The following is a 113,448-nucleotide window of genomic DNA, read 5'->3' as shown; positions in this document are numbered from 1 at the left end:
TGGAGGAGCTGGAGCACGCCCGGGCCCGAGGGGCGCGGATCTACTGCGAGTTCCGGGGCTTCGCCACCTACGGCAACGCGTACCACATGACCGGGCTGACGCGGGAAGGGCTGGAGATGTCCGAGGCGATCGACCACGCGCTCGGCCATGCCCGCGTCAACAGCGACGAGATCGACTACGTCAACGCGCACGGCTCGGGCACCAAGCAGAACGACCGGCATGAGACGGCGGCCGTGAAGCGGTCCCTGGGCGAGCACGCGTACAAGACCCCCATGAGCTCGATCAAGTCCATGGTGGGCCATTCCCTGGGGGCGATCGGCGCCATCGAGGTGGTCGCCTGCGCCCTGGCACTCGCCCATGGCGTGGTGCCGCCGACGGCCAACTACGAGACCCCCGACCCCGAATGCGACCTCGACTATGTCCCGCGCACCGCCCGCGCCCTCCCGCTGCGCAATGTGCTGTCGGTCGGCAGTGGGTTCGGCGGCTTCCAGTCGGCGGTGGTGCTGGGCCGGACGGACGGGAGGGCGGCATGAACGCTGCGATGAACACCCGGAACCGGGGTGCGGCCATCACGGGCCTCGGTGTGATCGCCCCGAACGGGGTGGGCACCGACGCCTTCTGGAAGGCGACCCGGGAGGGGATTCCCTGCCTCGACCGGATCACCCGCGAGGGCAGCGAGCACTTCCCGGTCCGGATCGGCGGCCAGGTCCGCGGCTTCGATCCGGGCTCGATGATCGAGGAGCGTTTCCTCGTCCAGACCGACCGCTTCACCCACTTCGCGATGGCCTCGGCCGATCTCGCGCTGGACGACGCCAAGCTGCCGGTGGACGACATGTCGCCGTTCGCGGTGGGCGTGGTGACCGCCTCCGGTTCCGGGGGCGGCGGGTTCGGCCAGAGCGAGCTCCAGCAGCTCTACAGCAAGGGGCCGCGCTATGTGGGCCCGTACCAGTCCATCGCGTGGTTCTACGCCGCCAGCACCGGCCAGGTCTCCATCCGCAACGGGTTCAAGGGCCCCTGCGGGGTGGTGACGAACGACGAGGCCGGCGGTCTGGACGCGCTCGCGCACGCCCGCCGGTCCATCCGGCGGGGGGCGGACGCGATGGTGGCCGGCGCCTCCGAGGCATCGCTGGCCCCGTACTCCATCGTCTGCATGCTCGGCTGGGACGAGCTCAGCCGGGCCCGCGACGCGGGCCGGGCCTATCTGCCGTTCACCGAGGACGCCTGCGGATTCGCGCCCGGGGAGGGCGGGGCGATGCTGGTCGTGGAGGAGGAGGGGGCCGCCCGGCGCCGCGGGGTGCGGATCCGGGGCTTTATCGCGGGGTACGGCTCGACCTTCACCGGGCCCTCCCGCTGGGAGCGGTCCCGGGAGGGGCTGGCCCAGGCCATCCGCGTCGCCCTGGAGGACGCCCAGTGCGCGCCGGAGGAGATCGACATGGTCTTCGCCGACGCCCTCGGCGTGCCCGAGGCCGACCGCGCCGAGGCGCTGGCCATCGCCGACGCCCTCGGGCCGCACGGCACCCGGGTCCCGGTGACCGCGCCGAAGACCGGCTTCGGCCGGGTGCACTGCGCGGCCCCCACGCTCGACGTGGTGGCCGCCGTGCTCGCCATGGAGCACCGCGTCGTGCCCCCGACCCCGTACGTCACCGACGTCTGCCATGAGCTCGACCTGGTCACCCGCAGCTCCCGCCCCGCCGAGCCGCGGACGGCGCTGGTGCTCAGCCGAGGGCTCATGGGTTGCAACGCGGCGCTCGTGCTCCGCGGACCGGAAGGAGATTACTGATGTCCAGTCAACTGTCCTATGGGGAACTGGCCACGCTGATGAAGCGGTGCGCCGGGCTCACCGTCGATCCGGACACGATGCAGACCCGGCCGGACTCCACCTTCGAGGAGTACGGCCTGGACTCGCTTGGTCTGCTCGCCATCGTCGGCGAGCTGGAGAACCGGTACGGCACCCCGATCGAGCCGGGTGCCGAAAGCTGCAAGACCCCCGGGGACTTCCTCGACGTCATCAACACCTCACTTACCTCAGGAGCATGAAGATGGCAGGCCACACCGACAACGAGGTCATGATCAAGGCGCCGTTCGACCTCGTCTGGAACATGACCAACGACCTGGAGAACTGGCCGCAACTCTTCAGCGAGTACGCCTCGGTCGAGGTGCTCCAGCGGACCGGGGACACCACCACCTTCCGCCTCACCATGCACCCCGACGAGGACGGCAAGGTCTGGAGCTGGGTCTCGGAGCGGGAGACGGCCCGCGATGTGCGCACGGTATGGGCCCGCCGCGTCGAGCCCGGCCCCTTCGCGTACATGAACATCCGCTGGGAGTACGAGGAGGAGTCCGAGGGCACCCGCATGCGCTGGACCCAGGACTTCGAGATGCGGCCCGACGCGCCGGTCGACGACCCGACGATGACCGACCACATCAACCGCAACTCCCGTATCCAGATGGATCTCATCCGGGACAAGATCGAGCAGCGGGCCCGGGAGACGGTGAGGGCATGAGTGTGTACCGCACCATGATCGTCGCCAAGATGCAGCGGGACGCGGCCCCCCAGGTGGCCAAGATCTTCGCGGAGTCCGACCGCGGCGAACTGCCGGGGCTGATCGGCGTCACCGGCCGCAGCCTCTTCCAGTTCGGCGATGTGTATCTGCATCTGATCGAGGCCGACCGGCCGCCGGCCACCGAGGTCACCAAGTACGCCAAGCACCCGGAGTTCCGCGACGTCAGCGCCCGTCTCCAGCCGTATATGCAGGCGTACGACCCGGCGACCTGGCGCGAGCCCAAGGACGCCATGGCGCATGAGTTCTACCGCTGGGAGCGCGACGGGAACTAGGGGACGCGTCCCGCCGCACGGGGCCGCCGACGGAGTTCACACTCCCGGCGGCCCTTTCCTTATGCCCCGTCAGCGAAAATCTCACACTACTGGGCTCATCGGAATGATGTCTGCCGAAAAGGTGAAAGGGCGTCAGTCCATTCGCGCGGCAAATGAGTGATCATTGCGCTTATCTACACCCAGAGGGCTTACAACAGAGCAGATCGCAAGTCGCGTCGAGTGGCAGGGGGAGCCCTCTTCGCTGACGGTGGACAAGACGCCGATGCGATCCCTTTATCTGGCAAATAGTCAGTATCGTGACGGCGCCGGAAGGAATGACTCATGCGATCTACTCGCGCACTCTTCACCGGGGCGGCGATTGCCGCCACCCTGACCCTGGGCGCCCCCGCCGCCGCGTTCGCCGCCGACGTCTCGGACCCGGGCGGTCACGGTGGGTACTCGAGCAGCCAGGAGTCCTCCGAGGACGGCTACGGCCAGGGCGGCAGCTCCTGGCAGGACAAGGACGACCACGGCCGCGAGGACGGCCGGGAAGACCACGGCCGCGAGGAAGGCCGGGAAGACCACGGCAAGGAAGAGATGAAGGGCAAGGACGAGGGCCGCGACTTCGACCACGGCAAGGACGAGGGCCGGGACTTCGACCACGGCAAGGACGAGGGCCGCGACTTCGACCACGGCAAGGACGAGGGCCGCGACTTCGACCACGGCAAGGACGAGGGCCGGGAGCGCGACCACGAGTGGGACGGCAAGAAGGGCGACCACGACTGGTCCGGCGGCTCCTGGAAGGACCACGAGAAGGGCGAGAAGCCGCGCGGTGGCGTCCACACCGGTGGTGGCGGCCTGGCCACCACGGGCAGCGGCATGGCCGCCGGCTCCGTCCTGCTCCTCGGTGGTCTCGGCGCCGGCGCCTACGCCCTGCGTCGTCGCAAGCCGACCGGCACCGCGATCTGAGCCTGACGCTTTCGTAATTCCGTGCTGCCGTGGCACCTCCGCCGAACGGTGGTGTCACGGCAGCGCCACGAACGCTGTGAAAAGCGGCTGTGAGAAAAGCAAGTAAGAAAGGCGCTGTGAGAAAGGCGAACACCCCCATGGGAAAGCCGGCCAAACAGGGCGCTGCCGACAGCAACACCCGCATCCTCCGCTGGGCCGCCGCGTCGGCCATCATCGGCGTATTCCTCATCTACAACTCCGTCGACGCCGCCTCCCAGAACACCCCGGCGTCGGCCCGGCCCACGGCCAGCGCCCCGGCGTCCATCTCCGAACCGGAGAGCGACACTTCGGTCGAGGACGACTACGCGGACTCCCCGGAGTCGACGGCCGCCCCCGAGTCCCGCCCCGGACCCGCGCTGCCCCGCTCCCCCGCGTCCCATCTGGACATCCCCTCGATCGGCGTGAGCGCGCCCTTCACCCCCCTCTCGCTGGACGCGTCGGGGGTGCTGGTCCCGCCTCCGGACACCGAGCAGAACCTGGTGGGCTGGTACGAGGGCGGCCCCTCCCCCGGTGAACGCGGCAACGCGATCGTGGCCGGGCATGTGGACACCAAGGTCGGCCCGGCGGTGTTCGCCACCCTCAGCCAGCTCAAGCCGCAGGGCAAGGTGGCCATCACCCGCGAGGACGGGATCGTCGCGACCTTCGTCGTCGACAAGATCAAGACGTTCAAGAAGAACGACTTCCCGGACCGGAAGGTGTACGGGGACACCCCCAACGCCCAGTTGCGGCTGATCACCTGCGGCGGGGCCTATGACCACACGGCCAAGGACTACACGGCCAATGTGGTGGTGTTCGCGCACCTCAGCTCGTACCGCTACAGCTAACGGACCAACAGACCGACAGGAAACAAGCCGAGCACACGCCACGGTGCCCGCGTCGTCGAGGACGGACGACGCGGGCACCGTGGTGTGCTTTCCCCTCCCCGCCCCTTCCCGTTACCAGGGGCTCCGCCCCTGGACCCCGGGGTCCAGGGGCGGAGGGAGCCCCACCACGCGGCGGAGCCGCATATCGATTTCGGGAAAGGGCGGGGAGGGGAAACAGCCCGCCGCAGGCGTCAAGATCCGTCGGAAACCCCTAGCGGCGGCCCGTGGCGGGCACCGTGGAGTCGAAGGCGTGCAGCGCGCCGTTGACCGGCCGGATGTCGGTCACCTTCAGCCCGGCCTCGGTCATCCGCGTCACCATGCTGTCCTCGGTGTGCTTCCGGCCGCCCACATTGAGCAGCAGGAACAGGTCCATCGCCGTGGTGAAGGAGGAGGGGCTGTTGTCGACGAGGTTCTCGATGACGACCACCCTGGCCCCGGGCCGCGCCGCCGCGACCACATTGGCGAGCGTCCGGCGGGTGCTCTCGTCGTTCCATTCGAGGATGTTCTTGATGATGTAGAGATCGGCCTCGACGGGGACCTCACGCCGGCAGTCGCCGGGCACCAGCGTCGCCCGCGAGGCCAGTGGCCCGCCGTCCCGCAGCCGCGGATCGGCGTTCGCCACCACCTGCGGCAGGTCCAGCAGCGCGCCCTGAAGCGCCGGATGGCGCTCCAGCAGACTCGCCAGCACATGGCCCTGGCCGCCGCCGATGTCCACCACGTCCTTGACCCCGTCGAGGTCGAGGAAGGCGGCGACATCGGCGGCCGACTGCCGGCTGGAGGTGGTCATCGCGGCGTCGAACACCCGGGCCGACTCGGGCGCGTCCTCATGGAGATAGGCGAAGAAGTCCTTGCCGTAGATCTCGTTGACGACACAGCCGCCACCGCGCACCGCCCGGTCCAGCAGCGGCCACGCCTCCCAGGTCCACGGCTCGGTGCACCACAGGGCGATGTTGCGCAGGCTGCCCGGGGTGTCCTCGCGCAGCAGCCGGGACATCTCGGTGTGCCGGAAGCGGCCGTCCGCGGTCTCGGCGAAGATCTGACAGCAGGCCAGGGAGCGCAGCAGCCGGCGCAGCGGATCGGGCTCGACGTCCACGGCCGAGGCCAGTTCGCCGATGGAGGCGGGCTGCTCCCCCAGCGCGTCGGCGATCCGCAGCCGGACCGCGGCGCGCACGGAGGCCGCCCGTGCGGCGCCGAAGACGATCTCCCGCAGTTGCATGGGCGGCGGCGGCGCGGCCGGTGCCGCGGCCGCGGGGGTGGTGGCGTCCACAGTGGTCATGACGTCGCCTCTGAGCACCGGCCCGTGGGCTCGGACAGCTCGCACACGTTGTCGGTGAAGGTGTTGTCGGGGCCCTTGTCCCGGTCGGCCAGGTCGGCGGGCTTGTTGCCGCTCAGCACATTGCGGCTGACGGCGTTCTTGGCGTTGGGGGCGCCCACGGCGCTCGTGAACAGCACGATCCCGCCGGACATGGGCGAGGTGCCCACGTTGCCGGTCACCTGGTTGTCCGTCACCCGGGTGCCCTCGGTGCCGGTGAGCACGATGCCCGCGCCCTGGATGAAGGGGAGCCGGTCGGTGGCCTCGCAGTAGGCGTTGTTCTCGTACACGGAGTTGTGGCGGACGCTCAGGTCCCCGGCGCGCGGGGTCGATTCGTCGCCGACGACGAACACCCCGGCGCAGTTGCCGGTGATGGTGTTCCCCTCGACCGTGAGGTCGCGCAGCCGGCGGACCACGACACCGGTCCGGTTGCCGCTGAGCTGGTTGCCCGCCACCAGGGTGCCCAGGGCGTCGGTGGCGCCGCCCTCGGCGTCCATGGTGTTGGCCAGGAAGATGCCGGACTGCTTGTTGCTCCGCGAGACGTTGTCGGCGAAGGTGCCGCGGGTGGACATCTCCTGGCCCATGCCCTGCTGGCCGTTGCCCTCGGCGACGGTGTCCCGCACGGTCATCCGGTCGGTGCCCGAGCCCCAGATGCCGTTCTTGGCGAAGCCGGTGACCTTCAGTGAGCCGATCCGTACATCCGAGACGGGGTCTTCGGCCGTCCCGGTGACGCAGATGCCGTGACCGGCCGCGCCGCAGGCGTTGTCCGACGGCTTCGCGGCCGGGGAGAGCACGGTGCTCTCGCCCGCGCCGAGCAGGGTCAGCCGGTCGGTGCTGATCTGGATGTTCTCCCGGTAGGTGCCGGGCCGGAGCTCGATGGTGTCGCCGGGCTTGGCGGCGTCCACGGCGGCCTGGACCGACTGGCCCGGCTGCACCACATGACGGGTCGCCGCCTGGTCGGCGGGGTCGACGGGGGCGGCGTGGGCTCCGGGAAGCTGGGCGAGTTCGATGACGAGGACGGCCGTGAGGCCGGCGAGGTGACGAAGTTTCGGAGTGCGCATGAACAGGAAGCTAGGTGGGCTGCGCACCACTCGCCACTTATGATCCTTCTATCACCTATGCTCTGGATTCCTCCACTTGGCCCCCTATTCGAGCACGCGCGAGGCCCCGACCGGCAGATCCCACAGCTCCTCGCGCGGGCGCCCGGTGGCCTCCCAGGCCGCGCGGATCCGGTGCAGCGGCTCCACCGGCGGCTCGGCCGCGAGCAGGAACGTCGACCAGTGCATGGGCGCCAGCACCCGCGCCCCCAGGTCCTGATGCGCCCGTACGGCGTCCTCCGGATCGGTGTGCACCCCCTTCAGCATCCAGCGCGGCTCATAGGCACCGATGGGCAGCAGCGCCACATCGATGCCCGGGTAGCGGCGGCCGATCTGCCGGAACCAGTGGCCGTAGCCGGTGTCCCCGGCGAAGTACACCCGCCGGCCGCCGGGCGCGGTGATGACCCATCCGCCCCACAGCGAGCGGCAGGTGTCGGTGAGGGTGCGCTTGCTCCAGTGGTGGGCCGGGACGAAGTCGAAGCGGACCGGGCCGTCCGCACCGGGCAGTTCGGCCGCCTCCCACCAGTCGAGCTCGGTCACCCGGGTGAATCCGCGGGTCCGGAACCAGCCCGCGAGCCCGGCCGGGACGAAGACCGGCGTCGCCCTCGGCAGCCGTTTGACCGTGGGCGCGTCCAGATGGTCGTAGTGGTTGTGGCTGATGACGACCGCGTCGACGGGCGGCAGATCCTCCCAGCGGACCCCCACCGGGGTGACCCTGGCCGGGGTGCCGAGGATCCTGCGCGACCAGACCGGGTCGGTGAGCACGGTGAGCCCGCCGATCCGCAGCACCCAACTGGCGTGCCCCGCCCAGGTGACCGCGGTCCGGCCGGGGGCGGGGAGCGGCAGCGGCCCCGGTTCGAAGGGCAGCTCGGGGATCTGCCGGAGCGACGCCACGGACGGTCTGAGCCGCCCTTCCCGGGCGAGCCGGGCCACGGCCCGCACCCCCGGCAGCGGCGAGGTGAGCCGATCCGCGAACGACCGCGGCCAGCGGCGGATCTCGCCCAGGGGGCGGGGGGAGGCGGGCGCGGGGGCGGCCGGATCGAGGGTGGGCGGCTCGGAGGTGGCCGCCTCGGGCGCCACCGGATCGAGGGCCGCCGGACCGGAGGGGGCCGGACCGGAGGTGGCCGGCTCGGTGCCGGCCGGATCGGGGGCGGCCGGACCGAAGCTGGCCGACTCGGGGGCCAGCGAATCGGGGGCGGCCCGATCCGAGACGGCCGGATCGGAGGCCACCGGATCGGAGGCGGCCGACTCTCGGGTGGCGGACTCGGGCGTGGTCGGGAGCGGGCGGCGGCGTTCGGCCGGGTCGGCCTGCTCGGCGTGGTCGGTCATGGCCTGGCTCCCTTCCCTCCTGGCAGCGGTCCCCTGGCGGCTCAGGCCGCCATTCCGTCCTCGATCAGGTCGCGGAACGCCGCCTCGAAGGCGGCCAACGCCGCCGCCACATGCGGCAGTTCCAGCGGATCGGGCGCCTGGAGCGCCCGTAGCCGCGACTCCTCCGCCGCTCCCAGCAGCGGCAGGGTCGCCAGCCGCAGGCGCAGCGTGTGCGGGGGGTCGCCGAAGCGATGGCCCCCGGCCACGCTCCGGCCGATCCGCCGCACCAGCTCGCGCTCCAGCTCCACCGAGTCGGTGATGCCACGGGCGGCGAGCACCCCGCGCAGTTCGTCGAGGTCGGCGTAGAGATGGCGGCCGGCCTGCGGGGGGCGGGCCAGCGCCCCGACGGCGGTCAGCGCGCGGTAGGCGGCCGCGGCCACGGCCCCGTGTGCCCGGGCCGCGGCGGCCATCCGGCCGCGGACCGGCTCGGGCTCGCCGAGGGCGTACCCGGCGGCCGCGGCGACGGGCGCGGGCAGCCCGGAGCGTACGGCGGTGAGCAGGGACAGCACCCGGCCGCGCAGCTCCACCCCGCGCTCGGTGGCCGGGAACCGGGCCATCGCGGCGGGCCAGCCCGCCGGGGTGAAGGCGCCCACCAGATCGGAGAGCACGATCACGTTCTCCGGGCTCATCTCGGCGGGGCTGAGCAGCACCGTGCCATGCGGATGGTGGACGGTGTCCCGCCAGGTCTCATCGCTGACGATCAGCAGCCCCTCGGCCACGGCCGCCTCGCACACCTCGTGCAGCAGCTCGGGCGGGGCCACGGTGCCGGTGGGGTCGTCGGCCACCGACAGCAGCAGGACCCGGGGCACCCCGCCCTCGGCGCGGATCCTGCGGACGATCTCCAGCAGCGCGAACGGATCGGGCAGCCCACCGCATTCGGCCGGGACGGGCGCGTGGTGGGCCCGCCGGTTCACCAGCCGCGCCAGCGGTGAGTACCAGGCGGCGCAGGGGCGGGGCAGCAGCACATCGCCGCCGGGGGCCGAGGCGAGCAACGCCAGCAGCAGCGGCTCGGCGCCGGGGGCGACCACGACATGCTCCGGGTCGGTCCACAGCCCGCGCCGCGACCAGTAGCCACAGGCCGCCGAGCGCAGCCCGGCCGAGCCGCCGACCGGCTCCGGTGCGGTGTGGCCGGCCGCCGTGACGAAGCTGTCGAGCAGCTCCGGGAGGACCGGCAGCCCGCCGTCGTCCCGGTCCGCCGGAGCCGGGGCGGTCCACTGCCGCTGCATTCGCCACACCTCCGCCCGTGCCGGACGCGTCACCGCCTGCGGATGTCCGCCTTCTGTCCACCTTCGCAGATCTCCGGCGCCGTTTCGCGGAAGGCGGCCGGGGGACCCGGGCGCCATGACAGCGACGCCGGAACAGCACGATGTGGTGGACGTCCTCACCGCGGACCACCACGCGGTGCGCGATCTCTTCGAGGGGTACCGCGCCACCACCGACCCCGACCAGCGGCGGCAGCTCGTCGACCGGATGACGGTGGAGGTGGTGCGGCACTCCGTGGCCGAGGAGAGCCATCTGTACCCCACGGTCCGCAAGGCGCTGCCGAACGGCGACCGGATCGCCGACGAGGAGATCGAGGAGCTGGCCGAGGCCGAGCGGATCCTGTCCGACCTGGACGCCGTGGACCCCCGGGACCGGCGGTTCGACCCGCTGGTACGGGATCTGATGGACGTGGTGTCCATGCATATCCGCGGCGAGGAGGATCTCGTCTTCCCCGAGCTGCGGGAGCGGCTCACCCCGGAGGAGCGGATGATGCTGGGCCTGCGCGTCGGCGAGGCGACGGCCGCGGCGCGGGGCGTGCCCCCGGTCAGCCCGGAAGGTCCCGGTCCGGGCCGGACGCTGGCCGACCGGGTCCGGGAGCGGCTGACCGGCCGAACGCGATGAGCTCCTTCTCCAGGCCGCGGCCGCGGGTGCGCACCACGGTCTCGGCGAGCTCGGCCAGCTTGTTGTTGGTCCGCTGGGAGAGCCGGCGCAGCAGGTCGAACGCCTGGTCCGGGTCGCAGCCCAGGACGTACATGACGATGCCGCACGCCTGGTCGACCACGGGCCGGGTGCGCAGCGCGGTGTCCAGTTGGTCGACCTGGACGAGGGCGGCGCGGTAGAGCCGGTCCCGGGCCATGCTCTCGGTGGCCAGGTCGCCGAGCAGCTCGGTGGTGCCCTGGGCGGCCTCCTTCAGGGGGCCGGGGCGCAGCCCGTAGACCGAGACGGTCACGGTGAGCCCGTCGCAGACGAAGGGCAGGGTGGCGGTGGACCGGACGCCCGCGTCCAGCGCCCGGGCCCGGTAGCGCGGCCAGCGGTCGTCGTGGAGCAGATCGTCGGCGCCCGCCGGGCGGCCGGTGTCGAGCGCCGCGAGGATCGGGCCCTCCCCGGCGCGCATCTGGACAGACACCAGCGCGGACAGATCGGGGTGGGTGGCCGCCGTGGTCCGGTCCGCGGCCGCGGCGCCGGAGGACTCCTCGGCGAGCACGGCGGTGGCGGTGGCCCCGCAACTGTCGGGCGTGCCCGCGGCGGCCTGCTCGGCCAGTTCGGCCAGGCCGCGGCCGAGGGAGGGCGCGTCGGTCTGGCAGGCCGTGCGGATGTGCGTACGGTCGGGCATCGCCGGGTCCGCTCCTTCCGCTCGGTTTCGCTCCGGTGCGATGTGCGTTTACGGCCCCGTCCGCGTCCGGGGCCCCGATTTCTTCGCCTTCCCACGGCATTGAGCGGAAAACGGCACCCGGGCCGTCCACCGCGTCCGGGCAGGCTACGGTGTGCCCATGCCAGGCGCTCAGGAGTTTGGTGCGGAGCTGACAGACTTCCGCAGACGGGTGGACGAATTGCGGACCGCGCGGGCCTCGCTGCCCCCGCAGGAGCGGCTGTCCTTGCTGGACGCCGCTCTTTTCGAGCTCCAGCATGTGGTCGACGTGCTGTGGCCGCGCCATGAGGAGCTGACGGCGGCCTCCCGGAGCCCCGGCGGGGGCCGGGCCGACCCGCAGGAGCAGCAACTGCTGCGGGCGCTGTTCCAGCGGCTGCCGGTCCCCGCGGTCCTGCTGGACCGCGACACCGTGGTGCGGCGCATGAACTTCGCCGCCACCCAGCTCTTCCACACCCGCGCCGGATACGCCACCGGGCGCCCGCTCGCCGCCTCGCTGCGGCGCGACGGGCAGGCGGCGCTGCGCTCGCAGGTCGCCGCGGTGGCGCGCGGCGAGGGCGACCGCAGCCTGACGGTGCGGCTGTCGCAGCCGTCGGCCGACGGTGAGGTGCGGGTGACCCTGGCCGCGCTGCGACCGCCGGGCGAGCCCCATCCGGCGGTGCTGGCGGCGTTCCAGCCCGGGATGTGCGGCGCCCCGGCGGGCGAGGGGACGGCCGGGGCACGGCGCCCGGAGTCCCGGCCGGACCTGGCGGAGGTGACCCGCCATGCCGAGCTGCTGGACCTGGCCGACGACATGGCGGCGGCGCTGCTGAGGGTGGCGCTGGCCGGGGGCGGTCCGGAGGCCGTGCTGGCCAGGGCCGCGGAGGTGCTGCACGGCCGGTTCGCGGACTGGGTGATCGCCGACCTGGCCCCGGAGAGCGGCCCCGGCGCCCCGCGCCGGGTGGTGGCGCTCGGCCCGCGGGACGCGGTGGGCGACCGTACGGCCTCCCTGGCCGAGCAGGACCCGGCCGACTGCCCCCTGGTGGTGGACGCGCTGTCCGACGGGGTCTCCGCGCTGCGGGTGAGCCCGGCCGACGCCGACGCCTTCGGCCGGGACGCGTCGGGTGCGCCCGTGCTGGTGCGCGAGGAGGTCACCTCGCTGCTGTGCATACCCCTGCGCGCCTCCGCCACGGATCCGGTCCGCGGGGCGCTCACGCTCTTCCGTACGGGCGGGCGCGGTGCCTTCGAGATGGCGGAGGCGGGCGTGGCGGACCGGATCTCCCGCCATGTCGCCCTGGCCATGCCGCGTACGGCTCCGCGGGCGCCTGCGCCGGGGGCGTGACCCGGCGGGGCGGCTAACCGTTAGGACGCGGGCTAACCGTAAGGACATCGGACGCGGGCGAGTCGTAAGGACACCGGGCGTGGGCGCGGGCTCGTCGGCACACCGAGGGCGTGCCCTCGCCCCAGCGCCCCGGCGCGTTCCCATCCCCACGCCCGGCTCGAGTCCTCGGCGCACCCCCACGTGCCCGTCCCGCGCCGTACCAAACGAGGTTTCCTTCTCCGGGCGCCGGTTACCCGTCGCATCTGCCGACATTCGCCGGCTCCGCGCTCGAGGAGGGCCCATGACCGAGTACGGCTATTTCCTGGCCGCCGAAGAACACGGGCCCGCGGACCTCGTCGAGCAGGCCCGGATGGCGGAGCAGGCCGGTTTCAACGCGTTGTGGATCTCCGACCACTACCACCCCTGGAACGAGGCCCAGGGCCAGAGCCCCTTCGTCTGGTCGGTGATCGGCGCACTCGCGCAGGCCACCAGCCTGCCCGTGCAGACCGCGGTGACCTGCCCCATCATCCGTATCCACCCGGCCGTCGTGGCCCAGGCCGCCGCGACCAGCTCGGTGCTGCTGGAAGGCCGCTTCCGGCTGGGCGTGGGCAGCGGCGCGGCGCTGAACGAGCATGTGCTGGGCGACCGCTGGCCGCCCGCGCCGATCCGGCTGGAGATGCTGGAGGAGGCCGTGATGGTGATGCGCCAGCTCTTCGAGGGGCACCGCGTCACCCATCACGGCAAGCACTACACGGTGGAGAACGCCCGGCTGTACACGGTGCCCGAGGAGCCGGTGCCCATCGACATCGCCGCGTTCGGATCGGCCGCCGCCGCACTGGCCGGGCGGGTCGGCGACGGCTTCATCACCACCGTCCCGGACGCCGAGCTGGTGGCCCGGTTCCGGCGCGGCAGCGGCGCCGGGGGCAACAGCAAACCGGCCCGCGGCGGGCTGAAGGTCTGCTACGGCCCGGACCCCGACGAGGCGCTGCGCACCGCCCACCGGCTGTGGCCGACCGAGGCGCTGCCCGGCGAGGTGCTGTCGACGCTGACCACCCCGGGCCAGTTCGAGCAGGCCGCCCGGCTCGTCGCCCCCGAGCGGCTGGCCGAAAAGGTGGTCTGCGGGGATGACGTTGAGGCGCATATCGGCGCGCTGAACGCGTATGCCGACGCCGGATTCGACACCGTCTACGTCCATCAGATCGGCCCCGACCAGCGGGGCTTCTTCGACTTCTACCGCACCAAGGTGCTGCCGCAGGTGGCCCGCTGAGCACCGCCGCAGGGGGCCAGGGCCGACCACCGTCACGCGTGGCCGACTGAGCTCGCCACGGCCGCCCGGCGAGCAATGGCCGCCCCGAAGCGTGAGCACGGCTGAACCGCCGAAAGGAGCGATGACCCACCATGACCATGAAAGTGGCCGACTACATCCTCGCCCGACTGTCCGAGTGGGGTGTCGAGCATGTCTTCGGCTACCCGGGGGACGGCATCAACGGCCTGCTCGCCGCATGGGGGCGGGCCGCGAACGAGCCCCGGTTCATCCAGGCCCGGCATGAGGAGATGGCGGCCTTCGAGGCCGTCGGCTACGCCAAGTTCAGCGGCCGTCTCGGGGTGTGTGCGGCCACCTCGGGCCCCGGCGCGATCCATCTGCTGAACGGGCTGTACGACGCCAAGCTGGACCATGTGCCGGTGGTGGCCCTGGTCGGCCAGACCCACCGCAGCGCGATGGGCGGCTCGTACCAGCAGGAGGTGGATCTGCACAGCCTCTTCAAGGACGTGGCCTCGGACTTCCTGGAGACGGTCACCGTCCCCGAGCAGTTGCCCAATGTCCTGGACCGGGCGATCCGCACCGCCTACGCCCGCCGCGCCCCCACCGCCGTGATCATCCCGGCGGATGTGCAGGAGCTGGACTACTCCCCGCCCACCCATGAGTTCAAGATGGTGCCCTCCAGCCTGGACCGCAGCGGCTGGTCCGCGGTGCCGTCCAGCACCGCGGTGGAGCGGGCCGCGGAGGTGCTGAACGCGGGCGAGCGGGTGGCGATCATGGTCGGCCAGGGCGCCGCCGGGGCGCGCGAGGAGGTCCGGCGGATCGCCGAGACCCTGGGCGCCGGTGTCGCCAAGGCGCTGCTCGGCCTGGATGTGCTCAGCGATGAACTGCCGTATGTCACCGGCTCCATCGGGCTGCTGGGCACCCGGCCCTCGTACGAGATGATGCGGGACTGCGACACGCTGCTGACGATCGGCTCCAGCTTTCCGTACGCCCAGTTCCTGCCGGAGTTCGGCAAGGCGCGCGGCGTTCAGATCGATCTCGATCCGCACATGATCGGGATGCGCTATCCGTACGAGGTCAATCTGGTCGGCGATGCGCGCGAGACCCTGCTGCGGCTGCTGCCACAACTGGAGCGGAAGAAGGAGCGCGGCTGGCAGGAGGGGATCATCTCGGGCGTACGGCGCTGGCGCGAGGTGACGGCCCAGCGCGCGGAGGTGTCCGCCGACCCGGTCAACCCCGAGTATGTGGCCCACTGCCTGGATCCGCTGCTGCCCTCCGACGCCATCATCACCTGCGACTCCGGCTCCGTCGCCAACTGGTACGCCCGCCATCTGCGGATGCGCGGCGAGATGCGCGCCTCGCTTTCGGGCACGCTGGCCACGATGGGCTGTGGGGTGCCGTATGCGATCGGCGCCAAGTTCGCCCATCCGGACCGGCCGGCGGTGGCGCTGGTCGGGGACGGCGCGATGCAGATGAACGGCATGGCGGAGCTGATCACGGTGGCCAAGTACCGCCAGTCGTGGGAGGACCCCCGACTGGTGATCGGCGTCTGGAACAACCAGGACCTCAACCAGGTCACCTGGGAGATGCGGGCGATGGGCGGGGCCCCGCAGTTCCTGCCCTCGCAGGAACTTCCCGATGTCTCCTACGCGCGGTTCGCCGAATCGCTCGGCATCACCGGCATCCGGGTGGAGAAGCCCGAGCAGGTGGAGCAGGCGTGGCGGGAGGCGCTGGCCGCGGACGGCCCGGCGGTCGTGGAGTTCCTCACCGATCCGGCCGTACCGCCGATCCCGCCGCATGCCACCTGGGAGCAGATGGAGGCCACGGTCGAGTCGATCATCAAGGGCGACTCGGACCGGGCGGGCATGGTCCGCCAGGGCCTGAAGGCGAAGGTGCAGGAGTACCTGCCGCACCGGAAGAAGGCCGTGGAGGACAAGGCCACGCGGGACAAGGCCACGGACGACGCCTGATGCACCCGTAGCCCCTGATGCACCCGTAGCCCCTGAGGTACCCGTTTCGACCCCGTCCGCGCTGGCTACCCGCCGCACCGGACGGATGCGATACCCGGACCGGAAGGACGTGAGCAGCAATGAAGGTCGCCTTTCTCGTCGCCCCGCAAGGCGTGGAACAGGTCGAGCTGACCGACCCCTGGCAGGCGGTCCGGGACGCCGGGGGCACCCCTCGTCTGGTGTCCACCAAGCCCGGCCGCATTCAGGCGTTCGACCACCTCGACAAGGCGGACACCTTCGAGGTCGACCAGGTGGTGAAGGACGCCACGGTCGGGGAGTACGACGCCCTCGTGCTGCCCGGCGGGGTCGCCAACCCCGACTTCCTGCGCCTGAACGAGGCGGCCGTCGCCTTCGCCAAGGGCTTCTTCGACGCGGGGAAGCCGGTGGCCGCGATCTGTCACGCCCCCTGGACGCTGGTGGAGGCCGATGTGCTGCGCGGCCGCACCCTGACCTCCTGGCCGAGTCTGCGCACCGACATCACCAACGCCGGCGGGACCTGGGTGGACGAGCAGGTCAAGGTCTGCACCAGCGGCCCCAATGCCCTGATCACCAGCCGTAGGCCCGATGATCTCAAGGCGTTCTGTGCGGCGTTCCTGGAGGAGTTCTCGAAGACGACGAAGGGATCGGCATCATGACGGAGGACCGCAAGGAGCGGCAGCGCGACCAATACCGCGCCCCCGACCCGGCCGAAGGACCGCTGACCACCGACCAGGGCGTGGCGGTCGACCACACCGATGACTCCCTCACCGTGGGCGAACGCGGCCCGACGCTGATGGAGGACTTCCACTTCCGCGAGAAGCTGACCCATTTCGACCATGAGCGGATCCCGGAGCGGGTGGTGCACGCGCGAGGCGCGGGCGCGTACGGCTACTTCGAGCCGTACGAGTCCTGCGCGGAGTTCACCCGCGCCGCCTTCCTCCAGGATCCGTCCGTGCGCACCCCGGTCTTCGTACGGTTCTCCACCGTGCAGGGGCCCCGGGGCTCGGCGGACACGGTGCGGGACGTGCGGGGCTTCGCGACGAAGTTCTACACCTCGGAGGGCAACTACGACCTGGTCGGCAACAACATGCCGGTGTTCTTCATCCAGGACGGGATCAAGTTCCCCGACTTCGTGCACGCGCTCAAGCCGGAGCCGCAGAACGAGATCCCGACCGGCGCCTCCGCCCATGACACCCTCTGGGACTTCGTCTCCCTTCAGCCCGAGACCATGCACATGATGATGTGGCTGATGTCGGACCGGGCGATTCCGCGCAGCTTCCGGATGATGCAGGGCTTCGGGGTGCACACCTTCCGCTTCGTGGACGCACAGGGGCGCGGCACCTTCGTCAAGTTCCACTGGAAGCCGAAGCTGGGCGTCCACTCGCTGGTGTGGGACGAGGCACAGGAAGCCGCGGGCCGCGACCCGGACTTCAACCGGCGCGATCTGTGGGAGGCGATCGAGGCGGGGCAGTACCCCGAGTACGAGCTGGGAGTGCAGCTCATCCCGGAGGAGGACGAGTTCAACTTCGACTTCGATCTGCTCGACGCCACGAAGCTCATTCCGGAGGAACAGGTGCCGGTGCGGCCGATCGGCCATATGGTCCTGAACCGCAACCCGGACAACTTCTTCGCGGAGACCGAGCAGGTGGCCTTCCACACCGGGAACGTCGTCCCCGGGATCGACTTCACCAACGACCCGCTGCTCCAGGCCCGGAACTTCTCGTATCTGGACACCCAGCTCATCCGGCTGGGCGGCCCCAACTTCTCGCAGCTTCCGGTCAACCAGCCGGTCACCCCGGCCCGGACCAACCACCGGGACGGCTACCACCAGACCATGCTCCACAAGGGCACCAGCTACTCCCCCAACTCACTCGGCGGCGGCTGCCCGGCTCTCGCGGGCGCGGACGGCTATGCCTTCTCCCACTACGCGGAGCGGGTCGAGGGCCACAAGATCCGCGAGCGGAGCGAGTCCTTCAAGGACTTCTACAGCCAGGCCGCGCTGTTCTGGAACAGCATGAGCGACTGGGAGAGGCGCCATATCGTGGACGCCTTCCGCTTCGAGCTGGGCAAGGTCAACGCGGTGCAGGTGCGCGAGCGCACGGTCGAGCAGTTGGCCCGGATCGACTACGACCTGGCCTCGCAGGTGGCCCAGGGCATCGGCGTGGCGATGCCGGAACCGGGCGCCAACAACCACAAACCGCAAGCCTCGCCCGCGCTGAGCCTGGAGAACCTCCAGGGCGACGGCTCGATCCGCACCCGCCAGATCGCGGTCCTGGTCACGGACGGCGTGGACACCGCCCAGCTCGCCCAGGCCCAGGAGGCACTCACCGCCCAGGGCGCCATCGTCGAGGCCCTCGCCCCGCACGACGGCACGGTGGCCGGCGCCGACGGCAACGGCTACCCGGTCGACCGCGCCCTCCCCACGGTCGCCTCCGTCCTCTACGACGCCGTCCTCCTCCCCGGCGGCCCCACCGGCACCCCCGACCTGGCCTCCGACAGCGCGGCCATGCGCTTCGTCCGCGACGCCTACCGCCACGGCAAACCCATCGGCGCCCTCGGCTCGGGCGTGGGCATCCTCTCCTCCCTCGACCCACAGGGCCTCCACATCGCCTCCGGCCACGGCCACGTCTGCGCCGACCGCGGCGTGGTCACGGACACGACGACGGGCGCGGCGAGCGAAGAGTTCACCAGGGCCTTCACGGAAGCGATATCGGCCCACCGACACTGGGACCGCCCGCAGGTCCGCTGCTGAATTCCGCGGGGCGCGGTGGGCCGCCGGTCGGTCATCGGGTGGGGTGTGAGCGGAGCTTCCTCCGCTCACACCCCACCCGGGCATGCCATGGGTATTCCAGCCTCTCCGGCGATTGAGGAGCGGGGTCCGGGGCGGAGCCCCGGGCGGGGGTCGAGGGGCGGAGCCCCTCGTTTCGGGAAGGGGCGGGGTGGGGGAAACCTGCCTGCCTACGGCTCGCGGCCGAGCAACGCCAGCAACCGGGTCTGCGCATCCGCCCCCGCCGGCGGCTCCACCGGCGCCGCAAACAACCCGCTCTCCTCCAAATCCGCCGCATACGGCGCGACCTCCCGCACCGAAAAGTCCACCAACGGCTTCGGGATGCGCTCCTCCGCCCCAATGGCCCGCGACAGATCCCACGCGTGCACGGCCGCGTCAGCCGTCATCTGGGCGCAGTAATGCGTGGCGGGGCTCTCCCCGTACGAGAGCTCGACCATCCGGTCCAGGGCCCCCGGCTCGCGGAAGGCGTCCCGCGCCGCGGCGACCACCACGTCCCACGTGGCGACCGGGTCGTCACCGAGCAGATCGCCCTCCAGCGCATTGCCCTGGTCGGCGACGCTCGCCCCCTCCCGGACCAGCGGCGGCACCCACATCTGCTCGACCGCGAGATGGTTCACCAGATCGCGTACGGTCCACTCGGCGCAGGGCGTCGGGTCGTCCCACTGATTGGGCCGGATCGCGTGCACCCGTTCGGTGAAGAGGTCCAGCGCCTCACCGTGCCTGGCCAGCAGCGGATTCTCCGCCATGGTCGATCACCCCGTCCGAGGAGGCTGAGGGGGCTGAGGAGGCGTCCCGGACCCCGGCGCCGGAGGTGTCGGGGGCGTGTGAGGCGCGGAGGGCCCGGAAGGACCAGCGGATCCTGAAGGAGCGGCGGGCCCGGAAGAGCCAGCGGGGCCCGAAGGGCCCGTAGGCGGGGCAGGCCCCGAAGGCGCAGTCGGACCAGAAGCCACTCCCGGCCCCGAAGCCTGCGCCGCAGAGTTCTTCAGCCACCCCGCCGCCACCAGCAACAGCGCGAAAACGATCAGCGCCGCCACCCACGCCGGAAGCGCGAGGGCCAAGAGCAGCACCAGGCACGCCGTCAGCGCACCCCCCGCGTAGAGCGCGGCCGCCGCCGCGCCGCCGTAGAGGCGGACCGCACGCCGCCCGGACTGCTCCCGCAGCTCCCTGCGGACTTCGTCGCGGACGGCCCGTGCGACCGGCTCCGCCAGGTCCCCGGCCGAGGGTATGCCCGCCTTCGGGTAGCCCGATTTATCAGTCATGTGCGGCCGGGTACCCGTGCCCCATCCTCGTTAACAGTCCCGGCCGACACGGGCGGGGCACCGGACGGAACACGGATACGCGGGCACATCCGCAGGGCAGGACGGGGCACGGCGTCGAACGCGGCCCCTGATGTCCCGCGTCCGACGCCGCTCCTCACTCCCTACGGGCCGCTCGGCCGCACGACGGGTCCCCGGCCCCCGGGGTCCTCAAACGCGCCCGACAACCTCGTGTCGAAGCCATCGGGACGGGTACGCGTGGGGGACGCGAAATCTGGAGGGAGTACATGCGACTCGGATATCCGGATCCGGTGGGGGCGGCCGAAGCAGTTCCGGCACTGGTCGACGCGGCGCGCGGACACCGCATAGGCTCGTTGCCGACACGCCCCAACGGCCCCGATCTCTACCGCGAGGCAGGGGTCGGCACCGAACTGACGGTGTCGTCCGCCGACGGGAAGACTTACGGCGACGACGCGATCCCGGTGGGCGGCCTCGGCACACTGCCGCACGGGCCGTACGGGCCGTACGAGAGCGGCGCGGACTGACCATCCCGGAAGACGACCATCCCGGGAAACGACCGACCCGGAAGACGACCATCCCGGGAAGCGACCCGCCCGGGAGACACATACGGACCCGCTGAGGAAGGGGACCGACATGCAGCGAGGCAGCGACCGGCTGAGCGTCCACAAGGACGACGAGATGAAGCACGAGCTCCAGGGGCTGATCCGCTCCGGGCACCCGACCCGCGCCGAGGAGTGGCACGACCCGGAGCCGGCCGCCGACGACGACCCGGACGTGACCCTGGGGCCGATCCCGGCCCGCGGGACGACCGGTGAGGCCGAGGCGGTGCGGTTCGAGTTCGCGCGCCGGCTGGGACGTACGTCGTTCCCCGCCGATCGTGAGGAGCTGCTGGACGTCCTGGAGGAACGGCACACACCGGACGGTCTGATCGCTCTGGCCGAGGAACTGCCCGCGGACCGGACGTTCCACACGGTGCAGGAGGTGGTCTCGGCGCTGGGGCTGCGCCCGGCCTCGTAAGCCATGGCCGGTAGGACACGGCCTGTGAGACACGGCCCGTAGGACATGGCCCCGGCATGGAGCGACGGCGAGGCATCGAGGGGACGGCGCACACCGGCACGCATAGCCCCCGCCCCGCGCGGGTACTGCGGGCAGCACATCCCCCACGAAGGGCAGGTGGACAGATGTCCCAGGACCCGCCTCGCTATGTGCGGGAGGTCATGACGCGGCCCGTGGTCTGGGTGCACCCCGATGCCTCGCTGGTGGAAGCGGCACAGATCATGCGCGCACAGGGCATCGGCGATGTGCTGGTCGCCGGCGACGGGGAGCTGCTCGGTGTGCTCACCGACCGCGACATCACCCTCCGCGCCGTCGCCGAGGGCATCGACCCCCTCGCCGTCACCTGCCATGCCGTATGCACTCCGGACCCGGTGACCATCGGGCCGGACGAGGAGGTGGCCGAGGCGGCCGCGCTGATGCGGAGACATGCGGTGGGGCGGCTTCCGGTCGTCGAGGCGGGGCGTCCGCTGGGCGTGATCAGCCTGGGCGATGTGACGGAGCCGCCCTGAATTCCCGCAGCACGTTCCGCCGAAGGGGCGGCGGGGGCCCTCCCCCGCCACCCCTTCGGCATGAGGCCGCCGCCGCTTCGCATGGCGCCCATGACGCCCATGGCGCCCGCATAGCGAGACGGTTCTTCTCGTGATGCGAGATGCCTTCTACCGTGGAGCCACCCGCTCACCGGTCCCGAAGGGGGAGTTCCGCCATGCCGAAGGACACCGCCGTCTACACCCACGGCCACCATGAGTCGGTGCTGCGCTCGCACACCTGGCGCACCGCGGCCAACTCCGCCGCGTATCTCACCGGCCATCTGCGGCCCCATATGCGGATCCTGGACATCGGCTGCGGCCCCGGCACCATCACCGCCGACCTGGCAGAACTGGTCCCCCAGGGGCAGGTCACGGGCGTCGACGCCGCGGACTCCGTCCTGGAGCGGGCCCGTTCGGTGGCCGAGGAGCGCGGGCTGACGAATGTGTCCTTCGTGGTCGGCGACGTCCACGCGCTGGACTACCCCGACGACTCCTTCTGCGTGGTCCACGCCCATCAGGTGCTGCAACACGTCGGCGATCCGGTGAGGGCGCTGCGCGAGATGCGGCGGGTGTGCGCGCCGGGCGGCATCGTGGCGGTGCGTGACTCCGACTACGCCGCCATGACCTGGTATCCGTCCGTCCCCGGCCTGGACGGCTGGCTGGATCTCTACCGCCGGGTCGCGCGGGCCAACGGCGGTGAGCCGGACGCCGGTCGAAGGCTGCGCTCCTGGGCCCTGGAGGCGGGGTTCACCGACCTCGACATCACCTCGACCGCCTCGGCGTGGTGCTACGCCACCGAGGAGGAGCGGGCGTGGTGGAGCGGGCTGTGGGCGGACCGCACGGTCGCCTCCGCCTACGCCCGGCGCGCGGTGGACGGCGGCCATGCCACCGAGGAGGAGCTGCGGTCGATCGCGGAGGCGTGGCGGGCGTGGGGCGAGGCCCCGGACGGTTGGTTCGCCGTCCTGCACGGTGAGATCCTCTGCCGCGTCTGAGCAGTTCAACTAGGCTCGCCCGCATGGATATTCTGGGGACTTCACTCCGCGTGTGCGTCGACGATCTGGATTCGGCGATCGCCGTCTACGAACGGCTGACGGGAGCCGAGGCGGTGCGCTTCCAGCGCGGGCCCGTCTCGGTCGCGGCGGTCGGCTGCTTCTTTCTGATGAGCGGTCCGGAGTCGGAGCTGTCGATTCTTCGCAAGATCACGGCGACGATCGCGGTGAAGGACGTGGACGAGGCGATCGCGGACCTCACGGCGGTCGGCGGGCAGATCGTGGCCGGTCCGCTGCCCGCCCCCGTGGGCCGGACCCTGGTGGCGCGCCACCCCGACGGCTCGATCTTCGAGTACGTCGACCGGAATCCGATGGCGTGACCCGCCCGTGAACTCACCGTCCGGCAGACCCGTCGGGAGGGCGGTCCCGGATCCTCGGTGAACTCCGCGTCGTCGAACTCCTCGTAGAGATCGTCCACATCACGGAACTCATCACGCCTGATCCGGACCGCCTCCTCCGCGCCCCGGCCAGGCCCGCTCTCGGGCGAGGCCGCCTGCGGGCGCAGCCCGGGCCGTCCCGATGCGGGCCGCGGGCCGCCTATGCGGGGCGCAGACCGCCTATGCGGGGCGCATACGGAACTCGTAGCGGCCCGGCAGCGGATGCTCGGTCCTGGCCTGTGCCCGCGCCTCCTCGGTCAGGGGTTCCTCGGTCCCCGACACCAGCCGTTCCACGATGGCGTACCAGGTGTCGCTCAACGCCTCGTCGCCCTCGCGCAGATCGCAGACCTCGAAGCCCTCGTCGAAGACGGCGCGGGCGGCCAAGGCGTCGCCCTGGGCCAGCAGCACCTGCGCGCGCAGCAGCCGGAAGCGGCCTCGGGCCCGGATGGCGGGGCGCAGGGCGTCGAGGACCGCCCGTGCGTCATCGGCGCGGTCGGCCGCCAACAGCGCGACGATCGCCTCCCGGCCGAGCGCGGCCTCGGCCGCCTCCAGGGCGACCGGGTCGGCGGCGGCAGCGACGGGCGGCGCGGCCAGCGAGACGGCGGTCGGCACTCCGGCCGCCTCCGCCCCCTGCCCCGCTCCCGCTCCTACGCCGGGCCCTTGCCCCGCTCCCGCCGCTTCGAGCACCGGGTCCGCTGCGAACACCGGGTCCGTTTCCAGCATCTGGTCCGTTTCCAGCACCTGGTCCGCTGCGAGCGCCGGGTCCCCCTTCTGCGGCGGGACGGTGCCCGAGGCGAGGAGGAGCTGTACGGCGCGCAGCAGCCGGTCCGCCGCGCGCGCCGGATGGCCGGAGGCGGTGTCGGCGACGGCCAGGCAGCGCAGTGCCCAGGGCGTTTCGGCGCACCGCAGCGACCGCTCCCAGCTCCGCTCGGCCTGTGCGCGGTCGCCCGCGTGCCACTGGGCGACGCCCAGGTGGTATTCGGCGCCCGCGGTCGAGGGGGCCGCTTCGAGGAGGTCGCGCCAGGCGGGCGCGACCAGGGAGGCGCCGGGGTCGGCCTGGGAGGGGCCCGGCTCCCAGTCGGGGAGGGCGCCGGTGCGCAGCAGGCGGCGCCACGGCTCCTGCTCCGCCCCCAGCGTGCCCGGGTCGAACGGCGTACCGGGCAACTGGAACCCGCCGCGCTCGGCCTCCAACGCGCCCCAGCCGGAGCCGGCCGCGAGGCGCTCCGCCGGTTCCGTGTCGGCGTACGGGCGCCAGGCGGCGTAGGCCGCGTCGACCGCGGCGCGCGGCAGCGCCGCCTCCAGCCGGGTCTCGGTCTCGCGGCGGGCGGCCGTCCAGTCCGTGCCGTGGACGGCGGCCGGGTCGGCGGTCAGCGGGCCGTACGCCTCCAGCCAGGCGAACTCCTCGCCCGCCTCCAGCGGGATGTGCTCGAGCTGGGTGCGGGCGAGCCCGGCCTGGATCTCGGCGTAGCCGCCGGTGCCGGGCTCGGTCAGCCACTGCTGCCAGCGCCGTCCGCCGGGGCCCGCGCCCCAGATGAAGAGCTTGCGGCCGCGCAGCAGATCGGTCGAGGTCTGGACGAGGCCGCTGCCGTCGGCGTCGAGGGAGGCGATCCAGCGGCGGGCGCCGTCGGGCACCTCGTAGAAGTAGTCGGCGGGGTAGGCGCCGCGCAGCGGATAGGTGCGGTCGGCGCCGTCCCACTCCGGGACCGGAACCCGGCTGAGGGTGCGGGCGTAGCCGAAGTGCCAGGCGTCGTCGGCGGGGGCCAGGACGCGGGTGTGCTCGTCCTCGGGGACGGCGATGTTGGACCACCAGTAGACGGGGGCGGGGAGGTGGTGGGGGTTGCGGATCCTGACGCCCACGTAGAGGAACGCGGAGTCGGCGGGCAGCCACAGATCCACCTGGAAGGGCAGATCGCGCAGCCGCTCCCACTCCCACAGCCGCACCATCGCGCCCCCCTCGGCGGCGTCGGGGGCGGGGACGCGGGCGGCGTGCAGCGGGGCGCAGGACAGGGTGGTGTGGCCGGTGGCGCCGATGTTCCACTCGATCCCGCCGGAGAACCAGGCGCCGTTGAGGGCGAAGTCGGCGGGCTGGAGCACCGGGTTGCGGTACAGCAGCTCGGTACCGGCGGACTCGCCGGTGGCCTTGTGGACCAGCGAGTGGACCCGGCCGCCGAGCCCGGGCAGCACCGTGGCCCGCAGCCGGTCGTTCTCCAGGACGATGGCGTCGAGCGTGGCGGGAGCGCGGTCGCGGCCGTAGCCGTCGCGCAGCCGCACCGGCAGCACCGAACGCAGGGGGGCATGGGCGACCTGACGGGCCATATCGGAGGGGAGCGTGGCCCGGACGCGGTCGTCCACACGGTGCACCTCGTCGAGGGGGCGCAGCGCGGGCAGGGGGTTGTCGGGCCCGAGGGGGGCGGTGGGAAGGGTCAGGGTGGTACGTCGCACGCTCGTGGCCACGGGCTGCCTCGCTCCGACTGCCTTGGGTCGCCTCGGCGCGGCGACCGTCCGATGACCATGGAACAACGTCGTGGGGCCCGCTGAACAGAGCCGCTTCGGACCGATCATGGTGCGCCGTCAGCCAGGACCGGTCGGCTGGTCGAGCATGTCGCTGGTCATGGCCCAGCGCTCATGGTCGCGCCACGCGCCCTCGATATGGAGGAAGTCCGGGGAAAACCCTTCCAGCCGGAAACCATGGCGCTTCACCAGCCCCAACGACGCCTTGTTGCCCGGCTGGATGTTGACCTCGACGCGGTGCAGCCCCAGGGGCCCGAAGGCATGGCGCAGCACGAGCCCCAGCGCCTCGGACATATAGCCCTGTCCGGCGGCGGGCGGAAAGGCCCCGTAGCCGATCGAGCCGCACTGGAAGGCGCCGCGCACAATGTTGTTGATGTTGATGAACCCGACCATGTCCCCGGTTTCCCGGGCGCAGACGAGGAAGCCCTCGCGGTCCTCGCGCTCCAGTTGGGCGATGTAGTGCGCATAGGCCCGCTCGGTGGTGGGGAGGGTGAGCCAGGGGCGGTGGAACTCCGCGCTCTCCCGGGCGCGCCTGACGAACTCCGCACCGTCCGCGCGGGTGGTGCGGCGGATGGCCGCCCGGGTTCCCTCGGTGACATACCGGACGTCAGACATGCGGCAATGATGACAGCAGCGCCATGGCCGCCGCATAGCCGGAGCCGTCGGATATGGCCTGGTCCACGGGGATGTCGGTCATCGCCCATGGGCCGACGGAGACGGGGGAGAGTCCGGTGCCGACGTAGTTGACCGCCGGGTCCCGGGACAGGCCGGTGCCCAGGCCCTTGAGATATGCCTCCTTACGGGTCCAGCAGCGGGCGAAGGCGGCGGGCCGGTCGGCCGGCGCCAGCGCGTCCAGCTCGGCGCGCTCCTTGGGATGCAGGCTCTCGGCGACCTGGTCGACCACCGAGGCGGGCTGTAGTTTCTCGACGTCCACGCCGACCGGGGAGCCCGCGAAGGCGAAGAGCACCAGATCACCGGCGTGCGACATATTGAAGTGCAGCGGGGTGCCGGACACGGCGGGGCGGCCGTGCGGACCGCCGCAGCCGGGGCAGGTCTCGCGGGTGAACGGAATGTCGGCCGCCGGCAGGCCCAGATAGGCGCCGAGCAGCTCGCGCAGTCCCAGATGGGCCGCCGTATAGCGCTCGCGGTCCTCCGCCCGCAGGAACTTCGCGGCCCGCTCCCGCTCCTCGGCGTCCAGGATCGTGCCGGGCGCGCCCGCGTCCATGGCCGCGGTGTACCGGGAGACGCTGAGCAGCCAGGTCTCGGGCTCGCCGCCCTGCGGCCAGGCACCGGCGACGGCGGTGGGCAGCGGCTCGGAGCCGACGATGCGCGGGGCCGATGGGGGTGTCAACTCGCTCCTCCAGTGGAGTTCGGGGCCGCCGAGGTCAGCAGCTCCAGGGTGGGCACATCGGATCTGATCAGCCCGAAGGTCTGGATGTACAGCGACAATTCGGCCTCCAGGGCGCGGATCATCGTATCGGCGCGGCGGAAGCCATGGCCCTCGCCCTCGAAGGTGAGGTACGCGTGCGGGATGCCGCGCCCGGAGACCGCCGCCAGGAACCGCTCGCACTGCTCGGGCGGGCAGATGGTGTCGTCCAGCCCCTGGAGCAGCACAAAGGGCGAGCCGATGCGGTCGGCCCGGTACAGCGGGGAGCGCTCGCGGTAGCGGTCCGCCACCTCGGCGAGCGGGCCGACCAGCGATTCGGTGTAGCGCGACTCGAAGTCATGGGTGCCGCCGGTGGCCCAGGAGACCAGGTCGAGGACGGGGTAGATGACGGTGGCGCAGGCGTAGAGATCCGTGGTGGTGAGGGAGGCCGCCGCCGTCCAGCCGCCCGCGCTGCCGCCGCGGATCGCGAGCCGGGCGCGGTCGGCGATGCCCTCGTCGGCGAGCGCCCCGGCGACGGCGGCGCAGTCCTCGACATCGACCACGCCCCACTGCCCGCGCAGCCGCTCGCGGTAGGCACGGCCGTAGCCCGTGGAGCCCCCGTAGTTGACCTGGGCGACGCCGATGCCGCGTGAGGTGAAATAGGCGATCTCCAGGTCGAGCACGAGCGGGGCGCGGCCGGTGGGCCCGCCGTGGGCCCAGATCACATACGGCGGAAGCTCTCCGTCCGGTGCGGTGTGGCCGGGGTGGCGCGGTGGATGGAGCTGGGCGTGGATCTCCCGGCCGTCCGGTCCGGTGAAGGTGCGGGCCAGGGGCCGGGGGTAGTACGCGGGGTCCACGGGGTCGATGTGCGCGTTGCCGATGGCCCGGGAGCGGCCGGTGCAGACATCCAGCTCCATCACCTCATGGCCGCTGTGCGGGCTCGCCGCGACGCCGACCACGCGCGTGCCGTTCACGGCCAGCGTCGGCTCCCATTCGGTCCAGGGGCCCGGCACATCAGCCGTCCCGCCGGTCCGTGGATCGAGGATGCCGAGGGCCGCCGCGCCCCGGCCGTGCAGCACCGCGATCAGACCGCCGGCCAGCGGGGCGAACCAGCGGTGGCCCAGCTTCCACAGCGGCCCGCCGAACTCCTCCTCGCAGGGGCACAGCGCCACCGGCCGACCGGCCGGGGCCCATTCCCGCACACCGGGCGCCTCCGCCGGCGGCTCCAGACGGTGCAGATTCCACCAGCCGGTGCGGTCGGTGGCCGCGAGCAGCGCGCCGTCCTCGGCCCACTCGATCTGGGCGACCGACTCATCAGGCCCGCCCAGCACCGCCCGGGCGCCGGTGAAGGAGCCGTCCGCCGCGACATCGGCCACCATCACCTGGGTGCCGTCCCAGGGCATCCGGGGGTGATCCCAGACGATCCAGGCGGCCCGCCGGCCATCCGGCGAGAGCCGGGGGCCGGTGAGGAAGCGATGCCGGTCGTCGGTCAGCTCACGCACCGCCGCGCGGTCCTCGGCGGCCGAACCGTCCAGCGGTACGGCGGCGATCACCCGCCGGACATCCGTCGGCCCCTCGCCGGTGAACTCCTCCAGCACACACCACACCTCGCCGCGCTCCGGGCGCAGCACCGGATCCGCCCAGCGCAGCCCCTCCCCCACCGCCGACCGCGAGGTCAGCGGGCGCGGCGCGCCCCCGCCCGGGGCGTCCGGCTCGTGGAGGTACAACCGCTGGTCGGCGAAGTGGACGAACACCACCAGCGGGCCGCCGACCGCGCGGTCCACCGCGGCCCAGGGCATTCCGCCGTACCCCATCACCTTGCTGCGCACATTCCACGGCGGGGCCAGCACCGGGATCTCCGTGCCGTCGGTGCGCCGCCGGATCAGGGCGCGGCGGCCGCCCTCGCCGGGGCGCGGCGCGGTCCACCACACCTCCTCGCCGACCGTGCCCACATACTCCGGATGGCCGTCGTACGAGGCGACGAGCGCGGCGTCGACCGGGGAACTCCAGGCTCCGTAGGGGGCCGTGACGGCCGTCTGCTGCTGTACCGTTCGCACCGGTCCTCACGCCCTCCGCAGGAAGTGGTCGAGCACCCGGACGCCGAAGTGCAGGGCTTCCACCGGGACCCGCTCGTCCACGGCGTGGTAGAGCGCCTGATAGTCGAAGCCCTCGGGCAGGCGCAGCGGCGAGAAGCCGTATCCGGCGATGCCGAGCCGGGAGAACTGCTTGGCGTCGGTGCCGCCCGACATGCAGTACGGCACGGCGTGGGCGCCGGGGTCGAAGTGCTCGACGGCGGCGCGCATCGCCCGGTAGGTGGGGGTGTCGACCGGCGCCTCCAGCGGGCGCTCGCGGTGGTGGAACTCCCACTCCACATCCGGCCCGGTGAGCCGGTCCAGGGTGTCGTGGAATTCGTCCTCGCCGCCGGGCAGCATCCGCCCGTCCACATAGGCGGTGGCGCTGCCGGGGATCACATTGACCTTGTAACCGGCCTCCAGCACCGTGGGGTTGGCGCTGTTGCGCACGGTCGGCTCGATCAGGGCGGCGGCGGGCCCGAGCTTGGCCAGCAGGGCGTCGACGTCGAAGTCCGCGGCGTCCACATCGGCCGGGATGCCCTGGAGCGCGGCCAGTTCGGTGAGCGCGGCCCTGACCGTGGGCGTCAGCCGGACCGGCCAGCGGTGCTCGCCGATCCGGGCGACGGCGGCGGCCAGCCGGCTGACCGCGTTGTCCCGGTTGACCTTGGAGCCGTGTCCGGCGCGGCCGTGCGCGGTGAGCTTCAGCCAGGCCGTGCCGCGCTCGCCCGCCGCGATGGGGTAGATCCGCGACCCGGGCCCGGTGTGGAAGGTGAAGGCTCCGGATTCGCTGATGCCCTCGGTGCAGCCCTCGAAGAGGTCGGCGTGACGCTCGGCGAGGAAGCCGGAGCCCCAGGCGGCGCTGTCCTCCTCATCGGCGGTGAAGGCCAGCACGATGTCCCGGCGCGGCCGCACGCCCGTCCGTGCCCAGGCCCGGACGACCGCGAGCACCATCGCGTCCATGTTCTTCATGTCGATGGCGCCCCGGCCCCAGACGACGCCGTCGCGCACCTCCCCGGAGAAGGGGTGCACGGTCCAGTCGGCGGGCTCGGCGGGCACCACGTCCAGATGGCCGTGGACCAGCAGCGCGGGCGCGGACGGATCGGTGCCCTCGATCCGGGCCACCACATTGGTGCGCCCGGGCGAGCGCTCCAGCAAGGTGGGCTCGATCTCCACATCGCCGAGCATCTCCGCCACATACTCGGCGGCCGGGCGCTCCGAGCAGTCACCGCCGCCGCGGTTGGTGGTGTCGATCCTGATCAGCTCGGAGGTGAACCGCACCACCTCGTCGAGCGCCTGGGCGTCGATGGTCTCCGGACGGTCCGTGTCAGCCATATTGCTCCTCCACCGCGGCCGAGACGACCGTCGTGACGGCCTTGAAGCAGCGGATCCCCTCGTACATGGTCGGTGAGGTGTACGCGACGCGCCGCTCGCCGCCGGGCTCCACGCCCGGGACGACGCTCGCCGCCCCCACCAGATGCTCGGCGTCGAATTCCAGCTCCACCGTGAACGGCCCGCCGCGGGCGGGCTCGTGGCGCACCGCCAGCACCGCCGCCTCCCGCGCCGCCGCCCGGATGTCCGCGGCCGTGCGGGCGGGGGTGCGGCAGACCGCCGCATAGCGCGAGACATAGTCCTTGACCGCGGCCGAACGGGCGTCCGGCGCATAGTCCACGGCGTCCTCGCAGGTCTTGTCGTCCCCGGTGACCAGCACCACCGGCACCCCGTACTCGGCGGCCACCAGCGCGTTGAGCCGGCCTTCGCTCGCCCGCGCGCCGTTCACCCACACTCCGGTGATCGAGTTGGCCAGATAGGTGTGGGCGAGGACGCCCTCGGTGCCCGCGCCGGTGTGATAGCCGACGAACGCCACTCCGTCCACATCACCGTGCTGCACGCCCTCGACCATGCTCAGGCTCTTGTGCCGGCCGGTGAGCATTTGCGCGCGATCGTCCAGCTCCTCCAGCAGCAGATTGCGCATGGTCCAGTGCGCCTCGTTGATGAGCACCTCGTCCGCACCGCCGTCGAGGAATCCGGCGACGGCCGCGCTCACATCGGAGGTGAACAGACGGCGGCAGCGCTCCCACTGGGGGGTGCCGGGCAGCACATCAGCCGGCCAGGTGACGCCGGTGGCGCCCTCCATGTCGGCGCTGATGAGGATCTTCATGCCTCGTCACGTTACGCGTCGCGCCCGACCCGAACCACCCCTGTGGATAACTGGTCCAGTCCACTGTCCCGCCCGGCCCGTGCCCGCCTCGTCCGGCATATGCCCGCCGCGCCCCGACCGCCCGCGGGCACCCGCCCCGATCCCTCGCCGGCACACGCCCCGACCACCCGCGGGCACGTGTCCCTACACCCGCGAGACCACGAACCAGCGGGCCGGCAGTTCGACCCGCGAGCCGTCCGGCCACTGCTCCGTCTGGGCCAGCGCCGTCGGGCCCTCGGCGAGGATCTCCAGTCCGGCCTCCGCCAGCACCTCCGGCACCTCCTTGTCCGCCGCGTCGGCCGGCCGCAGCCCGTGGTCGAAGACCCGGCGCAGCTTCAGCGGCGGACCGCCCGGGCTCGCCGCCAGCTCCGCCAGCACGGCCTTGGACTCCGCCGTCAGCTCCACCACGAACCCCCGCCCGCGCCGCCCCAGCAGCGTGGCCACCGCCTCCGCGACCGGACGCCGGTCGGCGGCGTCGCTCTGGTGGATGACGGCGCGCATATACACATTGGCGTCGCCGAGCCGCCGGGCCAGCTCCGCCACCCCGGCCGCGTCCGTCAGGCTGAGCTGCCGGTACTCCGCCGCGCCCGCCGGATCGGCGCGCCGCGCGTGCTCCACCGCGGCGCGGGACAGGTCGACGCCCACCGCCCGTCCGAAGCGGGAGGCCAGATAGCGGGTCTGGGTGCCGTTGCCGCAGCCCAGGTCGACGATCGGCAGCGAGGGGTCGGCGTACGGCGCCAGCAGTTCCAGATGCGGGGCGGCGCTCAGCGAGGGGGCCGCGTCCCAGATGGCGTCCCCCGGGGCGTCCGAGGTCTGCTGCCAGTAGCTCTCCCACGCCTGCCGGTAGCGCTCCGAGACGCTCATCGCCGCTCCCCTGGGTGTGCCAACGCCTGCTCGAACCAGACCGTTTTACCGCGCCCCGTGCGACTCGTACCCCACTCGCCCGCCAGTTCGCTGATCACCCGCAGCCCGCGCCCGCTCTCGTCGTCACGGTCCGCGCTCAGCAGTGCCGGCAGTTCGTGGTCGTCGTCGGTGACCTCGCACAGCAGGGCGTCGGTGCGGACCAGGCGCAGCCGCACATGGTGGGTGTGGGCATGCCGTATCGCGTTGGTCACCGCCTCGCTCACCAGGAGCTCGGCGGTCTCCACGGACTCCGGCAGCCCCCACCGCAGCAGCCGCTCGCGGACGAGCCGGCGGGCCCGCCCGACCTCGCTGGGGTCCAGCGCGAGCCGCCACTGGGCGACCTGCTCGGCCGGTATGCCGCCCAGCCGGGCCATCAGCAGCGCCACGTCGTCCTTACGGCCGTCACGGCCGTCCTTGTCGCGGGAGGCGGCGGCCAGCGCCCGGATGATGGTGTCGCACGCGTCGTCCATGGACGCCGCCGGATGGGCCGCGGACTCGCACAGCGCGGCGATCCCGGCGCCGATGTCCTGGCCGCGCACCTCGACCAGGCCGTCCGTGCACAGCACCAGCCGGTCCCCGGGCTCCACCCGCACCGTCACCGTCTCGAAGGGCACCCCGCCCACGCCGATGGGCGCCCCGGTCGGCAGGTCCAGCAGCTCGCTGCGGCCGTCCTGGGCCCGCACCAGCACGGGCGGGATATGGCCCGCGTTGGAGAGCACCAGCTCGGAGCGGACGGGGTCGTAGACGGCGTACAGACAGGTGGCCAGATAGTGCTCGCCGAGCCGCTGGGCCAGATCGTCGAGGGTGCGCAGCAGTTGGGCGGGCGGCAGATCGAGCGCGGCCATGGTCTGCACGGCGGTGCGCAACTGCCCCATCATCGCCGCCGAGGTGAGCCCGTGTCCCATCACATCGCCGACCACCAGCGCGGTGCGCGACCCGGGCAGCTTGATGGTGTCGAACCAGTCTCCGCCGACCCTGCCGAGCCTGGTCCCGGGCAGATAGCGGGTCGCGGTGTCGCAGCCCGCCATGCGCGGGGTCACCTGGGGCAGCATGCTGTCCTGGAGCGTCTCCGCGACGTTCTCCTGGTAGGTGTACATCCGGGCGTTGTCGAGGACGAGCCCCGCGCGGGCGGCCAGTTCGGCGCCGGTCGTGCGGTCCATGTCGTCGAACGGCTCACGCCCTGGGCGCCGCAGCAGCACCATGAAGCCCAGCACCACATCGCGCGCCTTGAGCGGCACGATCAGGATCGACCGGCCGTTGATCAGCGGTCTGAGGTCGCGCTTCTCGAACTGCCCGGCGATCCGGTCGCCCACCTCGTCGCTGATGCAAGGGATCAGCACCGGGTCGCCCGTGACCATGCACTGGAAGAACGGGGTGTGCTCGGGAAACGCGATGCTCTCCCCGACCGGCACGGTGTCGTCCCAGCGGCCCGGTTCGTCGTTGTGCTCGACCCAGACGCGGTGCCAGACGGTGGTGACGTCGGGCGGGCCGTCGGGGAACCCCTCGCCCGCCAGGACCTGGGCGCGCAGATGGGTACCGGCGAAGTCCGCGAAGCGCGGGACGGCGGCGCTGGTCACCTCGCGGATGGTGCGCGCGAGGTCCAGGGAGGTGCCGATGCGGCCGCTGACCTCGTTGAGGAACTCCAGCCGCTCACGGACCGCCGCGTACTCCAGGTCCACCTCATCGGGGTCCAGCGACCGCTCGGAGGCGTGCGCGCGATCCGGTGCGCCGTCCGCCGTGACCGCGCGCTGCCGTACGGCTTCCTGGCGCGCCCGGCGCTCGCGGTAGCGCGGCATCCCCCAGTCCGGTGTCACCGGGACGCGCTCATGGTGGCTGATCTCCAGTACCGGATAGCCCAGTTCCAGCACCTGGGCGACGATCCGGCCGGCCGTAGCCGGGCCCATGTTGGGCAGGATGTCCGGCAGCCGGCCGGCCAGCCGCTCGGCGCCGGGGAACTCGGTGTGCAGTGCGAAACCGGGGGCGATCCGCTCGTCCGGCCCCAGCGCGTCCCCGCCCACACCATTGGCATCCGCCGCCAGTACCAGCAGCCGCTCCGGCCCGGGGCCCACCAGCGGATACGCCCACCACAGGACGTCCGCCCGGCCATGCGCCGGATCCGCCATACGGGCCCGTCCCGCGGTGGGGTAGTACATGGCGCCGAGCCGCGAGTCGTCGAACTCCGGGTGGCCCGTCGCGTCGGTGCGCACCTCAGCGCCGCGTAACGCCCCCGAGATCGGCATCAGGTCGACGGCGGGGCAGCCGACGGCCTGTTCGCGCGTGGGTCCGAAGAGCCTGCGGGCCCCCGAACTCCAATGGGTGACGCGCCCTTCGGCATCGATGACGACGACCGCGAGCGGCATCCTTCCGTGGACACCCCTGCGCTGCTCCGGCACCGCGGGCGGCTCGCCCTGGCCGTCGTCGCAGCGCGACGTGCCGTACTCCATAGGCGGAAGACTCCTTCGCACGCAAGATCTGCGACAGCGCTACCCACGGTACGGCTGTTGCGGGCGTCCGTGGGAGGCAATACCCGAATAGGTGTCATGTGTGTGCAGGTGCGAAGGAGTTGCCGCCGGGAGGCGCCGCGGCGCGCCTCCCGGCAGGGCGCTGGGCCTAGTCCTCGTAGCCCAGTTGGAGATCGCGCTCGGTACGGCCGCCGCCCGCGACCTGGAGGACCGTCGCCACCGGCGGGTAGCCGGCCGCGATGACCGTGTACTCGCCCGCCGACAGGTCGATGAAGCGGAACGCGCCGTCCGGGCCCGTCGTCGCCGTGTCGACCACATTGCCCGCCGCGTCCAGCAGCGTGACCCGGGCGTCCTCCACCACCCGGCCGCCGGTGGCCCGGACGACCCCGCGCAGGACCGCGCCACCGGCCAGTTCGATGTCCTGCCGGGTCTCGCGGGCGGCCTGGACGGAGACGGGGAGGGCGGCGGGGCGGAACGCGGGGGCGCTGGCGGCGAGGGTGTATTCACCCGCCACCAACTCGTCCATCACATAGCCCCCTTCGCGTCCGCTGCGGGTGGCCGCGACGACCTCGCCGCGCACATCGGTCAGGGTGACGGTGGCCTCCCTTACGGGCGTGCCGTCCGCCGTAAGGACGGCACCGGCGAGCCGCCCCGCCCCGCCGAGGACCACGTCCAGGTCGACCGGCCGGTCCCCGACGGTGACGCTGACCGCCCGCGGCTGGTGGCCGCCGGCCGCCGCGATCAGGACGTACGACCCGGCGCCTGGCGTGCTCAGCGCGTACCGCCCGTCCTCCCCGGTGGCACCGCGCCCGATCTGGCGTCCGCCGATGTCGATGAGGGTCAGGGCCGCCCGTGGGACCGAGGTGCCGTCGTGGTGCTGGACCGTGCCGCAGACCGGGACGCCCGCGGAGGGCGGCGGCGCGGAGGGCGCGGCCGCCGCGGCGTGCCGGGCACCCGTGCGCGCGGCCGGCACCACGGGGTCTTGCAGGTCTTGCTGGACGGCATAGTCGGTGTGGGACACCAGAGGTTTCTCCTTCAGGAGGAAGGCGAGCAGGAAGCCCAGGACGAGCACCGGCACGAGATAGAGGAAGATCCGCGGCATGGCGTGGGCGTACGCCGCGATGTAGCCGTCCCGCAGGGCGCCCGGCATCGCGTGCACCATCTGCGGGGTGACCGAGTCGGGGTCGGGCAGACCGGTTCCGTCGCCGCCGCGTCCGTACGCCGCTCCGGAGGGCAGGTCGACCTGGAGGCGGTCGGCGAGCCGGTTGGCGAAGAGCGTGCCGAAGACGGCCGCGCCGACGCTGCCGCCGATCTGCCGGAAGTAGTTGTTGGCGCTGGTGGCCGAGCCGAGGTCGGCCGCGGGCACGGCGTTCTGCACGGCGAGGATGAGCACCGGCAGGACGAGCCCCAGGCCGAGCCCGAGGACGCCCATCCACAGGCTGTAGTCCTGGCGGGAGGTGCCCTCCTCCAGCCGGGAGAGCAGCCACATGCCGACGACGGAGATCAGCCCGCCGACGATGGGGAAGACCTTGTAGCGGCCGGTGGCGCTGATGAGCTGGCCGGAGATGATCGAGGCCAGCACCATGCCGCCCATCATGGGCACCATCAGCAGCCCGGACTCGGTGGCCGAGACGCCGTCGACCATCTGGAGGAAGGTCGGCAGATAGCTGGCGGCGCCGAAGAGGGCGACGCCGATGACGGCGCCGATCAGCCCGCTGACGCAGAAGACCGAGTCGCGGAACAGCCGCATGGGGATGATCGGTTCGGGGACGACGCACTCCACGACGACGAAGAGGATCACCGAGCCCGCCGCCCCCAGGGCGAGCCCGAGGATGACGCGGGAGCCCCACGCGTACTCCGTGCCGCCCCAACTCGTCAGCAGCACCGCGCAGGTGGAGAACAGCGACAGGAACAGCGCGCCCAGATAGTCGAAGCGCGCCCGCCGCGGCGGCTCCGGGACCTTGAGGACGGCGGCCACGACGGCGAGGGTGATCAGCCCGAAGGGGACGTTGACGTAGAAGCACCAGCGCCAGGAGGCATGGTCGGTGAAGAACCCGCCGAGCAGCGGCCCGGCCACCGAGGCGAGGCCGAACGCGGCGCCGATGAGCCCCATATAGCGGCCGCGTTCCCGGGGCGGAACGATATCGGCCATGATCGCCTGGACGCCGATCATCAGACCGCCGGCGCCCACGCCCTGCACCGCGCGGAAGGCGATCAGCTCGTCCATCGTGCGGGACCAGCCCGCGAGCGCGGATCCGGCGACGAAGACGACGATCGCGAAGACGAAGACACTCTTACGGCCGATGAGGTCGCCCAGCTTGCCGTAGACCGGCAGCACGATGGTGACCGCGAGGAGGTAGGAGGTGACGGTCCAGGACATCTTGTCCAGGCCGTGGAGTTCGCCGACCACCTCGGGAAGGGCGGTGGCGACGATGGTCTGGTCGAGGGCCGCGAGCAGCAGCGCGAGCATCAGCCCGAAGAAGACCATCCGCACCCGGGCGGGACTGAGCGGGGCGGTCGCCGGGGCGGCGCCCGCCACCGGAGGCGGCGCCGCCCCGGCGACCCCGGCCCCGTCGGCGCCGTCGTCGGCGGCGTGGGCGGGAGGGCCCGCCGGTTCGTACCCCCCGTGCCGCTCGTGGCTCTCTCGCCGCTTCGGCACGGTGGTACCGGTGGTGCCGCCCACGTCCTTCTCCCCTCGTCACACCTGCGCCGCCCATTTCTCGCATCACGCGCAACCAGGGGCAAACAGCGACGAATCACCGACGAGGGGTCATCGGCGGCATTCCCCCCGGTGGGAGTGTGTGCGGGGGGTATGCCGGACCGCGGGGAAAACCACCCGAACCGGTGACTGCGGCGTTCGGTCCGGGGGACGGAATCAGGACGCGCCGAGCGCTACTGGGCGGCCTGGGCGGTCTCGGAGGCGAGCTTGGCCAGCAGCTCGTCGTAGATCCGGGCCAGCCCCTTGGGGGCGAAGGTCCGCTCGAAGAAGCCGCCGATGCCACTCGCGCCGGTCCAGGTCGAGGTGACGACGACCCGCGACTTCCCCTCACCCGCCGGGGTGACGGTCCAGGTGGTGACCATGGAGGAGTTCCGGTCCTTCTCGATCAACTGCCCGTCGCTCGGCTCGGAGACCTCGAGCAGGCAGTCGCGCACCCGCTTACTGGTGGCCTGGAGCTTCCAGTGCACGACGGTGCCCTCACCGTCGCCGCCCTCGCGCACCTCGTACTCGCTGAACTGCTGCGGAAGCAGCCGGGGGCGGGTCTCGCGGTAGTCGGCGAGTGCGTCGAACACGTCCTCGGGCTTACCCGTGACGATCCGCTCCGTAGTGGCCTCGACCTGGCCCATCGCATGTCCCTCCGCGCTCGACGTGGCGTCCCCAGCCCGTGACGCCTTGACGAGCGCAAGCCAACCACCTCAGGGTCACCCGCCCAAATCGGGGGTTGACGAAAACCAATCAAACATGTGTTCTATTGTGGTACGAGCGAGACCCGGAGGTGCCTGCGATGCGCTGGGACAACCTGACCCGAGACGACACATCGGCCACCCCGGCCCTCTTCGCGGCGGACGCGGTGACCACCCGCACCTTCGACACCCCGGAGTTCCGCGGGATCACCTTCCATGAGATCCGGGCGCGCTCGATCATCAACCGGGTGCCCGGGGCCTCCCGGATGCCCTTCGAATGGACGGTGAACCCGTACCGCGGCTGCACCCACGCCTGCGTCTACTGCTTCGCGCGCAAGACCCACAGCTATCTGGACCTGGACACCGGAATCGGCTTCGACTCCCAGATCGTGGTGAAGACCAACGCGCCGGAGCTGCTCCGCCGCGAGCTGGCCTCCCGCCGCTGGGCCGGTGAGCACATCGCCATGGGCACCAACGTGGACTGCTATCAGCGCGCCGAGGGCCGGTATCAGCTCATGCCCGGCATCCTTACGGCGCTCGTGGAGCGCGCCAATCCCTTCTCGATCCTCACCAAGGGCACGCTGATCCTGCGCGATCTGGAGCTGCTGCGGCGGGCCTCACGCGTCAACGACATCGGCGTCTCGGTCTCGGTCGGCTTCACCGACGGCGAGCTGTGGCGCACCGTGGAGCCGGGCACACCCTCGCCCGAGCGGCGCCTGGACGTCGTACGGACGCTGTCCTCCCACGGGATCCCGTGCGGTGTGCTGATGGCGCCGGTGATCCCCTTCCTCGGCGACTCCCCCGAGCAGTTGCGCGCCACCGTAAGGGCGATCGCTCAGGCCGGAGCCACCTCCGTGACCCCGCTGGTGCTCCATCTGCGTCCGGGCGCCCGCGAGTGGTTCACCACCTGGCTCACCCACCACCACCCTCGGCTGCTGCGGCGGTACGACGCGCTCTACGAGGGCGGTTCCTACGCCCCGAAGTGGTATCAGCGGCGGATCACCGGGATGGTCCACGACTTCGCCGCCGAGTACGGCATCGGCCCGTACGCGGCGGGCACGCACCGCAATGTGCCGGAGGAGCCGGCGGAGCCGGACGCCCGGGCCGACTCGCCGCCGGCGCCCGCCCAGCTTTCCCTGCTGTAAACACGCGCGTGCGAGCACGCGCCTGTGAGCACGCGCCTGTGAGCACGCGCGTGTGAATACGCGCGTGTGAATACGCGCGCCATCGCCGTGAGCACACGCACCTCGCGGCGGGCGGTGTCCCCGCTGTCCCTCACGGCACCCGCGCCTCACCCACCTTCTCCGCCGCGCCGCCCTTGCCCGCCGGCTCCGGGGCGCCTCCGCCCGTGACGGCGCCCTCGCCGGTGATGCGGGCCAGAGCGGCGGCCGCCGCCGCGCTGAGGCGTATGTGCTGGGCGGCGGCGGTCAGCGCCGGGATGGCGCGCTCGTCGCCGATCGCGCCCAGGCCCTCGACGCAGGCGCGGGCGATCGCCCAGTGCCGGTCACGGGCCGCCAACTGCCGTTCCAGCGCGGCGACCAGGGACGGCACGGACTCGGTGGCCCGCAGCTCCACCAGCAGCCGGATGGGGTGCAGGGAATACGCGGTGCGCAGCGGGTTCGTGGCCAGCGCGGCGGCGGCCCGCGCGGTGCGCGGATCGCCGAGGCGGGCCAGCACCCGGGCGGCGGTCGCACAGCGGGCCGGCTCGCGGTAGTTGAGCAGCAGGACAAGGGTTTCGAAGGCCCTGCGGTCGCCTGCGCTGCCGAGCACGAAGGCGGCCGTCTCCCGCGCCCACAGCGGCTGCTCCGGCGCCACCAGGATGCGGGCGAGCTGTTCACGCGCGGCGGGGGTGCCCTGCCGTACGAGCGCGAGCAGCGAGGCATGGGCCGCCGTTTCCTGCGGGGTTGAGAGCGAGGCCCGTACCCGCTCCGTCAGCGTCCGGAATTCTTCGTCCATACGAGGTCTCCCCTCCCCGGTGGGCCGCGCCCGGGCACGGCCGCACTTTAAGCTCTGGCATCTTGGTTACCCGCGAGTTAATATGGCGACACGAGCAGCACCCCTGCTCCGGCGGCCTGGTGACGCAGCCGCCTTGTGTGACGTCGGTTCGGCAGTTCCAGAAAAGCGAGTACGGCATGGCCCCGGGACAGGGCCGGCCGCGTGTCTCCCACAGGCAGTTTCCTCCGTGCGGCGCTGTCCGTAAGGGAGCGTGCAAGCCCTTCCATCGGGGATTTGTGTCAGCCGCGTCAGCCCCCCGCGCATGCGTGGCGTGAGCGGCGGCAGCGGCATGGCACGAGCTCCCCTCAGTCGTCACTTCATCCCCTTTTGCGGGGAACACCCTCTGGAGTCCGCGATGGACCGTCTCCCACACACCGGCGTCAGCACTACGTCCCCCTCTGATCTCTCCCCCTCCCGGGCCCCGCTCACTACTGTCGCCGTCGTCGGGCTCGGCACGATGGGCACCGGCATCGCCGAAATCCTGGCCCGGGCGGGCCGCGAGGTGATCGGCGTCGACATCAACGAGAACGCCTGCCGCCGAGCCGTCACCGCGCTCGAGGTCGCCACCGCCCGCGCCGTGCACCGCGAGCGGATCACCGAGCGGGAGCGCGCCGGGATCCTCGATCGCTTCCGCATCTCCACCGATCTGCGCGCCGCCGCCGACGCGGAGCTGGTGATCGAGGTGGTGCCCGAGGACTACGACACCAAGCACGAGGTCTTCGTCGCACTGGACACCGTCGTCAGCCCCTCGGCGATCATCGCGACCGGCACCAACGCGCTGTCGGTGACCCGGCTGGCCGCCGAATCCGCTCATCCGGAACGGGTCTTGGGTCTGCACTTCTTCAATCCGGCGCCCGCGATGAAGCTCGTCGAGATCGTCTCCAGCGTGCTGACCGCCCCCGCGGCCGTCGAGGCGGTCACCGCGCTCGCCCGCGATCTGGGCAAGGAGCCGGTGGCCCTCGGCGACCGGCCCGGATTCGTCGCCGACGGGCTGCTGTTCGGCTATCTCAACCAGGCCGCCGCGATGTACGAGGCCAAGTACGCGGCGCGGGAGGACATCGACGCCGCGATGCGGCTCGGCTGCGGACTGCCGATGGGCCCGCTGGCCCTGCTCGACCTGATCGGCATCGACACCGCCCGTACCGTCCTGGAGGCCATGTACGCCGCCTCCGGCGACCGGCTGCACGCGCCCGCGCCCATCCTGGGGCAGCTCTCCGAGGCCGGTCTCACCGGCCGTAAGACGGGCCGCGGCTTCTACACGTACGAGGCGCCGGGCAGCGCCACCGTCGTCCCGGACGCCGCGACGGCCGAGGTGCGGCACTCCACGGAGGGCGCGCGCCCCGTGCGCGCCGTGGGCGTCGCCGGCTCGGGCACGATGGCCTCCGGGATCGCCGAGGTCTTCGCGAAGGCGGGCCTGGAGGTCGTGCTCGCGGGCCGGACCCTGGAGAAGGCCGAGCGGGCGAAGGCCCGCATAGGGAAATCCCTGGAACGTTCGGTGTCCAAGGGGCGGATGACCGAGCGGGCCCGGGAGCAGGCGCTGGAGCGGATCACCACGGCCGACGCACTCGACGCGTTCGCCGAGGTGGATCTGGCCGTGGAGGCGGTGGCCGAGGATCTGGTCGTCAAGCAGGAGCTCTTCAAGGTGCTCGACAAGGTCTGCAAACCGGGTGCGGTGCTGGCCACGACCACCTCCTCGCTGCCCGTCGTGGCCTGCGCACGGGCGACCTCGCGCCCCCAGGACGTGGTGGGCCTGCACTTCTTCAACCCGGCGCCCGCGATGAAGCTGGTCGAGGTGGTGCGCACCGTGCTGACCGCGGACGATGTGCGCGCGACCGCGCACGCCGTGTGCGCGACGGTGGGCAAGCATCCGGTGGACTGCGGCGACCGGGCGGGCTTCATCGTGAACGCCCTGTTGTTCCCGTACCTCAACAACGCCGTGAAGATGGTGCAGGAGCACTACGCCACCCCGGACGCCATCGACGCCGCGATGAAGCTGGGCGGCGGCTATCCGATGGGCCCCTTCGAACTGCTCGATGTCGTGGGGCTCGATGTGTCGCTGGCCATCGAGCGGGTGCTGCACCGGGAGTTCCGTGAACCGGGCCTGGCGCCCGCGCCGCTGCTGGAGCATCTGGTGGCCGCGGGGTGCCTGGGGCGCAAGACCGGGCGCGGCTTCCGCGAGTATGCAAAAGCCTGATTTCTGCTCCGGGTGGGGCGGACCGGCTGAGTCCGGATCCGGGTGGGGCGGGCTGCTGGAGCCTTCCGTCGGTCTGCCCCCGCACCGGCACTCACAAGCGTGTTACGTTCCCCACATGTCCCAGCCCGTGAAGGCCACACGTACGGAGCGTACGAAGCGATCCCCCTCATCCGGTGGCGGTGAGAGCGCGGGAAGTCGCCGCGCCGCGGCTCAACGTCTGTCCATGCGCCGCAAACTCGCGGCCGCGGCGATGGAGTTGTTCGCGACGCAGGGGTACGAGGCGACGACCGTCGACGAGATCGCGGCCAGGGCGGGAGTGGCCCGCCGCACCTTCTTCCGGCACTTCCGCTCCAAGGAAGAGGCGATCTTCCCGGACCACGATGACACGCTGGTGCGGGCCGCGGCGGTGCTGGACGCGGCGCCTCCGCATGAGCACCCTCTGGACACCGTGTGCCGCGGGATCAAGGAGGTCATGCGGATGTACGCGAGCGCGCCGACCGTCTCCGTGGAGCGCTACCGGCTGACCCGCGAGGTACCGGCGCTGCGGGAGCGGGAGATCGCCTCGGTGGCCCGCTACGAGCGGCTGTTCACCAGCTATCTGCTGGGCCACTTCGACGAGGGCGCCCACCACGACGGCGACGACGATCCGCTGCTCGCCGAGGTCGCCGCGTCGGCCGTGGTCACGGCCCACAACCATGTGCTGCGGCGCTGGCTGCGGGCGGGCGGCCAGGGCGATGTGGAGACCCAGCTCGACCACGCCTTCGCGATCGTCCGCGAGACCTTCGGCAGCGGTATCGGGGCCCGCCCCGTCCCGTCCGGCAGCCGCCCCGCGGCGACGGTGTCGGCGACGGACGAGGACGAGGTGGTGGTGATGGTGGCGCGGACGGATGCGCCGCTGGCCGAGGTGATGCGCACGATCAAGGAAGCGCTTAAGCGGTAGCGCTGGCGCTTCGGGGCGCCGTTCCGGGTGCGCCGTTCCGGGTGCGCCCGCTGTGCGTGGTGGGTGCCGGGGGCGGGGCCTCCGGTGCGGCGCCCTGGACCGCACATTTACGGCGCCGGTGCCCGGGGGCGTGGAGTGGGCCGGAGATTGGCGCCACAAATATGCGAAAGCGTCCAGGACACCACCCCTGCGACCCCACCCCCTCCCGTCTCGTCGGCGGCCACCCGCCGGTGGCGGAAATTCAGCCCCTCCGGCGCTTGAGGAGCGGGGCCCAGGGCGGAGCCCGCTCTTCAGCCCCTCCGGCGCTTGAGGAGCGGGGTCCGGGGCCGAGCCCCGGCGGGGGCGAGGGGCGGGACCCGCCCCCCACAGGCAGGCCCCGCCCCGGCCGGGCGTGTCAGCCGGTCTTGGTCAGCTTCGCGGCGAAGCCGCCGTTCTTCGGGACGTCCACCGAGAGCCGCGAGTCCCGTGTGACCTCGTGGGTTTCGGTGACGACCTTGCCGTCCGGACCGTCCTTCCACACCTCGATCCGCCAGCCGCCCTTGCCGAGGAAGCTCAGCGGCTCGTCCAGCGTGCGGGCCGCGCCCGAGGTGATCGCGCCCAGGTACCAGGCGTCGCCGGAGCGGCGGGCCAGGACGGCGCGGTCGCCGGGGTCGCCGTCGACCAGCCGCGTCTCGTCCCACACCGTGGGCACCTGGTTCAGGAACTTCAGCTCCGCCGGCCGGCTCTCGTAGGACTCCACGCTGTCGGCGAAGTGCTGCACCCCGGACTCGTAGACGACCGAGAGCGCGAGTTCGGCCGCGTCACTCGTGGGCCGCACGCCCGTGAAGGTCACCGGTGTGAAGTCCATGGGGCCGATGAGGTTCCGGGTGAAGGGCAGGGTCGTGTAGTGCGCCGCCGGGAAGGGCTGGCGGCCCGGCTTGGGGCGGGTGCCCTCGGCGCCCTTGACCGCCTCGGTGCTCATCAGTTGCGGCCAGGTGCGCTCCTGGCCGCGCGGGATGGTGGCGCCGTGGAAGTTCAGCATGAGCTGGTGCTTGGCGCTGTCCTTGAAGACCGCGTCGTACCAGCGCATCCGGTCCTGGCCGTCCGACTCCAGGAAGTCGATCTTCAGTCCGGCGATCCCCCAGGACTTCCACAGCGGGAAGAGCCGGTCGCGCTCGCTCTGTGCGTCGATGGTCTGCCAGCGGGCCCAGAGCCAGACGCCGACACCCTTCTCCCTGGCGTACGCGGTCAGCTCGGGCATCCAGGAGTCGCTCCAGCCGGAGTCCACCAGGATGTACTCCCAGCCCTCGCGCGCCGCGAAGTCCACGAACTTCTTCTGGGCGTCCAGGCTGGTCGGGCTCTGCCCGTCGGACCACCAGGACCACGCCGCCCGGCCCGGTTTGATCCATGAGGTGTCGGCGACCTTGGAGGGGGCGGCCAGATCGGTCGGCAGGTCGCTCTCGGTGACGGTGGCGAGGTCCCCGATGACCATGGTGCGCCAGGGGGTGGTCAGCCCGGGGCCGCTGACCTCGGCGGGGTCGGGGAGGGTGAGCTTGAAGCGGTCGGTGGCGGAGTCGAGGGCGAGCCGGGAGCCGCCGTAGGAGCTGTTCAGATCCGCTTCCTCGATCAGCATCCAGCTCTTGCCGATGTGGAAGAGCGACGGATAGCCGTAGTCGCCCGCCTTGGCGTCGGCGACCGTGCCGTGGTCATGGGCGGATTCGTAGTCCTGGCGGCCGTTGTCGTACGGCAGGAGGAAGGAGTCGGCGGACGGCGGGACGGCGAACTCCGAGTGCTCGCCGAGGACGGTGACCGTCCCCTTGTCCGGCAGCACATAGCGGTAGGCCAGCCCGTCGGCCGAGACCCGGATGACCACCTTCAGCGTCCGCCCGTCCTTGCGGAAGGCGAAGGTCGACTCGGCGGCGTCGGAGGTGTGGTGGGTGCGGCGTCCGGTGGTGGTCGTATAGCTCTCGTGGATCTTGCGGTCGCTGCGCCCCGCGAACCGCAAGCCCTTGCTGAAATCGGTGTCCGCGGTGCGGATTCCCAGGCCCGAGGGCCGCAGTACGGTGGTGCCGCCATGGCGCGCGGACAGCGTAAGACCGCCCTCGTTGCTCAGTCTGAGCTCGCCGACGACCTGCCCGTTTCCGGTCAGCCGCCAGTCCTGCGCACGACCGTCCGATGCCGCCGCCGCCCGGAGCGGCACCAGTACGGCGGCCGCGCAGGCGAGGGCGGCCACGGCTCTGGTGACCTTTGATCGTGCCGTATGCATCGTTCCTCCTCGTTCGCCACATCCTGGATGCGGCGCTCGATACATCAGAGCAATCGCCTACCTTGACGCATCATTAGCCCGTTCCTACGCTCCCGTCTAGCCAAATCATCGGATCAATCTGATCGCTTCGGGGACGGGAGATGACGGAATGCCAGTCAGCAGACGTGGGTTCCTGGGCCGGGTGGCGGCGGGTGCGGCCGCGAGCACGGCCGTCGGCGCGGCCCTCCCCGAACAGGAGGCGGCCGCCCGGCCACAGCAGTCGGTGGCCCTGCGGGGCATGCGCACCGACCGGGAGTGGGAGCGCTTTCTGGGCGGCCAGGATCTGATCTGGAAGCGCTTGCCGAGAACCTGGTACGAAGGGCCCTTCCTCGGCAATGGGCTGCTCGGCTCGATGATCTATCAGGAGCCCGGCGAGAACGCGCTGCGGTTCACCATCCACCACAGCGAGGTGCAGGACCACCGGCCCACCGAGGGCGGCAGCGACTGGGGCGTGGCACGGCTTCCGGTCGGCAATCTGCTGCTGCGCCCGGTCGGCGCCATCACCGGCGTCGATCTGCGGCTGGATCTGTGGAACGCCGAGCTGCGCGGCACGGTCACCACGGACAAGGGGAAGCTGAAGCTCCGCGCCCTGGTGCACAACGACCGCACCATGCTGCTGGCCACCGTCGAGGCGAGCGCCGGCGAGGAGGGGTTCCGCTGGGAGTTCAAGCCGTCACCGGCGGTCAGCCCGCGCATCGTCCGCGAGGATCCGCCGAAGGGCTTCGAGCCCAACCCGGCCCCGGTCACCCGCACCGAGGACGGGCTCGGCATCACCGTCCAGTCGCTGGTGGCGGGCGGGCAGACGGTGAGCGCGTACCGGCAGCGCGGCAGCGGCCGGGAGCGTACGTACTACCTGGCCGTGGCGCACTCCCACCCCGGTACGGACGCGGAGGGCCGGGCCCGTACCACCGTGCGCAAGGCGTCGGCGCTGCCGGTCTCCAGCCTGCGGCGCACCCACTACGAGTGGTGGCACCGCTTCTACCGCAAGAGCTTCATCTCGGTGCCCGACGGGATGCTCCAGAGCTTCTACTGGATCCAGCTCTACAAGCTGGCCTGCGCCGCCCGTGAGCACGCCCCCGTCATGGCCACCACCGGCCCCTGGGTGGAGCCGACGCCCTGGCCCGGCGTGTGGTGGAACCTCAACGTCCAGTTGGAGTACTGGCCGGTCCACGGCTCCAACCACCTGGAGCTGGACGCGATTCCGCGCACCCTCGCCGAGAACACCGATGTGCTCATCAGCGGGCTCAAGCCCGAGTACCGCGCCGACTCTGCCGGGCTGCGCCGCTCCACGGACGCACAGTGCGAGGACAACGGCACGGTCCCGGTGCCCGGCGTCGGGGACTCCCCCGAGGTCGGCGATCTGCCCTGGGCGCTGCACAACGTCTGGCTGACCTACCGCCACACCATGGACCGGGGCCTGCTGGAGGATGTGCTCTATCCGCTGCTGCGCCGCTCCACCAACTACTACCTGCACTTTCTCACCGAGCAGTCGGACGGCAGGCTGCATCTGCCGAAGACCTTCTCGCCCGAGTACGGCGCGGCCCCGGACTGCAACTACGACCTGGCGCTGCTGCGCTGGTCCTGCCAGACCCTGCTGACGACGGTCGAGTTGCTGGACAAGGACGATCCGCTGGTGCCCAAATGGCGCGAGGTGCTGGAGAAGCTGGTCGACTATCCGGTGGACGAGAACGGCTTCATGATCGGCACCGGTGTCCCGTTCGCCAAGTCCCACCGCCACTACTCCCATATGCTCTCGGTCTACCCGCTCTACCTGGTCAACTGGGACCAGCGGGAGCACCGGGACCTGATCGACCGCTCGCTGAAGCACTGGATCAGCTTCGAGGGCGCGCTGCGCGGCTACAGCTTCTCGGGCGCGGCCTCGATCTCGACCCAGATGGGGCGCGGCGATGACGCGCTGAAGTATCTGCGGGAGCTGGTGGCGCGGTTCATCCAGCCCAATACCCACTACTACGAGGCGGGTCCGGTGATCGAGACCCCGCTGTCGGGCGCGCAGACGATCCACGACATGCTCTGCCAGAGCTGGGGCGGGACCATCCGCTTCTTCCCAGGGGTGCCGGGCGAGTGGCGGGACGTCACGCTGCATGACTTCCGTACCCAGGGCGCGTTCCTGGTCAGCGCGGTGCGCACGGGCGGCAGGACGCGCTGGGTGCGGGTGCGCAGCCTGGCCGGGGAACCCTGCCGGGTCCGCCACTCGATCGGCGGCCGGGTCGCGGTCGCCGGGGTCGGGGGACCCGCGCCGAACTGGCGTGACCTCGGGAACGGCGAGATCGAGCTGGAGCTGGACCGGGAGGACGAGGCGGTGATCTATCCGGCGGGCACCCGGCCGGACTTCCGGATCGCCCCGGTGAAGGTCACCACCCCGGCCGAGCCCTGGGGCCTGCCGGAGCTGCCGCAGGCGGGCGCGGTCACCCAGGTCGATCTGACCGGGCACTTCGACAACGACGGCATCACCACCGAGATGTACTACGGGGACGGCGACTTCGACGGTACGGGCCGCACCTATCCGATGGCGCAGTTGCCGCAGACCGGGCAGACCGAGGACGACGGGATCACCTTCGCGTTCACCAACGGCAGCGAGGGCTCCGACAACAACGTGATCGCGGCGGGCCAGAAGGTCGCGGTTCCGGCGGGCGGCTACACGAAGCTGCATGTGCTGGGCGCGGGCGACACCGGCAATGTGTCCGTACCCGCCGTGGCCACCTACGCCGACGGCTCCACGGCCCCGCTGACCATCCAGTTGACGGGCTGGATGTCGGGCCCGGCGTACGGCGAGACGGAGGCGGTGCGGACCAGCCAGATCCACACCCGCACCGGCCCGTTGGGCACCAAGGCCGCGATCTTCCACCAGGTGGTGGAGCTGGACCCGGCCAAGGAGCTGTCGGCGATCACGCTGGCCGCCCCCACGGGCACCGCACGGGCCCATGTCTTCGCGCTCTCGCTGGAGAAGGACGACTGACGAAACCCACATAACCGCATACCCACCGTGACGGCCGCCCTGCCCAGGGCGGCCGTCATTGCTCATGTGTGCAGCGGAGATGACAACTGAGGGAATTTGTTGGCACGCAGTGTCTTGCGGGGTGGCACAGCGTGCCATACGGTGAATGAAGTCCGGGCGGCCGGCGCACTGCCAACCATCGTGCGCCGGCTGTCCCCGCAAACCGCTTTGTGCGCCCGGACGACGCCTGCGTCACCAGGCAACCGGCGCCACCCGCGCCGCATCGAGCACCACCTCCGCCGAACCGACGGCACCGCATCAGCATCACCCGTCACGAGCCCAGCGTTCCCTCAGGCGTCCCCCCTGGACGCCTCGCCGGAGGCACCGATGAACGAGATACTTGACGCGATCCTGGCGTCGGACACAGCACCCGAGGACTTCGCCGCACTGCGCATCCCCGAGTCGTACCGCGCGGTGACCGTGCGCAAGGACGAGGCCGAGATGTTCGCGGGCCTCACCACCCGGGAGAAGGACCCCCGCAAGTCGTTGCACGTGGACGAGGTGCCGGTGCCGGAGCTCGGCCCCGGCGAGGCACTCGTCGCCGTGATGGCCAGCTCGGTCAACTACAACTCCGTGTGGACCTCGATCTTCGAACCGCTGCCGACCTTCGGCTTCCTGGAGCGGTACGGCAAGCTCTCCCCCCTGGCCAAGCGGCACGATCTGCCGTACCACATCATCGGCTCCGACCTCGCGGGCGTCGTGCTGCGCACCGGCCCCGGTGTGAACGCCTGGCAGCCGGGCGCCGAGGTCGTCGCGCACTGTCTGTCGGTCGAGCTGGAGAGCTCCGACGGCCACAACGACACCATGCTCGACCCCGAGCAGCGCATCTGGGGCTTCGAGACCAACTTCGGCGGGCTCGCCGAGATCGCCCTGGTCAAGTCCAACCAGCTCATGCCCAAGCCCAAGCATCTGAGCTGGGAGGAGGCCGCCGCCCCGGGCCTGGTCAACTCCACCGCCTACCGGCAGCTCGTCTCCCGTAACGGCGCCGGGATGAAGCAGGGCGACAACGTCCTGATCTGGGGCGCGAGCGGCGGGCTCGGCTCCTACGCCACCCAGTTCGCGCTGGCCGGCGGCGCCAATCCGATCTGTGTGGTCTCCTCGTCGCAGAAGGCCGAGATCTGCCGGCGGATGGGCGCCGAGGCGATCATCGACCGCACCGCCGAGGACTACAAGTTCTGGAAGGACGACGGCACCCAGGACCCGCGCGAGTGGAAGCGGTTCGGCAAGAAGATCCGCGAGCTGACCGGCGGCGAGGACGTGGACATCGTCTTCGAGCACCCAGGCCGGGAGACCTTCGGCGCCTCGGTCTATGTCACCCGTAAGGGCGGCACGATCGTCACCTGCGCATCGACCTCCGGCTACACCCACGAGTACGACAACCGCTACCTGTGGATGCAGCTCAAGCGGATCATCGGCTCGCACTTCGCCAACTACCGCGAGGCGTGGGAGGCCAACCGCCTGATCGCCAAGGGCAAGATCCACCCGACGCTGTCCAAGACCTACCGGCTGGAGGACACCGGACAGGCCGCGTACGACGTCCACCGCAACCTCCACCAGGGCAAGGTCGGCGTGCTGTGCCTGGCCCCCGAGGAGGGCATGGGCGTGCGCGACCAGGCGATGCGCGAGCGGCACATCGACGCCATCAATCTGTTCCGTGACGACTCGTCGGAGCGGACCGACAAGCACAGCCGTGACGACTCGTCGGAGCGGACCGACAAGCACAGCCGTGACGACTCGTCGGAGCGGACCGACAAGCACAGCCGGGACGTGCGATGAGTGGCACACCCCGCGCCAAGGACCGGCCCTGGCTGATGCGCACGTACGCCGGGCACTCCACCGCCGAGGCGTCCAACGAGCTGTACCGGCGCAACCTGGCCAAGGGCCAGACCGGGCTCTCGGTCGCCTTCGACCTGCCCACCCAGACCGGCTACGACCCCGACCACATCCTCGCCCGTGGCGAGGTGGGCCGGGTCGGGGTCCCGGTCTCCCATCTGGGCGATATGCGGCGGCTGTTCCAGGAGATCCCCCTGGAGCGGATGAACACCTCCATGACCATCAACGCGACCGCGATGTGGCTGCTGGCGCTGTATCAGGTCGTCGCGGAGGAGCAGGGCCTTGACCAAAGCGCCATCGGCAAGCTCCAGGGGACGACGCAGAACGACATCGTCAAGGAGTACCTCTCGCGCGGGACGCATGTCTTCCCGCCGGTGCCGAGCCTGCGGCTGACCACCGACATGATCGCGTACACGGTCAACCACATCCCCAAGTGGAACCCGATCAACATCTGTAGCTACCACCTCCAGGAGGCCGGGGCCACTCCGGTGCAGGAGATCGCCTTCGCGATGTCCACGGCGGTCGCCGTGCTGGACGCGGTGTTCGCCTCCGGCCAGATTCCCGAGGATCGTAAGGGCGACGTGGTGGCCCGGATCTCCTTCTTCGTGAACGCGGGCGTCCGCTTCGTCGAGGAGATGTGCAAGATGCGCGCCTTCGGCCGCATCTGGGACCGGATCACCCGTGAGCGGTACGGCATCGAGAACCCCAAACACCGCCGGTTCCGCTACGGCGTCCAGGTGAACTCGCTCGGCCTGACCGAGGCCCAGCCGGAGAACAACATCCAGCGCATCGTCCTGGAGATGCTGGCCGTCACCCTCTCCAAGGACGCCCGCGCCCGCGCCGTACAGCTCCCGGCCTGGAACGAGGCGCTGGGCCTGCCCCGCCCCTGGGACCAGCAGTGGTCGCTGCGCATCCAGCAGGTGCTCGCCCTGGAGAGCGATCTGCTGGAGTACGACGACATCTTCGAGGGCTCCCATGTGATCGAGGCCAAGGTCGCCACGCTGGTGGAGGAGGCCGAGGCCGAGATGGAGCGGATCGAGAAGATGGGCGGGGCGATGGCCGCCGTCGAGACCGGCTATCTCAAGGCGCAGCTCGTGGCCTCGCACGCCGAGCGCCGGGCGCGGATCGAGGCGGGCGAGGAGAAGATCGTCGGCGTCAACTGCTACGAGTCCACCGAGCCCAATCCGCTCACCGCCGATCTCGACACCGCGATCATGACAGTGGACCCGGAGAACGAGGCGCGGGTGATATCCGCCCTGCACACCTGGCGCGAGCAGCGCGCCGAGGGCCCCGCCCAGGAGGCCCTCGGCGCCCTCCGTAAGGCCGCCGCGGGGAACGAGAACCTGATGCCGGCGACCCTGGCCTGCGCCCGCGCGGGCGTGACCACCGGGGAGTGGTCCTGGGCGCTGCGCGATGTCTTCGGCGAGTACCGCGCCCCCACCGGGGTCGGCGGCGCGCCCCTGGCCGTCGCCCCGGAGGCGGGCTCCCCGCTGTCCACCGTCCGCGAGAAGGTCGAGAAGACGGCGGCCGAGCTCGGCGGCGGCAGGCTGCGGCTGCTGGTCGGCAAGCCCGGTCTGGACGGGCACAGCAACGGCGCCGAGCAGATCGCCGTACGGGCCAGGGACGCCGGTTTCGAGGTGGTCTACCAGGGGATCCGGCTCACCCCCGAGCAGATCGTCTCGGCAGCCGTGGCCGAGGATGTGCACTGCGTCGGGCTGTCCATCCTGTCCGGTTCGCATGCCGAGCTGGTGCCGGACGTCCTGGACCGGCTGCGCGACGCGGGCGCCGAGGAGATCCCCGTCATCGTCGGCGGGATCATCCCGGCCACGGACGCGGCCACGCTGCGCGCCGCGGGTGTCGCCGCCGTTTTCACTCCCAAGGACTTCGGTATCACGGAGATCATCGGCCGTATCGTCGATGAGATCCGCGCCGCCAACAAGCTTCCCCCTCTGGAGGTTCTCGTATGACCGCCCCCGACCGCGCAGATGCCGCGACCCGTCTGCGCCCTCGCCGTTCCTGCCTGGCCGTCCCCGGCTCCAATCCGCGCTTCCTGGAGAAGGCCCAGGGGCTCGCGGCCGACCAGGTCTTCCTGGACCTGGAGGACGCCTGTGCGCCGCTGGCCAAGGAGGACGCCCGGCACACCATCGTCAAGGCGCTGAACGAGGGCGACTGGACCGGTAAGACCCGGGTGGTGCGGGTCAACGACTGGACCACCCACTGGACGTACCGGGACGTCATCACGGTCGTCGAGGGCGCGGGCCCCAACCTTGACTGCATCATGCTGCCCAAGGTGCAGGACGCCCAGCAGGTGATCGCGCTGGATCTGCTGCTCACCCAGATCGAGAAGACGATGGGCTTCGAGGTCGGGCGGATCGGCATCGAAGCGCAGATCGAGAACGCCAAGGGCCTGGTCAACGTGGACGAGATCGCGGGCGCCTCGCCGCGTCTGGAGACCATCGTCTTCGGCCCGGCCGACTTCATGGCGTCCATCAACATGAAGTCGCTGGTCGTGGGCGAGCAGCCGCCCGGCTATCCGGCGGACGCCTATCACTACATCCTCATGCGGATCCTGATGGCGGCCCGCATGCACGACCTCCAGGCGATCGACGGCCCCTACCTCCAGATCCGGAACGTGGACGGCTTCCGCGAGGTGGCCGGGCGCGCGGCCGCCCTCGGCTACGACGGCAAATGGGTGCTGCACCCCGGCCAGGTGGAGGCGGCCAACGAGGTCTTCTCGCCGTCCCAGGAGGACTACGACCACGCCGAGCTGATCCTGGACGCCTATGACTACTGCACCTCGGCGGAAGGCGGCATGAAGGGCTCGGCGATGCTCGGCGACGAGATGATCGACGAGGCCAGCCGCAAGATGGCCCTGGTCGTCGCGGGCAAGGGCCGCGCGGCCGGGATGACCCGTACGTCCACCTTCCAGCCCCCGGAGGCATGAGCCATGCAGTTCGGCCGTACCTATGAGGAGTTCACGGTGGGCGACGTCTACCGGCACTGGCCGGGGAAGACGGTCACCGAGTACGACGACCACCTTTTCTGCCTGCTCACCATGAACCACCACCCGCTGCACATGGACAGCAACTACGCCGAGAAGACGACCGATTTCGGTAAGAACGTGGTGGTCGGGAACTACATCTACTCACTGCTCCTGGGGATGTCCGTCCCCGATGTCTCCGGAAAGGCCATCGCCAATCTGGAGGTCGAGTCGCTACGGCATGTCGCGCCCACCTTCCACGGCGACACGATCTACGGCGAGACGGAGGTCCTCGACAAGACGCCGTCGAAGTCCAAGACGGACCGGGGCATCGTGCAGGTGGAGACCAAGGGCTACAAGCAGGACGGCACCCTGGTCTGCGTCTTCCGGCGCAAGGTGATGGTGCCGACCGCCACGTACATCAAGGAGCGGGGCGGCGAGCAGCCGGGCCGCCCGGAGCTGGGAGAGCAGTGATATGAGTCGCCTGGCGCAGACCGAGGGCCTGACCGACATCCAGCGGGAGATCCTCTCCACGGTCAGGGATTTTGTCGACAAGGAGATCCTGCCGGTCGCGACGGAACTGGAACATCGCGATGAATATCCGACCGCGATCGTCGAAGGGCTGAAGGAACTCGGCCTCTTCGGGCTGATGATCCCGGAGGAATACGGCGGCCTGGGTGAGTCGCTGCTCACCTACGCGCTGTGTGTGGAGGAGATCGCACGCGGCTGGATGAGCGTCTCGGGCATCATCAACACCCACTTCATCGTGGCGTACATGCTCAAGCAGCACGGCACCGAGGAACAGAAGGAGTATTTCCTTCCCAAGATGGCGCTGGGCGAGATCCGGGGCGCCTTCTCGATGTCGGAGCCGGGGCTGGGCTCGGATGTGTCGGCGATCACCAGCAAGGCGGTGCCGGACGGCGACGAGTACGTCCTGAACGGCCAGAAGATGTGGCTGACCAACGGCGGCACCTCCACTCTGGTGGCGGTTCTGTGCCGGACCGGTGACGCCCAGGAGGGGGTCGCGCCGCACAAGGCGATGACCACCTTCCTGATCGAGAAGGAGCCGGGCTTCGGCGAGGTCCGGCCCGGTCTGACCATCCCCGGCAAGATCGACAAGATGGGCTACAAGGGCGTCGACACCACCGAGCTCATCATGGACGGACTGCGCGTTCCGGCCGATCGGGTGCTCGGCGGGATGCCGAACCGAGGTTTTTACCAAATGATGGACGGCGTGGAGGTCGGCCGGGTGAATGTCGCCGCCCGCGGCTGCGGTGTGGCGCGGCGCGCATTCGAGCTGGGCGTCGCATACGCACAGCAGCGGCATACCTTCGGCAAGCCGATCGCGCAGCACCAGGCCATCCAGTTCAAACTGGCCGAAATGGGAACAAAGGTCGAGGCGGCCCATGCGATGATGGTCAATGCGGCCCGGAAGAAGGATTCGGGCGCGCGCAACGACCTCGAGGCGGGAATGGCCAAGTACCTCGCGTCGGAGTACTGCAAAGAGGTCGTGGAGGACGCCTTCCGCATCCATGGCGGGTACGGCTTCTCCAAGGAATACGAGATCGAGCGCCTCTACCGAGAGGCACCGATGCTTCTCATCGGCGAAGGTACCGCTGAGATTCAGAAAATGATTATTGGACGGAGGCTCCTGGAGGAATACCGAACCCAAGACTGAACGTCCCTTTTGGGGTGGTATCCGAGAGAAGAAGGTCACACCGCGCCGAGGGTCTTCGGTCACTGACCAGCCACCGACAGGCCCCGGCGCTTGCCCAGTTACCGCTCGCAACCGATACCATCCGGGAAAGCCGCCGTCCCCAGTCTTGCGTCGCGGCATCCTCCGCTACGAAGGTCATCCATGCCCCACAGCCAATCCTCTGCACAACGCGACAGCCCGGTCGGTGTACGCCTCGCGCGCGGAGCATCGCCGTGGCTCCTCCCGACCGTCGCCACCGCGGCGGTGAGTCTTGCTCGGGCTCGCCGCTCCGGACGCTGGGCGGCGGTCGCCGTGCCCGCCACCGCGCTCGCGGCGGGCATGCTGTGGTTCTTCCGCGACCCCGAGAGAGAGATCACGCAAGGCCGTGTGATCTCCCCGGCCGACGGTGTGGTGCAGAGCATCATGCCGTGGAAGGACGGGCGCACCCGCGTCGCCATCTTCATGAGCCCGCTCAATGTCCACGTCAACCGCGCCCCGCTGGCCGGCACGGTGACCTCCGTGGAGCACATCCCCGGCGGCTTCGTTCCCGCGTTCAACAAGGAGAGCGAGAACAACGAGCGGGTCGTCTGGCACTTCGACACCGAGCTCGGCGACATCGAGATGGTCCAGATCGCCGGTGCGGTCGCCCGGCGTATCGTGCCCTATGTGCCACAGGGCACGAAGGTCGAACAGGGTGAGCGGATCGGTCTCATCCGCTTCGGCTCGCGGGTCGACATCTACCTCCCCGAGGGTGTCGATGTCGCGGTCGAGGTCGGCCAGGCCACCACCGCGGGGGTGACACGCCTTGACCGTGATTGATCCCGACACACAGGCCGCCTGGGTCCCCGAGGCCGAGGTGGACGCCGTCGACGAGACGGACGACATGCCGCTGTCGACGCGACTGTCGATAGCCGACACGCTGACCCTGGGCAACGCCACCTGTGGCTTCCTGGCGGTCTACTTCACCACCACCGGCGTCCTCATCCCGCATCTGACGGGCAGCGAGGACGGCGGGATGACCCGGCACAGCGCGGCGTCCGCCGTGATGCTGATGCTGCTCGCCTCCGTCTTCGACCTCTTCGACGGACTGGTCGCGCGGAAGCTGCGCAGCTCGGCGATGGGCGCGGAGCTGGACAACCTCTCCGACCTGATCAGCTTCGGCCTGGCCCCCGCGTACTTCGTCCTCGTCTGGGGCATGGTCTCCGACGACGCGTATCAGCGGGTCTCGGTGGTGGGCGCGATCGTGGTGCTGCTGGCGGTGGTGCTGCGGCTTGCCAGATTCTCCTGTGTCACGCTGCGTGACGGCGTCTTCCAGGGCATGCCGAGCCCCTTCGGCGCCCTGACGGTGGTCTCGGTGGTCCTGCTGGGCCTGCCGTTCGTGCCGACGCTGCTCGCGATCATCGGCGTCGCCTGGCTGATGGTGAGCCGGGTGGAGTACCCCAAGCCGCGCGGCCGGCTCGCGGTGGCCATGCTCGGCTGGATCGTCACCAGCATGGCGCTCCTGGCGGCCTGGGCCTTCGAGGCCCCCGGCGGCGAGCTGCTGCTCCAGTCGGCCTGCGCCCTACAGGTCGTCATGGGCGCGGTGATCCCCCTCTTCGCCACGGCCCGCCGGGTGAACGCGTTCCGCGACAACCGCCGCGAGGCGAGGGCCGCGCAACTGCCGTAGCGGCCTTCGGCCGCACCTGCCGGATGGGGTGGGCCCGAGCATTGCGCTCGGGCCCACCCCATTCGCCGTTCCCGGCAGGTCGCGCCCCGACGGCGGGAGCTTGAGGCTCGAGTCCGGGCGGGCCGGGCGCGGCCCGAGCGGCGGCCTGCGGGCGCACGGCGCGCGCCGGTGGCGGGGCGGGCGGCGCGGGCGGGCGGGCGGGGCGGGCGGCGCCGCCGGGGCTGTTCCCCCGCCCATCCCTCATCCCGCGTCCGCCGCGCCTGCCGGGGGCTGTTCCCCCACCCCGCCCGACGCCCGGCCGCACGCCACAGGGCAGCCCGCGGGCCCAGCCGGGGACGGCGGACCCGGTAGGGCCGGGGCGCAGCCCCGCTGGGGTCCGGGGGCTTGCCCCCGGTTCGGGAAGGGGCGGGGTGGGGAACTGCCCGGTGGGGCCGTGCGGTGTCAGGTCAGGAAGTCCGCCGCCAGGCGTTCCGCGGTGCGTTCCAGGAGGGGGCCGGCCTCGGCGATGCAGCGGGCCGGGTCCGGCTCCAGGTCGGTGAGGGGGTAGGCGCGGCGGATGCCCGCGTTGCCCAGGGCCACCGGGGCGAGGGCCAGCCGGCCGCAGACCGCGACCACCTCGATGCCCCGTGCCCGGGCTGCCGCCGCGACGCCCGCCGGGGCCTTGCCGTGCAGGGTCTGCTCGTCCAGCGAGCCCTCCCCCGTGATCACCAGGTCCGCGCCCTCCAGCGCGGCGGGGAAGCCGAGGACGTCGAGCATCACCTCGATGCCGGGGCGGAAGGCCGCGCCCAGGCCGACGAGGGCGCCGAAGCCGATGCCGCCCGCCGCGCCCGCCCCGGGCGCGAGGGCGTACTCGGCGGCCGCGGACCCGACCGCGCGCTCCAGGACGCGTACGTAGTGGGCGAGGGCGGCGTCCAGGGCCGCCACATCGTCCTCGCCCGCGCCCTTCTGCGGGCCGTAGACCGCCGCCGCGCCCTTCGGGCCGGTCAGGGGGTTGTCGACATCGCTGGCCAGGACGGTCTCGGTGTCCGCCAGGCGTGGGTCGAGGCCGGACAGATCTGCCGTGGCGAGGTCCCGCAGCGGGCCCCCGCCCGGCGCCACGGGCGTACCGTCCTCGCGCAGGAAGCGCGCGCCGAGCGCGCTGAGCATCCCCGCGCCGCCGTCCGTCGTGGCGCTGCCGCCGACGCCGAAGACGATCGTGCGGGCGCCCGCGTCGAGCGCCGCGCGCAGCAGCTCACCGCTGCCGTACGTGGTCGCGGTGAGCGGCGCGAACACCCCGGTCGGCAGATGGCGCAGCCCGGACGCCTCCGCCATCTCCACCACGGCCGTGGTCCCGCGCAGCGCGTACGCCGCCGTGACCGGCGCGCCCAGCGGCCCGGTGACCCGCGCCTCGCGCCGTTCGAATCCGGCCGCGACCGCCGCGTCCACCGTGCCGTCCCCGCCGTCGGCGACGGGCAGCGCCGCGATCCGCAGCTCCTCGCCGCCTTGGGGCGCGCCGCGGCGCAGCCCCGCCGTGACGCGCTCGGCGACCTCCACCGCCGTGAGCGAGCCCTTGAACTTGTCCGCGGCGATCAGTACGCGCTTCGGGGGCGTCGCCTGCCCCTCCGCCCACGTCTTGGTCTCTGGTTCCGCGTCCGTTGCGGCCTCTGTCTTCGAAGCGTCCGTCACCTTGGTAACTCCTCGCATTCGCACAGGCGGTCGCGCCGCTGTGACCCTATCCGGCGCCGGCTCACCGGTACACCCACCTCATATGGGTACACCTGACCCATGGCCCTCAGCGGGAGCGCACTCGCGGACCGGATCCATGGCGGCTGGCTCGGCCGGATCGCCGGGAACATGCTCGGCAAGCCGATCGAAGACGGCGCACACTGGACCCGCGACCGCATCGACCGGTATCTGCGCCGCGCCGACGCCCTGCCGCTGATCGACTACCTTCCCGCGCTGGAGCCGCCGCCCGACCCGGTGGAGTTCGCGCTGCGCCCCGAATGGCAGAGCTGCGTCCACGGCCGGATCCACGGCAGTTGCCGCGACGACGACGTGGACTACTCCGTCCTCGGCCTGCACCTGCTGGAGACCCACGGCCCGGACTTCACCACCGAGCAGGTCGGCGAGGTGTGGCTGCTGCGGCTGCCGTATCTACAGACCTTCACCGCCGAGCGGGCCGCCTACCGCAACCTCACGGCCGGGGTGATGCCGCCGCTCAGCGCGACCCTCGACAACCCCTACCAGGAGTGGATCGGCGCCCTGATCCGCGCCGACGTCCACGGCTGGGTCAACCCCGGCGATCCGCACCGGGCCGCCGCGATGGCCCGCCGGGATGCCGTCCTGTCGCATACCGGCAACGGGGTGTACGGGGCGATGTGGGCGGCCGCGCTGATCGCGGCCGCGTTCACGGCGGACGGTCCGCGGGCCGCCGTCGCGAGCGCCCTGGACCGGATCCCGCCGCGCTGCCGACTGGCCCGTACGGTGCGCAGGGCCACGTCCCTGCACGACGCGGGCGTGGGGTGGGCGGACGCGCTCGCCCAGTTGGAGCGGGAGACCGCCGGGCTGCCCTGGATCCATGTGGTCCCCAACGCCGCCGTTCTCACGGCCGGACTGCTCTACGGCGCGGGCGACTTCACGACGACGATCGCCCTGACGGTGCGCGGCGGCCTGGACACCGACTCCAACGGCGCCACGGCCGGGTCGGTCGCGGGGGTGCTGTGCGGCGCGGCGGCCATCCCGCCGCAGTGGACCGAGCCGCTGGAGGACCGGGTGCGCAGCGCCGTCTTCGGCTTCGACGGCGCCCGTATCAGCGATCTGGCGGCCCGTACGTACCGGCTGGCGGTCGCGGGTTAGGGGGTTTCGGCCCGATGGCGGTGTGGGGCGGCCGGATCGGCGATCCGGTCGAGCCACTCCCGCAGGAGGCCGCGTTCGGACGCGGTCAGGGCGTCGGTCCTGGGCAGTGCGGCGCGGAGGGTGACGGCGGCCGCGACGGGGCCGGGTTCGGCGGAGGCGGGGGCCGGGGCGTCCGTGGTGATCGCCGCGATGGCCGCCTCACGGGCGGTGCGGGACAGCTCCGGATCGCGGCGGTCCTCGGGCGTGGCGATGAGCGTGAGCGTCGTACCGCAGCCCGCCGCGTGGACGAGGGCCGCGGCGCGCTCCTCGGGGATGGCGAGCCGCCCCGCCTCGGCGATGCGCCGGATGAGCCGGGCGAGCATCTCGAAGGCGGCGACGGAGGCCGGTGAGGAGATGCCGGGGCGGTGCCCGCCGTACATCAGCGAGTACAGCGCCGGGTTGGCCAGGCCGAGGCCGATGTGCAGATCCCAGCCGGCGCGCAGGTCCGCGACCGGGTCATCGGTGGGTTCCTCGGCGGTCTTGCTGCTCAGGTACTCCGTGAAGCCGTGGGCCACGACCGCGTCGAGCAGGCCCTGCTTGTCGCCGAAGAGCCGGTAGATGGTCGGCGGCTGTACCCCGGCGGCGGAGCTCACCGCCCGGGTGGAGACGGCGTCGGGCCCGCCTTCGGACAGCAGCCGGGCGGCGGCCGTGACGATGCGGTCGCGATTCCCATCGCGGTTCACATCGCGGTTCCCGTCACGGTCTCGGTTCGCGTCGTGGTTCGCATCGCGGTTTGCGTCCGGCGCGATGACGTCCTCCCTCTCCATGCTTCCAACGATAACAGGATCCCGTTAGCGACTCTTCGTTTCCGATGATACGTTGTCGGCGATATCACTGGAAACAGCGTTGGGAGATCGCCATGATCATCGTCACCGGAGCCAATGGCCAGCTCGGCCGGATGGTCGCCAAGCGGCTGCTGAAGCGCGTCCCCGCCGGGGAGATCGGCGTCAGCGTGCGCGACGTGGAGGCGGCGCGGGACCTCGGCGCGCAGGGCGTGCGGGTCCGCCGGGGCGACTTCGACGACCCGGAAACCCTCCCCCACGCCTTCGAGGGCGCCTCGCAGGTCCTGATCGTCTCGACGGGCACCACGGGCGAGACCGCCGTCCAAGGCCACCGCACGGCCATCGACGCCGCGGCGGCGGCCGGGGCCAAGCGGATCCTCTACACGAGCCACATGGGCGCGAACCCGTCCTCCCCCTTCCACCCGATGCCCGACCACGCCGCCACCGAGGAGGCGCTGCGGCGGTCCGGTGTCCCCTTCACCTCGCTGCGCAACGGCTTCTACGCCTCATCGGCCCTGGAGCTGGTCAGGGCCGCGCTCGAAACGGGCGTCCTGGCCGTGCCCGAGGACGGGCCGGTCGCCTGGACCGCCCATGCCGACCTCGCCGACGCGGCGGTCCTCGCCCTCACCGACGAGGTCCTGGACGGCCTGAGCCCCGCGCTCACCGGTCCCGCGGTCATCGACATGGCCGGTATCGCGGAGATCCTCACGCGGGTGACGGGCCGCCCGATCCGCCGCGTGGTCGTCTCCGACGACGACTACCGCGCGCAGTTGGTCGCCCATGGCGCGCCCGAGTCGGCGGCCGACCTCCTCGTCGGGCTCTTCGCCGCCGGCCGCCGGGGCGACTTCGCACCGGTCGACCCCACGCTTGCCGATGTTCTCGGTCGACCCGTTGTGCCCTTGGAGGACTTCCTCAAGTCGGCCGTCACGCCGCCCCGGTGACGTACCGAACCCAACCGGGCCCGCTCGCCCCCACTCTCCCCGTCCGCCGCGTCCGTCCCGGTGCCGGGCGGACCTCACCCGGCCGGGGAAAGGCGCTCGCCGTCGGCCGTACTGCGTGCGTACGCTCGCCGCATGAGCAGCGAGACTACGCACCGGCCGCTGGTGGCGATCCTGAGCGGGGCGGGCATCTCCACCGACTCCGGGATCCCCGACTACCGCGGTCCGCAGGGGCTTTGGCGGCGTGACCCCGAGGCCGAGAAGCTCGTGACGTACGAGTACTACATGACCGACCCGGAGATCCGGCGCCGCTCCTGGCAGATGCGGCGGGACAGCGAGACGCTGCGCGCCCGGCCCAACGGGGCGCACGAGGCCGTCGCCCGGCTGGAGCGCTCGGGGGTGCCGGTGCGGGTGATCACCCAGAACGTGGACGGGCTGCACCAGATCGCCGGGATGCCCACGCGCAAGGTGCTCGAACTGCATGGCACCGCGCGGGCCGTACTGTGCACCCACTGCGAGGCGCGGTCCGGGATGGCGGAGGCGCTGGAGCGGGTCGCGGCGGGCGAGCCGGACCCGGCGTGCCGGGAGTGCGGCGGGATCCTGAAGTCGGCCACGGTGATGTTCGGGGAGAGCCTCGATCCGGAGGTGCTGACCGAGGCGGTCGCGGTGGCGCAGGCGTGCGAGATCTTCATCGCCGTCGGCACCAGTCTCCAGGTCCAGCCCGCGGCCTCGCTCGCCGGGCTGGCCGCCGAGCACGGCGCCCGGCTGATCATCGTCAACGCCGAGCCGACGCCGTACGACGCGCTCGCGGACGAGGTTGTCCGCGAGCCCATCGGTACGGCGCTGCCCGCCCTGCTGGACCGCGTTGCCGCGGGCTGATCACCGACTTCGGCTTCGGCTGATCACCGACTTCGGCTTCAGAAGAGGCTGGGCAGTTCTTGCCGCGCCTCGAACTCCAGCAGCCGCCGCTTGCGATCCAGCCCGCCGCCGTAGCCGGTGAGGCTGCCGCTGGAGCCCACGACGCGGTGGCAGGGGACGATGATGCCGACCGGGTTCTTGCCGTTGGCCAGGCCCACGGCGCGGGACGCGGTCGGCTGCCCGATGTGGTCGGCCAACTGCCCGTACGACCACGTCTCACCGTACGGGATGCGCCGCAGCTCGGCCCAGACGCGGCGCTGGAAGGGCGTGCCGTCCAGGTGCAGCGGCAGGTCGAACGCGGTCAACTCGCCCGCGAAGTAGGCCGCGAGCTGGCGGACGGTCTCGGCGAAGGGGGCGTCGGCCGGGTCGCCGGGCGCGCCGAAGGTCTCCTCGGGTGGGCGGTGGCGTTGCTCGACCATGTAGAGGCCGGACAGGTCGGCGCCGGTGGCTACGAGAGTGAGGGGGCCGTAGGGGCTGTCGATGGTGGTGTGGGTGCGGTTCATGGTTTCCTCGGCGGGTTCGGGGGGTGATGCGGTGCGGCTTGGGGGTGTGCGGGCCACTGTCTCGTTGCCGGGTGCGGCCCGGTGGCCGGTTTGTGCCCACCCGTCCCGCCCCGCGGAACGATTGCCCACAAACCGGTTCGTCGCCCGGCCGGCCCGGCGGGCCATCACGCCGCGGGTAGGCGGTTGATGGCGTGAGCCGCGTCCGTGGCCCAGAGGTACTGGACGGCGTACGCGCGCCAGGGGCGCCAGCGTGCCGAGTGGCGGGTGAGGGCGCCGGGCGTGGCGGGCAGCCCCAGCTCGGCGGCGGCACGCCGCACCCCGAGGTCGGTCGGGACGAAGGCGTCCGGGTCGCCGAGCGCGCGCATCGCGATCACCTCGACGGTCCAGGGGCCGAGCCCCGGCAGCGTGCCCAGGGCCGCGCGGGCGTCGTCCCAGTCGCTGCCGACGCCGAGTGCGACCCGGCCCTCGGCGAGCGCGCCGACCAGCCCGGTGAGGGTGGCGCGGCGGGTGCGGGGCATGGCCAGCGTCTCGGGGTCCAGTCCGGCGAGGGCCTGGACGGACGGGAAGAGGTGGGTCAGGCCGCCCGCCGGGTCCTCCACCGGTTCGCCGTGTGCCGTCACCAGGCGCCCGGCGTGGGTGCGGGCGGCGGCCGTGGACACCTGCTGGCCGAGCACGGCGCGCACCGCGAACTCCTCCGCGTCCACCGCGCGCGGCACCCGCCGCCCCGGGGCCTTGTCGACCAGCGGCGCGAGCTGGAGGTCCGTACGGAGCAGGTCGTCCACGGCGGCCGGGTCGGCGTCGAGGTCCAGCAGCCGCCGGCAGCGGCTGATCGCCCCGGCCAGGTCGCGGAGGTCGGCGAGGGAAAGCTGGCAGGCGATGTGGTCCGGCCGTGGGCTCAGGGTGACCACCCCGGGTCCGTACGGCAGCCGCAGCGTCCGCCGGTAGGCGCCGTCGCGCCACTCCTCGACCCCGGGGACGGCGGTGGCGGCCAAGTGGCCGAAGAGGTTGTCCGGGCACAGCGGCGCCCGGAACGGCAGCCGCAGGGTGAGCGCCCCCGGCACGCTGGTCCGCGGCCCGCGGGTGGCCCGCTGCCGCAGCTCGGTCGGGGAGAGCGCGAAGACCTCCCGTACGGTCTCGTTGAACGCGCGGACACTGGCGAACCCGGCCGCGAAGGCGATGTCCGCCATCGGCAGCGCGCTGGTCTCGATGAGCAGCCGCGCGGTCTGCGCCCGCTGTGCCCTGGCCAGGGCGAGCGGGCCCGCGCCCAGTTCGGCGAGCAACTGCCGCTCGACCTGCCGGGTGCTGTATCCCAGCCGGGCCGCCAGGCCCGGCACCCCGTCCCGGTCCACCACTCCGTCGGCGATCAGCCGCATGGCGCGGGCGACGAGGTCGGCGCGCTCGTTCCACTGCGGCGACCCGGGGCTGGCGTCCGGACGGCACCGCTTGCAGGCCCGGAAGCCGGACTGCTGGGCGGCCGCGGCGCTGGGGTAGAACCGCATGTTCTCGGCCTTGGGCCCGACGACGGGACAGCTCGGCCGGCAGTAGATCCCAGTGGTCACGACGGCGACGAAGAACCACCCGTCGAAGCGGGCGTCCTTCGCCTGTGCGGCGCGGAGACAGCGGTCGGTGTCGGTGTGCATGGGTCCAGCATCCGTCAGCGGGGCGGGTCCGTTCTCGCGGGAATCCGACATTGACCTCACCGGGCGACGCGCGCCCTTGGCGCCCCGCGCCATGTCCCCGTTCCGGCGGTGTTTGGTGCGAAGGGGCAGACCGGGGCCCTGATGATCGGCATGATGAGGAATGTGACGGAACACCGTGAGATACCCCTGGCGAACGGCACCACCGTACGGCTGGAACTGGCTCCCGTAGGGGACGCCTCTCTCGAGGAGGCGTACGGCGGCGTCGGTGGCGTGACCCCGGTGGGGCGCGGTGCGCGGGCCGCCGCCACGCTCGCCAACGCCAGTCTGAGCGTCATCCTCCAGGGGCTGGGGCAGGTGCTGGAGGACGTGCACGACGCCGTCCGCTCGACTCCCCATCCGCCCCAGGAGTTCACCGTGCAGTTCGGGGTGCAGGTCGGCCAGGACCTCAAACTCGGCATCGTGGGTGCCAATGGGAACGCCAACTTGACGCTCTCGGCCACCTGGAGGCCGTCGGAGCGGCCCGAGCCGACGGTGCCGTCCCAGACGCCGCAGACGCCCCAGACGCCACGTACGTCAGAGCCGCCGCAGCCGTCCCGGCCCGGCCCCTCGGCCTGAGCCATGGGGTGGTTCCACGCACACGGGTCCCTGTCGCGGCCCGCCGTGTCCATTCTCGCCAAGGCCGACGGAAGACCGGCGGGCGCGGGCGTCCTGCTGCCCCGCCGCCACCTGCTGACCTGCGCCCATGTGGTCAACAGCGCTCTCGGAAAGGACCGGCTGGCCCCGGATCACCCGGGCCCGATCGCCGTTCCGGTACGGCTCCACGGACCGGAGCACACCGTCGAGGCCGAGGCCGAGCTGGCGGTCTGGATACCGCCCCGGACCGACGACGGCGGCCTGGGCGCCTTCGAGTGGAACGGCGACCTCGCCGTACTGCGGCTGTCCGCGGCCCTGCCGCCCGCGATCGAGCCGCCGCGCTGGCACCCGATGGCACAGCGGCAGCTCGTACGGGCCTGGCACGGCAGCGGTGAGCCGGGGGTCTTCGCCGATGCCGAAGTGAGCGAATGCGACGGGCGGTTCGGCTACTTCGACGGCGCCGAGCGCGCCCTGGACATCGAACCCGCCTACAGCGGCGGCCCGTTGTGGTCCGACGAGGAGGGCGCCGTCGTCGGGCTCGTGACGGCGAAGCTCCGCATCCAGGGGACGCTGCGCCGCGCCTGGGGCATCCCCTGGCAGCGCGTGGCGCGGGAGCTGCACGACGCCGGGGCGGGCCATCTGTTGCCCCGGCAGCCCGAGGAGGACGTACGCGACCACCCGGGCTACGCGGAGCTGGTCTCCCTGCTGGACGGGCCGCTGCCGCTGTCCGAGGGCTGGATCCGTTCCTGCCGGACGGTCGCCCGGCAGTGCGGCCTCGGCCATCGCCCGGACGGCGTGCCCTCCGCCGATGAGTTCGCCCATCTGCTGCTCACCCGGGGGCGTGCCCTGCCCGCGCTGGTGGAGGCGGTGCGCGGCACGGCGGGCACGGCGGCCGACGACCTCCTGGCGATCGGACGCCGTTGCGGTCTGCCGGGGCTGCTCTCGCCGGGTGAGCACGAGCGGCTGCTGGTCCTGCTGCGCGCCCTGCCCATGGCCGCCGCGGCCGGTGTCCCCGGGGCCGTACGGGCGGCGCTGCCACTGGCGGCCCTGCCCACGGCGCTGCTCACCGGCGGCGACAATGCCGACAGCGGCGGCCACTGCGGTGCGGGCAGGAACGACGCTGCGCCAGCCGGACGGTTCGAGGCTCTGATCGCCCATCTGGAGGGGCTGCACGGCGACAGCTCGCCGACCGACGACGGGGTCATGGCCGTGCCGGGGCTGCTGCGCGCCGTGGAGTTCGTGGCCGCCGGGTGCTGTCCGGCGGACCAGCGCACCCCGCTGCGGCGGTGGAACGCGGCGGTCGCCCGTCGCCTCGGCGTCCATGACGCCGCCATGACCGAACGCCGCCTCGAGGCCGAGCAGTGGGCGCAGAGCGCCTCCCGTGGCTCCGCACCCCGCGTCGTGGCGAAGCTGGACCCCTACGGGGCCCCATCGGGCGGCACATCGGGCGGCACGTCGGCGACGGCCCGGGAGGAGCCGGAGCGGTACCGGCTGCGGCTGTGGTGCGACGACGGGGACGGGCTGCGCCAGGTGTCGGACGACAGTGAACGGCCGCGCGGCGCCGAGGAGGTGGCCCAGGAGATCTTCGCCGCCGTGGGCTCGCTGCGCCGCCCCGACCCCTCGGGGCCACGGCCCGTCATCGAACTGATCGTGGACCGGGACGCCCTGGAGGTGCCCGTGGACCGCTGGAAGGCCGCCGGGCCGGGCGCGGTGCTCCCCATGCGGCTCGGCACTCCGTACCCCCTGGTCGTCAACTGCCCCGAGCTGCGGGAGCTGAACGGCGGCACCATGCTCGACCAGTGGCGGGAGCGCTGGGTGCGGCTGGACGCCGAGGAGCCCGTGCACATCGACGACGCCACGGCCCCGGACCCGGAGGCGGTGTGCGGGCTGGTCATGGAGCGGCTCACCGCCCGGGTCACCATCGATGTGGCGGCCCATCGGCGCACCGGTGTGGTGCAGATGTGTCTCGCCGCGGGCATTCCGGTGGTGCTGTGGGACCGGAGCGGGGAGGCGGGATCCCCGGCCGTGCGTCACGCGGCGGGGGTGAGCACCCGTGAACTGCCCGAAGCGGTAAGGACCTACCGCACGAAAACCATGCAGAGACCCGAGGAGTACAGCGGGCGTCCGGTGCTCGCCTGGGCCGACGCCGGACGGGCGCTGCCACGGCTGGACCTCGCGGACCCTACGGAGTGACGGCGGGACGCGATGGCGGGACGTGATGACGACAGGAGGCGCGCGATGTCCGCTGAGGCGGACCGAAAGGGAGGTTCCCCGATGAATCCACGGGACCGGCACGACTGGCGGCTGTTCCGGGGGGACGGCGTGGCCCGGCACGTGGAGATGCCACCCGCCCCGCCGTGGCGCCGCTTCGGCGGCGGGGAGCGGACGGTCCCGGACGGGGAGCAGGCACCGTCCGCGTCCGGTCCGGCGGGCCCGGCGCCGTATCTCATCTCGCCCGAACACGCCGACGTGGTCAACGCCGCCCTCCATCTGCGCCGCCCGCTGCTCGTCACCGGCAGCCCCGGGACCGGCAAGTCCTCGCTCGCGCGGGCGGTCGCGCATGAGATGGGGCTGGGCGAGGTGCTGCGCTGGCCGGTCAACAGCCGTTCCACCGTGCAGGACGCGCTCTACCGCTACGACGCGATCGGACGGCTGCGCGAGACGGCCCTGACCCGCGACCGTGGCGAGGCCGAGCCCGACATCGGCAGCTTCGTACGGCTCGGGCCGCTGGGCACCGCGCTGGTGCCGAACGAACGCCCCCGGGTGCTGCTCGTCGACGAACTCGACAAGGGCGATGTCGACCTGCCGAACGACCTGCTGACCGTCTTCGAGGAGGGCGAGTTCGAGATCCCCGAGCTGGCCCGGCTGCCGGAGGACCAGTCGGTGGTGGACGTGCTCACCGCACGGGCGGGCGAGCGGGCCACGGTGCGTCGGGGCCGGCTGGTGTGCGAGGAGTTCCCGGTCGTGGTGATCACCAGCAACGGCGAGCGCGACTTCCCGCCCGCCTTCCTGCGCCGCTGCGTACGGCTGGAGCTGCCCACCCCCGACGAGGGGCGGCTGCGGGCGATCGTCACCGCGCATCTGGGGGACGACGCGCTGGAGGAGGTCGATCAGTTGCTGGACGCCTTCCTCCGTCGGCGCGCTGCCCGCGAGCTGGCGACCGATCAGCTTCTGAACGCCGTGTTCCTGCGGGCGGGCGGCATGGACGTGACGGTGGACGGCCTGCTGGAAGCGGTGCTGCACCGGCTGGGCGGGGCGGTGTAACGACACATGGGCCGGGGGGACGCTGAGCCTGGCGGCGCTGAGCCGCGCGGCGCTGAGCCGCGCGGCGCTGAGCCTGGCGGCGCGGAGCAGGGCGGCGCGGAGCCGAACGGCGCCGGGCAAGGCGGCGCCGGGCACGACTGCGCCGAGCCGAGCGGCGCGGGACAGGGCGGCACGAAGCCGAGTGGCGCCGGGCAAGGCGGCGCCAGGCACGACTGCGCCGAGCCGAGCGGCGCCGGGCAAGACTGCGCCGAGCCGAGTGGCGCCGGGCCAGGCGGCGGCGCCGAGCGGTTGGGGCGGCTCGACGAGGCGATGGTGGTCCTCGCCTCCAGCGGTCTCGAACTCTCCAGGGAGGAGCTGCTCGACGCGCTCTGGCTGGCCGGTCGGCTGCCCGAGGACGGCGTGGAGCGGGCGCCCCTGGCCCGTGCGGTGACAGGTGGCGGGACGGCGCTGCCCGCCACCCGCCCCGAGCCCGCCCGTCCCCCCGCCACGGCCTCCCCGGCCGCGTCCGCCCAGCCGCCCCCCGAGCCGACCGCCCCGCCCCTACCCCCGAGGCCGACGGCCCCGGCGCCCAGCCGTCCGCCCCCACGAAGGGGCGCCCGGACGACCCACCCGACCAGCCCCGCACCCGTAGCGATCAGCGGCTGCGCGGCCTGTACGGCGGAAGCCAGGGCCCCGATACGGAAGGGGCGCCCGACGCGCGGCGCGCACTGCCGCTGCGCGTGCCCGAGGACAAGGCGCTGCGCCAGGAGCTGTCCATCGGCCGTGCCCTGCGTCCGCTGAAGCAGCACCGTCCCAATCCGCTCAAGCGGGAGTTCGACGAGGCCGCCACCGCCACGGCGCTCGCCGAGACCGGTCTGCCGGACGTGGTGACCCGCCCCGCCCGCGAGCGCTGGCTCGATCTCGCGCTCGTCATCGACGACGGGATGTCGATGCTGCTGTGGCGGCGGCTCGCCGTCGAACTGCGCACGGTGCTGGAGCGCTCGGGCGCGTTCCGCGTCGTACGCGTCCTCGGGCTGCATACGCGCGGCACCGACGCCCCCGCGCTGCGCGCCCGGCCCTACGCCCCGGACACGCCCAGGCTCCCCACGACGGCGCTCTCCGACCCCTCCGGGCACACGCTGGTGCTCGTGGTGAGCGACGGTGTGGGGGCCGCGTGGCGCGACGGGCGGATGGGCCAGGTGCTGGCGCGCTGGGCGGGGGTCGGCCCCACGGCGGTGGTGCACGCGCTGCCGCCCCGGCTGTGGGAGGGCTCCGGGATCCGGGCCCGGCGCTGGCAGGTGCGGACCCGCAGACCGGGCTCGGCCAATACGGACTGGACGGTCGCGGATCCGGTGCTGCCCGCCGCGCTGGCGCGTTTCGAGGGGGTGCCGGTACCGGTGCTGGAACCGGACGCCGGGCCCCTGGCCGACTGGGCCCGGCTGATCGCCTCCGCGAGCGGTACGGCGGTCCTGCCGCTGCTGGACCCGGGGCGCGGCGGCCCCCGCCCCGCCCCGGCCGCCACCGTCCCCGGCCCATCCGCCCTCCGGGGCCCGGCCGATGAGCTGAGCCGGGTCCAGCGCTTCCGGGACGCGGCCTCCCCGGAGGCGTACCGGCTGGCCGCCCATCTGGCCGCCGTGGCCCCGCTGCCGGTGCCGGTGATGCGGATGGTGCAGAAGGCGGTGGACGGCCGGACCGACACCGGACGTCTCGCCGAGGTGTTCCTGGGCGGGCTGATGCACCCCGTCGAGCCGCCCGCCGCGGCGGGACCGGACCCGCTGCCGCCCGAACACCGTCCCTTCGCCTTCGCCGACACGGCGCAGCGGGCCCTGCTGGGCGCGGTACCGCTGTCCGAACTGGTCGCCACCGGCAAGCTGATCGGCCGCCGACTGGAACAACTGGCGGGCCGCTCCCCCGACTTCCCGGCCTGGCTGGCCGACGCGCGCGGCACCGACCGGCTTCCGCCCGGCGCCCGGCCCTTCAGCGCGGTGGAGCGACGGCTGGCGACCCGGCTGGGGGCGCCGTCGCTGTCGTCGGCGTTCGCGACCGCCACGGCGGCGCAGGAGTGGCGCCGCCCGGAGTCCGGTGACCCGCACATGCTCGGCCCGTACCGGCTGACGATGGCCGGACCGCCGGGAGCGCGCGTCAATCCCTTTCTGGGCCAGGACGCCTACGGTGCGGAGGCCATCGTCCGGATCGCCCGCCATCTGCGCGGACAGCAGGCCGCCGACCTGCTGGGCGTGGAGGCGGAGGCACTGCGCCGGATGGACGGGCGCTACACCCGCCGTCTGCTGCGCACGGGGCTGGACGACGACGTTCCGTGGCTCGCGGAGGAAGCCTTCATCGGGGACCGGCTGGACTACCTCCTGCGCGGCGACGCCGAGGGATGGGAGCACCGGCTGGACTTCCTGCGCGGCGACGCCGAGCGAGGGGACGACCGGTCGGACGAGGCCCCCCACACCGACCCCGGGCGGTGGGACGAGCACACCGCCCTCGCGCTCGCCCGCCAAGTCGCGGACGCGGTACGGCTGTCCGAGGAGGCGGGCATGGTGCACGGTGACCTCACCATCAGCACGGTGCATGTCGCCGGGGCGGACATCCTCCTGACCGGCTGGTCATCGGCGTCCATCGACGGTGCGCCGTCCCCCGCACTCGGCGGCGACCGCCAGCCGACCCCCGAGGACAACGTCAGGGCACTGGGCGACATCCTGCTGAGCCTCGGCGGCGGGGCGCCGACGCGTCGGCCCGCCCCGGGGCTCTATTTCATGCCGCGCTGGAGCAGTGCCGCGTGGGAGCCGCTCCGCGCGCTGGTGATGTCGTGCCGGGAGAGGCCCCACGGCCACTCCGCGCACGAGGTCTGGGAGTTCCTCAGCCACTTCCAGCCGGAGGCCGGGACTCCGGAGCCCCGCACCCGACGCCCCCGGGCCGAGCGGCCCATCGTCTGCGCGCAGTGCGGCAGTCCACTGGCCCCGGACGACCGCTTCTGCGACATGTGCGGTTGGAATGTGTTGACGGCCCCACCATCCTCGGCGCCGCCCGGCTCCGCTCGCGCCTCCCGCCCGGAGCCCGAGAGCACCCTGCCGTCGATCAACGCGTATCGGTCCTACCGACGGCTGGGCGGCAGTCGGGGTTACCGCGTCTATCTGGCCCGTCGGCCGGACGCGTCGAACGATGTGGTGCTACGCATCGCCCCTGGCGGCACCGCCCAGGGCAGCGGGCGGCGACTGCGGGCCGAGGCGGACGCGCTGCGGCGGATGGCCGGGCACTACGCCCCCCGGCTCTTCGTCGACGCTTCCTCGCTCAACCCTCCGGGGCTCGTGGTGGAATGCGTCCGGCTCCCGGACGGCTCACCAGCCCCGCCGCTGTCCTCGCTCATGGGCCGAAGGCCCGACGGCTCCCCCCTGTTGGACGCCGAGCGCGCCGCCACCATCGGCCTCCGCATCGCCGAGGCGGTGAACATGTGCACGCTGAAGGGCGTCGTACCAGGGCCGCTCACGGCGGACACCGTGCTCGTCACCGACAACACGGTGAAACTGATCGGCTGGACCGACGCGAACGTCGGAGCCCGCCCCCCGGGCGCTCCCACCGCCGCGGACAGCGTCTACGCCCTGGGCCGGATCCTCCGCGACCTGAGCGACGCGCAGCCGACCGGAGAGCTCATCCGCACCACGGACCTGTGGCGCAACCCCCAACTGCTCTCGATCATCTCTGCCTGTCTGGACGACCGGCCGGGCAGGCGACCGTCAGCGGGCCGGGTGGCCGACGTCTTCGTCCAGTGCCTGACGGCCATGCCGACGTTCGGCCCCGAGACGCTGTACGAGCTCGAGTCGACGGACGCCCAACTCCCAGACGAGTCGCCGCCGGACACGTCCGTCCCCGGCCCTCAGTTGCCGCTCGCGGAACGGCCCGAGGCCCCGCCGCCCGCCCGCGCCGCGCGCCCCAGCCGTCTGACGGCCATTCTCCGGAACGCCGGATTCGGCAGAAGTGCCCGGCGGCAGCGGAAACGGGAGGTGATCCTGAGGGACCTGACGGTCTGCCACCGCATCGCGGTGATCAGCCACCCGATCGGGGTCGGACGGACCGCCACGACGCTCGCGCTCGGCGCCATCTTCGCGAGCGAGCGCGAGGAGCACGTCCTCGCGCTCGACGCGATCCCCGGCGGCCGGGGTCTCACCCGTCGCGTTCAGCACGAGACCGGGGCGACCCTGAGTGATCTGGCGCACAGCGATCCGCTTCCCGACGACCATGCGTCCCTGGAGCCGTACACCACACAGAAGCCGTCCGGACTCGAGATCCTCGCGGGGGACTATGACCAAAGGAGACTGGGAACCCGGCGGGTCCCGGTCACCAACGAGGAGTACCGCCGCGTCATCGGGGCGCTGAGCAGGCACTACTCGATCATTCTCGCCGACTCGGACACCGACACGTCCCACACCGGCAGGCGGGGCGTGCTCGACCTCGCCGACCAGCTCATCATCGTCACCACCCCGTCCGCGGAACTCACGAACAGCGCGCACACGATCCTGGACCGGCTGGCCGAGGACGGCCGCGCGGACCTGGCACGCAATGCCATCACCGTGATCAGCACATCACATGAGACGTCCCGGCCCGACCCGAGAGAAGACCCGGTCACGGAGTTCCGGGCCCGTTGCCGCGACGTGGTCGTCGTGCCGTACGACGACCATGTGGCCGCCGGGCGGGAAATCGACCTCGCGCGACTGGCGCCCAGGACATTCGACGCCTACCTCGATCTCGCGGTGCTGGTCGCGGAGGGGTTCCCCGGGGCAGGGACATAGCGCCCGCCCCGAGGGCCTATCCTCTAGGCCATGTCTTCCGCCTCCGACTCCGGTCACGGCTCCGCCGGTCTCATCCGCATCGTCTCCCGTTCCTCCCCCATGGCCCTGGCCCAGGTGGAGCGGGTCCGCACCGAGCTGGCCGCGCTGCGACCCGGTATCCGTACGGAGGTCGTACCGGTCACCACCTCCGGGGACCGCTGGATGGGCGATCTGTCGAAGCTGGGCGGGAAGGGGGCGTTCACCAAAGAGGTGGACGCCGCGCTGCTGGCGGGCGAGGCGGACCTCGCGGTGCACTGCATCAAGGACGTGCCCGCCGACCGGCCGCTGCCCGCGGGCACGGTCTTCGCCGCGTACCTCAAGCGGGACGACATCCGGGACGCCGTGATCCACCCCGAGGGGCTGACCCTCGACGAGATGCCCGCGGGGACCCGGATCGGCACCTCCTCGGTGCGGCGCGTCGCCCAGCTCGCCATCACTCACCCGCAGCTCGAGTGCGTGCCGATGCGCGGCAACGCCAACCGCCGGCTGGAGAAGCTGGCGGCGGGCGAGTGCGACGCGCTGATGCTGGCCGTCTCGGGGCTGGAGCGGATCGGCCGTACCGACCGGATCAGCGAGATCCTGCCGGTGGACACCATGTGCCCGCCGATCGGGGCCGGGGTGCTGGGGCTCCAGTGCCGCGAGGACGACACCGAGACGATCGAGGCCGTGGCCGGGCTCGGCGACGCCGAGGTCTGGAAGGAAATCACCGCGGAGCGGATGCTGCTGCATGTGCTGCAAGGGCACTGCAACTCCCCCATCGCGGGCTATGCCAAGGCCGAGCGCGACGGGCGGCTCTCGCTGCGCGCCCGGGTCTTCAGCCCGGACGGCAAGACGGTGCTGGACGCCCACGAGTGGGCGGGCCCGCTGGACCCGGCCACTCTGGGCACGTCGGTCGCGGTGGCGCTGCTGCGGCAGGGCGCCCGCGAGGTCATCGACACGATCCCGCACTGAGGCGGCTCCCGCGCTGAGGCGGCTCCCGCCGCCGTCCGGGCCCTACCGCGCCCGCAGCCTCCGCCACACCGCCCGCGCCGCGTGGTGTCCCGACATGCCGTGGACGCCGGGCCCCGGTGGGGTGGCGGAGGAGCACAGGAAGACCGCCGGGTGGGCGGTGGCGTACGGGACGCGGGCGAGCTTGGGCCGGATGGCCGCCTGGATGCCCTCGAAGGCGCCGCAGGCGATGTCGCCGTCGATGTAGTTGGCGTTGCGCGCGGCGAGTTCGGGCGGTCCGGCCACCGCGCGGGCCAGGACCAGATCGCGGAAGCCGGGGGCGAAGCGCTCCATCTGACGCTCGATCACCTCGGTGGCGTCGCCCTTCCACCCGCTGGGCACATGGCCGTACGCCCAGAAGGTGTGCTTGCCCTCGGGGGCCCGGGAGGGGTCGAGCAGGGTCGGCTGAGAGGTGATCAGGAACGGGACGGAGGGGTCGCGCCCGTCGACGGCGGCCCGCAGCGCCGCGCCGATCTCGCCCGAGGTGGGGCCGACATGGACGGTGCCGGCGCGCCGGGCCTCGGGCGCGGTCCAGGGCACCGGGCCGGACATCGCATAGTCGATCTTGAAGGCGCTGGCCCCGTAGCGGTAGTGGCGGTAGGCGTTGCCGAGACCGGCGATACGGGCCAGGGCACGCGGCGAGGTGTCGAAGATGTACGCGCGGGCGGGCGGCAGCTCGTCGAGCCGCTTGACCTCGGTGGAGACGTGGATCGTCCCGCCGTTCTCGCGCAGATACGCCCCCAGCGCGTCCACGATCGACTGGGAGCCGCCGCGCGGAATCGGCCAGCCGACCTCATGGGCCGCGACGGCGAAGATCAGGGCGGGTCCGCTGGTGACCAGCGCGCTGGTCGGCGCGATGGCGTGCCCGGCCAGCCCGGTGAACAGGGCGCGCGCCTTCTCGTCGCGGAAGCGGAGCGGCCCGGCGAGCAGTGAGACCGGCTGCACCGCGTGCAGCCCGAAGCGGGCCCAGGTGATCGGGTCGCGGGGCACCCCGTCCCAGGGGGTGCGCAGCATATCGGGGGCGAGGGTGGCCCATTTGCCCAGGTAGGGCGCGATCAGTCGGCGGTAGGTCCCGGCGTCGCGCGGGCCGAGCGACCTGGCGGTCTCGCCGACCGAGCGGGCCAGCACCGCGGCCGTGCCGTCCGGGAAGGGGTGGGCCAGCGGCAGTTCGGGGTGGAGCCACTCCAGGCCGTGCCGGGCGAGCGGCATCCGGTCGAAGGCCGGGGAGCCGATGGCGAGGGGGTGCACGGCGGAGCAGGGGTCGTGCCGGAAGCCGGGGAGGGTCAGCTCTTCGGTGCGGGAGCCCCCGCCGATGGTGTCCGCGGCCTCGAAGATCTCCACCGCGCAGCCGCGGCGGGCGAGTTCGACGGCCGCGGTGAGCCCGTTCGGCCCGGCTCCCACAACGACCGCGTCGAGCATGGACGGCACCTCGGCCCCCTCGTCCTTGAGGAATCGCTGGAACGATCAGCCGGCGGCGGCCAGCAAGCCCAGGATATGCGCAACGGCCGCCTCGTCCCTGGCCGCCGTGAAAGGAAGGGCATTGCCCCCGGTGATCCGGAACGGCTCGCGGGCGAGCGTGGCATGTGCCCCGCCCGCCTCGCCGACCAGCAGCAGACCGGCGGCGTGGTCCCAGGCGTTCTCCCAGGTGAAGGCGACGGCGTCGAGCTGCCCGCGGGCCACGTTCAGATACTCCAGACCGGCCGAACCGCAGGGGCGCACCTCAACTCCCGGCACCTGAAGCCCCGACAGGGCGCGCTTCTCCGCGTCGGTGGTGAAGTCGTAGTGCGAGACGGCCACGTGGAGGACCGCGCCGGGCTCCGGTGATCCGCAGTGGATCGGCTCGCCGTTCAGCAGGGCGCCCCCGCCACGGCGGGCGATGGCCATCTGGTCGAGCACCGGGGCGTAGGTCCAGGACGCGAGCAGCTCTTCGCCGTGGGCGAGGGCGACCAGCGTCGCGAAGCCGGGGTCGCCGTGGACGAACTGCCGGGTGCCGTCGACCGGGTCGACGATCCATACGGGTGCGTCGCCGCCGAGGGCGGTGAGCACGGCCGGGTCGGCGTGCACCGCCTCCTCGCCCACCACCACGGAGCCGGGCAGCAGCTTGGTGAGGGCGTCGGTCAGATGCTCCTCGGCCTGCCGGTCGGCGATGGTCACCAGGTCGTGCGGACCATTCTTCTCCACGATCTCGTGGGCGGCGAGCTGCCGGTAGCGCGGCATGACCTCGTCGGCGACCGCCGTGCGGATCGCGTCCTCCACCGCGCCGAGATCACCGGCGAGAAATTCATCGATCATGTGTTCATCGAATCATGTCTCTGCGACGGCAGGTGGCATACCGGCCGCCAGACGATGTCATCGAGGTGAAGGGAGCGACCGCCCCAAATCCCTTTTCGACCGGCATCACAAATTTCCTCGTCGATATACGGCACGGCAACGGACCCGGTGCGGGGCGCCACGGGCGCGGTGCGGGGCGCCACAGGCGCGCCACGGGGCGCGGTGCCGAGCGCCACGGGCCCGGAACGGCAGCGCTGCCTGGCGCCCGGGCCCGGGAACGGGCATGCCGCCGCGCGCCAAGGGCCCGGGAACGGGCATGCCGCCGCGCGCCAAGGGCCCGGGTATGCCGCCGCGCGCCCGGGGCCCGGGAACCGAAGCACCGCTGGCGCGCCAGGAGCGGTACAGGAACGGGCGCCGTGCCGGGCGCCGCGGGCCCGGAACGGCAGCGCTGCCTGGCGCCGGGCGCCCGGGGTCCGGGCACGGGCACGGGCACGCTGCCGGGCGCCGCGGGCGCAGGAACGAGCGGGCCGCCGCTTGCCAGGGCCCCGCGCCGCCGCGCGCCAAGGGCCCGGGGACGGACGGCGCCGCTGGCGCGCCCGGGGGCAGCGGACGGGCGCGGGACGAGCAGGGGTCAGGGCACGCGTTCGGTGGGGCGGGCGGCGGGTGGTTCGGGGGTGGGGGCTGCCGGGTCGCGGGTCCGGGGGCCGGTGGTGAGTAGGGCCAGGGTCACGATGGCCAGACCGCAGGCCGCCATGATCGCCCAGCCCAGATGGCTGGCCTCGGGGAAGCCGGTGGCGAAGGGGCCGTGTACCCGGGCGGTGGAGACCGAGCCGAGGACGGCGACGCCGAGGGCCGCACCCACCTGGCGGCCGGTGGAGGTGACCGCGGCGGCCACCCCGGCCTGGGAGCGTGGCATCCCGGACACGGCCGAGTAGGTGAGCGGGGCGTCGAGCATGCCGAAGCCGATGCCGAACGCCACGTAGGCGATCACGAGGTACCAGATGGGGGTGTCCGCGCCCACCCGGGTCAGCAGCAGCCCGCACCCCGCCGTACCGGCCCCGGCGATCACCATGGGGATGCGCGGGCCGCGGGCGCCGACGATACGGCCCGCGAGCGGCGAGGAGACCAGCGTCATGGCGGCCATCGGCAGCGTGAGCAGCCCGGTGTGCAGCGGCGAGAAGTCCCGTACGTCCTGTAGGTACAGGGCGTTGAGGAAGAGGAACCCGGCGAGCGCGGCGAAACCGCACACCGCCGAGACGATGGCGCCGCTGAAGGAGGGGGTGCGGAAGAAGCGGACGTCCAGCAGCGGTTCCGCGCGGCGGAGTTCATAGCCGATGAGGGTGGCGGCGGCGATAGCCGCCACCGTGAAGCAGCCGACGATCTGCGCCGAGCCCCAGCCCCTGACCGGGCCCTCGATGATGCCGAACGTGAGCGTCGCGAAGAGCACGATCACCAGAAGCTGCCCCACCGGATCGAGCCTCCGCGGCCGCGGGGCCTTGGACTCGGGGACGAACAGCGCGGTGAGGACGAGGGCGAGGGCGGCGACCGGGAGGTTGACCCAGAAGACGGCCTGCCAGCCGGTCGAGTCCACCAGCGCACCGCCGACGACGGGCCCCAGCGCGATGCTCACCCCCGCGACAGCGCCCCACAGCCCGATCGCCCTGGCCCGCTCCTTGAGGTCGGTGAAGGTGTTGGCGATGATCGAGACCGCGACGGGGTTGAGCATGGCGCCGCCCATGGCCTGCACCATCCGGAAGGCGATGAGCGAACCGGTGTCGGTGGCGAGCCCGCACAGCAGCGACCCCAGGCTGAACAGCAGCAGCCCGGTCTGGAAGGTCCGGCGCCTGCCGAACCGGTCGGCCATGGAGCCGGAGAGCATCAGCAGACTGGCGAGCACCACGGTGTAGGAGTCCACCGTCCACTGAAGTCCCGAGGGCGAGGCGTCCAGATCGTCCTGGATGGACGGCAGGGCGAGGTTCACGATGGTGGTGTCGAGGCCCACCATGAACAGGCTGATGCAGCAGATCCCCAGGATCAGCCACTTGTGGCGGTGGTGCGGCGGCGGGCCGTCTCTCTCGCCGTCCGCGCCGTCCGCGTCGCCCGGGGTGGCTTGGCTCGTGGCGCCGGCCATGGTTCGCGCCTCCTGGTCGGGGTCGGGGCGGGTCATGCCCCGGCGTACGGACCGCTGCGACCTCCGCATCGAAGGGTCCGCCCGCCGGAGGTGCCTCGCCTGGTTCCGGGCTGTGCCTTGCGGCCCGGCTATGCCTTGCGGCCGGTGATCACGACGGTGTCCGCGCCCAGGGGCAGCCGTCCGGTGGGCTCGAAGCCCACGTCGCGGAACCACTGCTCGTACTCGGCGCCCGTGTAGACCATGCCCTCGCCGGAGGCGATGGTGTGGAAGTAGGCGGACAGCATCGCCGCCCGCTCGGGTCCGGTGCCGTCGTCGTCCTGGCGCGGGGTGACCACATGGATCCCGCCGCCGGGCGGGAGGGCGCGGGCGGCCTTGGCGAGCAGTGCCCGGATCCGCTCGGGGGACCAGATCTCCAGGAAGTGCGCGAAGAGGACTCCGTCGCAGCCGGTCGGGAACTCGTCGCGGAAGGCGTCGAGGCTCACCGCCCGCACCCGGTCGGCCAGCCCGAGCTTCCCGATCTTCTCGTTGGCGGCGGTCGCCACGGAGGGCAGATCGGCGATGGTGATGCGCAGGTCCGGCCAGCGGGCGGCGAGGCTCGCGGCGTTGATGGCCGTTCCGCCGCCGATGTCCAGGAGGTGGCCGCACCCCGAGAGGTCCAGCTTCTCCCCCAGTTCGGCGCCCACGAGCCTGCTCACCGAAGACATCATGGTGTGGAATGTGCTCTCCAGCTCGGGATTTTCGGCGAGCCGCCCGTAGAGAGTGGGCGCCGTTCCCGGAATTTCCCGCCGCAGTCCGATGTTGGTGTCTTCTTTGAGGGATTCACAGAACCAGGCCATCGCCCGGTAGATACCGTGCTGTTCCCAGGGAATGTTGGACGCGGGCGACTCGTCGAAGTTCGCGGTCAGCGGCTTCGAGAGCGGAGTGGTGTGGTAACCCGCGCCGTCCTTGCGCAAAAGCCCGAATACCGTACAACCGAGAAGGAGGATGCGGGTGGGCTGCTCCTTGAGGTCCAGCCGTGCGGCGATCTCCCGTACGGCCAGGCCGGGCTCCTTCTCCACCAGCGCGAAGAGCCCCAACTGGAATCCCGCGCTCAGGAACTGAAACCGATAGTGGGCCTTGTAGAGCCCTCTGAGCTCCACTTCTATCGGTACCTCGGTTTGCGTCATGCCCAACCCTTCTCTGACAAGGAGTCGTTCAGTCGACGGCATATCAGAGCACAGAATCCGAGGTGATTGTAGCCATGTTCGAAGGTTTCAGGGACGGAGTGTCCTTTGTTCTGCGGGCCCCAAAACGGAATTGACCCTTCCTTGAGAAAAGGGTCTTTGCCGGGCCGGGCGGCGGAATCGCGAGAATGTTACGGCGAATGATCCCGGAAGGCCCGAATGCCGGCCGGTGGTCAGCCGGCCGGCATTCACGCGGTGCGCGGGCGTACGGGTGCGGATACGCGGCTGAGCGGTCAGCGGCTCAGCCGGTGAGCGCGGGGATGACCCGCTCGCCGTACGCGTCGAGGGTGCGCTCCTTCGCGTCATGCATCGCGTAGACGGCGAACTGGTCGACCCCCAGGGCCCGCAGCCGCTCCAGCTTCTCGATATGCGCCTCGGCCGGGCCGAGCAGGCAGAACCGGTCGACGATCTCATCGGGGACGAAGGCCGTGTCCGGATTGCCGCTGCGGCCGTGGTGGGCGTAGTCGTACCCCTGCCGCTCCTTGATGTACGCGGTCAGGGACTCGGGCACGGCGCCGGAGTGCTCGCCGTAGCGGGAGACCAGGTCGGCCACATGGTTGCCGACCATGCCGCCGAACCAGCGGCACTGCTCTCGGGCGTGGGCCAGGTCGTCGCCGATATACGCGGGGGCGGCGACGCAGACGGTGACCGCGTCCGGATCGCGCCCGGCCTCGGCGGCGGCGGTGCGCACCGCCTTGACCATCCACTCCGTCAGGAAGGGGTCGGCGAGCTGAAGGATGAATCCGTCGGCCTTCTGCCCGGCCAGCGCGAGCGCCTTGGGGCCGTACGCCGCCATCCACACCGGCAGCCTGCCGTCCTCGATCCAGGGGATGCGCATCGGGCTGCCGTCCACGACGGCCTCCCTGCCCTCCGCCAGATCGCGGATGGCGTCGATGGCCTCGCCGAGGCGGGCGAGGGTATTGGGCTTGCGCCCGGCCACCCGCAGCGCGGAGTCACCGCGGCCGATACCGCAGACGGTGCGGTTGCCGTACATCTCGTTGAGGGTGGCGAAGGTGGAGGCGGTCACCTCCCAGGTGCGGGTGCCCGGATTGGTGACCATCGGGCCGACGATCAGCCGCTCGGTCCGGGCCAGGATCTGGCTGTAGATGACGAACGGCTCCTGCCACAGCACGGCGGAGTCGAAGGTCCAGCCGTAGCCGAAGCCGTTGCGCTCGGCGCGGCGCATCAGCTCGACGACGGCCGAGGCGGGCGGATCGGTCTGTAGGACGAGTCCGAAGTCCATGCTCGCTCCCTGGCTCAGCCGAGGTACTGACAGGTGTCGCGGACGAGGAACTGGCCGTGCCCGGCCCGCCCGGTGTACTTCCGCCGGTCGATGACGGGGACACCGCGCGACAACACGGTCTCGACCTGTCCGGTGATCCGCTTGCCCTCGTACGCCGAGTAGTCGACGTCCATATGGTGGGTCTCGGCGGACAGGGTCTGCTGGGCCGCCGGATCGTAGACGACGATGTCGGCGTCGGTCCCGGGCGCGATGGTGCCCTTCCGCGGATAGAGGCCGAACATCCTGGCCGGGGTGGCGCAGGCGATCTCGATCCAGCGGCGGCGGGAGATATGGCCGTCCACCACGGCCTGGTGGAGCAGGTCCATCCGGTGCTCCACGCCCGGCATACCGTTGGGGATCTTGGAGAAGTCGCCCCGGCCCAGCTCCTTCTGCCCGGTGAAGCAGAACGGGCAGTGGTCGGTGGAGACCACCTGGAGGTCGTTGGTCCGCAGCCCCCGCCACAGCGCGGCCTGGTGCTCGACGGGCCTGAGCGGTGTGGAGCAGACGTACTTGGCGCCCTCGAAGTCCGGTTCGGCGAGATTGTCCGTGGACAGGAACAGATACTGCGGACAGGTTTCGCCGAAGACCGGAAGCCCCAGGTCACGTGCCTGCGTCAGCTCCGCGAGGGCCTCCTGGGCCGACACATGGACGACATACAGCGGGGCGCCGGCCACTCGGGCGAGCTGGATGGCGCGGTGGGTCGCCTCCGACTCCAGCAGCGCCTTGCGGACCTCACCGTGGTAGCGGGGGTCGGTCCTGCCCTCGGCCAGGGCCTGTTCCACCAGGACGTCGATGGCGATGCCGTTCTCGGCGTGCATCATGATCAGCCCGGCGTTGGCGGAGGCGCGCTGCATGGCCCGCAGGATCTGCCCGTCGTCGCTGTAGAAGACCCCCGGGTAGGCCATGAACAGCTTGAAGCTGGTCACGCCCTCCCCCACCAGGAGATCCATCTCCTTGAGCGCGCTCTCGTTCACATCGGAGAGGATCATGTGGAAGCCGTAGTCGATGGCGCAGTTGCCCCGCGCCTTCAGGTGCCAGGCGTCCAGCCCCTCGCGCAGGGCGTGCCCCACCGTCTGGATGGCGAAGTCCACGATGGTGGTGGTGCCGCCCCAGGCCGCCGCCCGGGTGCCGGTCTCGAAGGTGTCGGAGGCGAAGGTGCCGCCGAACGGCATCTCCATATGGGTGTGCCCGTCGACCCCGCCCGGGATGACGTACTTGCCGGTGGCGTCGATCGTACGGTCGGCCGTCCAGCCCTGGGCGTACGCGCTGCCGGACGAGGCGAGGGCGGCGACCTTCCCGTCCTCGATCAGCACATCGGCCAGGGTCTCCTCGGCGGCGGTGACGACCAGCCCGCCGCGGATCACGGTACGGGACATCAGCTCACGCTCCTTCCGGACCGGGCGGTCCTGAGGGCCGCCTCGAGGATCTCCGCGCCCTCCTCGGCCTCGGCGACGGTGAGGCTGAGCGGCGGGGCGATCCGCAGCACGCTGCTGTTGTGCCCGCCGCCCTTGCCGATGAGCAGCCCGCCCTCCCGGGCGGCCTCCAGAACGGCGGACGCGCCCTCGGGGTACGGGTCGCCGGTGCCCGGCTCGACCAGCTCGATGCCGATCATCAGCCCTCGGCCGCGGACCTCGCGCACGGTGTCCAGACCGGCGCAGGCGGCGCGCAGCCGCTCGATCAGCAGCCCGCCGACCCGGCGGGCGTTGCCCTGTAGATCGTGTTCGACCAGGTGGGTGAGGTTGGCCAGACCGGCGGCCATCGTGATGGGGCTGCCGCCGAAGGTGGAGATGGAGTTGGCGTCCAGGCAGTTCATGACCTCGGCGCGGGCGACGACACCGCCGATCGACATCCCGTTGCCGATGCCCTTGGCGAAGGTGAGGATGTCGGGCGGCCCGGAGCGGTCGTGCGCCTGCCAGCCCCAGAAGTGGTCGCCGGTGCGGCCCCAGCCGGTCTGCACCTCATCGGTGATCCACAGAATGCCGTGCCGGTCGAGCACCTCGCGGAAGGCGGCGAACAGCCCGTCGGGCGGCGAGGTGAAGCCGCCGACCCCCTGCACCGGCTCGGCGATCAGCGCGGCGACATTGCCGTGCGCCTGGCCGAGGATGTCCTCGAGGTCGGCGACGCACGCCTTGATGTACTCCCCGTCGGACAGCCCGGCGAACGGCCCCCGGGTGCGCACCCCGCCATGCACATACAGCGTCTGGAGCGGCGACAGGCTGGTCGGCGACCAGCCGCGGTTGCCGGTGATGCCGACGGCCGAGAAGGAGCGGCCGTGGTAGCTGTTGCGCATCGCCAGGATCTGGTTGGAGCGGCGGTAGGTGGTGGCGAGCAGCAGGGCCGTGTCATTGGCCTCGGTGCCGGAGGTGGTGAAGAAGACCCGCGCGTCCGGGATGCCGGACAGGGCGGCGACCCGCTCGGCCAGGTCGACCATGGGCCGGTCGAGGTAGAGCGTGGAGGTGTGCAGGATCCGGCCCGCCTGCTCGCTGATGGCCTTGGTGACCTCGGGGAGGGCGTGCGCGGTCATCGTGGTGAGGATGCCGCCGAAGAAGTCGAGGTAGCGGTTGCCCTCGGCGTCCCAGACATGGCGGCCCTCGCCGTGGGTGATCTCGATGGGGCGCTGGTAGTAGACGGCGAGCCAGTCGGGGAGGACGGCTTGGTGCCGGGTGTGCAGGGCCGCGTGGATGCGGCCGCTGCCGTCGCTCGTGGCACTGCCGCTGCTCACGGCATCGCCGCTGCTCATGGCATCGCTGCTGCCACTCGTGGCCTCGCTACTGCTGCTGCTCATGGCTTCACCAGCCCCTCGTAGGCGTCGGGGCGCCGATCGCGGTAGAACGCCCACTGCTGCCGCACCTCGTCGATCAGACCGAAGTCGAGGTCGCGGATGATCAGCTCCTCCTCCTTGTCACTGGCCACGTCGCCGACGAACTGACCGCGCGGATCGACGAAGTAGCTGGTGCCGTAGAAGTCGTTGTCGCCGTACTCCTCGGTGCCGACGCGGTTGATCGCGGCGATGAAGTACTCATTGGCGACGGCCGCGGCGGGCTGTTCGAGCTGCCAGAGGTAGGCCGAGAGCCCGCGGGAGGTGGCCGAGGGGTTGTAGACGAGCTGCGCCCCGGCCAGCCCCAGGGCGCGCCAGCCCTCGGGGAAGTGGCGGTCGTAGCAGATGTACACCCCGACCTTGCCCACGGCGGTGTCGAACACCGGCCAGCCCACGTTCCCCGGCTTGAAGTAGTACTTCTCCCAGAACCCCTTGACCTGCGGGATGTGGTGCTTGCGGTACTTGCCCAGATAGCTGCCGTCGGCGTCGATCACGGCCGCGGTGTTGTAGTAGAAACCCGACTGCTCGAGCTCGAAGACCGGCACCACGACCACCATGCCGGTCTCCCGCGCCAGCTCCCGCATCCGCCGCACGGTCGGCCCATCCGGCACCGGCTCCGCCCACCGGTAGTGTTCCGCCTCCTGCACTTGGCAGAAGTACGGCGCGTTGAACACCTCCTGGAAGCCAATCACCTTGGCGCCCTGCGCGGCCGCCTGCCGGGCGTACTCCTCATGCTTCGCGATCATCGATTCGGTATCGCCGGTCCAGGTGGCCTGGACGAGAGCGGCACGTACGAGGTTGGCCATGATGAGCTCCTCAACCTGTGTCTACGCACGTAGAATCCGGCTCTGAAGAACGTAAGAGCGCACTGACCACTCTGGCAATACCGCCGCCGTTACTCAACGAAGACGATCACGTTTCCTGTTTTGTCGGGTCGCGGGGTGGGTGGATGGGTGCGGGTTTCGTCTCGCGCCTTCGGCGCAATTGAGCAGCGGCAGCGGGGGTAGGGGGCGCGGCGCCGCCGCCGGGCGCCGGGCCGGTGGGCGCGAGCGCCGGTGACGGCGCCCGCGCCCGGGAGCTGAGGCCGATGCCGGAGTGACGGAGGCGGGGACGATTCCGGGAAATCGGCGCGGGCCGCTCGCCGACCGCCGGGCCGGTGGGGCGACTGCCGGTGGCGGCGCCTGCACCCGGAAGCTGGGGCCGATGCCGGACCGCCCGGGGGCGGGGGTGCCTCCGAAAAATCTGCGCGGGCCACCGGGCCGGTGGAGCGCACCCGGATGGCGGCTCCCGTGATCCGGGGCTAAGAGCCATTCGGGCTAACGGCCCCCTCCGGGCCCCCCTCGAAAAAACGCTTGATCTCAAGCAACTAATTTGTCAAACGTTTTCAAGAGGGGTACCCCCCGCCTGCCCGGCACCGACCCCAGCCCCCGACCAGCGCGGCCGCCACCGGCGCCCACACCCACCAACCCGGCGCCCGGCAGCGGCGCCGCGCCCCCACCACCGCCGCCGCTGCTCAAATGCGCCGAAGGCGCGAAACGGCGCCGCACCCAACCACGAGCACCACCCGGAGCCCAGGCTCATGCTCAGGCTCAGGTTCAGGCGGGACCGGGTACGCCCGGCAGCCCGGCGGCGCGCATCGCATGGGCGAGATCGTGGTGACTGCTGGAGGACACACCTGCGGCAGCATCAAGCAGCAGGGGCACCAACGTGGCGGGGTCCTCTGCCGCCGCCCGCGCCGCCTCCTCCGGCGTACGGGCCCGTACCAGCGCCTCCAGCAGAAACGCAGCCCTGCGAGAGGCACCCGCCGCGAGGAGCGCCTGGGCGGTGTGGGCCACCTCGTGGGCGGGGCGCGAGACGCTCTGCCGTAACAGCCGCTCGCCGTCGGCCTCGCGGTCCGCCGCGACCAGCGCCTCGGCGGCTGCGGCGAGCCGTGGGGGCGGCAGACACGCCATCTCCCACAGCAGCGTGGACACATCGGCCCCGAGTCCGGCACGCTCAAGCTCCTCCGCGAGGACGGGCAGCCGTGGGGCGGACCAGGCGGCGGCCTCGTACAGCACGACATGGGCCTCACCGGAGCGGCCCGCCGCCCGGAGTCGGCCGAGCCGCGCGACGGCCTCCTGGGCGCCACGTCGCGCTGCGGCGCGCTCCGCCGCCTCCTGGGCAAGCCGCCGCCCGTCGTCGACTGCCTTGTCCCGCCTACGGCGTTTACCGCCGCCCTCGCCGTCGTACGCCCCGGCGAACCGAGCACCGCGCGGGGTCGCGGGAACTTCGCTCCCACTCTCCGCCAGGGGCGAGCCAGGCGAGGACGACGGCGACGCCGCCACACCCCCTCCTCCGGCCCCGGCAAACCGCGCCCCGCGCGGTCGAGGTCGCGCGGCGACAGGGGCGGGCTCAGACGCGGCGGGCGCGGACTCCCGACCCTGCGCGGGGGACCCCGAAGACTCGTCCACACCAGATGCGGAGGCGCCCACAGGAGTGCCCGGTGATGTGAACCCCGTCGTCGCAGCCTGCGCGGCGCCGCGGAACCCGGCCTCCGAAGCCGTCGGGCGCGGCCCCGTGGCCGCCTCCTCAACCCCCGCAAACCGCGCCCCACGCAGCCCAGGTCGCGCGGAGCCCACAGCAGGCGTGGGGGCGCCCACGGCGTTACCCAGTGGTGTCGCCCCCGCCGTGGGGGCCACCGACCAGGGTCCCAGAGCGGACGCTGACGGCGCGGGCCGCAAGTCCTGCGCGGGCGGCTCGATAGACGCGTCCGCGCCCGACCCCGCACCGGGCGCGGGGACACCCACGGCGGTACCCGGCGGCGTGGGCCCCGCCACCGGGGCCACCGACCAGGGGCCGGGGGCGGACACTGTCGACCCGGGCCCCAAACCCTGCGCCGGGGGCTCGAAAGACGCGTCCGCGCCCGGACCGACAGCAGACGCGGGGACACCCGCGGAGGCGCTCGGTGGCGTCGCCCGCGCCGTCGGGGCCACCGACCAGGGCGCCGCCAGGGCGGACGCTGGCGGCGCGGGCCGCAAGCCCTGCGCGGGCGGCACGGCAGACGCTTCCGCGCTCGAACCCACAGCGGACGCGGAGGTGCCCGGTGGCGTGGGCCCCGCCGTCGGGGCCAACGGCCAGGGCGCCGGGGCAGGCGCGATCGGCGTGGGGCCCGTCAGGGTCGATGGGGTTGTGGTGGGGCTCGGCGGCGGGGTCGGTGCGGTGGCGGGGGCCCGGGCCCCGGAGGCGGGCAGGGCGGTGAGGCGGGCGTGGAGTTCCTCGGTGCGGGCCGTTGCGCGACGCCAGTCGTCATGGGCCCAGGCCAGCTCCGCGGCGAGGCGTTCGCGGTCGGCCGTGGCCTCGGCGGTGGACAGCGCCGTCTGGAGGTCGCGTTCGCGACGGGCGGCGTTCCGTCGTTCGCGCAGCATGCCGTCCAGGCGGTCCCGGAGTGCCTCTCGGCTCCCGGGTCCGGCGTCGTGAGCCGCGACCGAGGCACGGTAGAGGGTCGCCGCCCGGGCCGCCGCCTCCTGGGCGGGCCCGGCGCCGCGCTGGGTGGAGAGGTCCTGAAGCAGGGACTGGACGACGTCCCACGGCGGCACCTCCAGGCCGTCGAGACAGGCCCTCAGCCCCTCGGGGTCGCGCAGGGCGAAGACGCCGTACCAGCCCGTCCCCGCGTCCAGCCGTCTCGTCAGCGCCCGCAGATATCTCGCGAACTCCTCGACCTCGGCCGGGAGTTGCCCGCTCGCCATGGCCTCCCCTCCCTTCCCCCTCGGGCGATGCACGGCCCAAGGCCACGCATTCGACACCCTGCGTGTTACGGAATCGGTTACGGCTGCGCTACGAGCGCTTTTCCTGCTCCGCACATGACAGGCAAACTTGCAAGTTTAGCTGTTGAACTTCTAGGGTGAGGGCATGGCCACGCCCGACCCCCTGCCCACCGAGCCCGCCCACCGGCCAGAGACCGGCCCGCGGCCGGAGGCCGCCCCGCAGGCCGAGGAGCGCATCGCCGTCGACCTCGCCGCCGTCGTCAGCCAGCTCATGCGCCGTATGCGGGCCGCCTCCTCGCAGGGGGCGCTCACCCCCTCCCAGCGGGCGGTCATCAGCCGGCTCTACACCGAGGGGCCGACCACCACCGCCGCGCTGGCCCGCGCCGAGCTGGTGCGGCCGCAGTCGATGCGCATGATCCTGGCCGCGCTGGAGGAACAGACGCTGGTGGAGCGGGCCCCGCACCCCACCGACGGACGGCAGGTGGTCTTCTCGATCACCGATCTCGGGCGGGAGGCGATCACATCCGTACGGCAGGCCAAGCAGAGCTGGCTGCTCGACGCGATCGACACCCGTCTCGACGCCGATGAGCGCCGCACCCTCGCCGAGGCCACCGAACTGCTCAAGCGGCTGGTCCAGGAATGACCGACACCGCGGGCAAGCCCGCCATCCCCCCGGCGACGGGGACGGGCACTGGCACGGGGACGGGGACGGGGGCCGCGAACTCGGTCCTGGGCAACCCCACCGGCGCCGCCGACCCCTTCGGTCCCCGGCTGATGGCCCCGCTGCTCATCGGCTCGGTCCTCAACCCCGTCAACTCCACGATGATCGCCACCGGGCTGGTGGCCATCGGCCATGACTTCGGCGTCGGCGCCGCCCGGACCGCCTGGCTGGTCGCCTCCCTCTACCTCGCCAGCGCCGTGGCGCAGCCCGCGATGGGCCGGCTCGCCGATCTGCTCGGGCCGCGCCGGGTCTTCCTCTGCGGGCTGCTCGTGGTGTGCGCCGCCGGGCTCGTGGGCGCTCTGGCGCCCGCGTTCGGCTGGCTGATCGCCTCGCGGGTGCTGCTCGGCATCGGTACGTCCGCGGCGTACCCCGCGGCGATGGCGCTGCTGCGCGCCCAGTCCGTCGCCACCGGACGCGAGACACCGCGCCCCGTGCTCGGACGGCTCTCGCTCGCCGCGCTCGGCAGCGCGGCGGTCGGGCCGGTGCTGGGCGGGGTGCTCATCGCGACGGCCGGATGGCGAGCGATCTTCGCGGTCAATGTGCCGCTGGCCCTCCTCGGCATCGCCCTCGCACTGCTCTGGCTTCCCAGGACCCGTATGGCGAGCGCGGGCAGCGCGGGCAGCGCGGGCAGCGCAGAGAGCACGGACGCCGGGGCGCGGACGGCGGGCGGCGCCTTCGATCCGCTCGGGATCGCGCTGTTCACCGGCACTCTCACCACCCTCATGATCTTCCTGATGGACCTGGAACGGCCCAACTGGGCGCTGCTGCCCGTCGTCCTGGTCCTCGCGGCGGCCCTCACCTGGTGGCAGTTGCGCCGCCCCCGCCCCTTCATCGATCTGCGGATGATCGGCCGCAACCGCTCCCTCGCTCTCACCTACCTCCGCCACGGCACGGCGTACCTGGTCATCTACATGGTCATGTACGGCTACGCGCAGTGGCTGGAGGAGGGGCATGGCTACTCCGCCTCCCGGGCCGGACTGATCATGCTGCCCATGTCGGGCGCGGCCGCCGTGTGCTCACTGCTCGGCGCCCGTACGAAGGGCATCTACGCACCGCTCGTCCTCGCGGCCGTACTGCTCGCCGCGGGGAGCGGGGTGCTGCTGCTCGCCGACGAGTCCACCCCGCTTCTCGCGCTGCTGCTGGCCGCGGTCCTCTTCGGACTGCCGCAGGGGCTGTCCTCGACCGGCAACCAGGCCGCCGTCTACACCCAGGCCCCACGCGAGAGCGTCGGCGCGGCGGCCGGGCTCCAGCGCACCTCGCAGTACCTCGGCGCGATCACCGCCGCCGGGCTGATCGGGCTCTTCTACGGACAGCGGGCGACCGCCGCCGGGCTGCACGGCATCGCCATGGTGGCGGGTGCGCTCAGCCTCGCGGTGCTGCTGCTGACCGCCACCGACCGGGCGCTGCGCGCCCGCGCCCGTACCTGACCTACGACCCCCAGACCCCCAGACCCACAGACCCGGGCCCCCAGGCCCCCAGACCCAGCCCCCAGGAGGCACCATGCCCGCCACCGTGCTCGACCCGAACACCGCCCTGGTCCTCGTCGACCTCCAGAAGGGCATCACCGGACTGCCCACCGTCCACCCCACCGCCGAGGTCATCGAGCGCGGCGCCCGGCTGGCGGCCGCGTTCCGCAAGCGGGGGCTGCCGGTCGTCCTCGTCCGGGTCGTGGCCGGGGCGCCGGGCCGTACCGAGGCTCAGCGGGGCGGCGGAGGCGGGCAGTTTCCGGCGGACTTCGCCGACCTCGTGCCGGAACTCGGCCAGGAGGACGGCGACGTCGTGGTCACCAAGCACACCTGGGGCGCCTTCCACGGCACCGACCTCGACCTCCAGTTGCGCCGCCGCGGGGTGACCCAGGTGGTGCTCGGCGGCATCGCCACCAGCATCGGCGTGGAGTCCACGGCCCGTGGCGCGTACGCGCACGGGTATCACGTGACGCTGGCGACCGACGCCATGACCGATATGGACGCCGAGGCGCACCGCAACAGCGTCGAGAAGATCTTCCCCCGGCTCGGGGAGACCGACTCCGCCGACGCGATCATCGGCCTGCTGGGCTGAGAAGCCGCAGAGCTGAAGCTTGGGCCGACGGGCTCCTGGATCGCACCAGAGCCCGCCGACCCACCGCTCGGCCCACCGCGTCGGATCAGCGCTTCGGGCTGACCACCATCGCCGAGCCGCCGCCCCGCCGTTCCGTCTCGGCCGCCGCCAGCCACCGTCCGCCGGACAGCCGCTGCACCCCGGTCGCCGCCCCGATCTCGGGGTTCTGCTTGAAGGAGTGGCCGAGCGCCTCCAGCTTGGCGCGCTCGGGGCCGTTCCACAGCCCCGGTTCCAGCTCCGTCTGGGCCGCGTTGCGCTGGCTGGCGCGCGGTGCGGCGATCGCGTCCACCAGCGGCATGCCCCGGTCGACGTGATTCAGCAGGGTCTGAAGCACGGTGGTGATGATGGTCGCCCCGCCCGGGGAGCCCAGCGCCAGCACCGGCTTATGGCCGTCCAGCACGATCGTCGGCGACATGGACGAGCGCGGCCGCTTCCCCGGGCCCGGCAGGTTCGGGTCGTGGACGGCGGGGTCGGCGGGCGCGAAGGAGAAGTCGGTCAGCTCGTTGTTGAGCAGGAAGCCACGGCCGGGGACGGTGATCCCGCTGCCGCCGGTCTGCTCGATGGTGAGGGTGTAGGCCACCACATTGCCCCACTTGTCGGCGACCGTGAGATGCGTGGTGTTCTCGCCCTCGTACGTGGTCGGGGCGGCGTGGCCGCGGGTGTCGCAGGAGCCGGGCGCGGACAGGTTGTTCGGGTCGCCGGGCGGTACGGGGCTCTTGAGCACCGCGTCGTCCTTGATCAGGCAGGCCCGGGAGTCGGCGAACCGCTGCGAGGTGAGCCCCTTGGTGGGGACGTCCTCGGCGGCGGGGTCGCCGACCCAGCGGCCCCGGTCGGCGAAGGCGATCCGGCTGGCCTCGATATAGCGGTGCAGATACTGGAGGTCGCTGAGCTTGGAGAGGTCGGTCTTCTCCAGGATGTTGAGCGCCTCGGCGACGCTGGTCCCGCCGGAGGACGAGGGCGCCATGCCGTACACGTCCAGACCGCGGTAGGCGGTCCGGGTCGGGGCCTGCCGCTTCGTTCCGTAGGCCCGCAGGTCCTCGGCCGTCAGATCGCCCGCGCGCACCACGCGCTGCGCCTTCGGGTCGACGGGCGGCTTGCGCACGGTGTCGACGATGTCGCGGCCCAGCTCGCCCTTGTAGATCGCGCCGACGCCCTTCTTGGCCAGCAGCGCGTACGTACGGGCGAGGTCGGGGTTGCGGAAGGTCGAGCCGACCGCCGGGGGCTGGCCGCCGGGCAGGAAGAGCTTGGCGGTGGCCGGGAAGTCCTTGAAGCGGGCCTGGTTGTCGGCGGTCTGCTGGCGGAAGGTGCTGTCGACGGTGAACCCGTCGCGGGCCAGCCGCTCGGCGGGCCTGAGCACCTGCCCCAGGGAGCGGGTGCCCCAGTCCTTCAGGGCGTCGTTCCAGGTGGCGGGGGTGCCGGGGGTGCCGACGCTCAGCCCGCTGGTGACGGCGTCGGCGAACGGCAGCGGTTTGCCGTCCTTGCCGAGGAAGAGCTTCTGGTCCGCGCTGCGGGGCGCGGTCTCGCGGCCGTCGAGCGTGGAGACCTTGTGCCGCTTGGCGTTGTAGTAGACGAAGTAACCACCGCCGCCGACACCGGCCGAGTACGGCTCGGTGACGCCGAGCGCGGCGGCGGTCGCCACCGCCGCGTCCACCGCGTTGCCCCCGTGCCGCAGCACATCGATCCCGGCCGCCGAGGCGTCGGCGTCCACGCTGGAGACGGCGCCGCCGTAGCCGACGGCCACGGGTGTCTTGGCGGGAGCGGGCTTCGCGGTGCCGTCCTGATCCTGCCCGGCGGCACCGGCCGGGACGACGCCCAGCACCGCGACCATTCCGGCCGCGGCCGCCAGCGCGGGCAGTCGGCGCCGGACGGCCGCCGCGGCGGAGGCGCGAGTGGTGGACGTGGTTGACGATGCGGCTGGTCGTACGGCGTGCCCCATCCGTGACCTCCAAGCGAAACGACAGGGAGCGGAGCCTACCCGCGAGCCTCATGCCCACGACAGGGGTAGTGGATCGCCGATCCGTCCCGCCATCCGTACAGGTGCGCGTTCCCGCGTTCGTTCACCCGTACGCTCGAACGCGTACCCGATCGGCCGCTACGATGCGCGGCCATGACAGACACCATGCAGGACCTGATCGCCTCCGCGGCGGCCCTGATCGTGGGCCTGGCTGCCGGCTGGGCCGTGCATTCGGCGTTCGGGCGCCGCAAGCGCGCCCGCGAGCAGCGCTTCTTCGGACTGCCGGAAGGCTCGGAGTGCGTGCTGGTCACCCATCGGGACAGCACCTCGGCCCACTGGAGCATCCCCCGCCATGACGCGCTCGCGCTGCTCGGTCTCGCGTCGATCGTGGAGAACTGCGGGGCGCATACCGAGGTCGCCCCGCATGACACGGGGCTCCAGGGCTTCGGCGCGCGCACGGAGTTCTGCGTCGGCGATCCGACCGCGCACCGCAGGCTCGCCGCCCATATGACCAATCTACTGCCGGGCGTCACCGTGCACCCGGGGGACGACTCCGGCACGGACCGGGGGATGTTCACCATCGCCGGTACGCACTACCGCCCGGAGCCGGGCACGGTCGAGTATGTGCTGCTGGCCCGGCTGACGGCGGGCGACGACAGCCGGCCGGTCTTCCTGGCGGCCGGACAGCGGCCGGTCACCCATCGCGCCGCCGTCCGCCACCTCGTCCGCAACCGCGCCAAGCTGGCCCGGAAGTACGGCGCCCAGGGCTCCTTCTGTCTGCTGCTGAAGGTGGTCAACTCCCAGGCGTACGGCCCGGATCTGGTGGAGCTGGTCGCGGATGTGACCAAGCCCGCGACCACTCCGGCGGGCCCGCGCGCCGCCGCGAAGGCTGCCGCGAAGGACGACTGAGCCCGGCCAAGGGCGACTGAGCCGGCCCAGAGCCACCGACTCAGCCGCGGACCCGGGCGAACAGGCGCGCCCCGCCCATCAGACACAGCGCCGCCAGGGCCAGGGTGACGGCCGCCCCGACGGCGACCGTGGTGTTGGCGTAGTGCCCCAGGAACACCTGGCGCACCGCGTCGACCGTGTAGCTGAACGGCACGGCGCGCGAGGCGCCCTCCAGCCATCCGGGGGCCAGGGCCATCGGCAGCAGCAGGCCGGAGAGCAGCATCAGCGGCATGGCCGCCGTGTTGGCGATGGCGGCGAACTCCGGGGATGTGCGGACGTTCATGGCCAGCCCGTAGGAGAGCGCGGACAGGGCCGCCGCGAGCACGGCCACGAACAGCAGGCCGATCAGCACACCGGGGAGCGGGGCGCGCAGCCCGAAGGCGAGACCGAGCAGCACCAGCAGCACCGACTGGGCCACGAGCTGGACGACATCGCGCAGGGTGCGGCCGAGCAGCAGCGCCAGCGGGCTGACCGGGGTGACCCGCATCCGGTCCAGAACGCCGAGGTTGCGGTCCATCAGCAGTCCGAGCCCGACGTACGACCCGCCGAGCAGGGCGAGCTGGACGAGTACGCCGGGGACCAGCGTCTGCCAGGACGATCCGCTGACGCCCATGTCGAGTCCGGTCAGCAGCGGGCCGAAGAGGGCGAGCAGGAGCAGCGGCTGGAGCATCCCGAAGAAGAGATTGGTCTTCGAGCGGAGCGTCGAGCGCAGACAGCGGCCGAAGACGATGCCGGTATGGGCGAGAAGAGTCATAAGGGGCCCTTGGGTTTGTCGGATGCCCCTGAACCCCGGGGCCTGGGGTCTGGGGCGAAGCCCCGGTTGTGGGAAGGGACGGGGAGGGGAACAGCCCGCCGGACACCCCTCAGATGGCGAGGGGTCGCTCGGCCGTGGACCGGCCGGTGATGGCGAGGAAGGCGTCCTGGAGGCTGGCGGCCGGATCGCCCGCATAGCGGCGCTTGAGCTCGGCGGAGGTGCCCTCGGCGACGATCCGCCCGGCGTCCACGACCACGATCCGGTCGGCGAGCGCATCGGCCTCGTCCAGGTAATGGGTGGTGAGGAAGACCGTGGTGCCGTGCTCGGCGCGGACGCGCCGCACCAGGTCCCACAGCTCGGCCCGGCTGCCGGGGTCGAGACCGGTGGTGGGCTCGTCGAGGAAGAGCACCTCGGGCCGGTTGACCAGGCCCAGCGCGATCTCCACCCGACGGCGCTGACCGCCGGACAGGGCGCCGGTCGGGCGGTCCATGAGCCCCGACAGGCCGAGTTCGGCGGCGAGTTCAGCGGCGCGCCCGGCCGCCGCGCCCCGGGACATCAGATGCAGCCGGCCCTGGGTGACCAGCTCCTCGCGTACGGAGCACGCCGGGTCCAGGCCGCCCGACTGGGCCACATAGCCGATCCGCCGCCGTACACCCGCCGGATCGCGGAGCAGATCGCGCCCGGCGATCTCGGCCTCGCCTCCGCTGGGCGGCAGCAGGGTGGTGAGCATGCGCAGGGTCGTGGTCTTACCGGCGCCATTGGGGCCGAGGAAGCCGAGGATCTCGCCGCGGCCGACGGTCAGATCGATACCGCGGACGGCGTGCACGGGGCCGCTGCCCAGCGCGAAGGTCCGGGCGAGGCCGCGGACGTGGATGACGGATGAGGACATGCCCACGATCAGAGCACAACGCTCCCCAAACTTGCAATCGACTTAAAGATCAGAGGCGTATGCAAGTTTGCAACGGGATACACTGACCGCCATGAGCGAAGGACTGCGGGAACGGCACAAGCGCCGTACGCGCCGACGGATCGCGGACGTGGCCACCGGCCTGTTCCTGGAACGGGGCTTCGACCGGGTCACGGTCGCCGAGGTCGCCGAGGCCGCGGAGGTGTCCGTCAACACCGTCTACAACTACTTCCCGGCCAAGGAGGATCTGGTCCTGCCGCCCGATCAGGCATCCCCGCGGCGGCTCGCCGACATCGTGCGCGAGCGCCCGCCCGGCCGGTCCGCCGCCCAGGCGGTGCTGGACCGGCTGCGCGAGGAGGTGGCGCGCCGCGACCGCTCACTGGGGCTGACCGAGGGCTTCGGCCCGTTCTTCGCGATGATGCGGGCCGCCCCCACGCTGCTCGCCCGGCTGGAGGAGCTGGGCCACCGGATGAACGACGAACTGGCCGCCGTGCTCGCCGAGGAGACCGGCACGGCGCCGGAGGATCCGCTGCCACGTGTGGTGGCCGCCCAGATCAGCGGCTATCACTCACTCATCTTCGGCGAGATCGGCCGGCGCGTCACGGCGGGTGAGCGCCCCGACGCCATCGCCAAGGCCGTGGCCGAACTCCTCGACGCCATCGAGGAGATGCTCGGCGCGCCGATGCTCGGCTACGCCGTACGGGAGGAGCGACCGTGTTCCGAGTGACGATCCGCGGGGCCTTCGAGGAACTGGGCGAGGACGATCGCGAGGCGCTGCGCACCGCGGTCGACTCCTTTCAGGTGGGCTTCACCGAGGCGGGCACCTTCACCTGCGACCAGAGCCTTTCGGCGTTCACCTTCCGCTGCCAGGTTCCGGCGGAGCCGGACGACGGCGAACACGAGGCGACCGAACAGGCCATCGCGGCGCTGACCGCCCACGGTTACCCCCATCGGATCCTGCGGGTCGGGGTGACGGACATGCGGGACATCAAGATCCGCCGCAAGGGCGGACGGCGCAACCCCCGCGGGGCGGGCGGCACGTAGCGCGATGGACGATGGGCGATGGACGCACTCCCGCGCGAGCGGCGCTACGGGGTGTCCGGCGGGTCTTTCCCCCTCCCCGCCCCTTCCCGCTACCAGGGGTTTCACCCCTGGACCCCGAACTCCGGGGCGAAGCCCCGCCTTTCGGCCCCTCCGGCACTTGAGGAGCAGGTCCTGGGGCAGAGCCCGCCTTCAGCCCCTCCGGCGTTTGAGGAGCGGGGTCTGGGGCGGAGCCCCAGTTGTGGGAAGGGGCGGGGAGGGGGACGGCCCGCCGCAGGCGTCGCGATCCGTCGGACACCCCCTGAGCGCGGGGCCCTGGGCCCAGCCCGGGGTCAGGGCTCGACGCGAGGTCAGGGTTCGACGCAGGGCCGAGGCTCGGCGGTTGCTTCCGCTCGCGCGGAATTCCGCCCGGGCGGGGCCGGACCCTGGCGGATCCGGCCCCCGGATAGCGCCCCGGGCCGGGCCGGCCCCGGCAGCCGACCACGGCCTCTATCGTTACCCAGGCGTAACTTACCGCGCTATTACCGCCGGTAAACCCCCGAGTTACCGTCAGGTCACCAGCACCGGTGCTCCCCTGCCCCCACGGCACCCCCACGGCACCCCCACCAGGAGCCACAGTGACCCCTGCCCGCAAAGCCCCGCGCCCCACGACAGCCGCCGCCGTCTCGGTGGCCGTCCTGGCGGGAGCGGCCTTCGGCCTCGCCCCCTCCGTCCAGGCCGCGGCACCGGCCCCCACCACCGCCACAGCCGCCTCCGCCGAATCCACCGCCTCGGGCGTCTCCATACGGTTCGTCGACATCCCCGGCGACGGCGGCGTGAAGCTGGCCGCCAACGTCGTGGCCCCCGCGGACGCCGACGCCTCCCGCCGTCTGCCCCTCGTCGTCCTGCCCACCAGTTGGTCCCTGCCCCAGGTCGAATATCTCGCCCAGGCCAAGAAGCTCGCCGAAGCCGGATATGTGGTGCTCACCTACAACACCCGCGGCTTCTGGCAGTCCGGCGGGAAGATCGAGACGGCCGGGCCGCCCGATATCGCCGACGCGTCCAAGGCCATCGACTGGGCGCTGGCCAACACCCCCGCCGACCCCGACCACATCGGCATGGCCGGGCTCTCCTACGGCGCCGGGATCAGCCTGCTCGCGGCCGGTGCCGACCCGCGGATCAAGGCCGTGGTGGCCATGAGCGGCTGGGCGGACCTGGTCGCCTCGATCTACGGCAACCGCACCCAGCACTCCCAGGCCGCCGGGCTGCTCGCCGGGGCCGGGGCGCTGACCGGCCGGCCCAGCGAGGAGTTCCAGCAGATCCTCGATGACTTCTTCTCCTCCAACCTCGCCAAGGAAAAGGATCTGATCGCCTGGGGCAAGAAGCGCTCCGCCGCCACCTACCTCGACCGGATCAACGCCAATGGCGCGGCCATCATGCTGGGCAACTCCTGGGGCGACTCGATCTTCCCGCCCAACAGTTACGCCGACTTCTTCGACAAGCTCACCGGCCCCAAGCGACTGGAGCTGCGGCCCGGCGACCACGCCACCGCCGAACTCACCGGGCTGCTCGGACTGCCCAACACCACCTGGAGCCATGCCCGGCAGTGGCTCGACCGCTACCTCAAGGGCGAGCGCAACGGCATCGACACACAAGCGCCGGTGCAACTGATGTCCCGTACGGCGCGCGGCGACGACTACGAGGGGTACCCGAGCTGGTCGGCCGTCCCCTCCGAGCAGCGCCGCGTCCCGCTCGCCGGCACCGAGAAGATCACCGCCAACCACGACTCCGGTGCCAATGCCGGAACGGTGCTGCTGAGCGGCGCCCTCGACCAGTTCCTCAAGGTCCCGCCGCTGGCCTCGATCCCGCTGCTGCCCCGGTCCCACGCGGCCGTCTGGCAGACCGGAGCCTCCGCTCGCGAGCAGCGCGTCCGCGGCACCGTGAAGCTCCACACCACCGTGACCAGCGACCGCTCGGACGGTACGGCGGTCGCGTATCTCTACGACGTGGGCTCGCTGGGCGTCGGCAAGCTCATCACCAACGCCCCGGTCACCTTCCACGACCGCACCCCGGGCACGCCGTTCGGAGTGGACCTGGAGCTGTTCTCCACGGCGTACGACGTCCCGGCGGGCCACCGGCTGGCGCTGGTCGTCGACACCGTCGATCCGCTCTACATCGAGCACAACCCGGACGGCGCCCATCTCACGTTCTCGTCCCCGGCCGCCGACCCGTCCTACCTCACGGTCCCGGTCCGCGATTGAGGCAGCCTCCGGCCGTCCCGGCTCAGCCGCGGGTGTCCCCCGGCATCGGGGCGGCCGGTTCGGCGGCGGCGACCTCGACCTGGTGGGTCTTCACACTGCGCCGCTCCCGCTTGGCCACCCAGTTGGCGAACCACGACAGCAGCATGCACATCCCGATGTAGATGGGTGAGATCACCATGACCACCGGGATGAACGGCAGGTCGTAGTCGAGATTGGACGCGATCAGCTTTCCGGCGTGCAGAAACTCCTCGTAGGTGATGAGGAAGCCGAGCGAGGTGTCCTTCAGGGCCACCACCAATTGGCTGATGATGGCCGGAAGCATCGCCCGCACCCCCTGCGGCACCAGTACGGACGCCATGACCTGGGTCTTCCGCAGGCCGAGCGAGTACGCCGCCTCGCGCTGGCCGCGGTCCACCGAGTTCACCCCGGCCCGGAACACCTCGGCCAGCACCGAGCCGTTGTACAGCGTCAGCCCGGTGACGAGGGCGGGCAGCGGCTGGACCTTCAGCGCCACGAAGACGAAGAAGATCATCACCAGGACGGGCATCGCCCGGAAGAACTCCACCAGCAGCGTGGCCACCCAGCGCACCGGGCGATGCTCGGAGAGCCGCCCCGCGGCGAGTACCCCGCCGAGGGCGAGCGAGAGGACCGCGGCGATGCCGAACGCCTTGAGGGTGCCCGCGAGCCCGTTCAGCAGCAGCTCCTGGATGCCCTTGTACTCGAACGGCATCCACTTGCGGTAGGCGAACTGGCCGGTGTGGACGAGGAGATAGACGACCCAGCCGAGCAGGGCCAGCAGCACGGCCGTCCCGGCCAGCGCGTAGATCCGGTGCCGGCGCCGGGTGTGCGGCCCGGGGACGTCGTAGAGGGCGGTGGTCGAGGGGGCGGTCATCGCCGCACCCCCCAGCGCCGCTCCAGCAGGGCGAAGATCGCGCTGATGGCGAGGGTGATGATCAGATACCCGACGGCGATCCAGACGAAGGACCAGATGATGCTGTAGCCCCGTTCATTGAGGGGTTTATAGGTGCCGAGCAGTTCGGTGACGCTGAACGAACCGGCGATGGCCGAGTTCTTGGCGAGCGCGATCAGGGTCGATCCGATCGGCGGGATGACCGAGCGGAACGCCTGTGGCAGCACCACCGCGCTCAGCGTCTGGTCGAACGTCATGCCCAGGCTGCGGGCCGCCTCGCCCTGCCCCACCGGCACCGTGTTGATGCCCGCGCGCACCGCCTCGCAGATGAACGCCGAGGTGTAGCAGCCGAGCGCCAGCACCGCGAAGACGGTGAACGGCAGCACCAGACCGAAGCGCGGCAGCCCCAGCATCACCGCGAAGAACAGCAGCGTCAGCGGGGTGTTGCGGAGCACCGTCACCCAGGCGGTGCCGAAGGCGCGCAGCGAGGCGACCGGCGCCACCCGGAAGGCGGCCATCAGGATGCCGAGCGCGAGGGCGAGCAGCGAGGCGTAGACGGTCAGCTCCACGGTGCCGAGGAAGCCCTTGCCGTAAAGCGCGAAGTTCTGGGTGAGCACGTCCATGGGAGGGCCTTCAGCCGGTGCGGTAGCGGTCGATGGGGGGCGGCTTGGGGGCGGGCACACCGGAGAGGCCGAGGGTCGCCTCGTACGCCTGCTTCCAGTCGCCGTTGCGCTCATGGACCTGGATCGCGTCGTCCAGCGCGAAGCGCAGCGCGGTGTCCCGCTTGGGCACGCCGATGCCGTACGGCTCCTTGGAGAAGGGCCGGCCCACCACCTTCAGCTCCTCGGGGGCCTTGGCCGCGTAGCCGAGCAGGATGGTGTTGTCGGTGGTCACCGCGTCGACCTGGAAGCTGAGCAGGTTGTCCACGCACACCGAGTACGTGTCGTACGCGACCGCGTGGGCCTTGGGGTAGTCGGCCTGGATGCGCTGGAGCGGGGTCGAGCCGGCCACCGAGCAGACGGTTTTGCCCGCGAGGTCGGCGGGGCCGTGGATGTCGTTCTCGTCGGTGCGCACCAGCAGCGACTGTCCGGCCATGAAGTACGGCCCGGCGAAGCCGACCAGCCGTTTGCGCAGCGGATTGATGGTGTAGGTGCCGACGTAGAAGTCGATCTGGCCGCTCTGGAGCGCGGTCTCGCGGTTGGCGGAGGCGATGGTCTGGAAGCGGATGGTCTTCGGGGCGAAGCCGAGGGAGGCGGACATCATGCGGGCGATCTCGATGTCGAAACCCGAGTAGCGGCCGGTGGCCGGGTCCCGCTCGCCCAGATAGGGCTGGTCCTCCTTGACCCCGACGGTGAGATGGCCGCGGCGCTCGGCCCGGCGCCAGGTGGGCGAGGCGGGCAGCCGGAAGCCGGTCGCCACCTTGTAGGTGGGCAGCTTCTCGGCCCGGGGTCCCTTGGCGGGCGGGCTGCCCTCCTTGCCGCAGCCGGCCATGAGCAGCAGGGCCAGGGCCGTTACGAGGGCGGCGGTCGCGCGGCGCAGCCGCCTCATGTCCGTCATCACCGGCTCAGTGCTTGAGGATCTTGGAAAGGAAGTCCTTGGCCCGCTCGCTCTCCGGGGCCCTGAAGAACTCCTCCGGGGGACGGTCCTCGACGATCCGGCCGTCGGCCATGAAGACCACCCGGTTCGCGGCGGAGCGGGCGAAGCCCATCTCATGGGTGACGACGACCATCGTCATTCCCTCCTGGGCGAGCTGGCGCATCACCTCCAGCACCTCGTTGATCATCTCCGGGTCGAGGGCGGAGGTCGGCTCGTCGAAGAGCATCACCTGCGGATCCATCGCCAGCGCGCGGGCGATGGCCACCCGCTGCTGCTGGCCGCCGGAGAGCTGGGCGGGGAACTTCCCGGCCTGGTCGGCAAGGCCCACCCGGTCCAGCAGTTCCAGGGCGCGCCGCTCGGCGTCCTGCTTCCCGCGGCGGCGGACCCTGGTCTGACCGAGCATCACATTGGCCACCACGGTCCGGTGGGCGAAGAGGTTGAAGGACTGGAAGACCATGCCGACCTCGGCCCGCAGCCGCGCCAGCTCCTTGCCCTCGTCGGGCAGCGGCCGGCCGTCGACGACGATGGAGCCGGACTGGACGGTCTCCAGCCGGTTGATGGTCCGGATCAGGGTGGACTTGCCGCCGCCCGAGGGGCCGATGATCACGACCACTTCGCCGCGCCCGACGGTGAGATCGATGTCCCGCAGAACGTGCAGCGCGCCGAAGTGCTTGTTGACGCCGTGCAGCTCGATCAACGGCTCACCGACGGCCATACCCGGCCCCACCCACCTTCCGCTGTGTCCCGGTCAGCGCAAGCTATCGGGGCAACTGGGGAGCTTGGGGTACGGACACGCGTTGATGGGCGGATACCGCCCGACAGGGCCTACGGGGCCCGGACCCGGACCCCGCTCCTCAAACTCCCCCAACTCCGCTGGGAGGTGCCCCCTGGAGGGGCTGGATACCCCCTACGCCTCGGCGACCTCGGCGTAGCGCTGGGAGAGTTCGGGGGCGCCGTCGGCGGCCCACTGCTGACCGGCCTCCACGACGTCGACCTCGCGGCCGGAGGCCAGCAGCACGACGGGGCGGCCGTTGGGCCACACCTGCCAGACGGCCCCGGGGACGGTGCGGACGATGACCGTGCCGAGGTAGAGACCGGCGTCGTTGCCGAGCCAGGGGAGCTCGTCCGGGTCGTCGCGCCAGCGCGGCGCCATCTGGTCCAGCGCCTCCAGGGAGGCTGTCGAGTCATCGAGTCCGATGCCCGCGGCCGCCGCCCGTGCGCGCAGCAGCTCGCATTCGGAGAGCAGTTGGGCGACGCCCTGGGGATCCTCCTCCTGGGCGCCCATCAGGGCCGTGCCCGAGGCGGGGCCGCGTCGCTTGCGCCAGTTGCCCAAGAAGGAGATGTTCATACGACTCAGCGTGGCATCCGCGCCACCGGCGCACCACAGGGCGCGCGGTGTGAGCTGTGACCCGATGCTTGTCGGGCGGCGCGAGACGTGACGCGTTGCTTGTCTTGACGACACCCACCGGCCTTCCTACGTTCTCCCAGCGCCTGTCGAATCACCGGTCAGGTTGGTTGCGAGAGGGGACACTTATGCGCGTCGCGAGACCCTGGACAGCCGCCGGGATCGTCGCGGGAGGTGTCACTCTCGCACTCCTCGCGCCCTCCTCCGCCGCACCGGCCAGTGCGCCGACCCGGCCGGCCCAGAAGCCGCTCCCGTTGGAGCGGCTTTTCGACAACCGGGCGGTCAGCGATGACGCCCGGCCGGGTGACGCCGACTTCGACGGCGCGGGCGCCTCGCTCTCCGCACAGGATCTGCGGGCCGCCGGCTGGACCCCGGGCCGGGACATCGCCCTGGACGCGGCGAGGCTGACCTGGCCGCGGAGCGCGGGGGCACGGCCCGACAATGTGATCGCCGATGGACAGGTGGTGCGGCTGCGCGGGCGGGGCGAGGCGCTGACCTTCCTGGTGGCGAGCAGTTCACCGGACGGGCCAGGCGCCGGGGCGAGCGGTGCCGGAACGGTGCGCTACCGGGACGGGTCGAGCCGTCCGTACACGCTGAGCGCGCCGGACTGGCGGGCGGGCCCCGCCGCCACCAAGGCCGTCGGACTCCCCCATCTCAACACCGCCGCCGGGCAGCGGCAGGAGACGGCCCGGCTGTACGCGGTGACGGTGCCGGTCGAACGCGGCCGGGACATCGCGTCGGTGGTGCTGCCGAGGGATCCGGGCCCGGCGGCCGATCTCCATGTCTTCGCGGCGTCCCTGCGGCAGCCCGCGGACGGCTGGACCGGGAGCTGGGCGGCGAGCACCGCCGGATACACCAAGGTCGGGCCGTGGACCGATCAGACGCTACGGCTGGTGGTGCACACCAGCGCGGGCGGGCCGAGGACCCGGGTCCGGCTGGAGAACACCTTCGCCGCCTCGCCCGTGGAGATCGGCCATGCGACGGTCGCGCTCCAGGCGAGCGGCGCGGCGGCGCAGGGCGCACCGGTGCCGCTGACCTTCGGCGGGCGGCCGGGGACCTCGGTCCCCGCGGGCGCGCAGGTGTTCAGCGATCCGGTGGACTTCCCGGTTCCGGCGGACGCCAATCTGCTGGTGAGCATCCATCTGCCGGGTCCGGTGGCGGCGGTGCCGGTGCACAGCCAGGCGACCCAGCGGTCGTATCTGAGCGCGGCGGGCAGCGGTGACCGGACCGGTGAGCCGGGTGCCGAGTCCTATACCGGCACCCTCACCACCTGGCCGTTTCTGACCGGGGTCGATGTGCGGGGCGGGCCGGGTTCGGTGGTGGCGCTCGGCGACTCGATCACCGACGGCACCAAGTCCACCAATGACGCCAACCGCCGCTGGCCCGATGTGCTCTCGCGCCGGCTGCGCGGCCAGTCCGAGATCCCGGCGTACGGCGTGCTCAACGCGGGCATCTCCGCCAACCGCGTGGTCGCCGACCGCTATCCGGGCGAGGGTGTCTCCACGGACACCGGCGGGGTCAGCGCACCGCACCGACTGGAGCGGGATGTGCTCGCCCAGACCGGGGCCCGTACGGTCGTCGTCTTCCAGGGCATCAACGATCTGCGCCGAGGCAGCTCGGCCGAGGAGCTGATCGCGGGGCTGCGGTCGCTCGCGGCGCGGATGCATGAGCGCGGGCTGCGGGTGGTCGGGGCGACCATCGCCCCGTGCGAGGGCGAGTCGCTGTGCACGGCGGACGCGGACGCGCGGCGCTCGGCCGTCAACGCCTTCCTGCGGGACAGCGGCGGGGCGTTCGACGACGTGCTGGACTTCGACGCGGTGGTGCGGGACCCCGGGCATCCGGCGCGGATCCTGCCCGCCTACGACAGCGGGGACCATCTGCACCCGGGGGACGCGGGATTGCGGGCGATGGCGGACTCGATCGACCTGCGGAAGCTGGTGGGGTAAGCCCTTAGGTCACACCTCCAGGTCGACGACGACCGGGGCGTGGTCGGAGGCGCCCTTGCCCTTGCGCTCCTCGCGGTCCACATACGCGTCGCCGACCGCCTTGGCGAACACCTCGTTGCCGTAGACCAGGTCGATCCGCATACCGCGGTTCTTGGGGAAGCTCAGCTCCCGGTAGTCCCAGTAGGTGAAGGGGCGGTCGTACTTCAGCGGCCGGGGCATCACATCCGACAGCCCGGCCTCGCGCAGCGCCGCCAGGGCCTCGCGCTCGAGGTCGGTCACATGGGTCAGCCCGTCGAAGGCGGAGCGGTCCCAGACGTCCTCGTCGGTCGGCGCCACATTGAAGTCGCCCAGGACGGCGAAGGGGCGCTCACCGGCCGCGTCCCCGGCGACGGCCGTGCGCAGCGCCTCCAGCCAGCGCAGCTTGTAGTCGTAGTGGGGGTGGCCGATCTCCCTGCCGTTGGGCACATAGACCGACCAGAGGCGGACCGGGCCGCAGGTGGCGCCTATCGCCCGCGGCTCCTGGCCGCCGTCGTAGTCCGGGCCGCCGGGGAGGCCCACGGTGACGTCCGTGAGACCGGCCTTGGAGAGCAGCGCCACTCCGTTCCACCGCCCGGTGGCGTTGACCGCGGACTCGTAGCCGAGCTCGCGCAGCGGCTCGTACGGAAAGGCGGACTCGGCGCACTTGGTCTCCTGGACGCACAGGACGTCCGTGCCGCTGCTCTCCAGCCAGGCGAGCAGCCGGGGCAGCCGGGCGGTGATCGAATTGACGTTCCAGGTCGCGATGCGCATGGGGGACAACCTACATCCCGGGTCCGACAGCCGACCCGGCCCTCAGAGGGTGAGGGAATCGCCCGGTGTCAGCCGCAGGTGCTCGGCGCCGCCCGTGCCCGGTCCGTCGGGGCCGAGCATGCGGCCGTAGACCATGTGCGCGAGGTCGGACAGCAGGGCGTCGTGGATGTCGACGGCCCGGCGCGGGTCGACCGCGCGGACGTAGTCGAGGACCTCGGCGAGCTTGTTCCAGGGGGCGTGCACCGGCAGCATCAGCGTGTCCACCCGTCGCCCGGCGGGCACGGTGAGCGCGTCGCCGGGGTGGAACAGCGAGCCGTCCACCAGATAGCCCACATTGGTGATCCGGGGAATGTCGGGGTGGATGACCGCGTGGAGCTGGCCGTGCACCTCGATGTCGAATCCGGCGGCGGTGAAGGTGTCGCCCTCCCCGACGGTGTGCACCCGCCCGGGGAACGCCGCCGAGATCTGGCCGGAGACGCTGGAGAGCGTCCAGATGCGGGCGGCGGGGTTGGCGTCGAGCGCCGTGCGCAGCCGCTCCTCGTTGAAGTGGTCGAAGTGCTCGTGGGTGACCAGGATCGCGTCCGCGCCGACCGCGGCGTCCTCTTCGCTGAAGGTCCCGGGGTCGATGACGAGCGCCTGCCCGTCCTTCTCGATCCGGACGCAGGCATGGCCCTTCTTGGTGAGCTTCATGGAGATCATTGTGCTCCCGCGGGCCCGGTGGCCGTACTAGGACCCTAGCCTTCCGGGCTTGTCTCCTCGCGGATGATCCGCTGGGCCACGGCGAAGGCGGAGTTCGCGGTCGGCACCCCGCAGTAGACGCCGGTGTGCAGCAGCACCTCCTTGATCTCGGTGGGGGTCAGCCCGTTGCGCAGCGCGGCCCGGGTGTGGAAGGCGAGTTCGTCGAGGTGGCCGCGGGCGGCGAGGGCGGTGAGGGTGACCACGCTGCGGGTCCGCCGGTCGATTCCGGGCCGGGTCCACACCTCGCCCCAGGCGTAGCGGGTGATGAAGTCCTGGAAGTCGCCGGTGAACTCGTCGGCCAGGGACTGCGCGCGGTCCACATGGGCGTCGCCGAGCACCTCGCGGCGCACCTTGATGCCCTGGTCGTACGCGTCGGAGCGGGCGTCCAGCAGCGGCTCGGGCACATTGTGGCCGTATTCGACGATCTCGGCGCCGGGCGGGACCGGGGAGAGCACGGGCTTGACCGGGGGCGCGGGGATCGCGGTCATCCCGGTCGGGTGGTCCGGGGACTGCCAGGAGCTGGAGAAGTGGCGCACCAGCAGATCGGTGACGGCCATCGGCTGTTCGACGGGGGTGAGATGGGAGGCGCCGGGGACGAGCGCGAGCCGGGCGTCGGCGATGCCGGCGACCAGGACGCGGGCGTCGGCGGCCGGGGTGACCTGGTCGTCGGCACCGGCCACCACGAGGGTGGGGATGCCGATCCGGCTCAGCTCGGCGCGGATGTCGAAGGCGGCGAGGGCCTCGCAGGCGGCGATGTAGCAGCCGGGGTCGGTGGTGCGGACCATCTGGACGGCCCAGTCGACGATGGCGGGCTGCGCGGCGGCGAAGGCGGGGGTGAACCAGTGCTCGGGGGTGGCGCGGGCGATCGGGTCGAGGCCGTTGGTGCGGACCACGACGCCGCGCTGCCGGAAGGAGTCGGCGGTGCCGAAGCGCGGGGAGGCGGAGACGAGGGCGAGTGAGCCCACTCTGTGGGGATGTCGGAGCGCGAGCTCGGCGCCGATGGCCCCGCCGATCGAGCAGCCCGCGTAACCGAAGCGCTCGACCTCGAGCTGGTCGAGGGTGGCCAGCAGCCGGGCGGCCAGCTCGGCCACGGAGGGGGCCGGATGGGCGGGCGCGCCGCCGTGGCCGGGGAGGTCGAAGCGGAGGACGCGCCAGTGGCGGGAGAGCTCGGGTATCTGGCGGTCCCACATGTGCCAGGTGGTGCCCAGCGACGGTCCGAGGACGAGCAGGGGCCCGTCCTCGGGGCCGTCGGTCCGGTACTGAAGTGTCTTCGTCTCGCTCACCCGAAAACGGTATCCGACGGAAGTGACGGGGCTTTCGGGCGTGATGCACCCAGGATGTGAAGGAGCTACGGGGTGACCGTGGAGACCACGTAAACCTTGGGATGCGCCGGATTGTCGAACTTGACCGTGATCCTCAACTTGGGCTGCGGATCCTTCTGCTTGAACTCCATCCCGGCCCAGTCGTGACCAGCCTCCCCGACCTGCCAGCCGACCTTCTTCGCCTGGGCGCCGGTGATGGTCACCTTGCCCTTGTCCAGGGCGGAGCGGCCGGTGCCGATCCGGTGCAGGAAGGAGTCGAGTCCATCGCTGGACGTGACGAACTGCACGTACAGCGAGCTGACTTTCCAGGAGTTGGTCTCGTAGAACGCGACCTTCTTGGAGTGGGGCGGCACCGGCACGTCGTATATGCGCCGCTGCACCCGGGTCGGATAGCCCGCCTCAAGGCCCTTGGCCGACGCCGCCTCCGCCTTGTCCTCACCGCCGTTGCGGCTCTGGATGGCGGAGATCACCAGATAGCCCGCCGGGATCGTGATCAGCAGGAAGACGATCACGGCCCTGAGCCAGCGGCGGGGCGGGCGGCCACCACCGGGCGTGGACCCGCCGGATGTGGGCCCGCCGGACGTGGGCCCGTCGGGGTGTCTGCCGTCGGCGGCGGGGGGCATCGGGGCGCCGGGGCGCTGCTCGGCGGCGGTCATTCGCGGCCTGCCTGACCCCGCGGCGCCAGCCGCAGCGGAGAGGAGGACCCGGCGCGCTCGTACCGCTCGACGCGGCGGCGGTTGGCGCGGCGGAAGCGGCGGGCCACCAGCCGGGCGAGGTCGGCGGCGCCGACCATCCCGGCCTCGGGGCCGAGCTGCGCCTTGACGATCCGGGCCTCCGGCCGGTACCCGCGGCCGGTGAGGGTGCGCCGGAAGGCATCCCGGGCGGGGCCGATCAGCAGATCGTCGGCGGCGCTGACGCCGCCGCCGATGACGAAGCAGGAGGGGTCGAGGGCGGCGGCGAGGTTGGCGATGCCGACGCCGAGCCACTGGCCGATGTCCTGGAGCAGTTCGACGCACATGGCGTCGCCCTGCCGGGCCAGCTCGGTGATCAGCGGTCCGGTGATCTCCTGGATGTTGCCGCCGACCCGGTCGGTGATCCCGTACGCGACCGGCGATTCGGCGGCGGCCAGTTCACGGGCCTCGCGGACGAGGGCGTTGCCGGAGCTGTACTGCTCCCAGCAGCCGCGGTTGCCACAGGGGCAGCGGTGGCCGGCCGGGACGACCTGCATATGGCCGAACTCCCCCGCGACGCCGTACTTGCCGCGCTTGACCTGGCCGTCCTCCAGGATCGCGCCGCCGATTCCGGTGCCGAGGGTGATCATGACGAGATGGTCCTCGCCGCGCCCGGCGCCGAACCGCCACTCCGCCCACGCGGCGGCGTTGGCGTCGTTGTCGACCATGACCGGGACATCGAGCCGCTCCGCGAGCCGGTCGCGCAGCGGTTCGTTGCGCCAGGACAGATGCGGGGCGAAGAGCACCCGGTTGCGGTCGGCGTCCACCCAGCCCGCGGCGCCGATGCCCACGGCGTGCACATCGTGCCGGTCGGAGAGGTCCAGCACCAGTTCGGTGATGGTGTCCTCGACGACCTTGGGGCTCTTGGACTTGTCCGGCGTCTCGGTGCGCAGCTTCTCCAGGATGGTGCCGTCGGCGTCGACCACCCCAGCCATCACCTTGGTGCCGCCGATGTCGATGCCGACCGTGGGCACCCGGGGCGCGCTGAGATGCGAGCGGCGCTCACGGGTGCCGACGGTCCGCAATACGGTGGCCCGGGCCGAGCCCCGGTGCACTCGTTCGCGGTAGATGCTCATCGGCCGGCCCCCTCGCCGGTGTGGGGGGTACGGTCGCTGCGGGTACGTGCTCGCAAGAGTTCGTCGTCCCTGCGGGGGTATCGGGAGGCCGCGCGGCCTCGGGTGCGTCGGTCGTGGCGGGTGGGGCCCGCCGTGCGATTGTGCCTCACCCGTGCCTCACGCCGCATGGCGAGCCTACGGCGCGCGGCCCGCCCGGGTGCCGGAACACGGCCGTCGGCCCGGCCGCTCAGCCCTTGGCGACCCCCTCCGAGAGATCGGGCGCGGGGGTGCGGGCCAGCTCATGGCTGAGCTGTTCCAGCTCGCTGCCGCCCGCCATCTGCCGGGTGAGCTCCTCCAGCGCGATCTCGTCCTTGGCGTGGCTGCCCGCCATGGTGCCGCGCTTGAGCAGCACGAAGCGGTCGCCGACGAGATAGGCGTGGTGCGGGTTGTGGGTGATGAGGACCACGCCGAGGCCCGCGTCCCGGGCGGCCGCGACGTACTTGAGCACCACCCCGGACTGCTTGACGCCCAGCGCCGCCGTCGGCTCGTCCAGGATCAGCACCTTCGCGCCGAAGTGGACGGCGCGGGCGATGGCCACACACTGGCGCTGACCGCCGGAGAGGGTGCCGATGGGCTGGTCCACATCGCGCAGCTCGATGCCCATGCGCAGCAGTTCACGGTGGGTCGTGGCGCGCATCGCCGCCACGTCCAGGCGCCGGAGCGGCCCGCGGCCCTTGTGGATCTCGGAGCCGAGGAAGAAGTTCCGCCACACCGGCATCATCGGGACCACGGCGAGGTCTTGGTAGACGGTGGCGATCCCGCGGTCCAGGGCCTCGCGCGGGGAGCCGAGCCGGGCCTCCTCCCCCTCGATGGTGAAGGTGCCGCCGTCGTGCTGGTGCAGCCCGGCGACGATCTTGATGAGGGTGGACTTGCCCGCGCCGTTGTCCCCGAGGACGCAGGTGATCTCCCCGGCGTGCACCTCCAGGGAGACGCCGTCCAGGGCCTGGACGTTGCCGTAGTACTTGCTGATGTCACTGAGCGCGACCAGGGCCGTCCGAGATGCCTGAGATGTCTTGGACGTGCTCATTTGCTCTCCTCCGCCCGCTTGCGGACCCACCAGTTGAGCAGCGTGGCGAGCAGCAGCATCGCCCCGAGGAAGAACTTGAACCAGTCGGCGCCCCACTGCGCGTAGACGATGCCCTTGTTGGTCATGCCGAAGATGAACGCGCCGACGGCCGCGCCGACCGCCGAGCCATAGCCGCCGGTGAGCAGGCAGCCGCCGATGACGGCGGCGATGATGTAGAGCAGCTCATTGCCCACGCCCTCGCCGGACTGGACGACGTCGTAGTTGAACAGCAGATGCTGGCCGGAGATCCAGGCGGCCAGGGCGACGCCCAGATAGAGGCCGATCTTGGTGCGCTCCACCGGTACGCCGACCGCGCGGGCCGCCTCCTTGGCGCCGCCCACCGCGAAGATCCAGTTCCCGGCGCGGGTGCGCAGCAGGATCCAGGTGGCGAGCGCGACCAGGGCGAACCACCACAGGACGGTGATCTGCACCTCCACGTCCCCGATGGTCAGATGTGAGGCGAAGACCTTGTGGGCGGAGGGGAAGCCCTCCATGTCGGCGATGCTCTTGGTGGAGACGGTGTCGCTGATCAGCTTGGTGAAGCCGAGGTTGCAGCCCTGGAGGATCAGAAAGGTGCCGAGCGTGATGATGAAGCTCGGCAGATTGGTGCGGACCAGCAGATAGCCGTTGAAGAAGCCGATCGCGAGGGTGGCCAGCAGGGACACCCCGGCGCCGACCCATACGTTCGCCGTCATCTGGTACGAGAACATCGACGAGATCAGCGCCGAGCTGGTCACCAGGACGCCGGTCGACAGATCGAACTCCCCGCCGATCATCAGCAGCGCCACCGGCACCGCCATGATCCCGATGGTCGAGGAGGCGTACAGCACGGTGCTGAAGCTGGACCACTGGAGGAAGGCGTCGGCGACGACCGAGAAGAAGACGAAGACGGCGACGGCGCCGACGACCGCGCCCAGCTCCGGCCGCCCCGCGAGCCGGCGCGGCAGCGAGCCGCGCACCGGCTGCCGGCTCGCCAGCTCCTCGACGGGCGGTGCCTCCGCGCTCATCGGGTGCCCCGCTTCGTGTACGACGCCAGCTCGGCGGCGTCGTCCTTGGTGATGATCTGCGGTCCGGTGAGCACCGGCCTGCCGCCGCCGAGTACATCGGCGTTGTAGCGGTTGAGCCACAGCAGATCCACGGCCTCATAGCCCTGGAGATACGGCTGCTGGTCCACGGCGAAGCCGAGCGTGCCGTCCTGGAGCGCCGCGGCGACCTTGGCGTTGAGGTCGAAGGTGTCGATCTCGGCCTTGCTGCCCGCCTGGTCGGCGGCCTTGGCGGCGGTGTCCGCGAAGGGCGCGCCGAGGGTGAGCACGGTGTCGATGCCCTTGTCCGACTGGAGCTTGGCCTCGATCGAGGACTGCACATCGGGCATGTTGGTGCCTTCGACGTAGATCTTCTCCATCTTGCCGTCGAAGGTCTTGGCGGCGCCGTCGCAGCGCTGCTCATGGCCGACGTTGCCCTGCTCGTGGAGCACGCACAGGGCCTTCTTGCGGCCCCGCTTGTTCAGCTCGTCGCCAACCGCCTCGCCCGCGATGGTCTCGTCCTGGCCGACGTGGGTGAGCGCGCCGAACGCCTTGGACACCTCGGAGCCGGAGTTGACGGTGATCACCGGTATCCCGGCCTTCCGCGCCTTCTTCACCACGGCCTTCATGGCGTCGGGCTTGGCGAGGGTGACGATCAGGCCGTCGACCTTCTGGTCGATATAGGACTGGACGAGCTGGGACTGCTCCTTGCCCTCCTCGTTGTGGGCGTAGAGGAACCGGATGTTGTCCTTGACGGCGGCCTGCTTGGCGCCGCTCTGGACGATGTCCCAGAAGGTGTCGCCGTCGCCGGAGTGGGTGACCATCGCGAAGGTCCACTTCGGGGTGTTGACCGCCGCCCGACCCCCGGCGGCCGCCTCCCGCGCGGCCCGCTCCTCGGCACGCTTGCCGCCCGTACTGCTGCACCCCGCCAACGCCGTACCCAGCACCGCCGCCAGCACGGCGGCGGTCATCACACGTGCCCCTCTCCGCACCTTCGCCACGAAGACCCGCCCTTCTCACTGTGTGTTCGTCCCGCTGTCACCTTCGCGGCCGGGTACCGCATGATCGGGCCCGGCCGCCGCCAAGTATCCGTTACCGGCCCTGGCCGGGGCTTTCGGGGTGCTCGGCGGCGCCGCGTACGGTGAGACCCGTGGCGGGCCCGGTGCCCGTCCGGCTGGAGGACTTGTAGCGGGGGACGCGGGACACGTCAAGAACGGGGACCGAGCACCGCGAGCGGGGCGAAGGGCTCAGGGGCGTACGAGAAGCTGGAACTCGAAGGCGTAGCGCGAGGCCCGGTAGGTGTGCGAGCCGAACTCCACGGCCCGGCCGGTGTCGTCGAAGGTCGTGCGCTCCATGGTCAGCAGCGGTGCGCCCGCCGGCTCCCCGAGCTGCTCCCCCTCCTCGGCGGTGGCCGCGCGGGCGCCGACCGCCTGGCGGGCGCTGTGCAGGGTGATCCCGGCCGCGCGCATCAGCCGGTAGAGCCCGGTGTCCTCCAGTTCGGCGCTGTCCAGCTTGAGCAGGCCCACCGGGAGGTGGTTGCGCAGATGGGCCATGGGCTCGCCGTGTGCCAGCCGCAGCCGCTCGATCAGCACCACCTCGGCGCCCTCGGAGATGCCGAGCGCGGCGGCGACCTGGGCGGTCGCCGGCTCGGTCGTGTTCCGCAGCACCTGGGTGGCGGGGCGCTGGCCGGCCGCCTCCAGGTCGTCGTAGAGGCTGCTCAGCTCCAGCGGGCGCTTGACCTGGCTGTGCACCACCTGTGTGCCCACGCCCCGGCGGCGCACCAGCAGCCCCTTGTCGACCAGCGACGAAATGGCCTGCCGGACGGTGGGGCGGGACAGCCCGAGCCGACCGGCCAGCTCGATCTCATTGCCCAGCAGGCTGCCGGGCGCCAGCCGCCCCTGCTCGATCGCCGCCTCGAGCTGCTGGGACAACTGGAAATACAGCGGGACCGGACTGCTGCGGTCCACGCTGAGCTGGAGCGCCTCGGCCCCGCCCGAAGAGTCTTCTTCCTCCATAGCCACGGGGCGAGGGTATCCGGATGAGCACATGACGGGAAGTCGTGAAGTTCTGTTGTCCGGACAAACTACCCACAGTCGACCCACCGGGACCGACAACGCTGTCATCCAGGGGACCGTCCTGCCCCTGCGGGGCCTGCCCTGCTACGGGGCCTGCTCGCGCAGCCGGGCGGCGGACCGGGCCAGCCGTACGGCGCCCACCACCGGCAGGGCGAGCGCCATCAGGAGGGAGGCGACGAACGCGGGGGCGCTGATCCCGTCGAACGCCAGGGAGAGGGCGGCCGCCAGCACCGGCACCGTCACCAGCGGCGACAGGACGAACAGCGTGGCCTGCCGCTTCTCGCGCCGCGCCCACGGCGCGGACCGCCACAGCCGGACGAGCGCGCCGAAGGCGGCGACCAGCCCCAGCGGTATGCCCACACCCGGGACCAGACACAGCGGCACCGGCAGTACGGCGAGGCCGAGCGTCAGCCAGGTGCCGCCGGGGTTCTCGGGTTCGGGGGGAATGCTGCCGGACTCCTCGGCCAGGGCGTCCGCCGCGATCTCCTCCGGCGTTCCGATCCAGTCGAGCGCCCGCCGTACCCGCTCCTCGCTGATCGCCGGGCCGCCGGCCGCGGCGGGATCCTCGGTGCGGTCGTCCGCCAGCGCCGCCGCGATCTCCTCGCGCAGATCCTCGAGCAGTTCCTCACGCCACGCGGCGGGAAGCGCCGCGGTCCGCCGCTCGACCGTGGCCAGAAAGGTCCGCACGAGGGGGTGGCTGAGGGGGCTGCTCATATCGTCTCTCCGGGTGCGAGGAAACGTTCACCGGTCCGGGGCATTACGACCGGCATCCGTCAGCGTGTAGCACCCGCGCAAGGACCGCGCCCGAATTCGCGCAAATGCGCATCCCGCTGCGGGCGACAGGCTAGTACGCGGCCCTGTCGCCCCCGCTGTGGGTCATGGCCCGGTCCAGTTCGGCACCGGTGAGCCCGGCGGGGAGCGGGGCGGTGTCGGAGCGGGCGCGCAACCCGTCCAGGACGAGCGCGGCGATGCGGCGGGCGGCGCGATCCCAGGCGTCGGGCGGGAGTTGGGCACGGGC

Annotated in this window: 96 protein-coding genes (2 of these 96 cut by a window edge); 45 read left to right on the top strand and 51 right to left on the bottom strand. The window is 72.1% G+C overall.

What is annotated here, in order from left to right; all coding sequences use genetic code 11:
* The 7 genes from ACK1X7_RS36355 to ACK1X7_RS36325 form a co-directional block, all read left to right on the top strand.
* Nucleotides 1-533, top strand: the 3' end of a protein-coding gene (locus tag ACK1X7_RS36355) for a beta-ketoacyl-[acyl-carrier-protein] synthase family protein (RefSeq protein WP_385155985.1). The gene continues 736 nt to the left of window position 1, outside the view; only the last 533 of its 1,269 coding nucleotides appear in the window; the start codon falls outside the window, past its left edge; it ends in the stop codon at nt 531-533.
* Nucleotides 530-1,780 carry a ketosynthase chain-length factor gene (locus ACK1X7_RS36350; RefSeq protein WP_385155988.1) on the top strand — a complete coding sequence of 417 codons (1,251 nt, stop codon included), beginning with the start codon at nt 530-532 and terminating at the stop codon, nt 1,778-1,780. The genes ACK1X7_RS36355 and ACK1X7_RS36350 overlap by 4 nt, the downstream gene beginning before the upstream one ends.
* A complete protein-coding gene (locus ACK1X7_RS36345) occupies nt 1,780-2,037 on the top strand; it encodes an acyl carrier protein (RefSeq protein WP_014055766.1) in 258 nt (85 codons plus the stop codon). Before ACK1X7_RS36350 ends, ACK1X7_RS36345 begins: the two co-directional genes overlap by 1 nt.
* A 2-nt stretch (nt 2,038-2,039) precedes the next feature.
* Nucleotides 2,040-2,504 carry an SRPBCC family protein gene (locus ACK1X7_RS36340; protein WP_014055765.1) on the top strand — a complete coding sequence of 155 codons (465 nt, stop codon included), beginning with the start codon at nt 2,040-2,042 and terminating at the stop codon, nt 2,502-2,504.
* Nucleotides 2,505-2,506: 2 nt separating this feature from the next.
* The gene (locus ACK1X7_RS36335) at nt 2,507-2,836 is read left to right on the top strand and encodes a TcmI family type II polyketide cyclase (protein ID WP_216346589.1); all 330 of its coding nucleotides are present in this window, start codon (nt 2,507-2,509) and stop codon (nt 2,834-2,836) included.
* A 321-nt stretch (nt 2,837-3,157) separates the two neighbouring features.
* On the top strand, nt 3,158-3,784 hold the full coding sequence (locus tag ACK1X7_RS36330; protein WP_390792860.1) for a hypothetical protein: 627 nt from the start codon (nt 3,158-3,160) through the stop codon (nt 3,782-3,784).
* Nucleotides 3,785-3,921: 137 nt separating this feature from the next.
* A complete protein-coding gene (locus tag ACK1X7_RS36325; protein WP_390792859.1) occupies nt 3,922-4,647 on the top strand; it encodes a class F sortase in 726 nt (241 codons plus the stop codon).
* A 250-nt stretch (nt 4,648-4,897) separates the two neighbouring features.
* Here ACK1X7_RS36325 and ACK1X7_RS36320 read toward each other — a convergent pair whose 3' ends face one another.
* The 4 genes from ACK1X7_RS36320 to ACK1X7_RS36305 form a co-directional block, all read right to left on the bottom strand.
* Complete coding sequence (locus tag ACK1X7_RS36320; protein ID WP_398158606.1) at nt 4,898-5,962, bottom strand: methyltransferase; 1,065 nt, start codon at nt 5,960-5,962, stop codon at nt 4,898-4,900.
* Nucleotides 5,959-7,059: a right-handed parallel beta-helix repeat-containing protein gene (locus tag ACK1X7_RS36315; protein ID WP_413116166.1), complete on the bottom strand. Its 1,101-nt coding sequence runs from the start codon at nt 7,057-7,059 to the stop codon at nt 5,959-5,961. Before ACK1X7_RS36315 ends, ACK1X7_RS36320 begins: the two co-directional genes overlap by 4 nt.
* Before the next feature lie 84 nt (nt 7,060-7,143).
* The gene (locus tag ACK1X7_RS36310; RefSeq protein ID WP_413116165.1) at nt 7,144-8,424 is read right to left on the bottom strand and encodes an MBL fold metallo-hydrolase; all 1,281 of its coding nucleotides are present in this window, start codon (nt 8,422-8,424) and stop codon (nt 7,144-7,146) included.
* A gap of 41 nt (nt 8,425-8,465) precedes the next feature.
* Nucleotides 8,466-9,689 (bottom strand): aminotransferase class I/II-fold pyridoxal phosphate-dependent enzyme, encoded by a 1,224-nt coding sequence (locus tag ACK1X7_RS36305; RefSeq protein ID WP_413116164.1) that lies wholly within the window; start codon nt 9,687-9,689, stop codon nt 8,466-8,468.
* A 115-nt stretch (nt 9,690-9,804) separates the two neighbouring features.
* On the opposite strand from ACK1X7_RS36305, the gene ACK1X7_RS36300 reads away from it, so the two are divergent.
* Entirely contained in the window at nt 9,805-10,347 is a 543-nt protein-coding gene (locus ACK1X7_RS36300; protein WP_385153760.1) for a hemerythrin domain-containing protein, read from the top strand.
* Here ACK1X7_RS36300 and ACK1X7_RS36295 read toward each other — a convergent pair.
* Complete coding sequence (locus ACK1X7_RS36295) at nt 10,271-11,059, bottom strand: ANTAR domain-containing response regulator (RefSeq protein ID WP_385153757.1); 789 nt, start codon at nt 11,057-11,059, stop codon at nt 10,271-10,273. The two genes, ACK1X7_RS36300 and ACK1X7_RS36295, sit on opposite strands and share 77 nt — an antisense overlap.
* Nucleotides 11,060-11,216: 157 nt before the next feature.
* Between ACK1X7_RS36295 and ACK1X7_RS36290 the strand changes: the two genes are divergently transcribed.
* The 5 genes from ACK1X7_RS36290 (at nt 11,217) to ACK1X7_RS36270 (ending at nt 18,396) form a co-directional block, all read left to right on the top strand.
* Entirely contained in the window at nt 11,217-12,413 is a 1,197-nt protein-coding gene (locus ACK1X7_RS36290) for a PAS domain-containing protein (RefSeq protein WP_385153754.1), read from the top strand.
* Between the two features lie 280 nt (nt 12,414-12,693).
* Entirely contained in the window at nt 12,694-13,659 is a 966-nt protein-coding gene (locus ACK1X7_RS36285) for a TIGR03557 family F420-dependent LLM class oxidoreductase (protein ID WP_385153751.1), read from the top strand.
* Between the two features lie 131 nt (nt 13,660-13,790).
* Nucleotides 13,791-15,626 (top strand): thiamine pyrophosphate-requiring protein, encoded by a 1,836-nt coding sequence (locus tag ACK1X7_RS36280; RefSeq protein WP_390792856.1) that lies wholly within the window; start codon nt 13,791-13,793, stop codon nt 15,624-15,626.
* Nucleotides 15,627-15,745: 119 nt separating this feature from the next.
* Entirely contained in the window at nt 15,746-16,300 is a 555-nt protein-coding gene (locus ACK1X7_RS36275) for a type 1 glutamine amidotransferase domain-containing protein (protein ID WP_385153744.1), read from the top strand.
* Nucleotides 16,297-18,396, top strand: coding sequence for a catalase (locus ACK1X7_RS36270; protein ID WP_385153741.1), 2,100 nt, complete (start codon nt 16,297-16,299; stop codon nt 18,394-18,396). Before ACK1X7_RS36275 ends, ACK1X7_RS36270 begins: the two co-directional genes overlap by 4 nt.
* 206 nt (nt 18,397-18,602) lie before the next feature.
* On the opposite strand, the gene ACK1X7_RS36265 is transcribed toward ACK1X7_RS36270, so the two are convergent.
* On the bottom strand, nt 18,603-19,178 hold the full coding sequence (locus ACK1X7_RS36265; RefSeq protein ID WP_390792854.1) for a TIGR03086 family metal-binding protein: 576 nt from the start codon (nt 19,176-19,178) through the stop codon (nt 18,603-18,605).
* Nucleotides 19,179-19,184: 6 nt separating this feature from the next.
* Nucleotides 19,185-19,691 (bottom strand): phage holin family protein, encoded by a 507-nt coding sequence (locus ACK1X7_RS36260; protein ID WP_413116163.1) that lies wholly within the window; start codon nt 19,689-19,691, stop codon nt 19,185-19,187.
* A gap of 284 nt (nt 19,692-19,975) precedes the next feature.
* On the opposite strand from ACK1X7_RS36260, the gene ACK1X7_RS36255 reads away from it, so the two are divergent.
* From ACK1X7_RS36255 to ACK1X7_RS36235, 5 genes are all read left to right on the top strand, one after another.
* Entirely contained in the window at nt 19,976-20,233 is a 258-nt protein-coding gene (locus tag ACK1X7_RS36255) for a hypothetical protein (RefSeq protein ID WP_385152085.1), read from the top strand.
* A gap of 109 nt (nt 20,234-20,342) precedes the next feature.
* Complete coding sequence (locus tag ACK1X7_RS36250; protein ID WP_385152083.1) at nt 20,343-20,726, top strand: DUF2795 domain-containing protein; 384 nt, start codon at nt 20,343-20,345, stop codon at nt 20,724-20,726.
* Nucleotides 20,727-20,890: 164 nt separating this feature from the next.
* Nucleotides 20,891-21,274 (top strand): CBS domain-containing protein, encoded by a 384-nt coding sequence (locus ACK1X7_RS36245; protein WP_390792852.1) that lies wholly within the window; start codon nt 20,891-20,893, stop codon nt 21,272-21,274.
* Between the two features lie 194 nt (nt 21,275-21,468).
* A complete protein-coding gene (locus ACK1X7_RS36240) occupies nt 21,469-22,284 on the top strand; it encodes a class I SAM-dependent methyltransferase (RefSeq protein ID WP_390792851.1) in 816 nt (271 codons plus the stop codon).
* A 23-nt stretch (nt 22,285-22,307) separates the two neighbouring features.
* Complete coding sequence (locus ACK1X7_RS36235) at nt 22,308-22,661, top strand: VOC family protein (RefSeq protein ID WP_014055744.1); 354 nt, start codon at nt 22,308-22,310, stop codon at nt 22,659-22,661.
* Nucleotides 22,662-22,898: 237 nt separating this feature from the next.
* Here ACK1X7_RS36235 and ACK1X7_RS36230 read toward each other — a convergent pair whose 3' ends face one another.
* The 10 genes from ACK1X7_RS36230 to ACK1X7_RS36185 form a co-directional block, all read right to left on the bottom strand.
* Nucleotides 22,899-25,172: a DUF5107 domain-containing protein gene (locus ACK1X7_RS36230; RefSeq protein ID WP_390792850.1), complete on the bottom strand. Its 2,274-nt coding sequence runs from the start codon at nt 25,170-25,172 to the stop codon at nt 22,899-22,901.
* A 117-nt stretch (nt 25,173-25,289) separates the two neighbouring features.
* The gene (locus ACK1X7_RS36225; protein ID WP_398158603.1) at nt 25,290-25,844 is read right to left on the bottom strand and encodes a GNAT family N-acetyltransferase; all 555 of its coding nucleotides are present in this window, start codon (nt 25,842-25,844) and stop codon (nt 25,290-25,292) included.
* Nucleotides 25,837-26,580, bottom strand: coding sequence for a 4'-phosphopantetheinyl transferase family protein (locus tag ACK1X7_RS36220; protein ID WP_413116162.1), 744 nt, complete (start codon nt 26,578-26,580; stop codon nt 25,837-25,839). Before ACK1X7_RS36220 ends, ACK1X7_RS36225 begins: the two co-directional genes overlap by 8 nt.
* Nucleotides 26,577-28,652 (bottom strand): prolyl oligopeptidase family serine peptidase, encoded by a 2,076-nt coding sequence (locus tag ACK1X7_RS36215; protein WP_413116161.1) that lies wholly within the window; start codon nt 28,650-28,652, stop codon nt 26,577-26,579. The genes ACK1X7_RS36220 and ACK1X7_RS36215 overlap by 4 nt, the downstream gene beginning before the upstream one ends.
* A gap of 6 nt (nt 28,653-28,658) precedes the next feature.
* A complete protein-coding gene (locus ACK1X7_RS36210; protein WP_385152062.1) occupies nt 28,659-29,999 on the bottom strand; it encodes a M20/M25/M40 family metallo-hydrolase in 1,341 nt (446 codons plus the stop codon).
* Nucleotides 29,992-30,825, bottom strand: coding sequence for a M55 family metallopeptidase (locus ACK1X7_RS36205; RefSeq protein WP_413116160.1), 834 nt, complete (start codon nt 30,823-30,825; stop codon nt 29,992-29,994). Before ACK1X7_RS36205 ends, ACK1X7_RS36210 begins: the two co-directional genes overlap by 8 nt.
* A 183-nt stretch (nt 30,826-31,008) precedes the next feature.
* Complete coding sequence (locus ACK1X7_RS36200) at nt 31,009-31,728, bottom strand: class I SAM-dependent methyltransferase (protein ID WP_390792848.1); 720 nt, start codon at nt 31,726-31,728, stop codon at nt 31,009-31,011.
* Nucleotides 31,725-34,211, bottom strand: coding sequence for a SpoIIE family protein phosphatase (locus ACK1X7_RS36195; protein ID WP_413116159.1), 2,487 nt, complete (start codon nt 34,209-34,211; stop codon nt 31,725-31,727). Before ACK1X7_RS36195 ends, ACK1X7_RS36200 begins: the two co-directional genes overlap by 4 nt.
* Nucleotides 34,212-34,377: 166 nt before the next feature.
* On the bottom strand, nt 34,378-36,912 hold the full coding sequence (locus ACK1X7_RS36190) for an MFS transporter (RefSeq protein WP_413116158.1): 2,535 nt from the start codon (nt 36,910-36,912) through the stop codon (nt 34,378-34,380).
* A 209-nt stretch (nt 36,913-37,121) separates the two neighbouring features.
* Nucleotides 37,122-37,574, bottom strand: coding sequence for an SRPBCC family protein (locus ACK1X7_RS36185; protein ID WP_385158566.1), 453 nt, complete (start codon nt 37,572-37,574; stop codon nt 37,122-37,124).
* A 158-nt stretch (nt 37,575-37,732) separates the two neighbouring features.
* Here ACK1X7_RS36185 and ACK1X7_RS36180 point away from each other — a divergent pair, with 158 nt between their 5' ends.
* Nucleotides 37,733-38,776, top strand: coding sequence for an Rv2578c family radical SAM protein (locus ACK1X7_RS36180; RefSeq protein ID WP_385158564.1), 1,044 nt, complete (start codon nt 37,733-37,735; stop codon nt 38,774-38,776).
* Nucleotides 38,777-38,906: 130 nt separating this feature from the next.
* On the opposite strand, the gene ACK1X7_RS36175 is transcribed toward ACK1X7_RS36180, so the two are convergent.
* Nucleotides 38,907-39,587 (bottom strand): HEAT repeat domain-containing protein, encoded by a 681-nt coding sequence (locus tag ACK1X7_RS36175; RefSeq protein WP_385152537.1) that lies wholly within the window; start codon nt 39,585-39,587, stop codon nt 38,907-38,909.
* A 394-nt stretch (nt 39,588-39,981) separates the two neighbouring features.
* Between ACK1X7_RS36175 and ACK1X7_RS36170 the strand changes: the two genes are divergently transcribed.
* The gene (locus ACK1X7_RS36170; RefSeq protein ID WP_385152540.1) at nt 39,982-41,820 is read left to right on the top strand and encodes a 3-hydroxyacyl-CoA dehydrogenase family protein; all 1,839 of its coding nucleotides are present in this window, start codon (nt 39,982-39,984) and stop codon (nt 41,818-41,820) included.
* Between the two features lie 115 nt (nt 41,821-41,935).
* Nucleotides 41,936-42,760 carry a TetR family transcriptional regulator gene (locus tag ACK1X7_RS36165; protein WP_385152543.1) on the top strand — a complete coding sequence of 275 codons (825 nt, stop codon included), beginning with the start codon at nt 41,936-41,938 and terminating at the stop codon, nt 42,758-42,760.
* A gap of 394 nt (nt 42,761-43,154) precedes the next feature.
* Here the strand turns inward: ACK1X7_RS36165 and ACK1X7_RS36160 are convergent, their stop codons facing one another.
* Entirely contained in the window at nt 43,155-45,005 is a 1,851-nt protein-coding gene (locus ACK1X7_RS36160; RefSeq protein WP_413116157.1) for a glycoside hydrolase family 97 protein, read from the bottom strand.
* A 148-nt stretch (nt 45,006-45,153) separates the two neighbouring features.
* Between ACK1X7_RS36160 and ACK1X7_RS36155 the strand changes: the two genes are divergently transcribed.
* From ACK1X7_RS36155 to pssA, 8 genes are all read left to right on the top strand, one after another.
* Entirely contained in the window at nt 45,154-48,021 is a 2,868-nt protein-coding gene (locus ACK1X7_RS36155; RefSeq protein WP_385152549.1) for a glycosyl hydrolase family 95 catalytic domain-containing protein, read from the top strand.
* 366 nt (nt 48,022-48,387) lie between these two features.
* Nucleotides 48,388-49,836: a crotonyl-CoA carboxylase/reductase gene (gene ccrA / locus ACK1X7_RS36150; RefSeq protein WP_385152552.1), complete on the top strand. Its 1,449-nt coding sequence runs from the start codon at nt 48,388-48,390 to the stop codon at nt 49,834-49,836.
* Entirely contained in the window at nt 49,833-51,860 is a 2,028-nt protein-coding gene (locus tag ACK1X7_RS36145) for a protein meaA (RefSeq protein ID WP_385152555.1), read from the top strand. Before ccrA ends, ACK1X7_RS36145 begins: the two co-directional genes overlap by 4 nt.
* Nucleotides 51,857-52,837 (top strand): HpcH/HpaI aldolase/citrate lyase family protein, encoded by a 981-nt coding sequence (locus ACK1X7_RS36140; RefSeq protein ID WP_385152559.1) that lies wholly within the window; start codon nt 51,857-51,859, stop codon nt 52,835-52,837. Before ACK1X7_RS36145 ends, ACK1X7_RS36140 begins: the two co-directional genes overlap by 4 nt.
* Before the next feature lie 3 nt (nt 52,838-52,840).
* Nucleotides 52,841-53,347 carry a MaoC family dehydratase gene (locus ACK1X7_RS36135; protein WP_385152562.1) on the top strand — a complete coding sequence of 169 codons (507 nt, stop codon included), beginning with the start codon at nt 52,841-52,843 and terminating at the stop codon, nt 53,345-53,347.
* Nucleotide 53,348: 1 nt separating this feature from the next.
* Entirely contained in the window at nt 53,349-54,551 is a 1,203-nt protein-coding gene (locus ACK1X7_RS36130; protein ID WP_390792843.1) for an acyl-CoA dehydrogenase family protein, read from the top strand.
* A 180-nt stretch (nt 54,552-54,731) separates the two neighbouring features.
* Complete coding sequence (locus tag ACK1X7_RS36125) at nt 54,732-55,388, top strand: phosphatidylserine decarboxylase (RefSeq protein WP_216344330.1); 657 nt, start codon at nt 54,732-54,734, stop codon at nt 55,386-55,388.
* Complete coding sequence (gene pssA, locus ACK1X7_RS36120; RefSeq protein WP_185929962.1) at nt 55,375-56,235, top strand: CDP-diacylglycerol--serine O-phosphatidyltransferase; 861 nt, start codon at nt 55,375-55,377, stop codon at nt 56,233-56,235. The genes ACK1X7_RS36125 and pssA overlap by 14 nt, the downstream gene beginning before the upstream one ends.
* Nucleotides 56,236-56,676: 441 nt before the next feature.
* On the opposite strand, the gene ACK1X7_RS36115 is transcribed toward pssA, so the two are convergent.
* A complete protein-coding gene (locus ACK1X7_RS36115; protein WP_385151287.1) occupies nt 56,677-57,807 on the bottom strand; it encodes a glycerate kinase in 1,131 nt (376 codons plus the stop codon).
* Between the two features lie 192 nt (nt 57,808-57,999).
* Between ACK1X7_RS36115 and ACK1X7_RS36110 the strand changes: the two genes are divergently transcribed.
* Nucleotides 58,000-59,070 (top strand): ADP-ribosylglycohydrolase family protein, encoded by a 1,071-nt coding sequence (locus tag ACK1X7_RS36110; RefSeq protein ID WP_385151284.1) that lies wholly within the window; start codon nt 58,000-58,002, stop codon nt 59,068-59,070.
* Here the strand turns inward: ACK1X7_RS36110 and ACK1X7_RS36105 are convergent.
* The gene (locus ACK1X7_RS36105) at nt 59,067-59,876 is read right to left on the bottom strand and encodes a TetR/AcrR family transcriptional regulator (protein WP_385151281.1); all 810 of its coding nucleotides are present in this window, start codon (nt 59,874-59,876) and stop codon (nt 59,067-59,069) included. The two genes, ACK1X7_RS36110 and ACK1X7_RS36105, sit on opposite strands and share 4 nt — an antisense overlap.
* Before the next feature lie 92 nt (nt 59,877-59,968).
* Between ACK1X7_RS36105 and ACK1X7_RS36100 the strand changes: the two genes are divergently transcribed.
* Both ACK1X7_RS36100 and ACK1X7_RS36095 read left to right on the top strand, forming a co-directional pair.
* A complete protein-coding gene (locus ACK1X7_RS36100) occupies nt 59,969-60,832 on the top strand; it encodes an NAD(P)H-binding protein (RefSeq protein ID WP_385151278.1) in 864 nt (287 codons plus the stop codon).
* A 132-nt stretch (nt 60,833-60,964) separates the two neighbouring features.
* The gene (locus ACK1X7_RS36095) at nt 60,965-61,708 is read left to right on the top strand and encodes an SIR2 family NAD-dependent protein deacylase (protein WP_385151275.1); all 744 of its coding nucleotides are present in this window, start codon (nt 60,965-60,967) and stop codon (nt 61,706-61,708) included.
* 38 nt (nt 61,709-61,746) lie between these two features.
* Here ACK1X7_RS36095 and ACK1X7_RS36090 read toward each other — a convergent pair whose 3' ends face one another.
* Nucleotides 61,747-62,250, bottom strand: a complete 504-nt coding sequence (locus tag ACK1X7_RS36090; RefSeq protein WP_385151272.1) for a methylated-DNA--[protein]-cysteine S-methyltransferase — start codon at nt 62,248-62,250, stop codon at nt 61,747-61,749.
* A 164-nt stretch (nt 62,251-62,414) separates the two neighbouring features.
* On the bottom strand, nt 62,415-63,890 hold the full coding sequence (locus ACK1X7_RS36085) for an AlkA N-terminal domain-containing protein (protein ID WP_385151269.1): 1,476 nt from the start codon (nt 63,888-63,890) through the stop codon (nt 62,415-62,417).
* Between the two features lie 153 nt (nt 63,891-64,043).
* Between ACK1X7_RS36085 and ACK1X7_RS36080 the strand changes: the two genes are divergently transcribed.
* From ACK1X7_RS36080 to hemC, 5 genes are all read left to right on the top strand, one after another.
* On the top strand, nt 64,044-64,505 hold the full coding sequence (locus ACK1X7_RS36080) for a CU044_2847 family protein (RefSeq protein WP_413116156.1): 462 nt from the start codon (nt 64,044-64,046) through the stop codon (nt 64,503-64,505).
* A 45-nt stretch (nt 64,506-64,550) separates the two neighbouring features.
* Nucleotides 64,551-66,716 (top strand): trypsin-like peptidase domain-containing protein, encoded by a 2,166-nt coding sequence (locus ACK1X7_RS36075; RefSeq protein ID WP_413116155.1) that lies wholly within the window; start codon nt 64,551-64,553, stop codon nt 66,714-66,716.
* An 81-nt stretch (nt 66,717-66,797) separates the two neighbouring features.
* On the top strand, nt 66,798-67,787 hold the full coding sequence (locus ACK1X7_RS36070; protein WP_390792838.1) for an AAA family ATPase: 990 nt from the start codon (nt 66,798-66,800) through the stop codon (nt 67,785-67,787).
* Between the two features lie 137 nt (nt 67,788-67,924).
* Entirely contained in the window at nt 67,925-72,559 is a 4,635-nt protein-coding gene (locus ACK1X7_RS36065) for an SAV_2336 N-terminal domain-related protein (protein WP_413116937.1), read from the top strand.
* A 30-nt stretch (nt 72,560-72,589) separates the two neighbouring features.
* Nucleotides 72,590-73,549 carry a hydroxymethylbilane synthase gene (gene hemC, locus ACK1X7_RS36060; RefSeq protein WP_382961177.1) on the top strand — a complete coding sequence of 320 codons (960 nt, stop codon included), beginning with the start codon at nt 72,590-72,592 and terminating at the stop codon, nt 73,547-73,549.
* 42 nt (nt 73,550-73,591) lie between these two features.
* On the opposite strand, the gene ACK1X7_RS36055 is transcribed toward hemC, so the two are convergent.
* The 9 genes from ACK1X7_RS36055 to ACK1X7_RS36015 form a co-directional block, all read right to left on the bottom strand.
* Complete coding sequence (locus ACK1X7_RS36055; RefSeq protein WP_361499967.1) at nt 73,592-75,004, bottom strand: phytoene desaturase family protein; 1,413 nt, start codon at nt 75,002-75,004, stop codon at nt 73,592-73,594.
* A gap of 45 nt (nt 75,005-75,049) precedes the next feature.
* Nucleotides 75,050-75,877, bottom strand: a complete 828-nt coding sequence (locus ACK1X7_RS36050; protein WP_390792835.1) for an inositol monophosphatase family protein — start codon at nt 75,875-75,877, stop codon at nt 75,050-75,052.
* Nucleotides 75,878-76,487: 610 nt separating this feature from the next.
* A complete protein-coding gene (locus ACK1X7_RS36045) occupies nt 76,488-77,987 on the bottom strand; it encodes an MFS transporter (protein WP_413116154.1) in 1,500 nt (499 codons plus the stop codon).
* Nucleotides 77,988-78,115: 128 nt separating this feature from the next.
* Nucleotides 78,116-79,153 carry a methyltransferase gene (locus tag ACK1X7_RS36040; protein WP_413116153.1) on the bottom strand — a complete coding sequence of 346 codons (1,038 nt, stop codon included), beginning with the start codon at nt 79,151-79,153 and terminating at the stop codon, nt 78,116-78,118.
* A 298-nt stretch (nt 79,154-79,451) separates the two neighbouring features.
* Nucleotides 79,452-80,453 (bottom strand): TIGR03842 family LLM class F420-dependent oxidoreductase, encoded by a 1,002-nt coding sequence (locus tag ACK1X7_RS36035; RefSeq protein WP_361499975.1) that lies wholly within the window; start codon nt 80,451-80,453, stop codon nt 79,452-79,454.
* Nucleotides 80,454-80,467: 14 nt separating this feature from the next.
* A complete protein-coding gene (gene hydA / locus ACK1X7_RS36030; protein WP_216347113.1) occupies nt 80,468-81,871 on the bottom strand; it encodes a dihydropyrimidinase in 1,404 nt (467 codons plus the stop codon).
* Entirely contained in the window at nt 81,868-83,277 is a 1,410-nt protein-coding gene (locus ACK1X7_RS36025) for an aspartate aminotransferase family protein (protein WP_390792832.1), read from the bottom strand. The genes hydA and ACK1X7_RS36025 overlap by 4 nt, the downstream gene beginning before the upstream one ends.
* Entirely contained in the window at nt 83,274-84,116 is an 843-nt protein-coding gene (locus ACK1X7_RS36020) for a nitrilase-related carbon-nitrogen hydrolase (RefSeq protein WP_385152520.1), read from the bottom strand. Before ACK1X7_RS36020 ends, ACK1X7_RS36025 begins: the two co-directional genes overlap by 4 nt.
* A 789-nt stretch (nt 84,117-84,905) precedes the next feature.
* Nucleotides 84,906-87,035, bottom strand: coding sequence for a hypothetical protein (locus ACK1X7_RS36015; protein WP_413116152.1), 2,130 nt, complete (start codon nt 87,033-87,035; stop codon nt 84,906-84,908).
* A 163-nt stretch (nt 87,036-87,198) separates the two neighbouring features.
* On the opposite strand from ACK1X7_RS36015, the gene ACK1X7_RS36010 reads away from it, so the two are divergent.
* The 3 genes from ACK1X7_RS36010 (at nt 87,199) to ACK1X7_RS36000 (ending at nt 89,832) form a co-directional block, all read left to right on the top strand.
* Nucleotides 87,199-87,696, top strand: a complete 498-nt coding sequence (locus ACK1X7_RS36010) for a MarR family winged helix-turn-helix transcriptional regulator (protein WP_385152514.1) — start codon at nt 87,199-87,201, stop codon at nt 87,694-87,696.
* Nucleotides 87,693-89,201, top strand: coding sequence for an MFS transporter (locus tag ACK1X7_RS36005; RefSeq protein ID WP_413116151.1), 1,509 nt, complete (start codon nt 87,693-87,695; stop codon nt 89,199-89,201). Before ACK1X7_RS36010 ends, ACK1X7_RS36005 begins: the two co-directional genes overlap by 4 nt.
* A 73-nt stretch (nt 89,202-89,274) precedes the next feature.
* A complete protein-coding gene (locus ACK1X7_RS36000; protein WP_385152508.1) occupies nt 89,275-89,832 on the top strand; it encodes an isochorismatase family protein in 558 nt (185 codons plus the stop codon).
* Between the two features lie 85 nt (nt 89,833-89,917).
* Here ACK1X7_RS36000 and ggt read toward each other — a convergent pair whose 3' ends face one another.
* Nucleotides 89,918-91,699, bottom strand: a complete 1,782-nt coding sequence (gene ggt / locus ACK1X7_RS35995) for a gamma-glutamyltransferase (protein ID WP_385152529.1) — start codon at nt 91,697-91,699, stop codon at nt 89,918-89,920.
* Between the two features lie 279 nt (nt 91,700-91,978).
* Here ggt and ACK1X7_RS35990 point away from each other — a divergent pair, with 279 nt between their 5' ends.
* Nucleotides 91,979-92,734: a hypothetical protein gene (locus ACK1X7_RS35990; RefSeq protein ID WP_385152505.1), complete on the top strand. Its 756-nt coding sequence runs from the start codon at nt 91,979-91,981 to the stop codon at nt 92,732-92,734.
* Between the two features lie 40 nt (nt 92,735-92,774).
* On the opposite strand, the gene ACK1X7_RS35985 is transcribed toward ACK1X7_RS35990, so the two are convergent.
* Entirely contained in the window at nt 92,775-93,527 is a 753-nt protein-coding gene (locus tag ACK1X7_RS35985; protein WP_385152502.1) for an ABC transporter permease, read from the bottom strand.
* Nucleotides 93,528-93,636: 109 nt separating this feature from the next.
* Nucleotides 93,637-94,416, bottom strand: a complete 780-nt coding sequence (locus tag ACK1X7_RS35980) for an ABC transporter ATP-binding protein (protein WP_385158560.1) — start codon at nt 94,414-94,416, stop codon at nt 93,637-93,639.
* A 91-nt stretch (nt 94,417-94,507) separates the two neighbouring features.
* Here ACK1X7_RS35980 and ACK1X7_RS35975 point away from each other — a divergent pair, with 91 nt between their 5' ends.
* From ACK1X7_RS35975 to ACK1X7_RS35965, 3 genes are all read left to right on the top strand, one after another.
* The gene (locus ACK1X7_RS35975) at nt 94,508-95,161 is read left to right on the top strand and encodes a TetR/AcrR family transcriptional regulator (RefSeq protein WP_385158558.1); all 654 of its coding nucleotides are present in this window, start codon (nt 94,508-94,510) and stop codon (nt 95,159-95,161) included.
* Nucleotides 95,149-95,478 carry a DUF6204 family protein gene (locus tag ACK1X7_RS35970; protein ID WP_385158556.1) on the top strand — a complete coding sequence of 110 codons (330 nt, stop codon included), beginning with the start codon at nt 95,149-95,151 and terminating at the stop codon, nt 95,476-95,478. The genes ACK1X7_RS35975 and ACK1X7_RS35970 overlap by 13 nt, the downstream gene beginning before the upstream one ends.
* Before the next feature lie 614 nt (nt 95,479-96,092).
* Nucleotides 96,093-97,715: a CocE/NonD family hydrolase gene (locus tag ACK1X7_RS35965; protein ID WP_413116150.1), complete on the top strand. Its 1,623-nt coding sequence runs from the start codon at nt 96,093-96,095 to the stop codon at nt 97,713-97,715.
* Between the two features lie 22 nt (nt 97,716-97,737).
* On the opposite strand, the gene ACK1X7_RS35960 is transcribed toward ACK1X7_RS35965, so the two are convergent.
* From ACK1X7_RS35960 to ACK1X7_RS35940, 5 genes are all read right to left on the bottom strand, one after another.
* On the bottom strand, nt 97,738-98,607 hold the full coding sequence (locus tag ACK1X7_RS35960; protein WP_385137936.1) for an amino acid ABC transporter permease: 870 nt from the start codon (nt 98,605-98,607) through the stop codon (nt 97,738-97,740).
* On the bottom strand, nt 98,604-99,248 hold the full coding sequence (locus tag ACK1X7_RS35955) for an amino acid ABC transporter permease (RefSeq protein WP_383139942.1): 645 nt from the start codon (nt 99,246-99,248) through the stop codon (nt 98,604-98,606). Before ACK1X7_RS35955 ends, ACK1X7_RS35960 begins: the two co-directional genes overlap by 4 nt.
* A 10-nt stretch (nt 99,249-99,258) precedes the next feature.
* Complete coding sequence (locus tag ACK1X7_RS35950) at nt 99,259-100,182, bottom strand: glutamate ABC transporter substrate-binding protein (RefSeq protein WP_390792827.1); 924 nt, start codon at nt 100,180-100,182, stop codon at nt 99,259-99,261.
* A gap of 7 nt (nt 100,183-100,189) precedes the next feature.
* A complete protein-coding gene (locus ACK1X7_RS35945) occupies nt 100,190-100,936 on the bottom strand; it encodes an amino acid ABC transporter ATP-binding protein (RefSeq protein ID WP_385137942.1) in 747 nt (248 codons plus the stop codon).
* Between the two features lie 192 nt (nt 100,937-101,128).
* The gene (locus ACK1X7_RS35940; RefSeq protein WP_385137943.1) at nt 101,129-101,569 is read right to left on the bottom strand and encodes a DUF6278 family protein; all 441 of its coding nucleotides are present in this window, start codon (nt 101,567-101,569) and stop codon (nt 101,129-101,131) included.
* A gap of 185 nt (nt 101,570-101,754) precedes the next feature.
* Here ACK1X7_RS35940 and ACK1X7_RS35935 point away from each other — a divergent pair, with 185 nt between their 5' ends.
* Entirely contained in the window at nt 101,755-103,572 is a 1,818-nt protein-coding gene (locus ACK1X7_RS35935; RefSeq protein WP_413116149.1) for an SGNH/GDSL hydrolase family protein, read from the top strand.
* Between the two features lie 9 nt (nt 103,573-103,581).
* Here ACK1X7_RS35935 and ACK1X7_RS35930 read toward each other — a convergent pair whose 3' ends face one another.
* The 11 genes from ACK1X7_RS35930 to ACK1X7_RS35880 form a co-directional block, all read right to left on the bottom strand.
* Nucleotides 103,582-104,361 (bottom strand): exodeoxyribonuclease III, encoded by a 780-nt coding sequence (locus tag ACK1X7_RS35930; RefSeq protein ID WP_413116148.1) that lies wholly within the window; start codon nt 104,359-104,361, stop codon nt 103,582-103,584.
* Nucleotides 104,362-104,403: 42 nt separating this feature from the next.
* On the bottom strand, nt 104,404-105,051 hold the full coding sequence (locus ACK1X7_RS35925; protein WP_385137946.1) for an MBL fold metallo-hydrolase: 648 nt from the start codon (nt 105,049-105,051) through the stop codon (nt 104,404-104,406).
* Nucleotides 105,052-105,095: 44 nt separating this feature from the next.
* Entirely contained in the window at nt 105,096-106,382 is a 1,287-nt protein-coding gene (gene pcaC / locus ACK1X7_RS35920; RefSeq protein ID WP_413116147.1) for a 4-carboxymuconolactone decarboxylase, read from the bottom strand.
* A gap of 65 nt (nt 106,383-106,447) precedes the next feature.
* Nucleotides 106,448-107,077 carry a hypothetical protein gene (locus ACK1X7_RS35915; RefSeq protein ID WP_385137950.1) on the bottom strand — a complete coding sequence of 210 codons (630 nt, stop codon included), beginning with the start codon at nt 107,075-107,077 and terminating at the stop codon, nt 106,448-106,450.
* Complete coding sequence (locus ACK1X7_RS35910; protein WP_059141815.1) at nt 107,074-108,228, bottom strand: ROK family glucokinase; 1,155 nt, start codon at nt 108,226-108,228, stop codon at nt 107,074-107,076. Before ACK1X7_RS35910 ends, ACK1X7_RS35915 begins: the two co-directional genes overlap by 4 nt.
* Nucleotides 108,229-108,454: 226 nt before the next feature.
* The gene (locus ACK1X7_RS35905; RefSeq protein WP_385137951.1) at nt 108,455-109,294 is read right to left on the bottom strand and encodes an ATP-binding cassette domain-containing protein; all 840 of its coding nucleotides are present in this window, start codon (nt 109,292-109,294) and stop codon (nt 108,455-108,457) included.
* Nucleotides 109,291-110,340: an ABC transporter permease gene (locus tag ACK1X7_RS35900; RefSeq protein WP_216345447.1), complete on the bottom strand. Its 1,050-nt coding sequence runs from the start codon at nt 110,338-110,340 to the stop codon at nt 109,291-109,293. The genes ACK1X7_RS35905 and ACK1X7_RS35900 overlap by 4 nt, the downstream gene beginning before the upstream one ends.
* Nucleotides 110,337-111,326, bottom strand: a complete 990-nt coding sequence (locus ACK1X7_RS35895; protein WP_216345448.1) for a sugar ABC transporter substrate-binding protein — start codon at nt 111,324-111,326, stop codon at nt 110,337-110,339. Before ACK1X7_RS35895 ends, ACK1X7_RS35900 begins: the two co-directional genes overlap by 4 nt.
* Nucleotides 111,327-111,602: 276 nt before the next feature.
* Nucleotides 111,603-112,370 (bottom strand): GntR family transcriptional regulator, encoded by a 768-nt coding sequence (locus ACK1X7_RS35890; RefSeq protein WP_385138065.1) that lies wholly within the window; start codon nt 112,368-112,370, stop codon nt 111,603-111,605.
* A 144-nt stretch (nt 112,371-112,514) separates the two neighbouring features.
* Nucleotides 112,515-113,144 (bottom strand): HAAS signaling domain-containing protein, encoded by a 630-nt coding sequence (locus tag ACK1X7_RS35885; protein WP_385137953.1) that lies wholly within the window; start codon nt 113,142-113,144, stop codon nt 112,515-112,517.
* A 130-nt stretch (nt 113,145-113,274) separates the two neighbouring features.
* Nucleotides 113,275-113,448, bottom strand: partial view of a TetR/AcrR family transcriptional regulator gene (locus ACK1X7_RS35880; RefSeq protein WP_385137955.1) — the final stretch only. Its footprint extends 549 nt past the window's final position; only the last 174 of its 723 coding nucleotides appear in the window; its start codon lies beyond the right edge, outside the window — the gene reads right to left on this strand; the stop codon is at nt 113,275-113,277.

The sequence above is a fragment of the Streptomyces sp. CY-1 genome (assembly GCF_047218265.1).
In the GTDB taxonomy this organism is placed as follows: domain Bacteria; phylum Actinomycetota; class Actinomycetes; order Streptomycetales; family Streptomycetaceae; genus Streptomyces; species Streptomyces niphimycinicus.
This window is presented reverse-complemented; position numbering and strand designations above follow the sequence as displayed.

What these genes read in the sequence shown, in the direction of transcription:
- ACK1X7_RS35975 (WP_385158558.1), top strand. Translation starts at nt 94,508, where the DNA reads ATGAGCGAAGGACTGCGGGAACGGCACAAGCGCCGTACGCGCCGACGG.
- ACK1X7_RS36225 (WP_398158603.1), bottom strand. Translation starts at nt 25,844, where the DNA reads ATGTCTGACGTCCGGTATGTCACCGAGGGAACCCGGGCGGCCATCCGC.
- ACK1X7_RS36035 (WP_361499975.1), bottom strand. Translation starts at nt 80,453, where the DNA reads ATGGACTTCGGACTCGTCCTACAGACCGATCCGCCCGCCTCGGCCGTC.
- ACK1X7_RS35915 (WP_385137950.1), bottom strand. Translation starts at nt 107,077, where the DNA reads ATGACCGCCGCCGAGCAGCGCCCCGGCGCCCCGATGCCCCCCGCCGCC.
- ACK1X7_RS36320 (WP_398158606.1), bottom strand. Translation starts at nt 5,962, where the DNA reads ATGACCACTGTGGACGCCACCACCCCCGCGGCCGCGGCACCGGCCGCG.
- ACK1X7_RS36135 (WP_385152562.1), top strand. Translation starts at nt 52,841, where the DNA reads ATGCAGTTCGGCCGTACCTATGAGGAGTTCACGGTGGGCGACGTCTAC.
- ACK1X7_RS36175 (WP_385152537.1), bottom strand. Translation starts at nt 39,587, where the DNA reads ATGGACGAAGAATTCCGGACGCTGACGGAGCGGGTACGGGCCTCGCTC.
- ACK1X7_RS36290 (WP_385153754.1), top strand. Translation starts at nt 11,217, where the DNA reads ATGCCAGGCGCTCAGGAGTTTGGTGCGGAGCTGACAGACTTCCGCAGA.
- ACK1X7_RS36295 (WP_385153757.1), bottom strand. Translation starts at nt 11,059, where the DNA reads ATGCCCGACCGTACGCACATCCGCACGGCCTGCCAGACCGACGCGCCC.
- ACK1X7_RS36245 (WP_390792852.1), top strand. Translation starts at nt 20,891, where the DNA reads ATGTCCCAGGACCCGCCTCGCTATGTGCGGGAGGTCATGACGCGGCCC.
- ACK1X7_RS36185 (WP_385158566.1), bottom strand. Translation starts at nt 37,574, where the DNA reads ATGGGCCAGGTCGAGGCCACTACGGAGCGGATCGTCACGGGTAAGCCC.
- ACK1X7_RS36090 (WP_385151272.1), bottom strand. Translation starts at nt 62,250, where the DNA reads ATGAACCGCACCCACACCACCATCGACAGCCCCTACGGCCCCCTCACT.
- ACK1X7_RS36275 (WP_385153744.1), top strand. Translation starts at nt 15,746, where the DNA reads ATGAAGGTCGCCTTTCTCGTCGCCCCGCAAGGCGTGGAACAGGTCGAG.
- ACK1X7_RS36170 (WP_385152540.1), top strand. Translation starts at nt 39,982, where the DNA reads ATGGACCGTCTCCCACACACCGGCGTCAGCACTACGTCCCCCTCTGAT.
- ACK1X7_RS36020 (WP_385152520.1), bottom strand. Translation starts at nt 84,116, where the DNA reads ATGGCCAACCTCGTACGTGCCGCTCTCGTCCAGGCCACCTGGACCGGC.
- ACK1X7_RS36080 (WP_413116156.1), top strand. Translation starts at nt 64,044, where the DNA reads ATGAGGAATGTGACGGAACACCGTGAGATACCCCTGGCGAACGGCACC.
- ACK1X7_RS35885 (WP_385137953.1), bottom strand. Translation starts at nt 113,144, where the DNA reads ATGAGCAGCCCCCTCAGCCACCCCCTCGTGCGGACCTTTCTGGCCACG.
- ACK1X7_RS36195 (WP_413116159.1), bottom strand. Translation starts at nt 34,211, where the DNA reads ATGGAGTACGGCACGTCGCGCTGCGACGACGGCCAGGGCGAGCCGCCC.
- ACK1X7_RS36270 (WP_385153741.1), top strand. Translation starts at nt 16,297, where the DNA reads ATGACGGAGGACCGCAAGGAGCGGCAGCGCGACCAATACCGCGCCCCC.
- ACK1X7_RS36345 (WP_014055766.1), top strand. Translation starts at nt 1,780, where the DNA reads ATGTCCAGTCAACTGTCCTATGGGGAACTGGCCACGCTGATGAAGCGG.
- ACK1X7_RS36070 (WP_390792838.1), top strand. Translation starts at nt 66,798, where the DNA reads ATGAATCCACGGGACCGGCACGACTGGCGGCTGTTCCGGGGGGACGGC.
- ACK1X7_RS36180 (WP_385158564.1), top strand. Translation starts at nt 37,733, where the DNA reads ATGCGCTGGGACAACCTGACCCGAGACGACACATCGGCCACCCCGGCC.
- ACK1X7_RS36160 (WP_413116157.1), bottom strand. Translation starts at nt 45,005, where the DNA reads ATGCATACGGCACGATCAAAGGTCACCAGAGCCGTGGCCGCCCTCGCC.
- ACK1X7_RS36325 (WP_390792859.1), top strand. Translation starts at nt 3,922, where the DNA reads ATGGGAAAGCCGGCCAAACAGGGCGCTGCCGACAGCAACACCCGCATC.
- ACK1X7_RS36145 (WP_385152555.1), top strand. Translation starts at nt 49,833, where the DNA reads ATGAGTGGCACACCCCGCGCCAAGGACCGGCCCTGGCTGATGCGCACG.
- ACK1X7_RS36240 (WP_390792851.1), top strand. Translation starts at nt 21,469, where the DNA reads ATGCCGAAGGACACCGCCGTCTACACCCACGGCCACCATGAGTCGGTG.
- ACK1X7_RS35960 (WP_385137936.1), bottom strand. Translation starts at nt 98,607, where the DNA reads ATGACCGCCCCCTCGACCACCGCCCTCTACGACGTCCCCGGGCCGCAC.
- ACK1X7_RS36005 (WP_413116151.1), top strand. Translation starts at nt 87,693, where the DNA reads ATGACCGACACCGCGGGCAAGCCCGCCATCCCCCCGGCGACGGGGACG.
- ggt (WP_385152529.1), bottom strand. Translation starts at nt 91,699, where the DNA reads ATGGTCGCGGTGCTGGGCGTCGTCCCGGCCGGTGCCGCCGGGCAGGAT.
- ACK1X7_RS36350 (WP_385155988.1), top strand. Translation starts at nt 530, where the DNA reads ATGAACGCTGCGATGAACACCCGGAACCGGGGTGCGGCCATCACGGGC.
- ACK1X7_RS36255 (WP_385152085.1), top strand. Translation starts at nt 19,976, where the DNA reads ATGCGACTCGGATATCCGGATCCGGTGGGGGCGGCCGAAGCAGTTCCG.
- hemC (WP_382961177.1), top strand. Translation starts at nt 72,590, where the DNA reads ATGTCTTCCGCCTCCGACTCCGGTCACGGCTCCGCCGGTCTCATCCGC.
- ACK1X7_RS36330 (WP_390792860.1), top strand. Translation starts at nt 3,158, where the DNA reads ATGCGATCTACTCGCGCACTCTTCACCGGGGCGGCGATTGCCGCCACC.
- ACK1X7_RS35910 (WP_059141815.1), bottom strand. Translation starts at nt 108,228, where the DNA reads ATGAGCATCTACCGCGAACGAGTGCACCGGGGCTCGGCCCGGGCCACC.
- ACK1X7_RS36235 (WP_014055744.1), top strand. Translation starts at nt 22,308, where the DNA reads ATGGATATTCTGGGGACTTCACTCCGCGTGTGCGTCGACGATCTGGAT.
- ACK1X7_RS36140 (WP_385152559.1), top strand. Translation starts at nt 51,857, where the DNA reads ATGACCGCCCCCGACCGCGCAGATGCCGCGACCCGTCTGCGCCCTCGC.
- ACK1X7_RS36300 (WP_385153760.1), top strand. Translation starts at nt 9,805, where the DNA reads ATGACAGCGACGCCGGAACAGCACGATGTGGTGGACGTCCTCACCGCG.
- ACK1X7_RS36125 (WP_216344330.1), top strand. Translation starts at nt 54,732, where the DNA reads ATGCCCCACAGCCAATCCTCTGCACAACGCGACAGCCCGGTCGGTGTA.
- ACK1X7_RS36250 (WP_385152083.1), top strand. Translation starts at nt 20,343, where the DNA reads ATGCAGCGAGGCAGCGACCGGCTGAGCGTCCACAAGGACGACGAGATG.
- ACK1X7_RS36315 (WP_413116166.1), bottom strand. Translation starts at nt 7,059, where the DNA reads ATGCGCACTCCGAAACTTCGTCACCTCGCCGGCCTCACGGCCGTCCTC.
- ACK1X7_RS36015 (WP_413116152.1), bottom strand. Translation starts at nt 87,035, where the DNA reads ATGGCGAGCGGGCAACTCCCGGCCGAGGTCGAGGAGTTCGCGAGATAT.
- ACK1X7_RS36260 (WP_413116163.1), bottom strand. Translation starts at nt 19,691, where the DNA reads ATGACTGATAAATCGGGCTACCCGAAGGCGGGCATACCCTCGGCCGGG.
- ACK1X7_RS36055 (WP_361499967.1), bottom strand. Translation starts at nt 75,004, where the DNA reads ATGCTCGACGCGGTCGTTGTGGGAGCCGGGCCGAACGGGCTCACCGCG.
- ACK1X7_RS35955 (WP_383139942.1), bottom strand. Translation starts at nt 99,248, where the DNA reads ATGGACGTGCTCACCCAGAACTTCGCGCTTTACGGCAAGGGCTTCCTC.
- ACK1X7_RS35905 (WP_385137951.1), bottom strand. Translation starts at nt 109,294, where the DNA reads ATGAGCACGTCCAAGACATCTCAGGCATCTCGGACGGCCCTGGTCGCG.
- ACK1X7_RS36000 (WP_385152508.1), top strand. Translation starts at nt 89,275, where the DNA reads ATGCCCGCCACCGTGCTCGACCCGAACACCGCCCTGGTCCTCGTCGAC.
- ACK1X7_RS35980 (WP_385158560.1), bottom strand. Translation starts at nt 94,416, where the DNA reads ATGTCCTCATCCGTCATCCACGTCCGCGGCCTCGCCCGGACCTTCGCG.
- ACK1X7_RS36040 (WP_413116153.1), bottom strand. Translation starts at nt 79,153, where the DNA reads ATGACGCAAACCGAGGTACCGATAGAAGTGGAGCTCAGAGGGCTCTAC.
- ACK1X7_RS36280 (WP_390792856.1), top strand. Translation starts at nt 13,791, where the DNA reads ATGACCATGAAAGTGGCCGACTACATCCTCGCCCGACTGTCCGAGTGG.
- ACK1X7_RS36265 (WP_390792854.1), bottom strand. Translation starts at nt 19,178, where the DNA reads ATGGCGGAGAATCCGCTGCTGGCCAGGCACGGTGAGGCGCTGGACCTC.
- ACK1X7_RS35935 (WP_413116149.1), top strand. Translation starts at nt 101,755, where the DNA reads ATGCGCGTCGCGAGACCCTGGACAGCCGCCGGGATCGTCGCGGGAGGT.
- ACK1X7_RS35925 (WP_385137946.1), bottom strand. Translation starts at nt 105,051, where the DNA reads ATGAAGCTCACCAAGAAGGGCCATGCCTGCGTCCGGATCGAGAAGGAC.
- ACK1X7_RS36305 (WP_413116164.1), bottom strand. Translation starts at nt 9,689, where the DNA reads ATGCAGCGGCAGTGGACCGCCCCGGCTCCGGCGGACCGGGACGACGGC.
- ACK1X7_RS36205 (WP_413116160.1), bottom strand. Translation starts at nt 30,825, where the DNA reads ATGAAGATCCTCATCAGCGCCGACATGGAGGGCGCCACCGGCGTCACC.
- ACK1X7_RS36100 (WP_385151278.1), top strand. Translation starts at nt 59,969, where the DNA reads ATGATCATCGTCACCGGAGCCAATGGCCAGCTCGGCCGGATGGTCGCC.
- ACK1X7_RS36095 (WP_385151275.1), top strand. Translation starts at nt 60,965, where the DNA reads ATGAGCAGCGAGACTACGCACCGGCCGCTGGTGGCGATCCTGAGCGGG.
- ACK1X7_RS36155 (WP_385152549.1), top strand. Translation starts at nt 45,154, where the DNA reads ATGCCAGTCAGCAGACGTGGGTTCCTGGGCCGGGTGGCGGCGGGTGCG.
- ACK1X7_RS36340 (WP_014055765.1), top strand. Translation starts at nt 2,040, where the DNA reads ATGGCAGGCCACACCGACAACGAGGTCATGATCAAGGCGCCGTTCGAC.
- ACK1X7_RS35990 (WP_385152505.1), top strand. Translation starts at nt 91,979, where the DNA reads ATGACAGACACCATGCAGGACCTGATCGCCTCCGCGGCGGCCCTGATC.
- ACK1X7_RS36130 (WP_390792843.1), top strand. Translation starts at nt 53,349, where the DNA reads ATGAGTCGCCTGGCGCAGACCGAGGGCCTGACCGACATCCAGCGGGAG.
- ACK1X7_RS36210 (WP_385152062.1), bottom strand. Translation starts at nt 29,999, where the DNA reads ATGGCTGACACGGACCGTCCGGAGACCATCGACGCCCAGGCGCTCGAC.
- ACK1X7_RS36200 (WP_390792848.1), bottom strand. Translation starts at nt 31,728, where the DNA reads ATGAGCGTCTCGGAGCGCTACCGGCAGGCGTGGGAGAGCTACTGGCAG.
- ACK1X7_RS35930 (WP_413116148.1), bottom strand. Translation starts at nt 104,361, where the DNA reads ATGCGCATCGCGACCTGGAACGTCAATTCGATCACCGCCCGGCTGCCC.
- ACK1X7_RS35890 (WP_385138065.1), bottom strand. Translation starts at nt 112,370, where the DNA reads ATGGAGGAAGAAGACTCTTCGGGCGGGGCCGAGGCGCTCCAGCTCAGC.
- ACK1X7_RS35900 (WP_216345447.1), bottom strand. Translation starts at nt 110,340, where the DNA reads ATGAGCGCGGAGGCACCGCCCGTCGAGGAGCTGGCGAGCCGGCAGCCG.
- ccrA (WP_385152552.1), top strand. Translation starts at nt 48,388, where the DNA reads ATGAACGAGATACTTGACGCGATCCTGGCGTCGGACACAGCACCCGAG.
- ACK1X7_RS35985 (WP_385152502.1), bottom strand. Translation starts at nt 93,527, where the DNA reads ATGACTCTTCTCGCCCATACCGGCATCGTCTTCGGCCGCTGTCTGCGC.
- ACK1X7_RS36310 (WP_413116165.1), bottom strand. Translation starts at nt 8,424, where the DNA reads ATGACCGACCACGCCGAGCAGGCCGACCCGGCCGAACGCCGCCGCCCG.
- ACK1X7_RS36285 (WP_385153751.1), top strand. Translation starts at nt 12,694, where the DNA reads ATGACCGAGTACGGCTATTTCCTGGCCGCCGAAGAACACGGGCCCGCG.
- ACK1X7_RS35895 (WP_216345448.1), bottom strand. Translation starts at nt 111,326, where the DNA reads ATGACCGCCGCCGTGCTGGCGGCGGTGCTGGGTACGGCGTTGGCGGGG.
- ACK1X7_RS36165 (WP_385152543.1), top strand. Translation starts at nt 41,936, where the DNA reads ATGTCCCAGCCCGTGAAGGCCACACGTACGGAGCGTACGAAGCGATCC.
- ACK1X7_RS36010 (WP_385152514.1), top strand. Translation starts at nt 87,199, where the DNA reads ATGGCCACGCCCGACCCCCTGCCCACCGAGCCCGCCCACCGGCCAGAG.
- ACK1X7_RS36045 (WP_413116154.1), bottom strand. Translation starts at nt 77,987, where the DNA reads ATGGCCGGCGCCACGAGCCAAGCCACCCCGGGCGACGCGGACGGCGCG.
- ACK1X7_RS36110 (WP_385151284.1), top strand. Translation starts at nt 58,000, where the DNA reads ATGGCCCTCAGCGGGAGCGCACTCGCGGACCGGATCCATGGCGGCTGG.
- ACK1X7_RS36085 (WP_385151269.1), bottom strand. Translation starts at nt 63,890, where the DNA reads ATGCACACCGACACCGACCGCTGTCTCCGCGCCGCACAGGCGAAGGAC.
- ACK1X7_RS36025 (WP_390792832.1), bottom strand. Translation starts at nt 83,277, where the DNA reads ATGAGCAGCAGCAGTAGCGAGGCCACGAGTGGCAGCAGCGATGCCATG.
- ACK1X7_RS36105 (WP_385151281.1), bottom strand. Translation starts at nt 59,876, where the DNA reads ATGGAGAGGGAGGACGTCATCGCGCCGGACGCAAACCGCGATGCGAAC.
- ACK1X7_RS35945 (WP_385137942.1), bottom strand. Translation starts at nt 100,936, where the DNA reads ATGGCCGTCGGTGAGCCGTTGATCGAGCTGCACGGCGTCAACAAGCAC.
- ACK1X7_RS36050 (WP_390792835.1), bottom strand. Translation starts at nt 75,877, where the DNA reads ATGATCGATGAATTTCTCGCCGGTGATCTCGGCGCGGTGGAGGACGCG.
- ACK1X7_RS35940 (WP_385137943.1), bottom strand. Translation starts at nt 101,569, where the DNA reads ATGAACATCTCCTTCTTGGGCAACTGGCGCAAGCGACGCGGCCCCGCC.
- ACK1X7_RS35950 (WP_390792827.1), bottom strand. Translation starts at nt 100,182, where the DNA reads ATGACGGACATGAGGCGGCTGCGCCGCGCGACCGCCGCCCTCGTAACG.